The sequence below is a fragment of the Kangiella sp. M94 genome, assembly GCF_054926195.1.
In genome coordinates, this window is the sequence record NZ_CM142903.1 from 800,815 (window position 1) to 916,157 (window position 115,343).

89 protein-coding genes, 3 tRNA genes, 3 rRNA genes, 1 other RNA gene and 1 riboswitch (2 of these 97 only partly in view) are annotated in these 115,343 nt (G+C 44.4%); of the genes, 61 read left to right on the plus strand and 35 right to left on the minus strand.

Annotated elements, in window-relative coordinates:
* Positions 1-340: the end of a cysteine synthase A gene (gene cysK, locus ACYTXU_RS03760; RefSeq protein WP_462208477.1), read on the plus strand. It extends 608 nt beyond the left edge of the window; 340 of the gene's 948 nt are visible here — the last part of the coding sequence; its start codon lies off the left edge, out of view; its stop codon occupies positions 338-340.
* A gap of 72 nt (positions 341-412) precedes the next feature.
* Here the strand turns inward: cysK and metJ are convergent, their stop codons facing one another.
* Complete coding sequence (gene metJ, locus ACYTXU_RS03765; protein WP_462208479.1) at positions 413-709, minus strand: met regulon transcriptional regulator MetJ; 297 nt, start codon at positions 707-709, stop codon at positions 413-415.
* Positions 710-860: 151 nt separating this feature from the next.
* On the opposite strand from metJ, the gene metX reads away from it, so the two are divergent.
* The 4 genes from metX to metF are packed head-to-tail and all read left to right on the plus strand — an operon-like array spanning position 861 to position 6,460.
* Positions 861-1,880: a homoserine O-succinyltransferase MetX gene (gene metX, locus ACYTXU_RS03770; RefSeq protein WP_462208480.1), complete on the plus strand. Its 1,020-nt coding sequence runs from the start codon at positions 861-863 to the stop codon at positions 1,878-1,880.
* Positions 1,880-3,058, plus strand: coding sequence for a cystathionine gamma-synthase (metB, locus tag ACYTXU_RS03775; protein WP_462208481.1), 1,179 nt, complete (start codon positions 1,880-1,882; stop codon positions 3,056-3,058). The genes metX and metB overlap by 1 nt, the downstream gene beginning before the upstream one ends.
* On the plus strand, positions 3,051-5,525 hold the full coding sequence (gene metL / locus ACYTXU_RS03780) for a bifunctional aspartate kinase/homoserine dehydrogenase II (RefSeq protein ID WP_462208483.1): 2,475 nt from the start codon (positions 3,051-3,053) through the stop codon (positions 5,523-5,525). Before metB ends, metL begins: the two co-directional genes overlap by 8 nt.
* Complete coding sequence (gene metF / locus ACYTXU_RS03785) at positions 5,525-6,460, plus strand: methylenetetrahydrofolate reductase (protein ID WP_462208485.1); 936 nt, start codon at positions 5,525-5,527, stop codon at positions 6,458-6,460. The genes metL and metF overlap by 1 nt, the downstream gene beginning before the upstream one ends.
* 44 nt (positions 6,461-6,504) lie before the next feature.
* Here metF and ACYTXU_RS03790 read toward each other — a convergent pair whose 3' ends face one another.
* The 5 genes from ACYTXU_RS03790 to metH all read right to left on the minus strand — a co-directional run bounded on the left by ACYTXU_RS03790 (position 6,505) and on the right by metH (position 17,105).
* Entirely contained in the window at positions 6,505-9,636 is a 3,132-nt protein-coding gene (locus tag ACYTXU_RS03790) for an efflux RND transporter permease subunit (RefSeq protein ID WP_462208487.1), read from the minus strand.
* Complete coding sequence (locus ACYTXU_RS03795; RefSeq protein WP_462208489.1) at positions 9,633-11,384, minus strand: efflux RND transporter periplasmic adaptor subunit; 1,752 nt, start codon at positions 11,382-11,384, stop codon at positions 9,633-9,635. The genes ACYTXU_RS03790 and ACYTXU_RS03795 overlap by 4 nt, the downstream gene beginning before the upstream one ends.
* A 16-nt stretch (positions 11,385-11,400) precedes the next feature.
* On the minus strand, positions 11,401-12,759 hold the full coding sequence (locus ACYTXU_RS03800) for a TolC family protein (protein WP_462208490.1): 1,359 nt from the start codon (positions 12,757-12,759) through the stop codon (positions 11,401-11,403).
* Between the two features lie 145 nt (positions 12,760-12,904).
* Positions 12,905-13,312 carry a hypothetical protein gene (locus tag ACYTXU_RS03805; protein ID WP_462208492.1) on the minus strand — a complete coding sequence of 136 codons (408 nt, stop codon included), beginning with the start codon at positions 13,310-13,312 and terminating at the stop codon, positions 12,905-12,907.
* A 109-nt stretch (positions 13,313-13,421) separates the two neighbouring features.
* Positions 13,422-17,105 (minus strand): methionine synthase, encoded by a 3,684-nt coding sequence (gene metH / locus ACYTXU_RS03810; protein ID WP_462208494.1) that lies wholly within the window; start codon positions 17,103-17,105, stop codon positions 13,422-13,424.
* Between the two features lie 148 nt (positions 17,106-17,253).
* Positions 17,254-17,459: riboswitch (cobalamin riboswitch) on the plus strand.
* 75 nt (positions 17,460-17,534) lie between these two features.
* Between metH and ACYTXU_RS03815 the strand changes: the two genes are divergently transcribed.
* From ACYTXU_RS03815 to ACYTXU_RS03830, 4 genes are all read left to right on the plus strand, one after another.
* Positions 17,535-19,484 (plus strand): TonB-dependent receptor, encoded by a 1,950-nt coding sequence (locus tag ACYTXU_RS03815; RefSeq protein WP_462208495.1) that lies wholly within the window; start codon positions 17,535-17,537, stop codon positions 19,482-19,484.
* A gap of 25 nt (positions 19,485-19,509) precedes the next feature.
* Positions 19,510-20,058, plus strand: coding sequence for a cob(I)yrinic acid a,c-diamide adenosyltransferase (locus ACYTXU_RS03820; protein ID WP_462208497.1), 549 nt, complete (start codon positions 19,510-19,512; stop codon positions 20,056-20,058).
* An 11-nt stretch (positions 20,059-20,069) separates the two neighbouring features.
* A complete protein-coding gene (locus tag ACYTXU_RS03825; RefSeq protein ID WP_462208498.1) occupies positions 20,070-20,597 on the plus strand; it encodes a DUF6580 family putative transport protein in 528 nt (175 codons plus the stop codon).
* 91 nt (positions 20,598-20,688) lie between these two features.
* Positions 20,689-20,779, plus strand: a tRNA-Ser gene (locus tag ACYTXU_RS03830).
* Between the two features lie 86 nt (positions 20,780-20,865).
* Here ACYTXU_RS03830 and ACYTXU_RS03835 read toward each other — a convergent pair.
* The gene (locus tag ACYTXU_RS03835; protein WP_462208499.1) at positions 20,866-21,294 is read right to left on the minus strand and encodes an ATP-dependent zinc protease family protein; all 429 of its coding nucleotides are present in this window, start codon (positions 21,292-21,294) and stop codon (positions 20,866-20,868) included.
* A 15-nt stretch (positions 21,295-21,309) separates the two neighbouring features.
* Entirely contained in the window at positions 21,310-22,224 is a 915-nt protein-coding gene (gene rimK, locus ACYTXU_RS03840; protein ID WP_012800955.1) for a 30S ribosomal protein S6--L-glutamate ligase, read from the minus strand.
* A gap of 337 nt (positions 22,225-22,561) precedes the next feature.
* On the opposite strand from rimK, the gene ACYTXU_RS03845 reads away from it, so the two are divergent.
* The 4 genes from ACYTXU_RS03845 to ffs all read left to right on the plus strand — a co-directional run bounded on the left by ACYTXU_RS03845 (position 22,562) and on the right by ffs (position 26,563).
* Positions 22,562-24,133 carry an alkaline phosphatase gene (locus ACYTXU_RS03845; RefSeq protein ID WP_462208501.1) on the plus strand — a complete coding sequence of 524 codons (1,572 nt, stop codon included), beginning with the start codon at positions 22,562-22,564 and terminating at the stop codon, positions 24,131-24,133.
* Between the two features lie 39 nt (positions 24,134-24,172).
* Positions 24,173-25,780, plus strand: coding sequence for an alkaline phosphatase (locus ACYTXU_RS03850; protein ID WP_462208502.1), 1,608 nt, complete (start codon positions 24,173-24,175; stop codon positions 25,778-25,780).
* Between the two features lie 83 nt (positions 25,781-25,863).
* Positions 25,864-26,433: a hypothetical protein gene (locus tag ACYTXU_RS03855; protein WP_462208503.1), complete on the plus strand. Its 570-nt coding sequence runs from the start codon at positions 25,864-25,866 to the stop codon at positions 26,431-26,433.
* Positions 26,434-26,466: 33 nt separating this feature from the next.
* Positions 26,467-26,563, plus strand: an RNA gene (ffs, locus tag ACYTXU_RS03860) — signal recognition particle sRNA small type.
* Between the two features lie 90 nt (positions 26,564-26,653).
* Here ffs and ACYTXU_RS03865 read toward each other — a convergent pair.
* Entirely contained in the window at positions 26,654-27,139 is a 486-nt protein-coding gene (locus ACYTXU_RS03865; protein WP_462208504.1) for a hypothetical protein, read from the minus strand.
* Between the two features lie 291 nt (positions 27,140-27,430).
* On the opposite strand from ACYTXU_RS03865, the gene dnaX reads away from it, so the two are divergent.
* The 12 genes from dnaX to ACYTXU_RS03925 all read left to right on the plus strand — a co-directional run bounded on the left by dnaX (position 27,431) and on the right by ACYTXU_RS03925 (position 38,662).
* Positions 27,431-29,743, plus strand: coding sequence for a DNA polymerase III subunit gamma/tau (dnaX, locus tag ACYTXU_RS03870; RefSeq protein ID WP_462208506.1), 2,313 nt, complete (start codon positions 27,431-27,433; stop codon positions 29,741-29,743).
* 24 nt (positions 29,744-29,767) lie between these two features.
* The gene (locus ACYTXU_RS03875) at positions 29,768-30,097 is read left to right on the plus strand and encodes a YbaB/EbfC family nucleoid-associated protein (protein ID WP_012800958.1); all 330 of its coding nucleotides are present in this window, start codon (positions 29,768-29,770) and stop codon (positions 30,095-30,097) included.
* Positions 30,098-30,319: 222 nt separating this feature from the next.
* A complete protein-coding gene (gene recR / locus ACYTXU_RS03880; protein WP_462208507.1) occupies positions 30,320-30,919 on the plus strand; it encodes a recombination mediator RecR in 600 nt (199 codons plus the stop codon).
* A 33-nt stretch (positions 30,920-30,952) separates the two neighbouring features.
* A complete protein-coding gene (locus ACYTXU_RS03885) occupies positions 30,953-31,585 on the plus strand; it encodes an O-methyltransferase (protein ID WP_462208509.1) in 633 nt (210 codons plus the stop codon).
* A gap of 135 nt (positions 31,586-31,720) precedes the next feature.
* Positions 31,721-33,325: a S41 family peptidase gene (locus ACYTXU_RS03890; protein WP_462208512.1), complete on the plus strand. Its 1,605-nt coding sequence runs from the start codon at positions 31,721-31,723 to the stop codon at positions 33,323-33,325.
* 2 nt (positions 33,326-33,327) lie between these two features.
* The gene (locus ACYTXU_RS03895; protein WP_462208513.1) at positions 33,328-33,711 is read left to right on the plus strand and encodes a hypothetical protein; all 384 of its coding nucleotides are present in this window, start codon (positions 33,328-33,330) and stop codon (positions 33,709-33,711) included.
* A gap of 129 nt (positions 33,712-33,840) precedes the next feature.
* A complete protein-coding gene (htpG, locus tag ACYTXU_RS03900; RefSeq protein ID WP_462208515.1) occupies positions 33,841-35,745 on the plus strand; it encodes a molecular chaperone HtpG in 1,905 nt (634 codons plus the stop codon).
* Between the two features lie 325 nt (positions 35,746-36,070).
* On the plus strand, positions 36,071-36,379 hold the full coding sequence (locus tag ACYTXU_RS03905) for a hypothetical protein (protein ID WP_462208517.1): 309 nt from the start codon (positions 36,071-36,073) through the stop codon (positions 36,377-36,379).
* 141 nt (positions 36,380-36,520) lie between these two features.
* Positions 36,521-36,649, plus strand: a complete 129-nt coding sequence (locus ACYTXU_RS03910; RefSeq protein WP_462208519.1) for a hypothetical protein — start codon at positions 36,521-36,523, stop codon at positions 36,647-36,649.
* Positions 36,650-36,698: 49 nt separating this feature from the next.
* Positions 36,699-37,547: an alpha/beta hydrolase gene (locus ACYTXU_RS03915; RefSeq protein WP_462208521.1), complete on the plus strand. Its 849-nt coding sequence runs from the start codon at positions 36,699-36,701 to the stop codon at positions 37,545-37,547.
* A gap of 60 nt (positions 37,548-37,607) precedes the next feature.
* Positions 37,608-38,099 carry a hypothetical protein gene (locus ACYTXU_RS03920; protein WP_462208523.1) on the plus strand — a complete coding sequence of 164 codons (492 nt, stop codon included), beginning with the start codon at positions 37,608-37,610 and terminating at the stop codon, positions 38,097-38,099.
* 209 nt (positions 38,100-38,308) lie between these two features.
* Positions 38,309-38,662: a VanZ family protein gene (locus tag ACYTXU_RS03925; protein WP_462208524.1), complete on the plus strand. Its 354-nt coding sequence runs from the start codon at positions 38,309-38,311 to the stop codon at positions 38,660-38,662.
* A gap of 3 nt (positions 38,663-38,665) precedes the next feature.
* On the opposite strand, the gene ACYTXU_RS03930 is transcribed toward ACYTXU_RS03925, so the two are convergent.
* A complete protein-coding gene (locus ACYTXU_RS03930; RefSeq protein WP_462208526.1) occupies positions 38,666-39,190 on the minus strand; it encodes a hypothetical protein in 525 nt (174 codons plus the stop codon).
* A gap of 284 nt (positions 39,191-39,474) precedes the next feature.
* Between ACYTXU_RS03930 and adk the strand changes: the two genes are divergently transcribed.
* From adk to ACYTXU_RS03955, 5 genes are all read left to right on the plus strand, one after another.
* Positions 39,475-40,131 (plus strand): adenylate kinase, encoded by a 657-nt coding sequence (gene adk / locus ACYTXU_RS03935; protein ID WP_462208528.1) that lies wholly within the window; start codon positions 39,475-39,477, stop codon positions 40,129-40,131.
* Positions 40,132-40,171: 40 nt separating this feature from the next.
* The gene (hemH, locus tag ACYTXU_RS03940; RefSeq protein WP_462208530.1) at positions 40,172-41,164 is read left to right on the plus strand and encodes a ferrochelatase; all 993 of its coding nucleotides are present in this window, start codon (positions 40,172-40,174) and stop codon (positions 41,162-41,164) included.
* A gap of 24 nt (positions 41,165-41,188) precedes the next feature.
* A complete protein-coding gene (locus ACYTXU_RS03945; RefSeq protein WP_462208532.1) occupies positions 41,189-43,150 on the plus strand; it encodes an ATP-dependent DNA helicase in 1,962 nt (653 codons plus the stop codon).
* A 9-nt stretch (positions 43,151-43,159) separates the two neighbouring features.
* Positions 43,160-43,867: a tRNA (adenosine(37)-N6)-threonylcarbamoyltransferase complex dimerization subunit type 1 TsaB gene (gene tsaB / locus ACYTXU_RS03950; RefSeq protein ID WP_462208533.1), complete on the plus strand. Its 708-nt coding sequence runs from the start codon at positions 43,160-43,162 to the stop codon at positions 43,865-43,867.
* Between the two features lie 120 nt (positions 43,868-43,987).
* Entirely contained in the window at positions 43,988-44,713 is a 726-nt protein-coding gene (locus tag ACYTXU_RS03955) for a Slp family lipoprotein (RefSeq protein WP_462208534.1), read from the plus strand.
* 179 nt (positions 44,714-44,892) lie between these two features.
* Here the strand turns inward: ACYTXU_RS03955 and ACYTXU_RS03960 are convergent, their stop codons facing one another.
* The 3 genes from ACYTXU_RS03960 to purB all read right to left on the minus strand — a co-directional run bounded on the left by ACYTXU_RS03960 (position 44,893) and on the right by purB (position 48,907).
* Positions 44,893-46,296 (minus strand): MATE family efflux transporter, encoded by a 1,404-nt coding sequence (locus ACYTXU_RS03960; RefSeq protein ID WP_462208536.1) that lies wholly within the window; start codon positions 46,294-46,296, stop codon positions 44,893-44,895.
* A 69-nt stretch (positions 46,297-46,365) separates the two neighbouring features.
* Positions 46,366-47,526, minus strand: a complete 1,161-nt coding sequence (locus tag ACYTXU_RS03965) for a cupin domain-containing protein (RefSeq protein ID WP_462208538.1) — start codon at positions 47,524-47,526, stop codon at positions 46,366-46,368.
* Positions 47,527-47,542: 16 nt separating this feature from the next.
* The gene (gene purB / locus ACYTXU_RS03970) at positions 47,543-48,907 is read right to left on the minus strand and encodes an adenylosuccinate lyase (RefSeq protein ID WP_462208539.1); all 1,365 of its coding nucleotides are present in this window, start codon (positions 48,905-48,907) and stop codon (positions 47,543-47,545) included.
* Positions 48,908-49,233: 326 nt separating this feature from the next.
* On the opposite strand from purB, the gene ACYTXU_RS03975 reads away from it, so the two are divergent.
* Positions 49,234-49,635, plus strand: a complete 402-nt coding sequence (locus tag ACYTXU_RS03975) for a hypothetical protein (RefSeq protein ID WP_462208541.1) — start codon at positions 49,234-49,236, stop codon at positions 49,633-49,635.
* 60 nt (positions 49,636-49,695) lie between these two features.
* On the opposite strand, the gene ACYTXU_RS03980 is transcribed toward ACYTXU_RS03975, so the two are convergent.
* Positions 49,696-50,193, minus strand: coding sequence for a hypothetical protein (locus tag ACYTXU_RS03980; protein WP_462208542.1), 498 nt, complete (start codon positions 50,191-50,193; stop codon positions 49,696-49,698).
* Between the two features lie 227 nt (positions 50,194-50,420).
* Here ACYTXU_RS03980 and acnB point away from each other — a divergent pair, with 227 nt between their 5' ends.
* Both acnB and ACYTXU_RS03990 read left to right on the plus strand, forming a co-directional pair.
* Entirely contained in the window at positions 50,421-53,033 is a 2,613-nt protein-coding gene (acnB, locus tag ACYTXU_RS03985) for a bifunctional aconitate hydratase 2/2-methylisocitrate dehydratase (protein WP_462208543.1), read from the plus strand.
* 123 nt (positions 53,034-53,156) lie between these two features.
* On the plus strand, positions 53,157-53,555 hold the full coding sequence (locus tag ACYTXU_RS03990; protein WP_462208544.1) for an MAPEG family protein: 399 nt from the start codon (positions 53,157-53,159) through the stop codon (positions 53,553-53,555).
* Between the two features lie 47 nt (positions 53,556-53,602).
* On the opposite strand, the gene ACYTXU_RS03995 is transcribed toward ACYTXU_RS03990, so the two are convergent.
* From ACYTXU_RS03995 to ACYTXU_RS04050, 12 genes are all read right to left on the minus strand, one after another.
* Positions 53,603-56,194 (minus strand): EAL domain-containing protein, encoded by a 2,592-nt coding sequence (locus tag ACYTXU_RS03995; RefSeq protein ID WP_462208545.1) that lies wholly within the window; start codon positions 56,192-56,194, stop codon positions 53,603-53,605.
* 173 nt (positions 56,195-56,367) lie between these two features.
* Entirely contained in the window at positions 56,368-58,527 is a 2,160-nt protein-coding gene (locus tag ACYTXU_RS04000; RefSeq protein ID WP_462208546.1) for a S46 family peptidase, read from the minus strand.
* Positions 58,528-59,075: 548 nt separating this feature from the next.
* A complete protein-coding gene (locus ACYTXU_RS04005; protein WP_462208547.1) occupies positions 59,076-59,735 on the minus strand; it encodes a CoA transferase subunit B in 660 nt (219 codons plus the stop codon).
* A gap of 10 nt (positions 59,736-59,745) precedes the next feature.
* The gene (locus ACYTXU_RS04010) at positions 59,746-60,447 is read right to left on the minus strand and encodes a CoA transferase subunit A (RefSeq protein WP_462208549.1); all 702 of its coding nucleotides are present in this window, start codon (positions 60,445-60,447) and stop codon (positions 59,746-59,748) included.
* Between the two features lie 37 nt (positions 60,448-60,484).
* Positions 60,485-61,423: a hydroxymethylglutaryl-CoA lyase gene (locus ACYTXU_RS04015; RefSeq protein WP_462208550.1), complete on the minus strand. Its 939-nt coding sequence runs from the start codon at positions 61,421-61,423 to the stop codon at positions 60,485-60,487.
* Complete coding sequence (locus ACYTXU_RS04020) at positions 61,423-63,432, minus strand: acetyl/propionyl/methylcrotonyl-CoA carboxylase subunit alpha (protein WP_462208551.1); 2,010 nt, start codon at positions 63,430-63,432, stop codon at positions 61,423-61,425. Before ACYTXU_RS04020 ends, ACYTXU_RS04015 begins: the two co-directional genes overlap by 1 nt.
* Before the next feature lie 21 nt (positions 63,433-63,453).
* Positions 63,454-64,290 (minus strand): enoyl-CoA hydratase/isomerase family protein, encoded by an 837-nt coding sequence (locus ACYTXU_RS04025; RefSeq protein WP_462208552.1) that lies wholly within the window; start codon positions 64,288-64,290, stop codon positions 63,454-63,456.
* A 17-nt stretch (positions 64,291-64,307) separates the two neighbouring features.
* Positions 64,308-65,918, minus strand: a complete 1,611-nt coding sequence (locus ACYTXU_RS04030; protein ID WP_462208553.1) for a carboxyl transferase domain-containing protein — start codon at positions 65,916-65,918, stop codon at positions 64,308-64,310.
* A gap of 15 nt (positions 65,919-65,933) precedes the next feature.
* Positions 65,934-67,082 carry an acyl-CoA dehydrogenase family protein gene (locus ACYTXU_RS04035; protein ID WP_462208555.1) on the minus strand — a complete coding sequence of 383 codons (1,149 nt, stop codon included), beginning with the start codon at positions 67,080-67,082 and terminating at the stop codon, positions 65,934-65,936.
* A gap of 167 nt (positions 67,083-67,249) precedes the next feature.
* A complete protein-coding gene (locus tag ACYTXU_RS04040; protein ID WP_462208556.1) occupies positions 67,250-68,428 on the minus strand; it encodes a thiolase family protein in 1,179 nt (392 codons plus the stop codon).
* 311 nt (positions 68,429-68,739) lie between these two features.
* On the minus strand, positions 68,740-69,900 hold the full coding sequence (locus ACYTXU_RS04045) for an isovaleryl-CoA dehydrogenase (RefSeq protein WP_462208558.1): 1,161 nt from the start codon (positions 69,898-69,900) through the stop codon (positions 68,740-68,742).
* Between the two features lie 45 nt (positions 69,901-69,945).
* Positions 69,946-70,329 carry a MerR family transcriptional regulator gene (locus ACYTXU_RS04050; RefSeq protein ID WP_462208560.1) on the minus strand — a complete coding sequence of 128 codons (384 nt, stop codon included), beginning with the start codon at positions 70,327-70,329 and terminating at the stop codon, positions 69,946-69,948.
* A gap of 441 nt (positions 70,330-70,770) precedes the next feature.
* On the opposite strand from ACYTXU_RS04050, the gene rmf reads away from it, so the two are divergent.
* From rmf to ACYTXU_RS04105, 11 genes are all read left to right on the plus strand, one after another.
* The gene (rmf, locus tag ACYTXU_RS04055) at positions 70,771-70,953 is read left to right on the plus strand and encodes a ribosome modulation factor (RefSeq protein ID WP_012800996.1); all 183 of its coding nucleotides are present in this window, start codon (positions 70,771-70,773) and stop codon (positions 70,951-70,953) included.
* A 154-nt stretch (positions 70,954-71,107) separates the two neighbouring features.
* On the plus strand, positions 71,108-72,454 hold the full coding sequence (locus ACYTXU_RS04060) for a TonB family protein (RefSeq protein WP_462208561.1): 1,347 nt from the start codon (positions 71,108-71,110) through the stop codon (positions 72,452-72,454).
* A 260-nt stretch (positions 72,455-72,714) separates the two neighbouring features.
* Positions 72,715-77,652: an alpha-2-macroglobulin family protein gene (locus tag ACYTXU_RS04065; RefSeq protein ID WP_462208562.1), complete on the plus strand. Its 4,938-nt coding sequence runs from the start codon at positions 72,715-72,717 to the stop codon at positions 77,650-77,652.
* Between the two features lie 11 nt (positions 77,653-77,663).
* Positions 77,664-80,027, plus strand: coding sequence for a penicillin-binding protein 1C (pbpC, locus tag ACYTXU_RS04070; RefSeq protein WP_462208564.1), 2,364 nt, complete (start codon positions 77,664-77,666; stop codon positions 80,025-80,027).
* 110 nt (positions 80,028-80,137) lie between these two features.
* Positions 80,138-81,220, plus strand: a complete 1,083-nt coding sequence (gene queA / locus ACYTXU_RS04075) for a tRNA preQ1(34) S-adenosylmethionine ribosyltransferase-isomerase QueA (RefSeq protein ID WP_462208565.1) — start codon at positions 80,138-80,140, stop codon at positions 81,218-81,220.
* Positions 81,210-82,328 carry a tRNA guanosine(34) transglycosylase Tgt gene (gene tgt, locus ACYTXU_RS04080; protein WP_462208567.1) on the plus strand — a complete coding sequence of 373 codons (1,119 nt, stop codon included), beginning with the start codon at positions 81,210-81,212 and terminating at the stop codon, positions 82,326-82,328. Before queA ends, tgt begins: the two co-directional genes overlap by 11 nt.
* A 43-nt stretch (positions 82,329-82,371) precedes the next feature.
* Positions 82,372-82,686 (plus strand): preprotein translocase subunit YajC, encoded by a 315-nt coding sequence (yajC, locus tag ACYTXU_RS04085; RefSeq protein WP_462208568.1) that lies wholly within the window; start codon positions 82,372-82,374, stop codon positions 82,684-82,686.
* A gap of 65 nt (positions 82,687-82,751) precedes the next feature.
* Positions 82,752-84,671 carry a protein translocase subunit SecD gene (gene secD, locus ACYTXU_RS04090; RefSeq protein ID WP_462208570.1) on the plus strand — a complete coding sequence of 640 codons (1,920 nt, stop codon included), beginning with the start codon at positions 82,752-82,754 and terminating at the stop codon, positions 84,669-84,671.
* Positions 84,672-84,683: 12 nt separating this feature from the next.
* Positions 84,684-85,622 (plus strand): protein translocase subunit SecF, encoded by a 939-nt coding sequence (gene secF, locus ACYTXU_RS04095; protein WP_462208571.1) that lies wholly within the window; start codon positions 84,684-84,686, stop codon positions 85,620-85,622.
* An 85-nt stretch (positions 85,623-85,707) separates the two neighbouring features.
* Positions 85,708-86,862, plus strand: a complete 1,155-nt coding sequence (locus tag ACYTXU_RS04100) for a mechanosensitive ion channel family protein (RefSeq protein WP_462208573.1) — start codon at positions 85,708-85,710, stop codon at positions 86,860-86,862.
* A complete protein-coding gene (locus ACYTXU_RS04105; RefSeq protein WP_462208575.1) occupies positions 86,849-87,421 on the plus strand; it encodes a CAP domain-containing protein in 573 nt (190 codons plus the stop codon). Before ACYTXU_RS04100 ends, ACYTXU_RS04105 begins: the two co-directional genes overlap by 14 nt.
* 54 nt (positions 87,422-87,475) lie before the next feature.
* Here ACYTXU_RS04105 and rimO read toward each other — a convergent pair whose 3' ends face one another.
* The 5 genes from rimO to ACYTXU_RS04130 form a co-directional block, all read right to left on the minus strand.
* Positions 87,476-88,843, minus strand: coding sequence for a 30S ribosomal protein S12 methylthiotransferase RimO (gene rimO / locus ACYTXU_RS04110; protein ID WP_462208576.1), 1,368 nt, complete (start codon positions 88,841-88,843; stop codon positions 87,476-87,478).
* A gap of 137 nt (positions 88,844-88,980) precedes the next feature.
* Positions 88,981-90,363, minus strand: a complete 1,383-nt coding sequence (gene ppnN, locus ACYTXU_RS04115) for a nucleotide 5'-monophosphate nucleosidase PpnN (RefSeq protein WP_462208577.1) — start codon at positions 90,361-90,363, stop codon at positions 88,981-88,983.
* Positions 90,364-90,479: 116 nt separating this feature from the next.
* A complete protein-coding gene (locus ACYTXU_RS04120; protein ID WP_462208578.1) occupies positions 90,480-91,019 on the minus strand; it encodes a pilus assembly FimT family protein in 540 nt (179 codons plus the stop codon).
* Positions 91,020-91,135: 116 nt separating this feature from the next.
* Positions 91,136-92,464 carry a sigma-54-dependent transcriptional regulator gene (locus tag ACYTXU_RS04125; RefSeq protein ID WP_462208579.1) on the minus strand — a complete coding sequence of 443 codons (1,329 nt, stop codon included), beginning with the start codon at positions 92,462-92,464 and terminating at the stop codon, positions 91,136-91,138.
* A gap of 31 nt (positions 92,465-92,495) precedes the next feature.
* The gene (locus ACYTXU_RS04130; protein ID WP_462208580.1) at positions 92,496-94,154 is read right to left on the minus strand and encodes a sensor histidine kinase; all 1,659 of its coding nucleotides are present in this window, start codon (positions 94,152-94,154) and stop codon (positions 92,496-92,498) included.
* A 125-nt stretch (positions 94,155-94,279) separates the two neighbouring features.
* On the opposite strand from ACYTXU_RS04130, the gene ACYTXU_RS04135 reads away from it, so the two are divergent.
* Complete coding sequence (locus tag ACYTXU_RS04135) at positions 94,280-95,914, plus strand: NAD+ synthase (protein ID WP_462208581.1); 1,635 nt, start codon at positions 94,280-94,282, stop codon at positions 95,912-95,914.
* A gap of 28 nt (positions 95,915-95,942) precedes the next feature.
* On the plus strand, positions 95,943-96,281 hold the full coding sequence (gene glnB / locus ACYTXU_RS04140) for a nitrogen regulatory protein P-II (RefSeq protein ID WP_462208583.1): 339 nt from the start codon (positions 95,943-95,945) through the stop codon (positions 96,279-96,281).
* A gap of 74 nt (positions 96,282-96,355) precedes the next feature.
* Here glnB and ACYTXU_RS04145 read toward each other — a convergent pair whose 3' ends face one another.
* Positions 96,356-97,126 (minus strand): outer membrane protein assembly factor BamD, encoded by a 771-nt coding sequence (locus ACYTXU_RS04145; RefSeq protein WP_462208584.1) that lies wholly within the window; start codon positions 97,124-97,126, stop codon positions 96,356-96,358.
* Between the two features lie 93 nt (positions 97,127-97,219).
* Between ACYTXU_RS04145 and rluD the strand changes: the two genes are divergently transcribed.
* From rluD to clpB, 4 genes are all read left to right on the plus strand, one after another.
* Positions 97,220-98,194, plus strand: a complete 975-nt coding sequence (gene rluD / locus ACYTXU_RS04150; protein WP_462208586.1) for a 23S rRNA pseudouridine(1911/1915/1917) synthase RluD — start codon at positions 97,220-97,222, stop codon at positions 98,192-98,194.
* Entirely contained in the window at positions 98,191-98,916 is a 726-nt protein-coding gene (gene pgeF, locus ACYTXU_RS04155; protein ID WP_462208587.1) for a peptidoglycan editing factor PgeF, read from the plus strand. Before rluD ends, pgeF begins: the two co-directional genes overlap by 4 nt.
* A gap of 38 nt (positions 98,917-98,954) precedes the next feature.
* The gene (locus tag ACYTXU_RS04160) at positions 98,955-99,698 is read left to right on the plus strand and encodes a lysophospholipid acyltransferase family protein (protein WP_462208588.1); all 744 of its coding nucleotides are present in this window, start codon (positions 98,955-98,957) and stop codon (positions 99,696-99,698) included.
* Positions 99,699-99,941: 243 nt separating this feature from the next.
* Entirely contained in the window at positions 99,942-102,530 is a 2,589-nt protein-coding gene (clpB, locus tag ACYTXU_RS04165) for an ATP-dependent chaperone ClpB (protein WP_462208589.1), read from the plus strand.
* Between the two features lie 66 nt (positions 102,531-102,596).
* Here clpB and ACYTXU_RS04170 read toward each other — a convergent pair whose 3' ends face one another.
* Positions 102,597-103,799, minus strand: coding sequence for an NnrS family protein (locus ACYTXU_RS04170; protein ID WP_462209355.1), 1,203 nt, complete (start codon positions 103,797-103,799; stop codon positions 102,597-102,599).
* A gap of 114 nt (positions 103,800-103,913) precedes the next feature.
* Here ACYTXU_RS04170 and ACYTXU_RS04175 point away from each other — a divergent pair, with 114 nt between their 5' ends.
* From ACYTXU_RS04175 to ACYTXU_RS04185, 3 genes are read left to right on the plus strand one after another with little or no spacing between them, the layout of a single operon-like run.
* Positions 103,914-104,384: a hypothetical protein gene (locus ACYTXU_RS04175; protein ID WP_462208590.1), complete on the plus strand. Its 471-nt coding sequence runs from the start codon at positions 103,914-103,916 to the stop codon at positions 104,382-104,384.
* A gap of 46 nt (positions 104,385-104,430) precedes the next feature.
* Complete coding sequence (locus ACYTXU_RS04180) at positions 104,431-105,183, plus strand: hypothetical protein (RefSeq protein WP_462208591.1); 753 nt, start codon at positions 104,431-104,433, stop codon at positions 105,181-105,183.
* A gap of 13 nt (positions 105,184-105,196) precedes the next feature.
* Entirely contained in the window at positions 105,197-105,778 is a 582-nt protein-coding gene (locus ACYTXU_RS04185; RefSeq protein ID WP_462208593.1) for a hypothetical protein, read from the plus strand.
* 76 nt (positions 105,779-105,854) lie between these two features.
* Here the strand turns inward: ACYTXU_RS04185 and ACYTXU_RS04190 are convergent, their stop codons facing one another.
* A complete protein-coding gene (locus ACYTXU_RS04190; protein ID WP_462208594.1) occupies positions 105,855-106,334 on the minus strand; it encodes a DUF4124 domain-containing protein in 480 nt (159 codons plus the stop codon).
* Between the two features lie 58 nt (positions 106,335-106,392).
* Complete coding sequence (locus ACYTXU_RS04195) at positions 106,393-106,674, minus strand: DUF3579 domain-containing protein (protein WP_462208596.1); 282 nt, start codon at positions 106,672-106,674, stop codon at positions 106,393-106,395.
* A 183-nt stretch (positions 106,675-106,857) separates the two neighbouring features.
* Between ACYTXU_RS04195 and pssA the strand changes: the two genes are divergently transcribed.
* The 8 genes from pssA to ACYTXU_RS04235 form a co-directional block, all read left to right on the plus strand.
* Positions 106,858-107,658, plus strand: coding sequence for a CDP-diacylglycerol--serine O-phosphatidyltransferase (gene pssA / locus ACYTXU_RS04200; protein WP_462208597.1), 801 nt, complete (start codon positions 106,858-106,860; stop codon positions 107,656-107,658).
* A gap of 678 nt (positions 107,659-108,336) precedes the next feature.
* Positions 108,337-109,875, plus strand: a 16S ribosomal RNA gene (locus ACYTXU_RS04205).
* Between the two features lie 205 nt (positions 109,876-110,080).
* Positions 110,081-110,157, plus strand: a tRNA-Ile gene (locus ACYTXU_RS04210).
* Between the two features lie 35 nt (positions 110,158-110,192).
* A tRNA-Ala gene (locus ACYTXU_RS04215) sits at positions 110,193-110,268 on the plus strand.
* A gap of 223 nt (positions 110,269-110,491) precedes the next feature.
* Positions 110,492-113,385 (plus strand): 23S ribosomal RNA (locus ACYTXU_RS04220).
* A gap of 143 nt (positions 113,386-113,528) precedes the next feature.
* Positions 113,529-113,644 (plus strand): 5S ribosomal RNA (gene rrf / locus ACYTXU_RS04225).
* Together the 16S, 23S and 5S rRNA genes with 2 tRNA genes alongside form the textbook arrangement of a ribosomal RNA operon.
* A gap of 525 nt (positions 113,645-114,169) precedes the next feature.
* A complete protein-coding gene (locus tag ACYTXU_RS04230; RefSeq protein ID WP_462208598.1) occupies positions 114,170-114,742 on the plus strand; it encodes a hypothetical protein in 573 nt (190 codons plus the stop codon).
* A gap of 147 nt (positions 114,743-114,889) precedes the next feature.
* Positions 114,890-115,343 carry the 5' portion of an RNA polymerase sigma factor gene (locus ACYTXU_RS04235; protein WP_462208600.1) on the plus strand. Its footprint extends 113 nt past the window's final position, so 454 of the gene's 567 nt are visible here — the first part of the coding sequence; it begins with the start codon at positions 114,890-114,892; its stop codon lies beyond the right edge, outside the window.

Genomic DNA, 115,343 nt, shown 5'->3' on the forward strand with positions numbered 1-115,343 from the left:
CGGTGCATCCTTGCTTGCTGGTAAAGAATGGCAACCTCATAAGATTCAGGGCTGGACGCCTGACTTTATCGCTGAAGTGATGAATCAAGACATTTATGATCGGGTCATACCTATTGTTGATGAGTTGGCTCGGGATACTGCTATTGCTTTAGCCCAGAAGGAAGGAATTTTCTGTGGTATTTCTGCTGGCGCAACCTTCGCTGCTGCTTTGGAAGTGGCAAAAGATGCTGACGAAGGGGCCGCAATCCTGGTGATGCTACCGGACACAGGGGAACGCTACATGAGCACATTTTTGTTTGAGGGTATTAACGAGGGAAGTGATGATGAGCTTTTAAGCTAGATATAATAGCCTTAACCTAAAAACAAAAGAAGCAGGATATTCCTGCTTCTTTTTTTCCAAGCCCCAGTATAACTACTTCTTAATTTTGTCACCTTTAGCTTCCATATCCAGAACATAATCATCACGATCTTTCCGTAAATCATCATCTGATGGTAATGGCTGCCCTGTGTAAGCGTGCAAAAATGCTTCACACAATAATTCGCTATTAGTGGCATGGCGCAAATTATTCACCTGCCGACGTGTTCTTTCGTCGGTTAATATCTTCAGTACCGAAAAGGGTATTGATACCGTTATTTTTTTTACTTTGTCTTTTTTCTCACCGTGTTCAACGTATGGATTGATAAAGTTTCCATCCCAATCTTTTGCCATAACTACCTCGTGTCTTATTCGATGTAGTTATTATACATCCTTTTCAGCCCTCTAAACATCTTGACTTTTAAACTTATAAAATAATATATTAGCCATTTAGACGTCTAAACGTCTTTTGTAAGTTAATGAACTTTTGCAAGTGGGTGGTCATATGTCTGGTCAAGCTATTGAGGCTATTTCAGAAGAGTATTCAGGTGATTGGTTATCAGTCACTGAAACCAAACATGAGAAAAGTTTGGGATTTATTAATACAGGCTCGATCACAATATCGCGTTTGGAGCTCTTACACGGTAGTTATCTTACGGACCTTGAAATTAACTATAACTGTTATGGGTCACCATCAAAGCCAGCAATTGTTGTGTTGGGTGGGATATCAGCATCACGCAATATACATGAATGGTGGGGTGCATTATTTGGTGGGGAGCGCCCATTAGATATTGATCAGTACTATGTGATTGGTGTTGATTATATCTCCAATTTAGATGCACAAAGTCCCAAGCTTATTTCTACTTTTGATCAGGCTCGGGTTATAGAGCAGGTTATTGATAAGCTAACCAATAATAAGGTTGAAGCGATTATTGGTGGTTCTTACGGTGGCATGGTGGCTTTGACATACGCTTACTTGTTTCCGACAAAAATTAATAAATTTATCTGTGTTGCCGCAGCTCATCGCAACACCCAGCAATCTATCGCGCAGCGCCAGGTTCAACAGCAAATATTAGGTTTAGGATTGCGTACCGGTGAAATAAAGGAAGCAGTATCTATTGCTAGACAGCTTGGAGTCATAACTTATAGAAGTGAATTTGAAATTGAAAGTCGCTTCGACTCATTGCGTTATATTGAAGATCAGACAGTAACTTTTGACGTAGTTAATTACCTTAAACATCAAGGCAAAAAATTCGCAAACTCTTTCAATATTGAAAAGTATCGCTCACTTTCTCAATCAATCGATCTGCATAAAATTAATCCCAAAGAGATACATACAAGAGGCTTGTTCATTGCCATTGACAGTGATCGATTGGTGCCTCCGCAATTGGTGGAAGAGTGTGCACGATCATGCAAAGGACAAACAGACTTTAAACTAATTCATTCGCAATTTGGCCATGACGGGTTTCTTCTCGAAACCACACAGTTAGCTGAATGCATAACACCATTTCTGAGGAATTCATAATGACCACTAGTAATCAAACGATTGCTGTCCGCTCCGGTATTGAATCGGATCAGCAGTTTGGGGCGGTAACGCCGCCACTCTATTTATCATCTAATTATACGTTTGCTGACTTAGATCAGCCGAGGCGTTATGACTACAGTCGTTCCGGCAACCCAACTCGCGATACTTTAGCCGATACTTTGGCTGAGTTGGAAGCGGGTTGTGGTGGGGTTATCACTTCGAGCGGCATGTCTGCGATCTACCTGGTGACACACTTGCTGGACAAAGATGATCTTATTTTGGCACCGCATGACTGTTATGGCGGCACTTATCGACTGCTTAATAGTTTAGCCGAAAAGGGGCATTTCAAGGTCGACTTTGTAGATCAGGGCTGTGAAAAAAGTTTGCAGCAAGCACTGCAAGGTAAACCAAAATTAATCTGGATAGAAACCCCGAGCAACCCATTGTTGCGAGTGGTGGACATTCGACAAATTTGTGAGCTTGCTGGTAAGGAAGTTATCAAAGTCGTAGATAACACTTTTTTATCGCCAGTACTGCAACAGCCATTAACGCTTGGTGCGGATATCGTCGTTCATTCAACTACTAAATATATTAATGGTCATAGTGATGTTGTCGGCGGCGCGGTGATTGCTAAAGAACAGGAACTGTTTGAACAGATTTCCTGGTGGGCAAACTGTATTGGCGTGACAGGCTCTCCATTCGATAGTTTTATTACCAGCCGTGGACTAAGAACGCTGTCTGTGCGCATTCGTCAACATCAGGAGAATACTGAGAAAGTTGTTAGCTATTTACATCAACAGCCGCTGGTTAAGAATATCCATTATCCGGGACTTGATTCACATCCCACTCACCAGATTGCTAAGCAACAACAGAAAGGCTTTGGCGCCATGCTGTCCTTTGAGCTTGATCTTGAGCATGCAAATTTGCGGACTTTTGTGAACAGCCTGAGTCTTTTCTCGTTAGCAGAATCACTTGGTGGCGTAGAAAGTCTGATTTGTCATCCTGCAACCATGACCCATGCTGCCATGGAGCCGGAAGCGCGAGCAACGGCTGGAATTTCAGACTGTTTATTGAGGTTGTCTGTTGGTATCGAAGATGGCGTCGATTTAGTTAAAGACTTAGAGAGCGCCTTCCAACGATGTCAACTTAAGGTACTAAAGGGTGAGCAACATGGCTGAACAAGCGCATATAAGTTCAACTGAAAGCATTAACAATGTTGCTAGTACCAAGAGCTATAAAAACTTAGGCATTAATGTCCATAAGTTTGGTGGCTCAAGTTTGGCAACTTCTGAACAGCTGTTAAAAGTATGTGAGCTAGTGAGCAAGCAAACCAGACCAGGTGATATTATCGTTGTCTCAGCCAATGGTAATGTTACAGACATTTTGCTGGATGTTATTCATGGTCGAGTCAATTCATTGTCAGATATAAAGACGTTCTATGAGGGATTAGTGTCAGGCCTGAACATTGATACTGAACATTTTATTGCGCTGATTAACAATGATATTGAAGTGGTGCGAGAATTGTGTCGGCATTGTCCTGCGCATAACGATGAAATTCTATCTTTCGGCGAGAAGTGGTCAGCAAATCTACTTACCCAACTATTAGCTTATTATCAATGCGAAGCACAGGCAGTTGATGCGAGCAATTACCTCAAATTAACTTCTTTGCATGAATACAATCAGTTTGATGAACAGTTTGCTGATGATAACTTCTCCAGTCTATATCAAGCGTTGTGGGACGGTCACAAGAATCAGTTGAAACGTTATGTTTTCACTGGATTTATTGCTCGCGACAATAACGACCTGTTAATTACCTTGGGTAGGAATGGGAGTGATTACAGTGCAACTATCATTGCCCAGTTAGTTAAAGCTAAATCTGTAACCATTTGGACCGATGTGGATGGTATTTTTACGGCTGATCCTAATATCGTACATAATGCCAAAAGAGTAGAGCATTTATCATTGTGTGAAGCGCAAGCCATTTCTGAGCTCGGCGCTAATGTTCTGCACCAAAAGACAGTAACGCCTTTGTTAACCTACAAAACAGAAGCTTGTATAAAAAGTTCCTTTATTGAAGAGTCGTCAGGAACACAGATCAGACAGCATCCTGTTTCATCGGGACATGTTAAAACTATTGCCATTAAGCAATCTCTCACACGCATTGTTGTGAACAATATTAACGAACTTAGCGCCCGAACTATTCAGCAAAGAGTCCTGCTTAATCAGATTGCCAGTTATGCCAATAACTTTGATAGAACTCTAGATCGTCTGACTTTATATGTAGCTGAATCCGATCGCTTTAATACTGTTTCAATTATCCAGGCGGCTCAATTTTATCCAATTGTTGAGAAAAACAATTTGTCTTTGATCAGTCTGGTGGGACAAAGTATTCGTCAGAATCAAAAAATTATTAGCAAGTTTGTTCACAGACTAGAGCGCTTTACCGTTGAAGAAATTCACTATCCTGCAAATGCGCATACATTATGTGTTCTGATTGAGGACCAGCAGGCGGTCACTTTACTACATGACTTGCATGATACTTTCTTCGTCTTAGAGCCTTCAATGCCAATTGTGGTTTTAGGCTATGGCAATATCGGTAAGCAGTTCATTCGAATATTGCAGGAAAACAAAACTGAGATTGAGACTTCCTTAAATCGATCCTTATCGTTACTAGGAGTTGCTAATAGTCGCAACTATACATGGTCAAAGTCCTGTCTGCTTGATAACACTGATGCCATTGACTTGCTTGAGCAAGATGAGAGCCTTCAAAACTCTGAGTCTGAAGCCGTTGTAAGCGGTAATCACAGCAATGAAATCCTTGATGTGCTTAACGATTATATTCACAAAGAGTTGGTGATTATTGATCTAACTGCCAGTAATGATATTGCCGACTTATATCCTCGTTTTGCGGCTAATGGCTGGCATTTGATTTCAGCTAACAAGATTGCGGCATCGAATCATCAGCTTGCAAATCAGGTTGAAAAGTTACTGCAAGATAATAAAAGATACTGGTTCCGAAATACCACAGCAGGGGCGGGTATACCTATCCAGTCAAGTGTGAAAAAACTTAAAGAGTCTGGTGATAAGATTATCAGCATCTCTGGAATTTTTTCAGGTTCACTTTCCTGGTTGTTTGGACAATTTAATGGCCAGCAAAAGTTCAGCGACTTATTGCTGCAAGCCAAGGCCAATGCATTTACAGAGCCTGACCCAAGAGACGACCTTTCAGGAAATGATGTTATTCGTAAAATTCGTATTTTAGCGCGTGATGCTGGTTTCACCGATGCGATTGAAAATTTTGAGCCAGCATTGGACAAAACCTTATTGACGGGTAGCTTGGAAAGTTTTTGGAAGTATTCATCTAAAATTGATGAGCACTATGAGAAGTTGTATCAGCAGGCAGAAGAGCAGGGTGGTTTGCTACGATACATTGCTAACCTCACCAAAGATGAGCTCACTTTAAAGTTGGAGATTATTGAGCCAAGCCACCCATTTGCCAACCTAAATCCTTGTGACAATGTATTTGCCATTCGTAGCCAATGGTACAACGACAATCCTCTTATATTACAGGGGCCTGGCGCAGGTAGAGAGGTTACCGCTGCGGGTGTCCTGAATGATTTATGCGATTTGCTAAGGAGTGCCTAATGAGCAGAGTGGAGCGCCAATATGTTCATGCGAAAGAACTGGAGCGTATTAATCATGACTTTGCCAGTTTGTCGGGTAATGTAAACCTTTCGTTTGAATTTTTCCCACCCAACAGCAATGCGATGAACTCAATACTGTGGAGTAGTGTAAAAAAATTAGAGCCATTGCAACCTGACTTTGTATCGGTGACTTACGGAGCAGGGGCCAGTACTCGCGAAAGAACCCATAGTGTCATTGAGAAAATTCTTACCGAAACCAGTCTTAATGCGGTACCTCATTTAACCTGCATTGATGCAACTGAGCCGGAGATTGAGACTATTGCTCACCGCTATTGGGAGCTAGGGGTTCGCCACATCGTAGCATTGCGTGGCGATAAACCCGATGAGGGCTCTCATGAGGGCTCCCATGCCGGTGATTTTAACTATGCCACAGACCTGATTTATAAACTGAAAAGTTTGTATGACTTCGATATCAGTGTGGCTGCTTACCCTGAAGTGCATCCTGAAGCCTTAAGTGCTCAGGCTGATCTTGATAATCTAAAGCGTAAAGTCGATGCTGGTGCTAACCGTGCTATTACTCAGTTCTTTTTTAATACCGAAAGCTTCTTGAGATTTAGAGATCAGTGTGCACAAAACAATATCGATGTTGATTTAGTGCCTGGTATTTTGCCGGTAACTAATTTTATACAGCTTTTAAAATTTGCCCGTTTTACTCAGGTGGAGATTCCCGGTTGGATGCATAAGCTTTATCAAGGGCTTGATCAAGACCTGATTACTCGACAGTTAATTGCTTCGCACATTGCCATTGAACAGGTGAAACTACTGTCTAAAGAGGGCATTAAAAACTTTCATTTTTACACTTTAAATCGAGCAGATTTGACCTATGCAATATGCCACAGTTTAGGACGAAGAGATTGCTTTGCAGCAGCAAGTTAAGACCACCGGCACTTGGTGTGCCGGTGGCAATAGCTTATTCCCTATTAATGGCTTCTAATTCTTGCTGAACGCCAAAGGAAGTATACCAATGGCAAGACAATCAGAGTTAATATTAAGGCGCTTACCATACCGCCAACCATTGGTGTGGCAATACCGCTCATTAGCTCTGATCCTGACCCACCGCCAAATAAAATGGGTAGTAAGCCCAGGATGATAGATGCGGCAGTCATCATGATAGGACGTACCCTCATAGAGGCCCCCTCAATAATCGATTGTCTTAACATCTGCCTGTTAACTTGCCCGGGGTTCTCAAGCATAAGCTTTTGGTATGCTTGATTTAGATAGACTAGCATAATGACCCCAATTTCAACGGCTACTCCAGCAAGAGCGATAAAGCCAACCCAGATTGCCACCGAGAAATTAAAGCCCATTAAATAGGTAAGCCACAAGCTACCAATAATAGCTAAAGGTAATGTCCCCATAATGATGACTACTTCTATGATGTTTCTAAAACTCAAGTATAAAAGCACCATTATGATTGCTAAGGTCAAAGGTAATACATAACTGAGTTTTTCTTCGGCACGTAGCATGTATTCATATTGACCTGCCCAGGTTAATGAATAGCCTGCAGGTAGTTTTAAATGTTGATTCACTGCTTCCTGAGCTTGTGCTACATAGTGCCCGATATCAATATCCTCGATATCAATAAACATAGTGCCATTTATTCGAGCATTTTCACTTTTGATAGCGGGAGGGCCGTCAATGATATTAATATCTGCTACATCAGCTAACGCAATTCGCTGACCGGAAGGGGTTATTATAGGTAACAGTTTTAATTGCTCGGGTGAGTCTCGGTATTCCTGAGGATAGCGTAAGTTGACGGGATAACGTTCAAGGCCTTCGACAGTCCTGGTTACATTCATACCCCCTACTGCAGTGGCGATCACTTGTTGAATCTTTGCAATCGTCAAACCATAACGGGCGGCTTGCTCGCGCTTGATATTAATATCAAGATAGCGACCACCAGCAACACGTTCTGAGTAGACCGATGCTGTGCCCGGCACAGCGCTAATTATGGTTTCTAATTGCCCACCAATTTCTTGAATGACACTTAAATCAGGCCCTGATATTTTAATACCAACTGGAGTTTTTATTCCTGTTGCCAACATATCAATGCGGGTTTTGATAGGCATGACCCAAGCATTACTTAAACCCGGTATGGTTACTAATCGATCCATTTCCTGTTTCAGACTTTCAGTTGTAACACCTTCTCGCCATTGGTCTTTGGGCTTTAATTGAATAAAGGTTTCTATCATGGTCAGTGGTGCTGGATCGGTTGCGGTATCAGCACGTCCAATTTTCCCAAAGACCGTTTCCACTTCAGGAATTGTTTTAATCAGCTTATCAGTCTGTTGCAGAATTTCCCTTGCTTTACCAATCGATAACCCCGGGTAGGTTGTTGGCATATACATGAGGTCACCTTCGTCAAGGTTGGGCATGAACTCACTGCCGATCTTGGTCGCTGGCCATAGGCCAATGATAAATACTACCAGAGTTATTCCCAATGTCGTTTTGGGGTAATGCAGAACAGTTTTTAGCAAAGGTTTATAGATTGCAATGAGGCCGCGATTAATGGGGTTATTGTTTTCTGATTTGATTTTTCCGCGCACAAAGTAACCCATTAACACAGGTACTAATGTAATCGCTAAAGCTGCGGAAGCGGCCATAGCATAAGTTTTTGTAAAGGCCAGAGGGGAAAACATTCGGCCCTCTTGCGCTTCCAGAGTGAATACAGGGATAAAGCTTGCGGTGATAATGAGTAGGCTGAAAAATAATGCCGGCCCAACTTCGGTAGCTGATTGAGCGACAATCTGCCAGCGTCTTTCTCGGCTTATCGGTTGATGCGATGTGTCTTCCCTTTCCAGATGTTTATGCATATTTTCGATCATTACAATGGCCCCATCTACCATGGTGCCAATGGCGATAGCGATACCGCCCAGTGACATGATATTAGCATTCAAACCTTGCCAATGCATGATGATAAAGGCAGTAAGAATGCCCACTGGCAAACTGATGACTGCGACTATTGAAGAGCGAATATGAAACAGAAATATCATGCAGACCAAGGCAACAATGAGCAGCTCTTGAAATAATTTTTGCCATAAATTATCGACTGCGCGCTCAATCAAGCCGCTACGATCATAGACGGTAACCAGTTCAACGCCTTCCGGCAGACTTGACTTTAACTGCGTTAGTTTATCTTTTACAGCATTGATGGTCTGCTGTGCGTTTTCGCCATAGCGCATTACAATAATGCCACCTACAGTCTCACCTTCGCCATTTAGTTCAGCAATGCCTCGGCGCATTTGTGGGCCAATACTAATATCAGCAATATCTTTCAACAGTAGGGGAGTGCCTTGCTCATTTACCCCTAGTGGGATATTACCTATATCTTGTTGGTTCTCCAGGTAACCACTGGCACGAACCATGTATTCCGCTTCGGCCATTTCTACCACGGAGGCACCGACTTCCTGATTGCTTTGCTTGATGGCTCGTTGAATAAGATCCAGTGGAATGGAGTAAGCTCGTAGCTTTTCAGGATCAACCTTGACCTGATATTGCTTGACCATACCGCCCACCGTCGCCACTTCAGACACGCCAGATACGGTTTGCAGTTCATACTTTAAAAACCAATCTTGCAGACTACGAAGTTGGCTGATGTCATGTTGCCCAGTTTTATCAACCAGTGCATACAAATAAACCCAACCAACGCCAGTGGCATCAGGTCCTAATTGTGGCTTAGCAGTTTCGGGTAATGAGGGCGTAACTTGGCTTAGGTACTCCAACACCCGTGAGCGAGCCCAATACATGTCAGTGTCTTCATCAAAAATAATATAGACATAAGAGTCACCAAAAAACGAAAAACCACGTACCGTTTCTGCGCCTGGCACTGAAAGCATGGCGGTGGTTAGTGGGTAAGTGACTTGATCTTCCACCACTTGAGGTGCCTGACCCGGATAACTGGTTTTAATGATCACCTGCACATCCGATAAATCTGGAATAGCATCCACCGGCGTTTTCTTAAGCGAATAGATGCCTACACTAATTAGAACTAAGGTCGCCAATAAAACAAAAAAGCGATTATGGATCGACCAACGAATAATAGCAGCAATCATTGGTCATTCTCCTCATGATTCATGTTCGAGTGGTCCATGTTCGAGTGGTCCATGTTCGAATGGTCCATGTTCGAATGGTCCATGTTCGAATGGTCCATGTTCGAATGGTCCATGTTTGAATGGTCCATGTTCGAATGGTCCATGTTTGAATGGTCCATGTTTGAATGGTCCATGTTTGAATGGTCCATGTTTGAATGGTCCATGTTTGAATGGTCCATGTTTGAATGGTCCATGTTTGAATGGTCCACCTCAGGTTGTTCTTCTTCAGTTTGGTTGGGAATGTGAATCTCAGTAATCAGGTAACTGTTATCCGGATACTTGGTGATTTGAATATGAACTGTCATGCCTTCTTTGACTGACGACAAATCTAGATTCTCAGCGGTATCCAGATCCATAGTCATTGACGGCCATCCCCATTGCTCTATGGGGTCATGACTGACGTTTAACATATTGTGATGAGCCATTACGCTATTGATGGTTGCTTCAACCCATACTGATTCTGTGTCAGCCTCATTAATGTTATTGGTATCAGTTGAGCTTTTTTGGCTTATGCGTTTGAAGTCTGAGTTTTTGCTCGATTCGGAATCAATAAGGAACTGCGCAGACGTAACAATTTGCTCTCCAGCTTGTAATCCTTCTATAACTTCCACTGAGTCGTTACCAAAAGCTCCCAGCTTAACTTTAATCGATTTGAATTTACCATCGCCAAGAGCCAATACGACTCTATCTTGTTTTTCAGTGCGAATGACAGCCTCACGTGGAATCACAATAGACGGCTCAGCGCTATTAACATGGATCGTGATGTTGCTGAACATGTTTGGCTTCAGCTGATAATCTGAGTTATCAAAACGAATACGAACACGTCCAGTGCGATTCTCAGCATTAAGAGTAGGGTAGACGTAGTCAACGTTTCCTTTCCAGATATCATTGCTTCCATTACCTAGCGACATGGTTACTGGAAGTCCTGTCTTAACCAGCTCAATTTGGCGTTCAAAAACCTCTGCTTCAACCCACACTTGATCTAAGGCACCAACCGACATCATGGTAGTGCCAGGTTTAACAAAGAAGCCTTCGCGGATATTCAGCTCATTAATAAAACCATCGGCTGGAGCATAAAAAACCACATTCTGATGTATGGTGCCTTTTGTTTTTATTTCCTTAATAACTGAGTCTGAAAGTTGCAATGCTCTTAGGCGGCTTTCGGAAGCGCGAATTAATTCGCGATTATTACGCTTTAATGCAAGCAATAACTCTTCTTGTGCATTAACTAGTTGTGGCGAGTAAAGCTCATAGAGTGGTTGACCTTTGTTTACCGGATTACCAGTAGCTTTGACATGCAGCTTTTCGATCCAGCCTTCGACTCTCGGGTGAATGTGGATAAGCTTGTCTTCATCAAATTGCACATAACCGACGGTATTAATCTCATGAGAAATATAACCTTCCTTAACCTCAGCAGTTCGGACGGATATGTTATTTTCGACAGCAGACGATATCTTGATGGTGCCTGGCGCATCTGAACCTGTGTCTTGTTCATAAACCGGTACCAGATCCATGCCCATTGGTGACTTTCCCGGTTTGTCACGTCGGTAATTGTCATCCATTGGTGCTACCCAATACAAAGGTTCTTTTTTGCCTGAGGTCTGTTCGGTTGAATCACTGGAACCATTGAACAATACCATTGCAGCTACGCCCAGGATGGCACCGACTAAACCGGCAATGATAATGCTTACTAGAGATTTGTTATTCATAGTTTCACCCTGGAATTTACTGTTTAGCTTGAGTTAAAAGGTAGTTTAATTGTGCAACGGTTTTGAGATAACTGATCTCAACGCTTAGCGCTTCTATTTTGGTGTTGAGCTCATCTATTCTGGAACGCATTACTTCGGTGAAGTCACCGCTGTCATTGGTATAGGCATTAAGCGTTGCTTCGGATTGCTGATTCATTTCTTCTAATAAACTATCTTTATACAGTGCACGACGCTTATTTAGCTCGTTCAGTTGACCGTGATAGTTTATTGTGGCTGATAACAGGCTACGCAGTAATAACCATTTATCAGCTTTCATGGCTTCTCTTTCTTTAACGCTGGCTGTTACCTCCTGGTCTTGGCGGTTACTGGTAAATATCGGCAAATCAAAGCTCACCCCAACCGAAAAGAAATCTGAGCGACTGTTGCCCATTGGGTCATCATCGCGGTGACCATAACTGGCATTAACACTCCATTGAGTCTTGTATTTTTGCTTAGCAAGGTCGATGCTGGTTTCGCTGGCTTTTACTTTTTGCTCAAACGCTAATACCTGAGGGTGTTGTTGCAGGTGTTGAATGAGTGTTTGTTTATCGTTGGATGACTCAAGTGAAATTACTTGCTCATGATCTAACGAAAGCATCGGCATGGCAGCGGGAAGTGAAAAATCGTTGTGGGCAAAGGCCAAATGACTATCATTGATGAGCCATTCTTTAAGCATCGATTTTTTTGTCGCCAGTTCTTGATGCAGTTTACTTAAACGATCATCGAGTCGAGTCAGTTCCACCTGGGAACGGATTACATCTTGTTGTCGAGTTTGCCCCAACGCACTGGAGTAGTTGAGTGAAACTGTTTCTGCAAGCTGTTCAAAGAGCTGTCGATCACGCTCGATTAAGTTGATGGTTTGCTCTGTCAGGTAAATATCAAGCCATAACTGGGTAATAGTTGTTTTGACTTTCGCTTTACGGTCCTGGCGCTGTAAGGGAAATTCTCGACCAAGTTGCTGCAGTTTTTTTTGTGCCAATTCCAAACTGTCACCGCGTGGTAATGCTTGAGTGACTCCAACTTTCAATTGGGTCATGGCTTCCTGAGAAAAGTCAAAGCTATCTACCGGAAGGTTAGCTGCGGAAATAGAAATCATTGGATCGGCATACGTATTTGCAGAAATACTTTGCGCTTCAACCGCCTGCTGACGGTATTGATTGCTTTGCAACCATGGGTCGTTATTTTGAGCGAGGCTTATTGCCTGCTCAAGAGTTAAGTTTTTGGCGGCCTGTTCTGAGTTTGCTTGTGCAGACATGTTTAGGCACGTAGCGCCAAAAACCAGCACTCCAACTATAAATTTCAGCGACAAGTTACGACTTAAAAATAAATTAAACATATCACTCCTCCAGCAGAGCGATGAACCAACAAGGTTGGTTTTAAACCTAATGCTTATGAGTAGAGTGCTGGAATAACACCACTAACTCAGACTTTAGTCCTGGGCGTTTAATAAAAACGCAAACTCAAGACGGATTGAGGCTGTGTTAGCAGTTTATCGGTGGGCGATAGAGTGAGCTGGAAATTGAGGTTATCGCCTGATCAGAATACAGGTCGATGGATTGGTTATATTGGGCTGCGTGAGAATTGGAATGTGGTTCGAATACCAGCGCCAGAGTTGAACAGGTGGTCATATTGCAGTTGCCACCATCTTCGCAACAGTCCATGCTTTCATTCATTGACTGCTCCATTGAATGAGCCATATCAGTATGGTTCATCTTAGAGTGATCCATTTGAGAATTCTCTATTTGAGAGTCGTCTATGGAGCTGGCCATTTGATGAGCAGGCTGTTCATGCGAGTCCATACAAGGCATATCAACCATAGCATTCGACTGGCCGATAAACGCCAGTAATACTAATATGATGGTCAATGTATGTATGAATTTATGGTGCACGGACTTACCTGTTAATAACCATGAACGTTAATAGGATAGCTTATTTTAGCAAAAGTTCAAAGTTAACATTCATGATAACAATGCTTAGGACCATGCTGAGCACAATCGCCTAAGCATCATAGTTTAAGGTGGGTGCCAGCCATTTTTCGGCATTTTTAAGGTCCCAACCCTTGCGCTGTGCATAATCTGTAACCTGATCCTTTTCGATTTTACCGACACCAAAGTAGCGAGATTCAGGGTGTGCGAAATACCAGCCGGACACTGCTGCGGTAGGGTACATGGCAAAGTGTTCGGTTATATTGAGCTCAATTTCACTATCGGGTTTGAGCATGGCCCATAGTGTTCCTTTCTCAGTATGATCGGGGCAGGCCGGATAGCCAGGGGCAGGGCGAATCCCCTGATATTGCTCAGAAATTAGCTCTGAATTATCAAGGTTCTCATCCGGGACATAACCCCAATAGTCTTTGCGCACCAGCTCATGCATTCTTTCTGCTAAGGCTTCTGCAAGTCGATCTGCCAAGGCCTTTAACAGAATGGCATTATAGTCATCGTGCTTCGCTTCAAAGGCTTGAACATGCTCATCAATACCAATACCGGAGGTTACCGCAAATCCACCAATATAATCTTTAAGTCCAGTTTCTTTTGGGGCAATAAAGTCAGACAGGCAATAGTTAAATTTTCCATTGCGAGTTTGTTTTTGCTGGCGAAGATGGTGCAGTGTATGGACTACCTCTTGTCGCGAATCATCGGCATAGATTTCAATATCATCACCTTGAGCGTTTGCAGGGTAGAAGCCGATAACGGCTCGAGCCGTTAACCACTTTTCTTCGACAATAGTTTTTAACATGGCTTGTGCATCCGCATAAAGCTTGGTCGCTGTTTCGCCAACCACTTCATCATCCAGTATCTTGGGGAACTTGCCAGCCAGCTGCCAGGAACGGAAGAACGGCGTCCAGTCAATACGCGGCAGCAGATCTTGCAAAGGATAGTCACTAAACACTTTGGTACCGAGAAAAGTGGGTTTGGTAATATTGGCCTGAGACCAATCGATTTTTGCTGCAAACTGTCTTGCTTGCTGAAGATTAGCCAGACTGGATTTCTTCTGACGCTTTTCACGCTCTGTTCTTAGCTTGTGGTATTCGTCTTTGATTTCGCTAACAAACTCATCCTTGTGTTCGCCTAGCAACTTATTTACCACACCGACCACGCGCGAAGCATCCATCACATACATGGCAGGATGCTCATAATGAGGCTCAATTTTAACGGCGGTGTGAATTTTCGAGGTGGTAGCGCCACCAATCAGTAAGGGTAAATCGAGTCCACGACGCTGCATTTCTTTGGCCACATGGACCATTTCTTCCAGCGAAGGCGTGATCAAACCGGACAGACCAACAATATTGCAGTTCTGTTCAATCGCTGTATCCAGAATTTTATCGCAGGGCACCATCACGCCTAAGTCAATGACTTCGTAGCCATTGCATTGCAATACAACGCCGACAATATTCTTACCAATGTCATGTACATCGCCTTTAACGGTTGCGAGCACAATTTTGCCTTTTGGCTTGTCAGCAAGCTTTAGTCGTTTCTTTTCTTCTTCCATGTAGGGAAACAGGTAGGCCACCGCTTTTTTCATCACTCGAGCAGATTTAACCACCTGCGGTAGGAACATCTGACCGGAGCCAAATAAATCACCCACCACATTCATTCCATCCATCAATGGCCCTTCAATAACATGCAAAGGACGCTCAGCCTGTTGGCGCGCTTCTTCAACGTCGTCATCAATAAACTCAGTAATGCCTTTAACTAATGAATGTTCCAGGCGCTTATTAACAGGCCATTGTCGCCACTCTTGAGTTTCTTTTTCTTTAACTTCCTGACCTGAGCCACGATATTGCTCTGCCAGATCGAGTAATTTTTCTGTCGCCTCGGGTGAGCGATTAAGCACCACGTCTTCAACCGCGTCTTTAAGGTCTTGCGGGATGGCGCTATAGACTTCAAGTTGCCCAGCATTGACGATGCCCATGTCCATACCAACGTTGATAGCATGGTAAAGGAAGACGGCGTGAATGGCTTCGCGAACGGTGTTATTACCACGGAAGGAGAAAGAAACGTTGGACACACCGCCCGAAACGCGCGCGCCAGGTAAATTCTGTTTTATCCAGCGAGTGGCTTCGATAAAGTCCACCGCATAGTTATTGTGTTCTTCAATGCCGGTGGCAATGGCGAAAATATTGGGGTCGAAAATAATGTCTTGCGGATCGAAGTTGAGTTTTTCGATAAGCAAGTTATAGGCACGCTGACAGATTGATGTTTTGCGTTCCAACGTATCGGCCTGACCTTCTTCATCAAAGGCCATGATAATTACCGCTGCGCCGTAGCGTTGAACCAGCTGCGCCTGTTCGAGAAACTGTGCTTCACCTTCCTTTAATGAAATTGAATTGACGATGCCCTTGCCCTGGATACATTGCAGGCCAGCTTCAATGATTTCCCACTTGGATGAATCAAGCATGATCGGCACACGGCTGATGTCAGGTTCGGAAGCGATCAGATTCAAAAAACGCTGCATGGCCTCCTTAGAGTCCAACATGCCTTCATCCATATTGATGTCGATAACCTGAGCGCCATTCTCGACTTGGTCTAAGGCGACCTCGATGGCGGTTTCAAAATCATCCTCTTTAATCAATCGCAGAAACTTGGCTGAGCCAGTGACATTAGTTCGCTCACCAACATTGACGAACAGGCTTGAATCGTCGAGGTTCAAAGCTTCCAAACCGGATAGGCGACATTTAGGTTCTTGGTTGAATGTTGATCTTGGTTTGGCGCCTGCAATCATTTCATTAAATCGAGCAATGTGATCCGGAGTGGTACCACAACAGCCACCAATAATATTAATGAAGCCTCTTTCAATCCATTCTGACATTTCGTTGGCCATGTCATCTGGCGTTTCATCGTAACCACCGAATTCATTCGGCAAGCCGGCGTTAGGGTGGGCTGAAACCGCAAACTCACTGATGCGGGATAACTCTTCAATGTAGGAGCGCAAATCCTTCGGACCTAGTGCACAGTTCAAGCCGACACTGACAGGATTGGCATGACGAATAGAATTGTAGAAAGCTTCGGTGGTTTGGCCGGTTAAGGTTCTGCCGGAGGCATCAGTAATGGTGCCAGAAAGCATGATGGGATAATCAAGTTGGTGATCATTCAAGTATTTTTTGACTGCAAAAATCGCAGCTTTAGCGTTGAGAGTATCGAATACGGTTTCGATCAGAATGATATCTGCGCCACCTTCAATCAAGGCCTGCGTTGATTCGTAGTAGGCTTCGGCCAGTTCTTCAAAGTAGATATTGCGAAAGCCAGGATCGTTAACGTCCGGAGAAATACTACAGGTTCGATTGGTCGGCCCAATGACGCCAGCCACAAATCGCGGCTTGTCCGGCGTTGAGTATTGATCGGCAATAGCTCTGGCTAGTCGTGCTGACTCACGGTTAATTTCCGCTGACAAATCCTGCATGCCGTAGTCAGCCATGGCTACGCGAGTTGCATTGAAAGTGTTGGTTTCGATGATGTCGGACCCTGCCTCAAGATAGGCCTTGTTAATATCCGAAATGATCTGAGGCTGGCTTAAACTGAGCAGATCATTATTGCCTTTAAGATCGCTGGGCCAATCGCTAAAGCGTTGGCCACGGTAGTCTGCTTCGGTTAACTCATATTGCTGAATCATGGTGCCCATTGCGCCATCAAGCAATAAAATACGCTGTTTTAGTACATCTTGTAACTGTTTGCTTTTACTCATTAAATTAATATCTCAACGCCATGAACACGATATAACTCATGGTAATATAAAAAGACGTATAGACGTCCAAATGATTTTTGTTATAATAGCACCGCTTTTGCCAATCGTGAACCTTTTAAAGAAAGTTTTATGCTTGGCAATTAAATTGAGATTCATCCACTGATCAGGTCTTCAAAGTCAATTGACTGCGAAGATAATCGGGAAATCAGTTTAAATCTGATGCTGCCCCCGCAACGGTAATTGATAGCGCTACTTGATAGACCACTGAGTTGATTTAAGAATTTGTAAAAACTTGGGAAGGTAAGTAGCTAGATGATCATAAGCCCGGAGACCGGCCTGAACAGTACATCGCGCGGATCGGTGGGCTCTGCATCAAGATGGTAGATGAATCTTATCTTTTAATGCCCGCTCGTAATTTACGAGACTACAATGAGACACCTATTTAAATCGAGTTTAGTATCCCTTCTAATTCTGGGAGCTATATCCCAGCCTGCACTAAAAGCTGAAGAAGACAAATCTTCTGATATTAATAATATGGTTATTACAACCAGTCGCTTTGAAAGTGACACAGTTGAGCTTCCAAGCCATGTCACCCTTATTACTCAAGAGGAAATCGATCGCATTGCTGCAACCGATCTTAGTCAGGTATTGCGTCGCGTACCAGGTTTGCAGGTTTCTTATACCAATGGCAAAACCAGCGTCTCCATGCGTGGTATTTCGGCAGAGCAGGCCAGCAGCAATGTACTGGTTCTGGTTGATGGTCAGAGGCTTAATAAAACAGATTTAGCCTCTCCGGATTTAGATACCATCAACATTATTGATATTGAACGTATTGAAATTATTCAAGGAGCAGCCAGCAGTCTTTATGGGGATCAAGCTGTTGCCGGAGTGATTAATATCATCACCAAGTCTGGAAACCGCCAATCGAATATTGTTCGTTACTCTCAAGGCCGTTTTGATCATAAACAGGCAGCCGTTAATCTTGCGTTTGAGCTTGATGAGCAATGGTCGCTGATTTTGAAGGGTAACAAAAAATCTAGCGACAATTATCGCGAGCATAATGAGCTGGACAATAATCAACTCGGCGCTGAGTTGCATTACCAGGACAACCAGCAGCAATGGCGCTTTTCTTATCGTTCACGTAATGAAACACAACAAATACCGGGTGCATTGCTAGAAGAAGATCTGGCTGAGCGGAGACGGTCACGAGCTGAGTTTGCTAATGACTATGTGAGTACTGATGAGTATTTCAGCCGCCTATTAGGGCAAGTTGAGTTGAGTTCAAATTGGCAGTTTGCAGTGGACCTTAATCATCAGGAAGCAGACATTAATAGCGTTAATAGTTTTATCAATTTTGCCACCACTAATGTGAACCAGACTCATCGAACTCAAAGTAGCATTTATCCCAGAGTGAAAGGTCAATGGGAGCTGGAGCAGGAGGTTGCACGCTGGATCAGCGGTATTGATTATGATGAAGCCGAGTACGCGTTTTCGTTATTGGCTCGCAGTAATCAACAAACCATGGAAAGTGTTTATAGTCAGTTATATTGGCCACTCTCAAAGCAGACCACACTGGAGATAGCAGGTCGCGTGGCAGAGGTGGAAGATGATTTAATTGATGCTGCCTTATATCCTAATGGTGTTGTATTAAACAATTCTGCAACGGCTTATGATCTTGGATTGAGTTATGAGTTTAGTCATTCGCTGGATGGCTTTATTCGCTACAGCAACAACTATCGTTTTGCTAAAGTAGATGAGCAGGCGTACACCTCAGAAACTGTGTTGGGCCTTGAGCCACAAAAAGGTCGCTCCATTGAAGCAGGTATCACCAGTCAGTTCGATTCAAGCTCATTACAGGCTTCTGTCTATCAGTTGAAGCTGAAAGATGAGATCTTTTTTGACCCCTCAGCGACACCACCAGCGGGTGCTTTTTTCCCCGGAGCAAATGTGAATGGCGCGGAATCAACTCGCTTGGGTTTGATACTTGATTACCGGATCTTCATTGATGAAGACGAGCTGGGTGTTTCCTATCATTGGGTTGATGCCGAAACTGAACCTACTGATAACACAGTGCCCGGCGTATCAAAAAACACCATCACCAGCTGGTATAACTGGCAAGTGACGAATGATGTGAGTTGGTACCTTGAAGCACATTACCGTGGCGATCGTTATCAAGATGGAGATACAACTAATTCATTGGCCAAGGTTGATGATTATACCTTGTGGAATAGTGCTTTATACTGGCGTTTAGATAATGCCCGCATCGGCTTAAGAGTCGATAATTTGTTGGATAAGGAGTATATTGATTACGCACAATTTAATGGTTATTACCCAGCAAAAGGTCGTGATTTAACGCTGACTTTTGATCTGGTTTTCTAAAGTGACTTTACACAACGGAGAGTCAATGAGTAATCGATTAACTCGCATCACAACAGGGCAGGGCGACAAAGGAATGACTCGCCTTGCTAACAAAGAACAAGTGAAAAAAAGTCATCCGCGTATTGAGGCAATTGGTACGGTGGATGAGCTAAATGCTGTTTTGGGCATGTTAGTGGCATCCATTAAAAAGCCGCAACATGAGGCGATAGTCAGCGCTCTCAAGAGCATTCAGAATCAGCTGTTTAGTCTGGGCGGTGAATTAGCAAGTCCACCACAAGCCTACTTGAAGCCATCCGATATAGCGCAACTGGAAGCATGGATAAAAACCTGGAATCAGAAGCTACCGCCGTTAAAAGAGTTTGTGATTCCAGGCGCTTGTGTTGCTTCGGCCAATGCCCACTTTGCGCGCTGTGTTGCGCGTAGAGCAGAGCGGCGATTAGTTGCACTCATTGAGCAAGAAGATGTGACTGAGTTGAGCATTATTTATCTCAATCGATTATCGGATTTGTTATTCATTATAAGTCGTATGATTGCCCGAAGTGAGTCAGCTAAAGAAGCTCAGTGGCAACGTTAAAGGAAACTGGAATGCAAAAAATAACCCCTAAAGTTTATACCTTAATCGCACTGATTGTAGCAGTGTCACTCTACCGTATTTTTCCGCACCCACATAACATCACTCCAGTGATGGCGCTGGCCTTATTCGCCGGTACCTACTTTGATAAAAAGTGGATGGCCTTCGGCGTGCCATTGGCTTCCATGTTTTTGGCAGATCTGTTTTTAGGACTGCACAACACTATCATTTTTGTTTATGGAGCCATGGCAGTCGCCGTTGTTATTGGTTTCTGGTTGCACAATCGTGTGAGCAGCCTAAAAGTTATCGGTGCGACCATCGGTAGCTCGCTAGTCTTCTTTCTGATCAGCAACTTCGGCGTTTGGCTAGTTTCAGGTTATTACAGTAAAAGCTGGGCAGGACTTATCGAGTGTTACACCATGGCACTGCCATTCCTGCAACGTAGCATGATGGGGGATTTGTTATTTAGTGGTGTCTTATTCCTCAGCTATTGGCAGATTCAGAAGTATTGGTTGGGGAAGAGGGAAGCTCACCGCCCATAAAAATAGGCAAATTCCTATCGGGGATTGCCTTTTTAAGGCAATTCATATATCTTACGCCGCCTAGATTGCAGAGAAGTCTTATAATTTTTACGGTGAAGTGTCCGAGTGGCTGAAGGAGCACGCCTGGAAAGTGTGTATACGTTAATAGCGTATCGAGGGTTCGAATCCCTCCTTCACCGCCATACAATAAATACCCGCGTCGTGCGGGTATTTTTGTATCTGTAGCAGGGTGAGAACCCTAGGGTTCGAGCAAGGTTGCTGGGAGTAACTAGTCCTTTGGACTCTGCAAATAGGCTTCTGTTGGCGATACCAATATGTTTTCCATTGCCTCGCGACCAAGCAACATTTTGTAGCGCATTTTCTCGCGGTTGGCCAGGCTGATATCAATATTCCAGGTCTGATCACCGATGGTGATCGGGGTTCGTATCACATAACGCGATTGGGTTTGCCCATTGGAGCTGGTGACTTTGCGGTAGTCGATCATTTCGGCTTCGCAGGTGAAGACTCGTTTGGGGTGACGGCGAAGAGGACAGGTTTTGAATGACACGTAAGTATTGCCGTCTTTGTCAAAGGTTTTGATATCAAAAGCGTGCAGGCTTGATGTTTTGGCACCTGTATCAACTTTGATTTTAATACTTGAAATGCCAAGCCCTGATAGCTTGGCTTTTTCTTTCCATCCGACTCTGATTTTGCTCATGCTGTTCACCTACAATCAGCCACGGCCTTTTGGCTTGTTCGGGCCTTTCAAAGCGTCTTTTTCGATGAACTGAATAATAGCGCCAGCAACGTCTTTACCAGTGGCTTTTTCTATACCTTCAAGACCAGGTGATGAATTCACTTCAATCACTAATGGGCCGTGTGCAGAACGAATCAGATCGACACCAGCAACGTCCAGGCCCATCACTTTGGCAGCACGAACGGCTAGAGCGCGTTCTTCTGGCTTAAGCTTGATTACTTGAGCGCTACCACCACGATGCAGGTTAGAGCGGAACTCTCCTTCTTTGGCGCTGCGCTGCATAGCGGCAATCACTTTCTCGCCAACTACAAAACAACGAATGTCCGAACCACCAGCTTCTTTGATGAACTCTTGCACCAGGAAGTCAGCATTTAAACTGCGAAAAGCGTTAATCAAACTTTCTGCTGCTTTGTTGGTTTCAGCCAAAACCACACCGTTGCCATGAGTGCTTTCGATGACTTTTACAATTAGCGGTGCACCGCCAACTGATTCAATGAGTTCATCGGTCGCTTCAACTGAGTGCGCATAACTGGTGATGGGCATGCCAACACCTTTACGGGCCAGCAATTGATGCGCGCGTAGCTTATCGCGCGAACGGGTAATGGCGATTGACTCATTGACTGAGTAAACGCCGCCCACCTCAAATTGTCGCAATACTGCAGTACCGTAAGCCGTTACCGACGCACCAATACGTGGAATGACCGCTTCAAACTCCAGCTGGCGAACTTTGCCTTGGACTTTACTGTGTACGGTAGGACGATTCGATGTGATGTTCATGAAGCATTTGAGCACATCAACTACTTGCGCTTCATGGCCGCGTTCTTCTGCAGCTTCAACCAGTCTCTTGGTGGAATAAAGGCGAGGATTGCGCGATAAAATACCTATTTTCATGTGTCTTCCAGATTGTGCTTAGAGTGATGTCAATAAATTGAATGGTCGATTGACCAATTGCTGGCCAATATACCATAGATTTCTGTCGGGGCTACACAACTAAATGGTCACCAACAGTAAGCCCCTAGTGCTTAAAGACCACTATATATGTTGCAAGTAAAACTTTTGCCAATTGATTCATGTTTTGTCAGGTTGTCATCTAGTTGTCTATTTTCTGTCAATCAACGGTCACTGATTCGTCACATTGCTTTTCTATAGTTGCCCCAGATGAAAGAAAGGCACTGTGTCTTTCTGGGTTATGTAACCGAGTTAATTAACCAAGATGATGGGGTACAGGATGAAAAACTTTAGTAAGAAGTGTGGGCTGGCAGTTATGAGCACGCTAGTTGTTGGCTCATTACATGCTGCGGTTGTTCCAGATGCACAAAAAAACAGTAGCTGGTTTAATCAAGGGCAAACTGCGATTCAAAAGCAACTGGCTTTAACGCCACAGACTAAGGCTAAAAATGTGATTCTATTTGTCGCCGATGGCATGGGAGTTTCAACCATTACAGCCGGCCGTATTTTCGCAGGACAAAAGTTGGGTGGTACGGGTGAAGAATATCAATTGTCATTCGAAAAGCTTCCCTATAGCGCACAAGTTAAAACTTACAACACCAATCAGCAAACACCTGATTCAGCGGGCACCATGACGGCCATGATGGCTGGCGTTAAAACGAAAGCTGGCGTTATTAATATCGCGCCAGACGCAGAGCGAGGCAATTGCGAAAGCTCGCTTGGTTATGAGTTGACGACGGCGTTGGAGCTGGCAGAAGAAAAGGGTTTATCAACGGGAGTCGTTTCCACCGCTCGGATTACTCACGCTACACCTGCTGCGACTTATGCCAAAGTACCGGAGCGTAATTGGGAAAGTGATGATAGCTTGCCAGAAGAAGCTATAGCTGCAGGTTGTAAAGACATTGCTGCTCAAATGGTTGAACTGGAAGCAGGCGATGGTATTGATGTGGCTTTTGGTGGTGGTCGTCGTCATTTCTTGCCGGAAGATGCCGTGGATAGTGAAGGCAAAAATGGTAAGCGCAAGGACGGGCGAAATTTAACTGCTGAATGGCAGGAACGCTATCAAAATGAGGCTGTTGCCTACATTGAAAATTTAACCGAATTTGATGCATTAGACGTTGCTAACACTAGTAAAGTCTTAGGGCTTTTCAATTCGTCACATATGGAATATGAAACGGATCGTCAAAACGATATTGGCGGCGAGCCTTCCTTAAGTGACATGACCGGTAAGGCAATTGAGTTGTTGAATAAAAACGATAATGGTTATTTCCTGATGGTGGAATCAGGTCGTATCGATCATGCCCATCATGCCGGTAATGCTTATCGAGCACTGCAAGATACCGAAGAGTTTGCTAAGGCGGTTCAAGCCGCTGTTGCAAATACTAACCCGGATGAAACTTTAATTCTGGTCACTGCGGATCACAGCCACGTGTTCACAATTGCCGGCTACCCTCAACGCGGCAACCCGATCCTCGGTGTCGTTAAAAGTACTGACGGTAATGGAGCTCCACTATCCGAACCAAGCCTGGCAGCTGATGGTATGCCTTATACCACAGTGGGTTATGCCAATGGTTTAGGTTTTGCAGATTATGGGCAGGGTAATGGTGGTGATCAACGTTATGGTGACGCTGGTTTAAGCGGTCGTGTTGATTTAATCACCGTTGATACTACACAAAGTGGTTTCCATCAGGAGGCTTTAGTTCCTTTAAGTTCTGAAACTCATGCCGGTGAAGACATTACCGTTCATGCGCAAGGCCCGGGCGCGCAATGGTTACAAGGCGTCATCGAACAGAATGTCATTTTCCACGTTATCAATCAGGCTGCCGAACTTGGCGGTAATAAGTACCAATAACCGCTATTAAGCATTAAGAATCGAATTGAGGAAATTAAGATGAAACATACGTTGAAATTATTACCTATTCTGATGGCTACCGCCTTGTTGACGGCATGTCCAAGTGACGATGACGATACACCTTCACCAGAGCCATCTGCTGACTGGACTAAAACTAACGCATGGTTTGAGGCTGGTCAAAACACAGTAACCACTGCTAACGAAACGGAGATAAATTTAACTCGCGGTTCAGCGAAAAACGTCATCCTGTTTGTAGGTGATGGCATGGGTATCTCAACCGTTACTGCAGCGCGAATCTTGGCTGGTCAGATGGAAGGGCAGACTGGCGAAGAATATCAGCTAAGCTTTGATAAGTTCCCGGTTGCAGGTTTATTGAAAACTTATAACACCAATCAGCAAACTCCGGACTCAGCGGGAACCATGACTGCCATGATCAGCGGCGTGAAAACGAAAGCCGGCGTTATCGGTTTGTCTGAAGCAGCCTTACGTGCAGATTGTGCTTCAGGACAGGGAAAGGAAATGGTCACGGCCATAGAACTGGCTGAAATCGCAGGAAAATCCACCGGTATCGTTTCAACTGCCCGAATTACCCATGCTACACCAGCAGCAATGTACGCAAAATCGGCGGAGCGAAACTGGGAGAGTGATGGCGGACTGTCAGACGAAGCGAAAACGAATGGCTGTAAAGACATTGCCCAGCAGCTCATCGATTTTAATTATGGGGATGGTATTGATGTGGTCTTAGGTGGCGGTCGCCGTCACTTTATTCCTAACACTTTGACTGACGAAGAAGGAAAGAATGGTAAGCGTCAGGATGGTCAAAACTTGGTGGATGTGTGGCAAAACAAATACAGCAATGGGCAGTACGTTTATGACCAGGCGGGTTTTGACGCTGTAGATGCCACAGCAACCAATAAATTACTGGGTCTATTTAATTCGTCGCATATGGAATATGAGGCTGACCGCGCTAATGACGTTGCGGGTGAACCTTCGCTGAGCCAAATGACCGAGAAGTCATTGCAGATTCTGTCGCAAAATGACCAAGGTTTTTTCCTGACGGTTGAGTCAGGTCGTGTCGACCATGCGCATCATGCTGGTAACGCTCATCGTGCTTTATTGGATGCGGTTGAATTTGCCAAAGCAATTCAAGTTGCGGTGGATTCGGTGGATTTAAATGAAACATTGATTGTTGTTACTGCGGACCACAGCCACGTACTGACTCTGGCAGGCTACCCGACGCGCGGTAATCCAATTCTGGGTCTGGTAAAAACTAACGACAGTGCCGGTAATCCTGAATCAGAACCGGTCCTGGCTGGCGACGATATGCCTTACACCACTTTGGGCTATACCAATGGATTGGGTTATGCCAACTATGGCGACGCTTCATTCGGTGATCAGCGCTATAGCGAGCCGAACAATGCAGGCCGTCATATTCATGGCGACGAAGACACTGAAACATCAGGCTTCCATCAGGAAACGTTAGTACCTCTTGGCTCCGAGACGCATGCTGGTGAAGATGTGGGTGTCTATGCGATTGGCCCAGGTGCACAGTTGTTGCGCGGCGTTAACGAGCAAAGCATGGTCTTCCATGCGATTGATTTCGCTGCTGATTTAATCAATCAGGCCGAAGCCAGCGCTGTTCAGTAATACTGTTAATACTGCGCTCTGTTATAGGGCGCAGTATTTTTCGTATGCTGAGTTGACAATGGGTGGCTAGTAAGAGGTTAGTAATGAGCAAAATAGTGAAACTATCTGTGATAGCGGTAATCGTGATAATAGGATCTTTCGGTTTTTTTGATCGCTTGTGGGCAAAAGAGTCGAATCAAACTGCTATTAGGGCCGATTATGTGATAATAGGAGAAGGTAAGTCCCCGCAAGTGGTGACGATCTGGAAATCGAATCAATATTTCGCGGTGTCATTTAATCACCAGGATGTCATAGGCGTCTGGCAGAATTGGAACTCTAAGAATCCAACCTTTTATCAGGTCTATCCTCAAAAATCTTTTCGTATAGAGTTTTCAAGAATGGAAAGCCAGCGACAGAATGAACTTTTGGTGCAGCTCAAGTCATTGGTGGCGCAAGACCAGCTGCTAGAAAGTGTTGAGTTAAAAGGGGCGGCACCGAGAGAATCACATTTGAGTGTTATAGAGGAAGGGGCAGACGTTGCTAACTCTATTAACCGCTGGTCAGAGTTTGCAACTTATGATTATGCTGATATTGGTGACAATGAAGCTGTTCCGGAGCTGGCGCGCCTTATTCATCAAGGTTTGTATCAAATTTTTAAGATTAAGGGTTTATAATTTTTTTTAGTTGGGGGATAATGCGCCCGGCTCTGCTGGTCCCCTCGCAACGTAAGGTTGTGAATCCCGCCAGGCCCGGAAGGGAGCAACGGTAGCAACTGTCTCGTGTGCCGAGGTGTGGCTAGCAGAGTCTTTAATTTCTAGTTCTTATTAACGTTCTAGAAATTAAAAAAACCGCCAATCAGGCGGTTTTTTTGTTTTAGCTTTTATTAAACTCTTATTACCTAGCTACAGTATTTCCATCTGGATCATTGTTTGGATCTGTGATGACACTGTGAAGCTGTGCTTCATATTCTTTCACTCTATACACTTTGCGAAGCTCAACAATTTTAGCAATAGCCTCTTTGTCAGCTATAACGCCAGGATTTGTTGGGTTACTGACTGTATTCCAGTCCTCAATGATATCATCATAAACTTCATAATTTGTTTCATAACGCCATACACACTTAGGGCTGCCTTCAAAGGGTAGCCAATTGTCATTATTACCATAGTCATCATTCACTGCTTGCCAGCAAGAGTCCTGATCCGCGAATGGGCCTACTGACATATATTGGTGATTAGTGATGCCATTGTTATTAACATACGAGATGGCTGTGTAGAAATATCCACCGCAGGTGGTACAGGTTCCAGCAGCATCGGCAGGTGCGATCACACCTGATGCGGCAATAAATCCAGAAATAAACAGGGCTTTGCTTAACGTTTTCATTGTGTACCTCAAAAAATAAGTTTATGGATTAAACGAGCTTTGTGGCTCTGTCTAAATGACAAACTCACCATAAATGATGACTTAGTCTTTGTAGATCAAAACAGCAGGCAAAAGAGGGCAAGCAGGGGAGCTTTTGGTAAAATATGCACCTTAAGTGACTGATATTAAATCAGTTGGTGCTTTTCATTACTGATGCTGAGTGATAGAGAAGGATTATTCTATTTTCTCGATAAGGCTAATTGTGCTATTGTTTGCCCACTTACCAATCACTCAAATATAATCGACTAAAAAATGAGCTATCAGGTGCTCGCCCGTAAATGGCGTCCAAAGAATTTCGATGAATTACAAGGTCAGGAACACGTCAGTCGTGCGCTGGTCAATGCTATTGAAAGTGGTCGTTTGCATCATGCTTATTTATTCACCGGTACGCGTGGGGTGGGTAAAACCACTATAGCGCGCATTCTCTCCAAATGTCTTAACTGTGAAACCAACGGCTTAACATCCAAACCCTGCGGTGAATGTGGAAGCTGTGTTGAGATCGATGAGGGGCGTTTTGTTGATTTAATTGAAGTGGATGCTGCATCGCGAACCAAAGTCGATGACACCCGTGAGCTTTTAGAAAATGTGCAATACAAGCCGACACGTGGTCGTTATAAGGTTTACCTTATCGATGAGGTGCACATGCTCTCTAACAGCTCATTCAATGCGCTGTTGAAAACTCTGGAAGAGCCGCCCGAGCATGTCATATTTTTATTAGCGACTACTGATCCGCAAAAACTTCCGGTCACAGTATTATCGCGCTGTTTGCAGTTCCATTTAAAGCATATGGAAGAGCACACCATTTCTAAGCATCTCGCCTATATTCTGCAACAAGAAACGATTGATTTTGAAACGCCTGCGCTCGAACTGATTTCTCGTTCAGCGGAAGGGAGCATGCGCGATGCATTAAGCTTGCTTGACCAGGCGATTGCCTTTGGTCAGGGTAAAGTACAGGAAGAAGATATTCGCACCATGCTTGGTACTATTGACCATCAGTTCATGGTCAAACTGCTCGAGGCACTGGCTAACAAAGACTCGGCAGAAGCAATCAATGCGGTTGCTGAAATGAGTCATTATCCGGTAGATTTTGCCGATGCTCTGAAAGAGCTGTTATCTCGCATTCATCAGATTGCCATTGTCCAGAGCACTGGTGTGTTATTGGATCAAGCAGCACCTTATGTCGAAGACTTTGCGCAAAGAATTGCCAGTGATGACTTACAGCTTTATTACCAGATGGGTTTACATGCTCGCCGTGACCTAGAGTGGGCACCTTCACCACGCCAGGGCCTTGAAATGGCGCTGTTGCGGATGTTGGCGTTTCGGCTTGAACCCTCGCAAGTCGTTCAAAACAGCTCAAGCCAAACCTCATTAGATTCAGAGGCAAAAAAAAAAGCTAGCCTAAAAGAATCAGAGCCTGCAACGCAAGAAGTTTCTGTTAAGAAAGAGCCTGCTGAGAATGATCCTGTAGAGAATGATCCTGTAGAGAAAGTATCTGCTCCCAAAGCTGAGCCAGAGCAAAAAACAAAAACAGAACATAAAACAGAACACAAACCTGAGCCCGCTGCTGCAAAGAGTCGTGAAAATGAACCAGCTCAGGCTATTGCCGATGGCCCAGAAGAACCACCATTCAATCCCGATGATTACGCCTCATTCAGTGATGATGAAAAAACTGAAGATTCGATTGTCGATCAATATCAAGCTCCTGCACCGTCAAAACCAGAAGAACCGGTGGTTGAAGCATCGTCTAACAGCATCAAAGAAAACACAGAACAGTCTTCTGATAATGAACAAGCCGCACTGGCCAGCCTGCACTCAGCACTAGGACTTAGCTTCTCAGATGAAGGGGACAATGATGGCGCATCATCTGAAAAAACAGTTCAGCCAGCTCAGCATAACGTTGTTGAGACAGCACAAACTGAAACAGTAAAAGCAGCGGAACCTGAGCAATCGAACGATGAAGACTTTATGTTGCAACCGGTTCAGCCAATCGAGGAAGAACCTCAACCAGCTGAATTATCCCAAAAGCAGGAAAGGGTTTCTGCAGTTTCTTCGGAATCTCATAAGCCTGAAACAATAGAGTTGAGAGAGAGTAAGCTTGATCTACAAGAGGCTGCTCTAGAAGAGACTGATCCATTAGAGGATGATCCATTAGAGAATGATCCGCCAGCCACAGAAGAAGCAAAACAATGGGCACAGCACGTTAAAAAAATGGATTTAACGGGTACCTATCACCAAATTGCACAATGCAGTACAGTTCACTGGCTATCTGATGATAAAATACAGCTCACTGTCGAGCCAGCTCAGGATATTCTGAGTACCGACACCGCAAAGCAAGCGATAGAAGAAGCTTTGGCGCAATATTTCAGCAAGCCTATTAAGGTAGAATGGCAATTTGCTGAACCGGAAGTGGCAACCCCAGCCATGATCTGGCAACGAGCGGCTAAAGCAAAACATCGCAAAGCTTGCGAAACGATTACCCAGCACCCTTTTGCGCAGCAATTGGCGCAAAAGTTTGCCGCAAAACTGGATAAAAGCAGTATCCAATACCTGGATACTCAGCAATAATTTAACTGATTAGTAGAGGTCACTATGTTTGGTAAAGGTGGTTTGGGCAACATGATGAAACAAGCCCAACAAATGCAGGAAAAAATGCAACAGGCTCAAGAAGAAATCGGCAATCTTGAAGTAACTGCAGAAGCAGGCGCAGGCATGGTCAAAGTTACCATGACTGGCCGTCATGATGTGAAGCGTGTCGAAATTGATCCAAGCCTGATGGAAGATGATAAAGATCTTCTCGAAGACCTGGTCGCCGCAGCAGTAAACGCCGCAGTGCGCAAAGTTGAAGAGACTACTAAAGCGCGTATGGCGGAGGTGACGAAGGGGATGAATCTTCCTCCCGGCATGAACCTCCCATTTTAACTGGTCTTTTTCTTCCTGTGCTTTGTCAGCGCTGTGCTCAAAAACCTCATGTACTTCGTGTACTATTCGGTTTTTTGTGCGCAGCGCTTCCTCGCCCAGAAAGAAAAATCCTATGATAAATTCCTAGGTATGGTTTAATTAATTGCCGTTTGTAGGTTGGTGATGAACGAAGTGAATCCCAACATAAATTTGATGCATCATAAATCTTTTACTGGCACCTAAATGCAATCACCGTTGATTAAAAAATTAATTGAAGCTTTTACTTGTTTGCCGGGAGTGGGTAATAAATCCGCGCAACGTATGGCTTATTTTTTATTGGAGCGTAACCGCGAGGGTGGCGAGCAGTTGGCCGAAGCATTAGTTGCTGCAATGGATGGTGTTAAGCACTGCAAACGTTGCCGCGATTTTACCGAAGATGACTTGTGCGGTATCTGTAATTCTCAGGCACGAGATAACAGTTTGCTGTGTATTGTGGAAAGTCCCGCCGATGTGTTTGCCATTGAATCCACCGCGAGCTTTAAAGGGAAATATTTTGTATTGATGGGGCACTTATCGCCACTTGATGGAATTGGCCCGGAAGATTTGGGGCTCGATCAATTGAAACGTTTGGTGGATGAGGAAAAACCTGCGGAAATTATTTTGGCGACTAACTCGACAGTTGAGGGCGAGGCCACTGCACATTTTATTTCAGAAATGTTAAAAAAGAACGAGGTTGTCCTGTCACGTATTGCTTCGGGTGTGCCGCTTGGCGGTGAGCTTGAATACATCGATGGCGGAACCTTAATGCACTCTCTTTCGGGACGGCAACCCTATCGACGTTAGCTTTAATTCTGAAAACTTAAATAAGGAGTTGGGATGAACTTTATCGATAAGGAGATTGAAGAGTACGTAAAACTCTATACCAGCAACGAGCCAGTGCTGTTAAAAGAACTGGCTGAATTCACCGAAACCAACATGCCGATGGCACAGATGCTGACCGGCAAGATAGAAGGGCGTTTGTTGAAGATGTTGGTCGCTTTGACCGGTGCGCAAAAGGTTCTCGAAATTGGTATGTTCACCGGCTACTCGGCACTTTCTATGGCAGAAGCTTTGCCTGATGAGGGCCAGTTAATCACCTGTGATATTGATGAAGAAGTCGCCAAGCTGGCCAAAGACTATTTCTCTCGTAGTCCTCACGGTTCAAAAATATCTATAGAACTTGCCCCAGCTCTAGAAACTCTTTCCAAACTTAATCAAACCTTTGATCTGGCTTTTCTTGATGCTGATAAAGAAAACTATGTGGAATACTATCAAGCGATTATCCCAAAGTTAAAATCTAATGGCTTATTGGTGATTGATAACTGCCTTTGGTCAGGAAAGGTCTTAGAGCCTGAAGCGAAAACGGATATCGCCATCCATAAGCTCAACCAACTAATTGTCACCGATCCTCGTGTTGAAAACGTCGTACTAACAGTACGCGATGGTATTAACTTGGTCCGTAAGCTGTAAAATCAATAACTTAACCAGAGTGTGGTTTAAAAACTACACAGATTGATGTAAAGCTGGTAATGTATTTTTATCACTCTGAGAAATGCTATTCAGCAGTTATTTCATTACTTATCACTTAAGTTCAGGTAGGTGCGCATGAACACACAAAACAGCAAATGGTCGAATCGACTCAAGCTTCTTGGTCTTGCTTCTCTTTCTCTTTTCTTAGTCAGCTGTGACTCAGACTCGGATTCAAGCCCACCAACAGAGGAACAGTTATCGTGGACCCAAGGGGTTTTTGAAGACGAGGATCTCTTTAAGGATTATTGTGAGATACCAAGAAATGATACGGATATTGACGGTAATCCATGGCCAGACAAGCCCGGTTCAACTTTACATGAAAACCATTGGCTTCGTTCCTGGAGCAATAACACTTACCTTTGGTATGACGAAATTCAGGATCGAAACCCCGCTAACTATAATGACCCCGTCGATTACTTTGCATTGTTGAAAACCACTGCCTTAACACCATCAGGCAATCCTAAAGACCGTTTCCATTACACTTATGACACTGATGTTTATGAGCAACTGGTATCATCGGGTGCTTCTGCCGGATATGGTGCTGAATGGGTGCTGCTCCAATCTTCCCCACCACGAGATGTCCGCGTTGCCTTTACTGAACCCAACTCACCAGCGACTACTGCCAACTTAACCCGTGGTGTAAAAATCCTTGAGATTGATGGCGTTGATATGATCAATGGTAGTGATGTTGATACCTTAAATGCAGGTTTATTTCCAGACAGTGCCGGCGAAAATCATGAGTTCTTGATTGAAGAAATCGGTGGAGCTACACGTACCATCACAATGACTTCGGCAATCGTGACTACCGATCCGGTGCAAAATGAAAAAATCATTGCAACTGCCAGTGGTGACGTTGGTTACCTGACCTTTAATACCTTCGGTATTGTCGATGCAGAAGCTGAGTTAATTGATGCCTTTACCACCTTTGAAACCCAAGGCGTCAGCGACCTGATTATTGACCTTCGATACAATGGCGGTGGCTTCCTGGCGATATCGAGTCAGCTTGCTTATATGGTGGCCGGAAGTGCCGCTACTAGCGGACAAACCTATAGCCAAACGGTGTTTAACGATAAGCACCCAACCACCAATCCGGTAACTGGGCAGACTTTGTCACCCACACCTTTTTACAGCACATCGCTAGGCTTCTCAGTGAACCAAGGACAAGCTTTGCCGCAACTGAATCTGTCGCGCATTTTTGTACTATCAGATGGTGGCACTTGCTCGGCTAGTGAAGCATTCATCAATGGCCTGCGTGGTATCGATGTCGAAGTCATTCTGATCGGCAGTGATACTTGCGGTAAACCTTATGGCTTCTATGCTACCGATAACTGTGGTATCACTTATTTCACTATTCAGTTCCGTGGTGAGAATGACAAAGGCTTTGGAGATTATGCTGACGGTTTTGTTATAGGCGGCAGCGATAATGGTCAAGATGTCGTTCGTGGTTGCCTGGTTGCAGATGATTTTAATAATGCATTAGGCGATGAGCAGGAAGCCAGACTAGCGGCAGCTTTAAGCTTCCGTGATACAGGAACCTGTCCGGCTCCGACTGCAAAATCATTACATCAGGCACCTTATAAGCCTTCTGATGTTTATGGCGAGAACTCGCTCTATAACTCACAAATTCTGCGTGATCGGATGTTCTTAAAACAGAACCTGATTCTGACTGAACCGAAATAGTCATGAGTTGTAGGCTGATATTAGCAACGGTTTCAACGGTCTTGTTGGCTTCGGCCTGCAAGACCATTGACCCTGCTCATGCAGAACCGGCCAAGATTACCAATCCTTCAGCTGAAACCACTGCGGAACTAACCGAAGTGGTTTCAACTATTTTCAATGACCGACCAGTGACTCTGGCGCAAGATGTGCTAACCGATACCAACATCCTGACCATTCAAATTGCAGAGCATAAAAAGGATGGCCTGCCAGTGATGGGGCGGATTGAGGAAATGCCACGTCAATTTCAGCTGCTCAAGCATGAAGAGGGTTGCTATCTGTTTGATTCACAAAACGACACCCTCTATCCTTTGCAAACCGTTGAGTGTGAGCCTATTGAGCTACCCTAGCCATTAGCAATCAGACGGGTTTTAATTGTCTGCTAGAGCCTTGAAATTACCCCAGCAGATCCCCACATCCTATCCACGTTTCAACCTTTCTTTGTAAATTTCTTACTGAACAGATAACGGAGATTTGTTATGTCGGTAGCGGCTGAAAAACAAACACATTCATTTCAAACTGAAGTTAAACAACTATTGCACTTGATGGTGCATTCTTTATATTCCAATAAAGAAATCTTCCTGCGTGAGCTAATCTCAAACGCAGCTGATGCAGCGGATAAACTCCGCTTCAAGGCATTGGATGATGCCAGCCTGTTAGCAGATGACCCTGAATTGCGTATTCGTATTACCACCGATAAAGACGCCAAAACTTTAACCATCTCTGATAACGGCATCGGTATGACCGAAGAAGAGGTCATTGCCCATCTTGGCACTATCGCTAAATCGGGTACGGCCGACTTTTTGAGCCAGCTGACCGGCGACAAGAAAAAAGACTCAAAGTTGATTGGGCAGTTTGGTGTAGGTTTCTACTCAGCCTTTATCGTCGCCGACAAAGTGACTGTTGTGACACGTGGTGCTGGACTGGCAGAAGACCAGGCCGTGATCTGGGAATCAGCGGGTGATGGTGAGTTTACCATTGAGCCAACTACTAAAAGCACTCGTGGAACAGACATTACGTTACATCTTAAAGATGGCGAAGAAGAGTTCCTGGAGGACTATCGCCTGCGCACCATTATCGGCAAATACTCTGACCACATTTCATTGCCAGTTGAAATGCATAAAGTGCATCAAGGCGAAGACAAAGATAAACCAGAACAACCTGAGTTCGAAGTCGTTAACAAAGCGACCGCCTTGTGGACTCGTCCTAAGACAGAAATTACTGACGAAGAATATCAAGAGTTTTATAAGCATGTTGCTCATGACTTCCAAGACGCTTTAAGCTGGAGTCATAACCAAGTTGAAGGCAAACAGGAATACACCAGCTTGCTCTACATTCCAGCCAAAGCGCCATTCGATATGTGGAACCGTGATCGCGTCCGTGGCGTAAAGCTTTACGTGCAGCGTGTTTTCATCATGGATGATGCTGAGCAATTTCTGCCAGTTTATTTGCGTTTCGTGCGTGGCTTAATTGATTCTAATGATTTGCCGCTGAATGTCTCGCGTGAGATTTTACAAGACAGCTCAGTAACGCAATCATTGCGCTCTGCAACTGTTAGCCGTGTGTTAAAAATGCTTGAGCAACTGGCCAAGAAAGACCAAGAAAAGTACCAGCAGTTCTGGAACGAATTTGGTCAGGTCTTGAAAGAAGGTCCCGGCGAAGATTTTGCTAACAAAGAAAAAATTGCCAGCCTGTTCCGTTTCAGCTCAACCCATAACGACACCAAAGAACAAACTGTGTCGCTGGATGATTACATTGAGCGCATGAAGCCAGAACAGGACAAAATCTACTACATCGCTACCGACAGTTTCCTTGCTGCGAAAAACAGCCCGCATCTGGAAATTTTCCGCAAGAAAGGCATCGAAGTTCTCTTGATGCACGACCGCATCGACGAATGGACGGTATCGCACCTACAGGAATACAAAGGCAAGCAATTTGTATCGGTCACACAAGGCTCATTAGATCTTGGTAACCTTGAAGATGCTGACGACAAAAAAGCCCAGGAACAGGCTTCAAAAGAACACGAAGACCTGGTCAAGCGCGTCAAAGAGGTGCTCGGCGACAAAGTAGCCGATGTTCGAGTCACATTGCGTCTAACCAACACACCAGCATGCATCGTCGCAGGCGAGGGCGACATGCCATTGCAGATCGTCAAGATGATGCAAGCCGCCGGTCAGCCAGTACCAGATGTAAAACCAGTGTTCGAACTCAACCCAGAACACGCCTTGATTCAGCTAGTTGAAAAAGAACAGGACCAAGACCAATTCAACGAATGGGTCGACGTACTATTTGATCAGGCCCAACTTGCCGAAGCCGGCCAGCTAGAAGACCCAGCCAGCTTCGCAACAAAACTCAACAAACTGCTGCTAAAACTGGCTAATTGATTTCATAGTCGTTGAAACTTAGAAGCCCGCATTACGCGGGCTTTTTTGTAATCGATAGATTGGACAAGATATCGATATTGAGCCTAAGTGTCCTCATTAATATCGAATACCAGTATCTCGATGCTACTTTTGTTGGTTGTAATAAAGCTTACTCTTTGTTTTATAAAGAAATTAAGATTATCCCTTTTGAGATTAGGAGATCCTCTAATCCCCGAGATATCCAGAAAATCGACACTTGTAAAAAAAGACTAATGATATTAGAGTCTTACAAACGAATTCGTATAATAAAATGTTAGCTTTTGGTTTCAGCTGCGAGAATTTGAAGGTGAAAATTGTATTAAGTGTTTTAAAAACAGCTGTTGCAATTCTTGTTGTATTGGCATCCATAGCCGGATATCTATATTACGATTCAGCTTCTCTTAAACGATATTGTACTTCGGGAGTTGTAGGTCAAACATATTTGCAAGTGAACAGCGATGTGTCAAAAAATGAGCTTTATTTACATCGAGCACTCACAGAGAATACGAATAGAGCAGTTATAAATAACCATGCGTCGCCATTTTTTCGTATGGCTTGCTTTATTGAACTGGAATCCGGTGTAGTTAAAGCATCCAAATTTGGAGCTGGAGATTGAAAGCGCATCATAAAGCTAACAATACGTGTCAGTCGGACAGTTTATTCCGTGGCTCTTTTTGCGCTGGCCGCTACGCTAGCACAAAACGCCACTCCATAAACTGCCGCTGCACTCTGCGTTAGGCATACAGGGAGTATAAAGATGGATTGGTTTTTCAAGTTGATTAGAATCGCTGGTGTTAACTTTCCTGTTGCAGCATCCCTTGTTCAATTGCAGGCTGAGATTGATGCAGTGAAAACTGCCAAAATTAATGGTGTCAGAGTAAATTAAGCCTACATCATCCCTACTGTTTTATAGACCAAACCATAAGAGAGAATTAATGAAGCTCCATCGAATTAGTTATTTAATCATCGCGATACTTCTATCAGCCTGCCAAGCCCAGTTACCGCCTTCGGGTAATGATAATGCTGTGGATTCAATACAACACCTTCCTGCGTTGCAGGGTGATTATTTTGAATTCCAGTCGGATGTTTTAGAGCGTTCGATGCATATTTATGTGCGTCTACCGCAGGGTTATGATGAGAACTCTACTCAATATCCCATCGTTTACTTGCTCGATGGGGATTCCTTGTTTCCAATTCTTGCATCCAACCATTTGTTCCTGACTTATGACGATAAGCTGCCTGAAGCGATTATTGTGGGGATTGCTTACGGTTTTTTTGATCCTGCTATTAATAAACGTGGTTATGACTTTACTCCGAACTCACCCGACGCTAAAGAAGGGCAAGGTGGGGCGGCAAATTTCCATCATTTTTTGCAAAATGAGTTAATCCCTGATGTCGAGAGTCGCTTCCGTGCTGACCCGACCAGGCGAGTGCTTTTCGGTCAAAGCTATGGCGGAACCATGGTGCTTTATTCTGCTTTTACTGACCCAGATTTGTTCTGGGGACGTATTGCCAGTAATCCATCATTCACTCCTGGCCACGACTTGTTCTTTTCAGCCGGAGAGCCTGCTATACGAACAGACTTAGGATTAGTAGTGACTAGTGGCTCTAATGACCGACCAAACTTAAGGGAATCTGCGTTTGAGTGGCGTGATTTTGTGGAAGCACAGAAGTCTTTACCGTGGGCTGTCAGAGTGATTAGCATCGAAGGTGGAACTCACGCTGCCAACAGTACAGACAGTTATCGTGAAGGTATGAACTGGTTGTTTAAGGATTATGAATAATAGAATTATAAATTTTAGGGTAGGCACAAACTGTGTGAACATGACTGATAGAGGGTTAGTATGAGATATTTAATTGTTACTATATTATCCGTAAGTATGTTGGGATGTATATCGATTGAAGATAAACATAATGAAATGATTTCTGACCCCTCTTATGGGGTTATATTGGTTAAAGCTGATAATCAAAATGCTGCATTATCAGCCCAAATCCAAGTAGAAAATATTGATACTGGTGAGAAGGTTGATTTGCGTGACATGATCCGTGAGGGGAACCGCGGAAATCCGGTAGTATTTAAATTGACTCCTGGGATTTATCGTCTTTCAAAGTATAAGTTGTATACAAGTTTGAGACCTAGCCTTAGGCATATAAATTATTTCTTTTCAGTAGAAGCGCAACAGGTTAATTACGTTGGTGACTGGACCTTTAAGGAGTTTTGGCATAATGGTAACTTGGATGTGGATTTTTCAGTTGAATATCATCCTGAAACAGTAAATCAAGCAAAGGATGCTTTTAAAATCATATTAAACAAATGGCCCTTAGCGGAACACTAGAAACGTAAAACGTGGCACACCAAATTTTTCATGCGAGGTTTTTAGAACGCAGAAACCCTTTAGCTCAAGCGGTGCGTCACGACGCACCCTACTGTGCATTAGGATGTTTAGTAACGCACTCTATGGCAACATACTGCTAGCTTGGTACCAGTCTAATTGCTAGAATCTTGCTAACTTTATTTGGATTCACCGCCTCTGGCGGTTTTTTTATGGTTCAGTTTTTAAACAGTCGATTATTTAAAGTTTTATTCGTCATAGCTTGTTTGGCAATTTTTACCATGTCTCTGATGCCTGGTAAGCAGTTGCCGAAGGGGTTACCTTGGGATAAGGCGTTGCACTTTATTGGTTACGCAGGGTTGGCTTTTTTGGCGCGGATGGGTTCAAAGAAGCATCCAAGCTGGCAGATAGTGATTGGCTGTATTGCTTTTTCGCTGTTGATTGAGTTTCTACAGCAGTTTATTCCGAATCGTGGCTTTGAGTGGCTTGATCTGATGGCGAATACATTAGGAGTTTTGACTGGAGTGCTATTAGGTAAGGTTATGAAACCTTACCTAAAGCAGTAGAGCTTACTCTACGAAGGGTGCTGAACCGCAATGAAGCTGAACACCGGTCAGGATATCAGATTTATTGCCTGAGCCTGCATCGAAGTGTAATCGAACACCGGTGGCCATTTCTCCGGTTGGGCAGTTTACGCGCTGTTGCCAGCTGTCGCAATTCGGACGCTTGAAGGTTTCTACCTGAGTATTGCCATTACCGTCTTTGCCAAATAGCGTATAACCTTTGACTCTTCCCGAACTTGAGTGACATACTCGAATTCCTGTGATGTACAAGCCAACCTCAACTTTTCCTTTAGAACCTGATGGGGCTGAGCCAATGCACCGTTCAATGGTATCTGGCCAAGTCGTTCTGAACCCCACTCTAACCCAGCAGGGTTTATCGTATTTCTCTTTGACCCAGAATGAGGTCATGTTGTTGGTGAAGCCTGGGTTTTGATGATCTGACTGAATATTACCTGCATCACCTGAAACTGGTGTGATTGCGAAGCTGGTTAGTGGTATTAGAGAGAAGAGTAGTACTATTAGTGTTTTCATTGGTTCCTTCCTTAGTGTTGTTTACCCCAAAAACAGTCCAATTGTAATCAATCGGTTAATGACCACATATAGATTATGTCTTAGGAGCCTGTGCGACTTTGTTAGTTGTTCTATAGGTAATTTGCCCATTTTTGCCTATTTTGAAAGGAAATAGGTTGTCGAGTGCCATTCAGGCCTCACTTACATGAAATTGCCGGATTTTTTACTTGAGATAGCCTGCTGATCCAAGTATCTTTAGCGCCTTATAACTCATACATTGCGACTACTTGTAGGAGATTCCGCAGATGCGCATTATTTTGCTTGGCGCGCCAGGTGCTGGTAAGGGTACACAGGCTCAATTCATTAAAGAAAAGTATGATATTCCTCAGATTTCTACCGGGGATATGTTACGTGCGGCGGTTAAAGCCGGTACTGAGCTTGGTATACAGGCCAAACAAAAGATGGATGCTGGTGAGTTGGTGTCGGACGACATTATCATTGGTATCGTCAAAGAGCGTGTGAAAGAAGCCGATTGTGCTAATGGTTACTTGCTGGACGGCTTTCCACGTACTATTCCTCAGGCTGACGCTATGCGTGAGAACAATATTAATGTGGACTATGTTGTTGAAATCGACGTTGATCACGAAGAGATTGTTAAGCGTCTAAGCGGTCGTCGCGTTCATCCTGCTTCGGGCCGTGTTTATCATGTGACTTACAATCCGCCTAAAGAGGCCGGAAAAGATGATGTTACTGGTGAACCTTTGATTCAGCGTGATGATGATAAAGAAGATACTATCCGTCGTCGTTTGGCGGTTTATGTTGAGCAGACCAAGCCTTTGATTGAGTACTATTCTGATTGGGCTGAAAAAGATGCGGATGCTGCGCCAGAATACGTAAGAGTTGAAGGTGTGGGTTCTGTTGAAGATATTCGTGACGCAATCTTCACAGGTTTAGAGTCATAATCCGCGCACCTTTATTCATTGCTTAAAAGAGAGGCTGTTTTTGAAAAAACAAGGAGTTCTCCTCTGTAATCTTGGAACGCCTGACGAGCCGACTCCTAAAGCGGTTAGGCGCTATCTTGCTGAGTTTCTTCATGATTACCGTGTAGTGTCGCTGACCCGATGGGTCTGGTGCTTAATACTACACGGTATTATTTTGCGTATTCGTCCTGCCAGAGTCGCCAAACTGTATAAATCCATCTGGACTCGCGAAGGCTCGCCATTGCTGGCTATTACTCAGCGCCAGCGCAAGAAGTTACAAATCATGATGAATGATCGCTTTGTTGAGCAGGAATATGGCAAGCATATTCCAGTTGAAATCGCGATGGCCTATGGCAACCCCTCAATTCCCAAAGCGTTAAAAGCACTTAAAAATCAGGGCTGCGAACGCATTATCGTGTTACCGCTTTATCCTCAATACAGTTCTGCTTCAACTGCCTCGATTTTTGATCGGGTTGCTAAAGCCATGAAAAAAGAGTTCTTTGTTCCTGAGTTTTCTTTTGTTGGCGATTATCATGATGATCCTCTTTATATCAAAGCGCTTGCTGATTCGATTAAGCGCCACTGGAATAACCAAGGTAAAGCAGACAAGTTACTTTTTTCCTATCACGGTGTGCCGGAGCGTTTCAGTAAAAGCGGTGACCCTTACGAAAAGCAATGCCATAAAACTACAGAGCTTGTTATCAAAGAACTGGGTTTGCAAGAAGGAGATTACCTGACTTCATTCCAATCCCGTTTTGGCAAAGAAGAGTGGATCAAGCCTTATACTGATGCAACTCTGGAAAGCTGGGGTAAAGAGGGCGTTGAATCGGTACAGGTCGTTTGTCCAGCCTTTAGTGCCGACTGCCTAGAAACTCTTGAGGAAATTGCCGAAGAAAACAAAGACATATTTGTTGAGAGCGGTGGCAAACGTTACGAATATATTCCTGCTTTGAATGATGATGATGCTCATATTGAAATGATGATAACGTTGCTTGAACAACGTTTTCTCAAGTAATTGTTGTAATAGTAGCTCTGACCAATGGCATCATTAGCATCTTTAGAAGAACTCTTTTCTGCTGATGGTCTGTTGGCCGATTATTTCGAAGGCTTTGTCCGACGCTCCGAGCAGGAACAGATGGCTCAGTCTATTGAGTCGGCCATCAAAGATGAAGCCTCGATTTGTATTGAAGCAGGAACAGGAACCGGCAAAACCTTTGCTTATCTCGTTCCTGCCTTAAAAAGCTGGTACGAACAAGACAGTAAAATTATTGTTTCTACCGGAACTAAAAATCTGCAAGACCAACTCTATTTCCGCGACCTACCTGATATCTGTAAGGCTCTTTCTATCTCGCCTAAAATTGCTTTGCTCAAAGGGCGCAATAATTATTTATGCCAATACAGACTGCAACAGAGTCTGGAAAGTGGACGGTTCCAAAGTCGCTCCATGGTCGATACTTTAAGTCGAGTCAATGAATGGTCTGTGAAAACAGCCAGCGGCGATCTGACGCAGTGTACTGACCTTGCTGACAACGATCCCCTTTGGTCCTATGTGACCTCGACCAATGAAAATTGCCTTGGCGCTGAGTGCCCAGATTATGCAGAGTGTTTTGTTGCTAAAGCACGTCAACGAGCAGTGACAGCTGACGTTGTAGTCGTTAATCATCACTTGTTACTCGCTGACATGGTGCTTAAAGAAGACGGTTTTGGTGAGCTCTTACCCGATGCCGATATTGTGGTGGTTGATGAAGGACATCAATTAGCAGATATCGCACATAGCTTTTATGGACGCCGACTCACTAGCAGACAGCTCATGGAAATTTGTCGCGATACTGAGTTAGAAGCTTTAACCAATGCCAAAGACGATCGCCAGTTATCGGTGGCGGTTCGTCGTGTTGAGGGTGCGGTTAATGAAATCCGTTTAAGTCTTGGTGAATCAGGACAGAAGAAAAACTGGCAGCAGATTGTTAATCCTCAACGTAAACAATTATTGGCCGAATTAAAAAAAGAACTGGGTGCACTACACAGTCGGTTAGAGCGTCATGCTTCGCGATCCAAAGGTTTGGATTCTTGCCATAAACGCGCAGAAGAATGTTTGCATACGCTGGCCTTTTTTAGCGATAAGGATCAGGAGCTGACCGCAGTACGTTGGGTGGAAACTTATCGGCAGGGTTTTGCCATGATGGAGACGCCTCTTGATGTGTCCAAAGCATTTGCGCAAAGTTGTCGCGAACAGTCGACGCGTAGTTGGGTTTTTACTTCGGCAACGATTACGCAGGCAAGCAGTAAAGGCACTAGCGATTTTAAACACTTCAAAGAACGCTTGGGACTGGATGAGGCTCGTGAGCTTGAGCTGCCAAGCCCTTTTGATTACGCCTCGCAAGCGATCTTGCATATCCCTCGTGGACTCGCAGATCCTCGTTCAAAAGATTTCATCAACAGTTGGCAAAAAGCCGTGTTACCGATTGTTGAGGCCAATCCTGGTGGTACTTTCGTGCTCTTCACCAGTTATTCCGCGATGCATCAGGTGCAGGAGCTGTGGAAAGATAAGCTGCTGGATAAAACGGTATTGATGCAGGGTGAAAAGCCAAAGAATCAGTTAATTGAAGATTTTCGGGAAGAGGGCAATGCGGTATTGTTGGCAACCTCCAGTTTCTGGGAAGGCGTTGACGTTAAAGGTTTGGCGCTAAGCTGCGTCATCATTGATAAACTGCCCTTTGCGGCGCCAGATGAACCGCTTATCGAAGCTAAGATTCAGGCGATGCGTAAGTCGGGTAAAAATCCATTTTTTGACCTGCAAATTCCTGAGGCCATTATTGCCTTAAAGCAGGGCGCGGGACGCTTGATTCGTGACCAAACTGATCGAGGTGTTCTGGTGTTGTGCGATCCTCGCTTAATTGCCAATGCCTATGGCAAACGATTCCTGCGAAGCTTGCCGCCAATGCGTCGTACGCGCGAACAAAAGACTGTGTTAGAATTTCTGCAAAACCTAACTCAAGACTAATCATTATTCATGTCTAATATTCTTGTCATTGATACTTCTACTGAAGCCTGTTCTGTTGCCTTGCAAGTAGGCGATGCGGTCTATAGCGACTATAAAGTTGCGCCGCGTCAACATGGTGAGCTGGTACTGCCGATGGTTGATGCACTATTAGAGCAGGCGAAAATCCAATTAACCGATCTGGATGTGATTGGTTATGGGCAGGGACCAGGAGCCTTTACCGGTCTACGTATTTGTATCAGTATTGTGCAAGGCCTCGCTTATGGAGCTGGCGTGCCAGTGGTTGGCGTTTCCAGCTTACAGGCCATGGCACAAGCGACTTATCAAAGTACTGGTGAAGAGCATATCTTGAGCGCCATCGATGCTCGGATGGGCGAGGTCTATTGGGCTGTTTACCAGCTACAGAATGGATTGATGACGTTAGTGGGGCAGGAGGAGGTCGCTGAGCCAGAAACTGTCACCATTGACCAGCTGGATTCGTCTATTATCTATAGAGCGGTTGGAAGCGGCTGGCAGACTTATCCTGAACAGTTGGCGCAACGTAGTAATGTATCACTGGTTATCGAGCAAGAAGTTAGCTTCCCCAGCGCAGAGTTTATGTTGCCGTGGGTCGCCAAGCAGCTTGCCGATGGCTTAGCGATGGATGCTGAACAGGCACAACCGGTGTATTTGCGTAACAATGTAGCGAAGAAAGTCGCTGAGCAGGGTAAGCCAGGCTGAATCTCTGAAATTCAGGAAGTGTTCATAGACTTTGTGTTACATATAAAGCAATATAGTTTAAGTGCTTGATTTTAATTGCCTGTTAGGAGTTTAATCAGGCCAAATAAAGGGAGGCATTTAATGCGACATTATTTAAGATTAGTTTCGATCAGCATCATGGCTGGTTTTCTGGCAGCTTGCGCTAATGTTCCAGAGTCAGTCGAGTTTGAGAAGCAAAGCGTCGATTTTGCTCAGGTAGCGCAAAGCCCCTCAAGTTATGCAGGGCAAGAAGTTCGCTGGGGCGGTATCGTTGCTCGAGTTGAAAATCTGGAAAAAGACACTCTGATAGAAGTAGTGAACTTGCCACTGGATCGCCAGGCAAGACCTGTTCAGGACAGCCAAACTGGTGGCCGCTTTATTGCTCGTGTACCTGGTTTCCTTGACCCTATGATTTATCAAAAAGGTAAAGAAATTACCTTAGTCGGTATGTTGGGTGATCCAATGCCAGGTAAGGTTGGAAAACATGAGATCAACTTCCCTGTGGTCGATACTCGTAACCATTACTTGTGGAAAGAACGCCCAAAACGGGAATATGTTGAAGTTTATTCAATGTGGGATCCGTATTGGTTCTATCATCGTCCTTACCACTGGCCTTACTATTATCGCTACCGTGTGATTCGTGATTATGAGCCACGTGTGGATCCGAACTTGAAAAATCAACCTAATGATCCACCGATGCCAAAGCCGCGAGTTGAGCAACGGAGCCCGGAGCCTGAAGTAAGGGTTCGACCTACATCTAGCCCGAGGCCTGCCAGCAAACCAAGAGCCAACCCAAAATTAGGTGATGGTTTTATAAAGCAGAAGTAATTACATCTTTAGTAACTTTTGAGAAAACCGCTCGCATGAAAGTGTGAGCGGTTTTTTTGTCCGTCGGCGAGCATTGATGGGTTACGCAGGTCTGCCTGCTAACCCATCCTATAAAACTTACATGACAGTGTAAGCGGTTTTTTGTGGGTACATCACCAACCTACGGAGAGTCTCAAAAATTAAATTTTAGAAGCCACAGAAAAAGCCAGCGTTTGTTTAGAACGATGGATAAAGCGACCGAGCAATAGAATTGCCGCAACGGTCAGTCCGAATAGAATGCCAATCCAGAAACCTTTGACCTTAAGATCCATATAATCCGCCAGGTATATTCCAACCGGGAAGCCAATGAGCCAATAGGCAACTGCCATGTAAGCGGTCGGTATCTTGGTGTCTTTCATCCCGCGTAATGCACCGGCGCTATTAACCTGTAAGCCATCGGAGAACTGGAAGATGGCAGCAAGGAAAATCAGAGATGCAGATATTTCAATGATCGCCTGGTCATCGGTGTAGATCCCCACCAGCTGGTAGCGGAATAACAACATAACAGCTACCGAGACTGCCTGGAAGAACAGGCTAGCGCCGATTCCGCAGAATCCCGATAAGCGCATTTGTCGATAATCCTGTCTCCCCATCCAATAACCAACCCGCGCAGTAATGGCAATGGAAAGCCCCCAGGGTACCATAAAGGCAACAGTTGCTATGTTCATGGCAATCTGGTGCGCACCGGTTAAATCAACGCCATAGCGAGCGACCAGAATACCAATCATGCCAAACATACTGACTTCCAACAGCAGGCCAAGCGACATGGGTATACCAATGGAAAAGAATTCTTTAAGTAGCGCCCATGTTGGCCAGCGCACTTTTTTAAAAATATTAAGGTTGGCGTAAGAAGGGTTGCGCCACGTGAAAAATAACAAGAAAATAAACATTAAGGTCCAGACCAGGCTGGTTGCATATCCGACGCCGACGGCACCCATTGCGGGCACACCTAATCCACCATAAATAAACCAGGTATTGAATAGTAGGTTGAAGGGAATCACCATAAAAGAACAAACCATGATGATCTTGGTGGAAAACAAACCTTCATTTCCTGAGCGTAGAGCTATAAACAAGAAGGCAAAAATGCAACCCCAGCTCATTGCTTTTAAGTAGCCACTGGTGGTTTCAACAATCGCTTCTTCGACACCGAGCAGATAAAGAATTGGATCAACATTGCGTAATAAAATAAAAGTAAGGATGCCAAAGATGACTGCCAAAAACATGCCCATCTGGAAGGTTTTGCCAATACTGTCCATTTTCCCCTGGCCATTAAAGTGGGCCACCATCGGGTTGATGGCCATCATGAGTCCCATAAATAAGGAAAAGATGATGATAAAGGTGTTGAAGCCTGTACCGACAGCGGCCAGGGCATTACTGCTGTAATTACCTGCCATCAGGGTATCAATAACACCTAGTGACATTTGAGCCAACTGAGCCAGGATTGCAGGTATGGCGATACGAATGATCGCGCTGGTTTCATGGCGTATGTCTTGCCATGAGTGGCTGCTGCCTTGTGAAGAATGTTTGTTAGCAGAATCTGCCATGAGTAACCTGTCTTGTAATCTTCTGTTATTAAGCCTGAGTTCTATGTTTCGAGTAGGCCGCAAAAGTCATTATATATCGAACGAAGCTGGTTTTAGTGCGCCTAAACTTAGTCCGAAAGTAAGAAGTTGTTTGGAGACATCTCTATCGAGCACCGCTAACTCATCAGCCGAGCATTCAAAGGTTAGATTGAATTGTTCAACTAAGGTTTTAACGCAGGAATTTATAGCTTGCCACTCACCATTAATGAATAACCAGAGCTGGTTGTTTTTTTCAACATAAGTGATTCGCGCAAGGGGCTCAGCTTTAACGCCTTCAGCCAGGGCAAGCTGGATCCAGTCCTGAAGCTCATCATCCGAGGGCACCTCTAACATTTCAGGATATTTAAGCTCAGTGACTTCTTTGCCAAAGGCCATCAGATAATCGTCCGATGTCCAAAGCTGTTTGAGTTCCTGCTCCGCCCACTGGCTCATATCCTGAGTCAGCTCGCCCCTCGTTGATTCCATACTGAGGCTATCCTGATCGCTCCACAGTTTGTCCAGGTCTGTATGCGGAAGCTGCATTAATTTTTGCACAATACCGCCGATGTTGGGTGCCCTGAAGCCAACCGAGTAACACATGCTATTGCCGATTGACTCACCCCAGTGTGGTGTATTGGGTGGTATATAAAGCATGTCGCCCGGATTGACGATAACATCCATGTCCGCATTAAAGGGCTCTATCTGAGCAATTTGGGGGATAGGATTAAATGTCTTTGTGCTTTGGCCTTTATGTCCTACTCGCCAACGTCTTTTACCGTCCCCCTGAATCAAAAAAACATCGTATTTATCCAGGTGTGGGCCAACACCGCCGCCATGAGTTGCATAAGACACCATGACATCATCGAGCCGCCAGCGTGGAATGAAGCTACATACTTTAATTAAGCCGCATAGTGGAGGGTGAAAATAATCCAGTGACTGAACCAGTAAAGTCCAGTTCTCATCGCCTAATTCAGCAAATTTGGATTCTTCAATAGGACCATGTTCAAGCTGCCACGTCTCACCGACACACTGAATCAGTCGAGATTCAATATCACTCTCTAAGCTATAGCCGGCCAGTTCTTCTGCTGTAATGAATGCATCTTCTCCTGATACTCGCTCAGATGAAAACGCCCCTCGGATTAACAAGGGGCGCTTCTGCCAGTATTCCTTCAGGAATTGCTCAGGACTGATGTCACCGAGGATGTTATTCATACTCTGCCTTTCAAAATTAGATATTTTTCGCCTGACTTACAGCATTACCAATGTAATTCGCAGGTGTTAACTGCTTAAGACGTTTCTTTTCGTCTTCAGGCAATTCCAGCGAGTCAATAAAGGCCTGCATACCCTCACGCGTTACGCGTTTACCACGAGTGAGCTCTTTCAATTTCTCGTACGGGTTAGGAATACCATAACGGCGCATAACCGTTTGGATCGGTTCTGCCAGTAATTCCCAGTTTGCATCGAGTTCATCGAGAAGCGCTTGCTCGTTCACTTCAAGCTTGGAAATGCCTTTTAATGTTGCTTGATAGGCAATCACACTATGGGCGTAGCCAACACCTAAAACACGCTGCACAGTAGAGTCTGATAAGTCACGCTGCCAACGAGAAATAGGAAGTTTCATTGCCAGATGATCGAATAAGGCATTGGCAATACCAAGGTTGCCTTCCGAGTTTTCAAAATCAATCGGGTTAACTTTATGCGGCATAGTGGATGAGCCAATTTCGCCAGCAACAGTTTTCTGTTTAAAGTGACCAAGCGCAATGTAGCCCCACACATCACGATCAAAATCAATGATCACCGTGTTGAAGCGTGCAATAGCGTCGAACAGTTCTGCCATGTAATCATGTGGTTCGATTTGAGTGGTATAAGGATTCCAGCTCAAACCTAATGAAGTTACGAACTCTTCAGCGAAGGATTGCCAGTCAAATTCAGGGTAGGCAGAAAGGTGTGCATTATAGTTACCAACAGCACCATTAATTTTGCCAAGAATTTCCTGATTTTGAATCTGTTTTAACTGGCGCTCTAAGCGGTAAACCACGTTGGCCATTTCTTTGCCCATTGTTGATGGCGAAGCTGGCTGACCGTGGGTGCGGGCCATCATTGGAATTTCTGCAAACTGATCAGCCAGGCTCCGAATCGATTGGCAAACCTCCTGCTGGTACTTGACGAGTGCTTCAGTGCCTTCTTTAAGCATCAAAGCATAAGACAGGTTGTTGATGTCTTCAGAGGTGCAGGCGAAGTGGATGAATTCGCTGACGTTATCTAATTCGTCGCTATGGCGAATTTTCTCTTTGAGGAAATACTCAACCGCTTTTACATCATGGTTGGTGGTGCGCTCGATTTCCTTGATTTTTTCAGCATCACTCTCAGCAAAGAATTCAACGATACTGTCTAGCAACTGATTGGCTTCGTCAGAAAAAGCAGGGACTTCTTTAATGTTACTTGCTTTTGAAAGCGCTTGCAGCCAGCGAACCTCAACCGTAACACGGTATTTGAGTAAGCCAAACTCACTAAAGATGCTGCGTAAATCAGTGACTTTTGAGCCATAGCGGCCGTCGACAGGTGAAATTGCGGTAAGAGCTGAAAGTTGCATGAGACGTTTCCCGTTACTGGTTTCCAAACTATAAGAAAAACTGTGGAGTTAAGCGATGTTCGTGACTCGCTCAATAGTAACTAGCGAGCAGTTAGAGCCATCACTTAGCCTGATTAAATAAAGGCATTTTTCGAAACGCGGATCATACCGCAACTGGCGCTTTTTGGCATCTATAAAACAGGGTATGAGAGCTTTTGATCGGCTAATGCGACAATTCTTTACAAAAATATGGAAAAGATCGGTTTTAATCTATCAGCATTTTTGTCATTATCCGCGCCATTAGATGTTTTAGAACTTAGTAAAGCTAAGAGTTGAGTACAGTCACCATGAGTAAGTTTTTGATAGTTATAAGTATATTGATATTTTCACTGGCTGGATGTGGTGACGGGCAATCGGTAAGCGGTGAAGGTAAGTCTACAAATAGTCAAACCAGAGAACTGATTCAGCAAATGGAATGGGTTGAAAATGCGAATGTTGAAACCCTGGTTCAACAAAAGTTAAAAGCGTCTCGTCGGTTCTTAGCTGTTGAAGCTGATGGTGAAATCTTAATTCCAGGTCTTCCGAAAGATGTGTGCGAATTAGTTGTTAATAATGGGGATTATGAAATATTACCCGGCATGTCTGAAATCGTCTATAACTCGCGGCATGCTGAGCTTAGAGTAAAGACTCGTGATTTCGCTGCAACATATAATAAGAAATTAATAGATTTAATTAAATTGAATACTTAATTATTTGATTTAAAAGGAAAAGCCAGCTTTTGCTGGCTTTTTTGTTTAATAGCTTCGAGGTTATCGAGTCTCTAAATTCAGGATATCAATAATTTCCCGAGAGTTCTCCAGGACTCGTATAATTTTTCCTTCAACTTCGATGATTTCGCTGCCTACTGGGGCAACTGGCAATTGCTTACGCAAATCCAGTGGTAGAGGTTGTCCATATCGGTATACATCCTCCGACAACACCTCTCCACGTTGTAATTTCTTTTCCCAGCCAGGAGGTAGTTCTCCCGTTCTTTGGTATTTCTTTTCCAAGCCTGGTGGAAGCTGTTTTTTCTTGCCATCGCCTCGCTCACGCTCATACTCGTGGTCGCGCTCCTGATTGCGATAATAGTCACGGATGATTTGCGCCTCATCTTTATGGAATAGGCCGTCAGGACTTGCCTTGAGTTCGACTCGCTCTTTATCGTCAACTCGATCGCTTTTCGGCGCTCTATCCATAGCGTAACTATTTGAAAATACAAAAGTCAGCCCTAAAGCTGTTACTGTAATAATAGATTGTAATCGTTTCATCTTGGAACTCCGTTTAACGCTCAATATACTCCAATAGCATAGGCCTATTGTTATTAAACATACACCTATATTGCTGCTCTGCTTTAGTTAAATAAGATATGGCTCACATTCTATAAAGCCTGTGTTATAATCGGCCACCTTTTCAGAGAGACTCCCTGAGCCATTTGCGTACCAATACGCGGGTGACATCAGCGGTACAATAAACATCGAACAACGAGGAATCCTAAGTGTTAGAAGCTTACAGAAGTCATGTTGCAGAACGCGCCGAACAAGGCATTCCGCCTTTACCTTTAAATGCAGAACAAGTCAGCCAATTGGTTGAGTTATTAAAAAGCCCTCCAGCCGGTGAAGAAGAGTTTTTAGTTGAGTTACTAACTCACCGTGTGCCGCCGGGGGTTGACGAAGCTGCTTATGTTAAAGCTGCTTTCTTGGCCGCTATCGCTAAAGGTGAAGCAGAGTCTCCTCTGATTGATAAGGCTCATGCAACCAAGTTGTTGGGTACTATGTTGGGTGGTTACAACATTGCTACTTTAGTTGAGCTTTTAGACGATTCTGAGCTTGCTGAACTGGCCGGTGAGAAATTAAAGCATACTTTGTTGATGTTTGATGCTTTTCACGATGTTGCCGAAAAAGCCGATAAAGGTAATGCGGTGGCTAAGGCTGTTATCGAGTCATGGGCAAATGCAGAATGGTTCAAAGAGAAGCCAGCTTTGGCAGAGAAAATCACTTTAACTGTATTTAAAGTTCCGGGCGAAACCAATACTGATGATTTATCACCAGCGCAAGACGCCTGGTCACGTCCTGATATCCCTTTGCATGCTTTGGCGATGTTGAAAAATGAGCGCGAAGGTATTACGCCTGATAAAGAAGGCGAAATTGGCCCTATCTCTGTTATTGAAGAATTAAAGAAAAAAGGTCACCCGTTAGCATATGTCGGCGATGTTGTGGGTACTGGTTCGTCACGTAAATCAGCAACAAACTCGGTGTTATGGCACATGGGCGCAGACATTCCTCATGTACCGAATAAGCGTGCCGGTGGTTTCTGTTTTGGCAGTAAAATTGCGCCAATTTTCTACAACACCATGAAAGACGCAGGTGCATTACCGATTGAACTGGATGTTTCAAAAATGAACACTGGTGACGTGATCGATGTGTACCCGTATGAAGGTAAAGTTGAGAAAAATGGTGAAGTGATTTCTACTTTCGATTTTGGCTCAGGTGTGGTGCTTGACGAAGTTCAGGCTGGTGGTCGTATTCCACTAATCATTGGTCGCGGTTTAACAGCGCGAGCACGTGAATACATGGGCATGGCAGCAGCTGATTTCTTCCGTCTACCGGAAGATGTTGTAGAGTCAAACAAGGGCTTCACTCTTGCTCAAAAGATGGTGGGCAAAGCTTGTGGCTTGGAAGGCGTTCGTCCTGGACAATATTGCGAGCCATTGATGACAACGGTCGGTTCACAAGATACTACCGGCCCTATGACTCGTGATGAGTTGAAAGACCTGGCTTGTTTAGGATTCCAGACTGATCTGGTTATGCAGTCATTCTGCCACACAGCAGCTTATCCAAAGCCTGTTGACGTTGATACGCAACATACGCTTCCTGACTTTATTATGAACCGTGGTGGCGTTTCATTGCGACCTGGTGACGGCATTATTCACAGCTGGCTAAATCGTATGTTATTGCCAGATACTGTTGGTACTGGTGGTGATTCGCACACCCGTTTCCCATTGGGTATTTCTTTCCCGGCTGGTTCTGGTCTGGTTGCTTTTGCAGCTGCGACAGGCGTTATGCCATTGGATATGCCTGAATCAGTATTGGTTCGTTTCAAAGGTAAAATGCAGCCAGGTATTACCTTGCGTGATCTGGTTCATGCGATTCCTTACCAAGCGATTAAAGATGGTTTGTTGACAGTTGAAAAAGCAGGCAAGAAGAACATTTTCTCAGGTCGTATTCTTGAGATTGAAGGTCTTGAGCATTTGACTGCTGAGCAGGCGTTCGAGCTTTCTGATGCTTCTGCTGAGCGTTCAGCTGCTGGTTGTACGATTAAGTTGAGCGAAGAGTCTGTTGCCGAATATTTGCAATCAAACATCGTATTGTTGAAGTGGATGATTTCGAACGGTTATGGTGATGAGCGTACTATCGGACGTCGTATTGAGAAGATGGAAGAGTGGTTAGCTAATCCATCCTTGATGGAAGCCGATAAAGACGCAGACTACTCAGCGGTTATTGAAATTGACATGGATAACCTGAAAGAGCCAGTTCTTTGTGCACCAAATGATCCAGATGACGCTCGTCTTCTAAGCGAAGTGGCTGGTGACAAGATTGATGAAGTATTCATCGGTTCCTGTATGACTAACATTGGACATTTCCGTGCCGCCTCTAAGTTGCTGGAAAGTGTTGAAGCAGGTACTTTGGAAACGCGTTTGTGGATTGCGCCACCAACACGTATGGATGAGCATCAACTGATGGAAGAAGGGCATTACAATATCTTCGGCCGTTCAGGCGCTCGTCTTGAAATGCCAGGCTGTTCATTGTGCATGGGTAACCAGGCGCGTGTAGCTCCAAAATCGACAGTGGTTTCTACTTCAACTCGTAACTTTCCGAACCGCTTAGGGCAAGGTGCTAACGTTTATCTGGCATCAGCTGAACTGGCTGCAGTTGCAGCCGTTATGGGGCGCCTACCAAATGTTGAAGAGTATATGGGTTACGCTAGCAAGCTGGACTCTTTATCTAAAGACATCTACAAGTATATGAACTTCCACCAAATGGAAGAGTACAAAGAAAAGGCTGCAAAAGTAACCATACCTGTTGCTAATAAAGTTACCGTAGGTGCTTAAGTTCCTCTTCTTAGGATCTATCAGCATAAAAAAGCTCACTTCGGTGGGCTTTTTTTATGCCCGACTGTCTGCTAGATTGTAGCTCTCTTAAACAATAATAACTGACTGGGGTGAAATATTATTATGAGTATTGCTATTACTTCATTGTATGCTGGGCTTTTAACAGTTTTGATTTTACTGCTTTCTTATCGAGTAGTAATGCTTCGCAGGAAGTTTCAGGTAGGGATAGGTGCGCATGGTGAGAAAGTGTTGGCGCGTGCAATTCGAGTGCATGGCAACGCTGTTGAGTATATTCCCATGTGTTTACTGTTAATGGCATTTGCTGAAATGCAGCAGGCTTCCGTCTGGCTTATGCATGGAACCGGAATTGCGCTTCTGATTGCTCGAATAATACACGCTTGGGGCTTGTCAAAATCAGTAGGTAAATCGTTTGGACGCTTTTACGGAGTGTTACTAACCTGGGCAGTTATGCTGGTCTTGTCGGGTTATTTGGTTGGTTACTTTATTGGAAATTACGTTTAATAAGTGAAATACGGCAATAGACCAGCTGTATCTTAGGTACCGTTAGTCTATTGCTTATCAAAGTATTTATCTTGAATAACCATAGGACTGATTGGCCTATCGAAATAGTACCCTTGGAATTGAGGGCAATTTTCCTTTCTTAAAAACTCCAACTGATCTTCAGTTTCCACACCCTCGGCAGTGACTTCTAATCCCAAATCCTTACTCATCTTAATGATGGTTCTTACGATAGTTTCACTATCAGGATCGCCTGGGATATCACTAACAAACGTTCGGTCAATTTTTAACTTATCCAGTGGCAGCTTCTTTAACTGGTTAAGGGAAGAGTAACCTGTACCAAAGTCATCAATGGAAATTCGAATACCCAGCTTTTTTAAAGATTTCAGTAATTCTATTGAGCGCTTTTCTTCATGCAAGATCAAAGTTTCTGTTACTTCAAGCTCAAGCAACTCTGCGGGAATCTTTTCCTGTTTTAATAACTTAGAAATAGTCTTAACCAGATCGCTGTCGCTTAGTTGAACAGCAGATAAATTAACTGCTATGACTGGGGAATGACCATACTCTTGTATCCAGTACTTTATTTGTTGACAGGCTTTTTCGAGAACCCAGTTGCCTATTTGAACAATAGTTCCATTGTCTTCAGCGACCGGAATAAACTCCAGCGGTGATATTATTCCCTCGACCGGATGATTCCAGCGGATAAGTGCCTCGACACCAAGTAGCTTACCATCTGCAGCATTAAGCTGAGGCTGATACAGGAGGAAAAACTCACTATTAGACATGGCCTTATGCAAGTCATTTTCAAGAGTCTGGCGACGCATGATAATAGCTTCCATGTCTGGCTTGAAAATAGCAAAACCATTGCGACCTTTAGCTTTTGCATGGTACATAGCAGTATCAGCTCGTTGCATGATTAGCTCATGACTGTCAGCATCTCTTGGATAGACTAGAATACCAATGCTTGCTGTGACATGAAGTTGCTTACCTTGTATCGAAAAGCCTTCCGTTAGTGCCTGCAATAACTTTTTAGCAACGACAATAGCATCAGCTTCGGCATCTTCCGGGTTATCGCTTAACTCGCTGAGTTGAATGATAAACTCATCACCTCCCAAGCGGGCAACTGTGTCCCCTGAACGAACGTTACTTTCTAAACGCTTGGCCACTTCAATCAATAACTTGTCGCCAGTCATGTGGCCGAGAGAATCATTAATATTTTTGAAGAAATCGAGATCAATAAACAGTATGGCACCATTATGATGGTGGCGAAGTGAAATGGCTAAAGACTGAGAAATACGATCGTTAAGTAGCAGTCGGTTTGGCAAGCCAGTTAAGGAGTCATGTTGTGCCATATGTTGAATCTGCTGCTCAAACTCTTTTGCTTCAGTGATATCAACACCGACAGTAACGATCGCAGGAATGCGACTGTAGCGTCCGACGAAAGGAACTTTTGAAACATCCAAATAAGTGTTTCTTTGGTTACTGTCTTTTACTTTTAGCTGCTTGTTAACTGCAACCGCATCTCTGCGTAGCAAATAATCTTCATCTTCAAATAGTATATTAGACTGAGGGCTTTGATTTTTAAGTTGTTCAATGTTGATATTGTCAAAATCTTTAAGAGGCAAGCCAAAAAAGTCTGCTGCGTAACGATTCACCAGAATGACTTCACCATTCGCATTGGTTGCATAAATCATATGGGGTATCAAGTTGATGATTTGCTTGATCTGGTCCGTTTTGTCGGCCAAATCAGCTGTTTTCCTGCGTACTTGTTTGCGTAATATTAGGACAATAAGCCCACTAATAATGAGCAATATGAAGAGAATGGCTAAACTGTATAACAACCATTTTGGTAAAAAGGTTATGCCATTGTCTTTTCCAAGCCATCGATCATTTATTTCATAATAGGGAGAGGAGGGATCATTCTTCCATTCCTCAAGGTACCCATCAATTGTTTGCAATATTTCTGAATTTTTTCCTTTGGGACTGGCAAATAATACTTTTGATGGGTTGAAAACAATGGGGGTACGTTCAATATTAAAGCGTTTTTCAAAACTGTAGCCAACGAGGTTGCCGCTAACCGCTCCATCAACCAGGCGTTTGTCCAGCAAAGAGAAAGCTGCTTTGTAATCCTGTACCTCTTTCAAGTTACATATAATGTCAAATTGCGCACAAAGATTAGCGAACTGAATAGCGTATATTTCGTCTTTGACGACAGCGATAGTTTTACCTTCAAAGTCGAAAATGTTTTCGAGAAGTTGCTCATCAGGATGAATATAAACTTGTCCCCAACCTGTGATATAGCTTATTGAATTATAATCCAGGTATTCCGCGCGCTCGCGGGAGTAGGCGACGAAAGGGATTAGATCTAACTCTGCGCGCTTAGCGGTATTGATGATTTCAGGCCACTTAAGATAGAGCCATTGAATACGCCAATTTTCACGTTCGGCAATTTGTTCTAAGAAATCGACCAGGAAGCCAGTGTGGTTTCCGCTGTCGCTCGGTATAAGTGCAGGAGGAGCATCAAGAATTGCGACTCTTAATGTCTTGGTTGGCTGGGTATTGGCTGCATTAGAAGCCTGGGCCAGTAAAACTACAAGCACAGCAACAATGAGCGTGTATAGGTGCAGTTTTTTCAACAACAAGAATTGCCCTCCTGATAGACGTATCCACCTTAGCTTTAAATGCCAAATTGTGCAATATAATTGTTGAAAATAATTAAGTAACTTGTTGAAACTATTATAGTTTATTAATTGTACATGATGGGCAATAAAAAGCCGGCTAGATGAGCCGGCTTAGAAGTGCTTGCTACAAGTTCTTAATCAACGATTTTCATTTCTTCAATTAAATTGTGAGCATTATCGACATGTTCCATAACCCAAAGCATATAGGCGCTACTTACGTGGATTGAACGATTTAATTCATCGTTATAATCCCAGTCAGCTATAATTGACTCGTATACGCCGTCAAAGATAAGGCCTACAAACTCGGCTTCGGCATTGAGAGTCGGTGAACCTGAGTTACCACCGGTAACGTCCAATGTGGTCAGGAAGTTGACCTGTACACTACCCAGATCTTTATCCAGATAATCGCCGAACTCTTTAGCTTTGATTAAATCAAGTTGCTTTTGAGGTGAGTTAAATGGATCTTCATCAGTATGCTTCGCCGCAATACCTTCTAAGGTAGTGAATGGTGTTGCATACAGACCGTCTTTTGGCGAATAGCCTTTGACATTACCGTAAGTTACGCGAAGCGTGCTATTGGCATCTGCATATATAGGCTTATCCATCGATTTGTAATAATCGATGATTGCTGACATGTACTGAGGACGAAGTTCCTGAAACTTACCACCACGATCTTTGCTTTCCAGTTCGCGCTCATACTTTTCTTCATAAGTTGCTACTGCAAGCTGAATGTATGGGTCGTTTGACTGTTTAAAGTCTTCTACAGACTTGTCCATCCACGCCAGGCGGGTTTCTAGCTCATTAAGCTTAGTCTTTGCGTACATTGAATCAACTTTCTTGCCGAAGGCCTCTGAATTAAAAGCTTCACCAATACCCATAAACTCATCGTAAGACTTCAAAAGCTGGTCAGCTGGAAGCTCAGCATACATAGGTGCAAAGTGTTTCAATAAGGCTTTCTCCACTTCGGCATCCCAACGGCGCTCCATGCTCTTCAGCCCTTCTTTGAAACGAACCATATCGCGCTCTTGGTAACCTGGCTCTCGCTCCGCATCAGGCTTCTGCTTTTCAAGCGCAAGTCGGTATAAGCGAGCAGCTGTGCCGGTTAAAGTGTCGCGATTAATCGCCCATGAGCGGAGAGTACGTTCTTGTTCAGCGATGTTTTCAAGGATTAAAGCATTCAACGCATCAATAGCATCACCATGCTTTTTCTGCATTTCAGGGTTTGCTTCAAGCCACTCTTTCAGATTGTTTTCAAGGGCGATTTTGCGCTCATGAAGATCACCTTTAGCATAGCTTTCAATCATGCTGCCCCAGTTTTTTTCAGCATTGTTTAATCCTGCCAATGTGCTTGCGTATTTCACACGAGCATCAGTACCTTCAGGTGCTGTATCTTTAATTAACTCAATGTATTCATTCAAGGTCGTGCGGAATGTGGGGTACCACCACTCGAACTGGTTCTTCACTTCTGCACTGGTGCGGTAACGATTGGTGCTGCCAGGGTAGCCTGCAACCATCACGAAATCGCCTTTATCAACACCATCTTTATTCACTTTCAAGTAGTGCTCAGGCTCATAAGGAACATTGTCCTCTGAATATTCGGCCGGATTGCCGTCTTTATCGACATAGGCGCGGTAAAAGGCAAAGTCACCGGTATGGCGTGGCCACATCCAGTTGTCTACATCGCCACCGTATTTACCAATGTGAGAAGATGGAGCATAGACTAGACGCACGTCCTTAATTTCCAGTTGCTTGATAAGGTAATATTCTAAGCCACCGTGGAATGACACGACGTTACAACGGTGTCCGGTGTCTTGTTCGCACTCCGCGACCAAGGCTTTCTCAGTGTTTTCAATCGCTTTATAGCGCTCAAGGCCTGAAAGCTCATTGCTGGCAGTGTTAACGTCTGAGGTGACATCACTGACATTAATCGTGACATAAACACGAGAACCTGGCGCAGCAGGAAGTTCCTGACTCAAGTCTTCAGCTAAAAAACCTTTGTCTAACAGGTTATTTTCAGCAGTTGAGTTAAACTGAATACTACCGTAAGCACAGTGGTGATTAGTCGCCACTAAGCCTTGTGGTGAAAGGAAAGATGCGGTACAGCCACCAAGACTGATGACGGCACCCATAGGGAACTCAGTCAGTTCAGTCAACTTGTTAGGGTTAATCTTGATACCAGCTTTTTTTAGCTGTTTTTTGATAGTGGGTAATTGATGAGGCTGCCACATGCCTTCATCCGCCATTAAAGGCGAGACGGCAAGGGCCAAAGCAGCCGTGATTAATAATTTCTTCATTGGACTCTCTACTTTGTTGTTAAAAGAATAACCGATTAATCCTAAAGCATTAGCGATATATTTCTAATGGCAATTTACGGAAAAGTGTTAATAAATATTACAAAATTCCTACGGGCCTAACAGGTCTTTCATTTAAAAGTATACTGCTGGCTTGGTAAAGCTGAATTCTATCTACAATTAATATGTTGATGTTTAAATTATTGCACCAATCCCCCCTTATATTGAGCTAAGACACACACAAAATATAGCAATCAAAATCGTGGATGATTTTGATAAGAATTTTCAGCACAAGGATGTGATGTAAATTCTGGTGCGTTAAGTATTTTGGAAGTGGCGCAGGAAGTCACGCTCTGTGTGACCTCAATATCGGGGTGTCGTTTCTTTTGGTTCCTTTTCTTTGGACAAGCAAAGAAAAGGATCTCGCCGAGGGGCGAAACCTATAATGAAGGAGTGTTCGGAAAGAGCATGGATTCCCGCCTTCGCGGGAATGACAAGAGTATTACTAATGGCGCTCAACTGGTCATGAGAGAGCGCCATAGCAAACCTTTCTAGTTTAACTTCATCTCTGGAACATGAGTCGGAACCACTAAATTAGCTTCAGTTTTCTCTTGAATTTCTTCAATTGAAACGCCTGGTGCACGCTCAATGAGGTGGAAAGCTCCATCTTTAATCTCCATTAAGGCTAGTTCAGTGATGACGCGCTTAATACACTGTGCGCCAGTCAGTGGAAGAGTACATTGTTTCAGAATTTTCGAAACACCGTGCTTGTTAGCATGTGTCATGGTAACGATGATATTTTCAGCGCCAGCTACCAGGTCCATTGCACCGCCCATGCCTTTAACCAGCTTGCCGGGAATCATCCAGGAAGCAATGTTGCCTTCCTGATCGACTTCGAATGCGCCAAGAACGGTAAGGTCAACATGACCGCCACGAATCATGGCGAAGCTTTCTGCTGATGAGAAGAAAGCTGCACCTGTTACTGCTGTTACTGTTTGTTTGCCAGCATTGATCAAATCCGGGTCGATGGTTTCTTCGGTTGGAAACTGCCCCATGCCTAACAAACCATTCTCAGACTGAAGCATGACTTTAACGCCTTCTGGGATATAGTTTGCGACTAATGTAGGGATACCAATACCCAGGTTAACGTAGAAACCGTCTTCAAGTTCTTGCGCCACTCGCATGGCGATTTGTTCACGTGTTAATGCCATGATGCGCTCCTTATGCTCTCACTGTTCGTTGTTCGATACGTTTTTCAAAGCTATTACCTTTGATCACGCGCTGGACGTAAATACCTGGGGTATGAATATAGTTTGGATCCAGCTCACCAGGCTCAACAATTTCTTCCACTTCAGCAACTGTAATTTTGCCAGCGGTTGCCATCATTGGGTTAAAGTTCATCGCTGTTTTGTTGAAAATCAAATTACCCATGGTGTCCGCTTTCCATGCTTTGATTAGAGCAAAGTCAGCAGTTAATGATGGTTCAAGCACATAGTCGCGACCATCAATATTGCGAGTTTCTTTACCTTCAGCTACCTGAGTACCGAAACCGGTTGCTGTGAAGAAAGCTGGGATACCGGCACCGCCCGCACGAATCTTTTCGGCCAGCGTGCCTTGAGGTGTCAAAATCACTTCCATCTCACCGGATAGAAGTAACTTTTCGAATAGTTCATTTTCGCCTACATAAGAACCGATCATGGTGCTGATTTGGCGTTTTTCTAACCATTTACCCAAACCAAAACCGTCTACGCCTGCATTATTTGAAATTGCGGTCAATCCGCTGCAGCCCATTTTGTAGACTTGCTCAATTAAACCTTCTGGAATACCGCAAAGGCCAAAACCGCCGACCATTACGGTCATGTTATCGGTAAAGCCTTCTAAAGCTTTTTCGTAGCTGTCTACGACTTTATCAAAACCTGACATTTTAATTCCTCGTCAAATCGAATGAATTGATTGTATATTATTTTTTAGCGAGCAACGCATTGGCTGCTCGGGATACAGGACGACGGCCCAGTTGCTCAGAGATATAAGCACCGGCGTCAACCAGTTTAGTTAAATCGATACCGGTTTCAATCCCTAAACCATTGAGCATATAAACCACATCCTCTGTTGCTACATTGCCGGTTGCTCCCGGTGCGTAAGGGCAGCCGCCTAAACCAGCAACCGAACTGTCAATGGTTGCCACTCCTAGCTCCAGGCAAGCGTAGATATTGGCCAATGCCTGGCCATAAGTATCATGGAAATGGCAAGCTAGTTTGTTGGTAGGAACATACTCGGCAACCGCTGCTATCATAGCGCGCGCCTTGTTCGGTGTGCCAACACCAATAGTATCGCCAAGAGAAATTTCGTAGCAGCCCAGCTCATACAATGCTTTGGCTACTTCAGCGACTTTTTCCGGTGCGATATCACCTTCGAAAGGGCAGCCTAACACACAGGAAACATAGCCGCGAACTTTAACGCCTTGCTCTTTGGCAGCTTCAATAACTGGCTTGAAACGTTCAATCGACTCAGTAATTGAACAGTTGATATTTTTCTGCGAAAAGCTTTCTGAAGCGGCGGCAAAAACGGCAACTTCTTTGGCACCACCGGCTAACGCACCCTCAAAACCTTTCAGGTTTGGTGTTAGCACTGGAAACCAGACGCTGCCATCTTGAGCTTCGGGGAAATTTTTCAGGCCTGCCATGATGTCGTGATGATCGGCCATTTGCGGCACCCATTTGGGTGATACAAATGCGGTCGCTTCAATGTGTTTTTCACCGGCATCAATCAAACGACGAATCAACTCAAGTTTAACCTCAGTTGAAACTGGCTGCTTTTCATTTTGTAATCCATCACGCGGTCCCATCTCAACGATTTTAACGTGAGTGGGCAGGGCAGGATTGTCCGATACCATAACCATTATTCAGCAACCTCCAGTGAAAGCAGTTCTGCGCCATCATCTACCAGGTCGCCAGCCGCATAATGGATTTCACTGACCACACCTGCAGTAGGCGCGTTGATGGTGTGCTCCATTTTCATCGCTTCAAGAATCACCAATGGCTGACCTGACTCAACGTGATCGCCTTCACTGACTAGTACTTCAATTACAGTGCCTGGCATTGGTGCGGTTAAACTACCGCCAGCATCTTCTGAATCGCCAGCCAAACCACGTTCAACTTTCTCAAGCACTTTATAATGACCATGAATAAAGATGTGCAGATTAGCACCATCATCAACCACGGTGGCGTTGAAACGTTTGCCGTTAGCATCCAGACGTAAAATATGATCATTGAGGGTTGCGCTATGAACCGGTAGTTCACCGCTCGGCAAATCGAGTAAATAACCTGTATCACGGAAATGGACAATGACTTCTACATCGTTAGCGATGCCATCAACTTTATCGAGGTATTCAAAATTATGATGATTGTCAGTATTGAGACGCCAGCCGTTAACTGTGTGCCAAGGTGAATAAGGGTCGTCACTGTGCGCTGCATTTTCTGCTGCAGTTTGTTCGCGTTTTAATAACTGATAGACCGCTGCTGCAACCAGAGTGTCATCGTCAGCCGCTTCTTCGTCTAAGATCAAGTCGTCTTTGTAACGTTCAATGAAATTAGTATCTAAATCCAGATCTTCGAAACCTTGACTGTGAGCCAGTGCAGAAAGGAAAGGAACGTTGGTGGTTAAACCGACAACCTGATACTGAGCTAAGGCGCCACGTAACCGTGCGAGTGCAGCGTTACGATCCTGATCCCAGACAATTAGCTTGGCAATCATTGGATCATAGTGAACTGAAACCGAATCGCCCTGAGTCACACCCGTATCAATACGAACATGCTCAGACTCTTCTGGCGTGTTGAGGTGTAACAAGGTACCTGTTGCTGGCAGGAAGTCCTGATTTGGATCTTCTGCATAAATACGTACTTCGAATGCATGACCATTGATGCTTAGTTCATCTTGCTGCATTGGCAGTTCTTGGCCAGCAGCAACTTTCAATTGCCACTCAACTAAATCCTGACCAGTAATTTTTTCAGTAACCGGGTGCTCAACCTGCAAACGAGTATTCATTTCCATGAAATAGAAAGACTCGTCTTCATCGTACAAGAACTCAACCGTACCTGCGCCTACATAACCAATCGCTTGTGCTGCACGGATGGCTACCTGACCCATCTTCGAACGAGTGTCTTCACTTAAACCTGGAGCCGGAGCTTCTTCAATAACTTTTTGATGGCGACGTTGCACTGAACAATCGCGCTCAAACAGGTGTACCGCATTACCATGCTTATCTGCAAACACTTGAATCTCAACGTGGCGAGGTTTGGTGATGTATTTCTCTACCAACACTTTGTCGTCGCTAAATGAAGCTGCAGATTCGCGCTTACAGGAAGCCAGGCTTGAAGCAAAGTCTTCTTCTTTCCAGACGATGCGCATACCTTTACCACCACCGCCAGCCGTTGCTTTGATGATAACCGGGTAACCAATGTCGTCTGCTTGCGACTTCAGGAAGTCTCCGTCCTGATTGTCACCATGATAGCCTTTGACTAAAGGAACTTTGGCTTCTTCCATGATTTCTTTAGCCGCAGACTTTGAGCCCATGGCGATAATCGCGCCTTCTGGCGGGCCTATAAATTCAATGTCATTTTCCGCAAGTGCTTTGGCAAAATCAGCATTTTCAGATAAAAAGCCATAGCCGGGATGAACTGCTTGAGCACCAGTCTTTTTGCATGCCTCAATAATCAGTTCACCTTTTAGATAAGATTCACGAGCTGGAGCAGGGCCTAAATATACTGCTTCGTCGGCCATTGCTACATGCATTGCGTCTTTATCGGCTTCTGAATAAACTGCAACGGTTTTAATGCCGAGTTTCTTCGCCGTTTTAATCACGCGGCAAGCAATCTCACCACGGTTAGCAATCAATATTTTTGTAAACATGTTCGCTGTTTCCTTAACCAATTATTGTGAGCTGCTTTTAGATTGGCCAACCGACCAATCAGCAGTACGTTTTTCGAGGAAAGCGTTCAAACCTTCTTTACCTTGTTCGCTGGCACGAATATCCGCAATGCGACGTGCCGTTTCATCCATCAAGGATTGATCAATGGTTTGATTCGCTACAGCTCTAATTAAACTTTTTGCTGCTTTAACAGCTTGCGGGCCATTGCTCAACAAAGTGGTGATCATTTCATTGATTTTCTCAACCAATGATTCTTCGGCAACCACTTCATGGACCAGACCATACTCAGCGGCTTTATCTGCTTTGAAACGCTCAGCCGTAGTAAAGTAGCGCTGTGCCTGACGCTCGCCCATAGCTTTAACGACATAAGGGCTGATCACGGCAGGAATAAGTCCAAGCTTTACTTCCGATAAACAAAAGCTGGCACGTTCAGATGCAATGACAATATCGCAACAGGCTACCAGACCAACGCCGCCACCAAAGGCTGCGCCCTGTACCTGACAGATGGTGGTTTTGCTCATGCTGTAAATGGTGTTCATTAAGGTGGCCAGAGCTTGCGAGTCCTGGTAATTTTCTTCCCAGGAATAATCCGCCATGCGACGCATCCAGTTTAAGTCTGCGCCGGCTGAAAAGCTTTTGCCTTCCGCGCGTAACACAACCACTTCCACTTCAGCGTTGTTTTCCATCGCAGTGAAAGCTTCTGTAAGCTCGCCAATTAATTTGTCATCAAAGGCATTGTGAATTTCAGGGCGGGTGAGGGTGATATAGCCAACACCGCGGTCGGCTTTACCGAGCTCACTCTGATCGATACTGATATTTAATGCTTCACTTATACTCATAAGAGATTCTCCCTGCCTTACATTCTGAAGACGCCGAATTTGGTTTCTTCGGCTTCTTTGTTCATGGCAACAGATAATCCCAGACCTAGCACCATACGGGTATCGGCAGGATCAATAATACCGTCATCCCATAAGCGAGCACTTGAATAGTAAGGGTGGCCTTGCTTTTCATATTGCTCTTCAATCGGACGCTTAAATTCTTTTTCTTCCTCTTCGGACCACATCGGCTGATCGGTGCGCTCGAAATTGTCACGCTTAATCTGTGCCAACACGTTGGCAGCTTGTTCGCCACCCATCACAGAGATACGAGCGTTCGGCCACATCCATAAGAACTTAGGACTATAAGCGCGACCACACATGCCGTAGTTACCGGCACCAAAACTGCCGCCAACAATAATCGTAAACTTGGGCACTTTGGCACAGGCAACAGCCGTCACCATCTTGGCGCCGTTTTTAGCAATACCTTCGTTTTCGTATTTGCGACCGACCATAAAGCCAGTAATGTTTTGCAGGAACACAAGAGGAATACCGCGCTGTGAACACAACTCAATAAAGTGAGCGCCCTTTAGTGCTGACTCAGAGAACAGAATACCGTTATTGGCAACGATGCCTACCGGATAACCATGAATGCGGGCAAAACCACAAATCAATGTATTGCCATATAGAGGTTTGAATTCATCCAGCTCTGAACCGTCAACGACTCGTGCAATAATTTCGCGAATATCAAATGGTTTGCGCGGATCTTTGTTGATGACGCCGTACAATTCTTCAGCAGGGTAGAGCGGGTCAACGGGCTTTTTCAAAGTTACCGAAGGCGTTTTCTTGCGGTTGAGGTTAGACACAACCTGACGAGCTAATTTCAAAGCGTGTTCGTCATTCAGCGCGTAATGGTCGGTAACACCAGAGGTTTTACAGTGAACGTCTGCACCACCCAAATCTTCGCTGGAAACCACTTCACCAGTTGCTGCTTTAACTAGCGGCGGGCCACCTAAGAAAATCGTGCCTTGTTCTTTAACGATGATTGATTCGTCAGCCATTGCTGGAACATAAGCTCCGCCAGCTGTACAGGAACCCATCACCACCGCAATTTGCGGAATGCCTTTGGCGGACATATTGGCCTGGTTATAGAAAATACGACCGAAGTGGTCTTTGTCCGGGAATACTTCGTCTTGCTGTGGCAAATTTGCACCGCCTGAATCGACCAGGTAAATACACGGCAGATTATTTTCTTCTGCAATTTCTTGAGCACGCAAATGCTTTTTAACCGTTTCAGGAAAATAGGTACCGCCTTTAACGGTGGCATCGTTGGCAACGATCATGCACTCGACGCCTGAAACACGGCCAATGCCAGCAATCAAGCCAGCAGCTGGAACCTTATTGTCGTATAAGTCCCAGGCGGCCATTTGAGAAATTTCAAGGAAAGGTGAACCAACGTCAAGAAGTTTGCGAACACGTTCTCGAGGCAGCAATTTACCGCGTGATAAGTGCTTCTCCTGATACTTGGGGCCACCACCTTGGGTGATGTATTCCATTTTGTCGCGTAAGTCGTCCACCAAAGCGGTCATTGCTTCGGCATTTTCAGTAAAACTTGCGCTACGCGGATTCAATGACGATTTAATTACAGGCATATGTCTGTCCTACTCTTATTCTGATGCGATCGCACGGCCAATCACCATGCGCTGAACTTCGCTTGTACCTTCGTAAATCTGTGCGATGCGAACGTCGCGATAAATTCTTTCCACAGGGTAGTCACGTAAATAACCATAGCCACCTAAAATTTGAATCGCTTCTGAGCACACTTTTTCAGCGATCTCAGATGCGAACAATTTTGCCATGCAGGCTTCTTTTAAGCAGGGTAGGTTATTGTCGCGTAACTGTGCAGCGTGTAACACCATCTGACGTGCCGCCTCAACTTGAGTGGCCATGTCAGCCAATTTGAATTGCACCGCCTGGTGTTTGTTAATTGGCTTGCCGAATGATTTTCGCTCTTTGGAATATTCAAGAGCATACTCATAAGCGGCTCGGGCCATACCCACCGCTTGTGCGGCAATACCGATACGACCACCCTCTAAACCGGAAAGGGCGATTTTGTAACCTTCACCTTCCTTACCCAGTAGATTCTCGGCTGGAATTTTGCAGTCTTCAAAAACGATTGAAGCAGTATCCGAAGCATTCTGCCCCATCTTATCTTCGATGTTGGCAACAATATATCCTGGCGTATCAGTCGGCACGATAAAGGCACTGATGCCTTTCTTTCCTGCGCTTGGGTCGGTGACAGCAAAGACAATCGCTGTGTCGCCATTTTTACCGGAAGTGATGAACTGCTTTGAACCATTAATAATGTAATGGTCACCATCTGGACCCTTTTCAAGAACAGCTTTAGTCTTGAGGTCGGATGCATCACTGCCAGCATGTGGTTCGGTTAAGCAAAAAGCGCCGAGCTTTTCGCCAGAGGCCAAAGGCTTTAAGAACTTCTCTTTTTGCTCATCGGTACCGAAATTCAAGATCGGCATACAGCCAACAGAGTTTGTAACCGAAATAATGGTTGAGCAGGCGCCATCGCCAGCAGCGATTTCTTCTAATACCAAAGCCGCGGCCACATAACCAATTTCACAGCCACCCCATTGCTCCGGCACTAACATGCCGTAAAAACCTAACTCAGCCAGGCCTTGTAGCGCTTTGGCAGGGAAGGTCTTATTCTTATCCCATTCTTCGGCGAAAGGGGCAATGCGCTCTTGCACATAGCCCCTTGCCATATCCTGAATCATTGTTTGTTCTTCAGTCAGAATCATAAGGTTATCTTTCCGATTTATAAAAATTCATCTTACTATCTACACGAAAATTAAGATTTTTGCTTTAGAGCGCGGCGGTTGTGCACGGAGAAGGCTGAGTGGACTTCTTGTCCATGATGCTCTTCGAGTACACAACCAACAAAGCACTAAAGTAAAAAGATAATTTTTTAAATAAGCTCGATGGCCAATGCTGTTGCCTCACCACCACCAATGCATAGCGATGCAACACCTTTCGACTTGCCATACTTGCGTAAAGCTTCAATCAAGGTAACAACAATACGGGTACCAGAACAACCGATAGGGTGGCCCAGGGCACAGGCACCGCCGTGAACATTCACTTTAGCGTGGTCAAGTTCAAGGTCTTTCATCGCCGCCATGGTAACTACGGCAAAAGCTTCGTTAATTTCAAACAAGTCAACGTCATCTTTTGACCAGCCCGCTTTGGCCAGTACTTTTTCAATAGCGCCCACAGGAGCGATCGTGAACTCAGCAGGAATGCGAGCGTTAGTTGATTGTGCAACAATTTTAGCCAGTGGTTTCAAACCACGCTTTTCAGCTTCTGACTGACGCATCAATACAACAGCTGCTGCACCATCAGAAATAGAGCTGGCGTTAGCCGCAGTGACAGTACCGTCTTTTTTGAAAGCAGGGCGTAGTGAAGGAATCTTGTCAGGACGAGCTTTTAAAGGCTGTTCGTCAGTATCGACTTCAACATCACCTTTACGAGATTTAACCGTTACCGGTGTAATTTCGTTTTTGAACGAACCCTCTTCAATTGCTTTGTTGGCACGAGCTAGAGATTCAATGGCAAAAGCATCCTGGTCTTCACGCGTAAAACCGTATTTTTCAACCGTTTGCTCAGCGTAAACACCCATAGCCTGACCTTCGTAGGCATCTTCCAGGCCATCAAAAGCCATATGGTCTAAGGTTTTGCCATGACCAAAACGCTGACCAAAGCGACCTGTAGGTAATAGGTAAGGAGCAAGACTCATGCTCTCCATACCGCCAGCAACCATCACCTCATTAGTTCCTGCTTTTAATAGGTCATGAGCCAGCATGATGGTTTTCATGCCTGAGCCACAAACCTTATTTACAGTAGTGGCGCCAGTAGATTGAGGAAGGCCTGCACCCAAAGAAGCCTGACGTGCAGGAGCTTGACCAACGCCGGCAGGAAGCACGCAGCCCATGATGACTTCTTGTACATCATCGGCTTTGATGCCTGCGCGCTCAACTGCAGCTTTGATTGCTGTAGCGCCAAGCTCAGTTGATTTTACGGTTGATAGTGAACCGCCGAAGCCGCCCATTGGCGTTCTTGCAGCGCTTACAATTACGATTGGATCTGACATACATGTTTCTCCTGTTCGAAATTTCTGGGCTTACTATAACTTTGTTAAGTGACTTTTTATCTTCTCCAATGGCCAGCTAGGTCACCTCCGAATCTAAAAAGTCACTTGCCTCGTTCTAGCATCGCTCAATAATTTCTATTACCAATTTATCGAGAGAAGCTCGCTCGCTTCTACTCCAAAGTGAATTTAACTTTTTCGAGAAGTTATCATTTGCCTTGTTCTTGCGTTGCTCGATAACTTCTCTTGCTTAATTGTGTTGAGAGAAGCTCGCTCACTTCTCTTATTTAATTTTTTGCTTTAATAGAGCAGGTTTAGGCTGTTTCGTTAAACAGCTCACGACCGATTAGCATCCTTCTAATCTCTGAAGTACCTGCGCCGATTTCATACAATTTGGCGTCACGTAGCAAACGGCCTGTAGGGTATTCATTGATGTAACCATTACCGCCTAGTACCTGAATCGCATCCAATGCTAATTTAGTAGCATTTTCTGCTGCAAACAAAATCGCTGCGGCGGCGTCTTTGCGAGTGGTTTCGCTACGATCGCACGCTTTAGCAACTGCATAAACGTAGGCGCGGCTGGCGTTCATAGTGGTGTACATATCGGCCACTTTGCCTTGGACTAATTGGAAAGTACCGATCGGCTTGCCGAACTGTTTACGCTCATGCACATAAGGGACTACTGCGTCCATACAGGCACGCATGATACCCAGTGGGCCGGCAGACAGTACTGCGCGTTCATAATCAAGGCCACTCATCAGAATTTTAACACCTTCGTTGATTGGCCCCATGACGTTTTCAGCAGGGACTTCACAATCTTCAAAAACTAATTCACAGGTGTTTGAACCGCGCATACCCAATTTGTCGAGTTTCTGCGCTGTAGAGAAACCTTTGAAGCCTTTCTCGATAATAAAGGCAGTAATACCTTTTGAACCGGCTTCTGGCTCAGTTTTGGCGTAAACAACCAATACATCGGCTTCTGGACCATTGGTGATCCACATTTTATTGCCGTTAAGGATGTATTTATCGCCTTTAAGCTCAGCACGTAGTTTCATGCCGACAACGTCGGAACCAGCACCTGGCTCAGACATGGCCAAAGCACCAACGTGTTCGCCGGAACATAGTTTTGGTAAGTATTTCTGCTTTTGCTCTTCTGAGCCATTGCGACGAATCTGATTGACACACAAATTAGAGTGGGCACCATAGCTTAAGCCAATCGAGGCACTGGCGCGGCTGATTTCTTCCATCGCCACAACGTGCTCAAGATAGCCCATGCCTGAACCACCGTAATCTTCTTCGACGGTGATGCCTAAAAGACCCAGTTCACCGAACTTCTGCCATAAATGGTGCGGGAACAGGTTGTCGTGATCCGTTTTTTCAGCAATTGGAGCGATCTCTTTTTCTGCAAACCCACGAACCATTTCGCGGATCATGTCGGCGGTTTCGCCTAAATCAAAGTTCAACGATGGATACATGCTTGTTCCTCTATCTTAAATATCAACAAATCAATAGTAATCAGTTCAGTCCAGCTTCTGTTCGAGCATATCCAGCTCTTTCAGCATATGTTCAATGTCTTTACGCTGTTGGAGCAGGGCATCCCGACGTTTCTGGATGAGTTCTACGAGAAGTTTTGCCTGCTTTTGCTTACCTTCAGGCAAATCATATAAATCGATAATTTCGCGGATTTCGGCCAGTGAAAAGCCAAGGCGTTTACCGCGAAGAATCAGTTGCAGGCGGACTCTGTCTCTGGCGCTATAGATGCGATGAACACCGCGACGCTCAGGGCAAATCAGTTTTTCATCTTCATAATGGCGAATCGAACGCGCGGTAATACCGAACTCTTTAGCGAGATCGCTAATACTGTATTCTCTTTCGCTGATGGTTTTTGCTGTCTGGCCTGACATAAGCCTGCTTATTCTGACAAATAAGATAAAATGATACCTTACCTTTACGCAAACGTAAACTTGATGAGGTCGCGTCCTGTTCAGATCAGACCAGTCATGGTCGGTCTGCTTGAAGGAAAATTCGACTAAGTATTTGATATTTGATTGGTGTGATTAAAAAACAATCAATTGAGTTTGTATCTTCAATAAAAAATAACTTTATAAGCTAACTGATTGATATGAAGAAAATATGATCAAAGTGTGAAACTTATCAATTGCCAAGCGCTCTAAGTTAGGTGTAAGTTAAACCCATAGAGTAAAAAAATAGACAGTGACTAGACGTTTAATGACAGTAAACAACAGAATTTTAGAATAAAGCCGATCGCTCGCAAGAGCCGTCGGCTTTTTTTATGCGTTTAATACATCAAGTAAACATCGTTAACAGCAAAGGGGACGACATCTATGAAACGTCAGAAAAGAGATAAACTTCAAAGAGCCCACACAAAAGGTTTTAATGCCGCACTTCAAGGTCAGTCTAAAGAAAACTGTCCATTTGAAGAACTGAATGCGCGAGAGGAATGGTTAGGCGGTTGGCGAGAGGGCCGAGAGGCGTTTACTACCAATGGAATGAAAGCTTACATCTAGTACCCTTTGGTAAATAGTTTATCAATACATCATAATATAAAATACACAAGCCCGGCTCAGACCGGGCTTTTTAATGGTCTGCAATCGGGTTGAATATAAGGAATTTAATTAATATACTTCCAAGCGGATTATTAAAGATAAAAAAGGATTAACTATGAAAATAGCTACAAAGATAGCCTGTCTATTAATTTTATTTACGACTTCTATTTTATCCCACGCAACCTTTGAAGATGCGGTAAAGCATTATGAGGAAGGGCAATTCGAGAAAGCCTATAAAGAATTCCAATCACTTGCCGAAGTTGGCCATCAAGGCGCGCAATTCAATCTGGGAATTTTGTATCTGGAAGGTTCAGGTACTCAGCAGGATCTTGTGAAAGCTTTTAGTTGGATAAAACTGTCTGATGAAGATAAAGGCAAAGAAACAGAGCTTTTGAACGAAATCAGTCAGCACTTCACAGATGAGAAGCAAAAGGAAGCTGATTTTTTTTACGAGACTCTCCATAAGACTTATAGCCCGGAAGCTCTAAGAATTGCTCTTACACCTGTTTATAAACCCATTGAGTTAACTTCAAATAAAGATAAATCACCAAGTCTTAAGCCGATTAAGCAAAGATCTCCATCATACCCACGAGACGCAGCGATGAAAGGAGTTGAGGGCTGGGTAATCGTTTCCTTTTATTTGAATGAAAATGGATTTCCAAGTGATATTGCCGTAGATAAAGCGTTTCCAGGAGATACTTTTGTTAAAAATACTTTAAACTCAATTGAAGACTGGCAATTTGAAGTTCCACAAGATTACGATACTAAGAAACAATATAAATATAAATTAGAGTATCAATTGAATGGCGGAGCTGCATATAAAAATGCATTAAAGAGTCTAAAAGAAAAAGCAGAAGAAGGGGATGCTAAATCACAGTACCTATATGCTAAGTTTGGTTCTGAGATGCTAATTGAAGAAAATTTTAATCCTACCGTTTGGTACTACAAAGCAGCCGAGCAGGGCATTGCTAACGCTCAATATGAACTTGCCAATAATCTATTAGATGGAGAAGGGTGTGAGGAAGATAAAGAAAAGGCTATAGCCTGGTTAATAAAATCTGCCTCAGGCAATTTAGGACGTTCTCATTTTAAGCTGGCCAAACTTTTCCTACAATTAGATGATAAGGAACGGGCACACTTCTGGCTTGGTAAAGCAATAGATGCAAATGATCCAGAGATTGCCTTTGAATTGGCTAAATATATTGACGATCTTGGTAGTGAGCAGTATCCACTGGAGGTGGTTAGTCGAGTATTACAGCAGGCTGAGGTCAATGCTAAGGTTAGCCCCATTAGGTTTTATGAATATTTCGCAGATGTCTCAGCAAGATTGGGGGACTATGAATCTGCAGCAAAATATCAATTTAAGGCTAACATGGCTCTGAAAAGGATTGCCAATGTTCCCTTAAGAATGCGAGAAAAGCTTGATGAGTATCAAGCCAAAAGGGAAAACTCTAAAAGTTAGTCACGCTATTTTTTAAATATCAATATTATAAAAAGCTCCTAAATAACAAAGGGGCTTTTTTTTACCCTTACTTTAGATCGCCAAAGAGAAGCTGCTTAATTTATTGCTGTACTGACTTACAAGGTTCTTATTACTAGCCTATTTCCTTTCCCTTTGAAATAATAAAGCATAAATTATTCATAATTCGCCACATTCTTAACCCATTCTGGTTATAGTGGCGTTAATATAATAGCGATTAAAAATCATTACAGGGGAGTATTATGTCTTGTCGTTTGCGCTCATTGGTAGCTGGGGTTGGTTTTTGTCTGGTTTTATTGTTGACGGGGTGTGGTGATGAGTCTGATGATTCGAAGACCTCTGAGGCGAGTTCTCAGAAGAAGGCGGGTCAGGAGTCTTCACAAACAGAGACTGTTTCTCAACCCGATACACTAACACCTTTCAATGTATTGAGCGTCTATCAGGGAACCTATGATAATGCGCCAGCTTTACAGATTAATTTCAGTCGACCGATAAGGCGTGATCAAGATTTAGAGCAGTTAATTCAAATCTCCCTCAACAATACTCCTCAAGATGGCGGCTGGGTCATCAGTGATGATAACCGCCGTATTTATTACCCTTATATTGAGCCTGAGCAGGTTTATGAGGTTACTTTTTCCAGTGACCTGATGGCTGATAATGGTCGCTCATTAGGTAGCGCTTTTAAAAAGCGGGTTAAAACCAGCGCGCTTGAACGTCAGTTACGCTTTTTGAGTCAGGGCTCAACCATTTTACGTGATAGCGGTATCTTGCCGATTGAAGCGGTCAACGTAAAAGAGGTCGACATCAAGTTCTGGCGCTTAAAGGCCCGTTATTATGATAACTTTTTTGCCAGTGGCGATTATCGTCGATACTACCAGCTGCAAAACCTAAAAGAGATGGCCGAGCTGGTACATACCGGTCGTTTTGAGCTTGAAGCTAAAGACAACCAGCGTCTGACTCATCATATACAGTTAAAAGATATTAAGGCACTTAAGGATAATGGTGTTTATGCCGTGACTATGCAGCCTGCAGACGATTATCCCTATCAGTATGAGTTCAGCTGGTTTGTGCTGAGTGATATTGGCCTGCATACCCGTCAATACGCAGATACACTGGTGGTGTTTGCCCATCAGTTGCCATCAACTCAATCTTATCAAGATGTTGAACTTGCTTTGCTTAATAACAAAGGCGTGCGTTTAGCAGAGCAGAAGACGAATGCAGAAGGTTTTGCAGAGTTTGATGCTGCTACGGTTGAAAATGCCCGATTTTTAATTGCTAGCAAAGGACAAAATACTAACCTCATTCGCTTAAATAGCCCGAAACTGGACTTGTCAGAGTTTAAGCTAACCAAGCGACAGCAACATCCTATCGAATTATTTTTGTATGGCCCTCGTGATTTGTATCGTCCCGGTGAAACAGTACGCATGCAAGGGATCTTGCGTGACTATCAGGCTAACTGGTTAGAGCCAACGCCAATTTCTGTGCGTGTGTTACGACCTGACAATAAAGTCTTTACTACGCTGCAATGGAAAGGTGATGAGGTTGGCTATTACCAGGCTGACTTTACGCTTCCTGCAGACGCCATGCGTGGCAGCTGGATCTTCGAAGCAACTCTTGCCAATAAAACCACTTTTAAATATGAATTGGCCGTCGAAGACTTTTTGCCCGAACGTCTGAAGCTTGAGTTGAGTCCTGATAATGACGAGTGGCTTGATATTGCGGCAGTGCCTGCTATTAGTGTTCAGTCTGATTACCTTTATGGTGCGCCAGCCAGTGGTAATCGTTTTGATGCAACGGTAACTGTATCAAGCGCTAAAAATCCTTTCGATGATTATGAAGGCTTTCATTTTGGCTCAAACAAATACCGTGACTTTGATCAGGTTATGGATGTTCCTGCCGGTAACTTGGATGAGGAAGGGCGCGCGACTTTGAAGTTAAACAATCAATGGTCCGGTAGTCAGTTCCCAATGCGTTTATTAAGCAGCGTTAATGTTTATGAAAGTGGTGGACGCCCGATTACTCGTCGAGTGACTCAGTATGCTTTCCCGCATGAGGAGTTAGTCGGTGTTAGACCGTTATGGACTTCCGAGCGTGAGTTCGCAGCACCTAACGAAAATAACCTGGTTGAATTAGCTGCTGTTAATACGCAAGGTGAACCATTAACTACCGGACAGCAATATCAGGTGACACTGATACGTGAAGACAGTCGCCTCTATTGGCAGTATGGCAACAGTGGTTGGGAGTATCGTTCATCGGAAGCGAATGTTCCGGTTTATGCCAAGACCATTAAATTTGAGTCAGCGCAAAGACCGCAACTGTCTTTACCATTGGAGTATGGTAATTACCGATTAGAAATTCATAATCAAAAGAATCAGTTGCTCACCAGCTATCATTTCTTTGCTGGTTGGTATTGGTCTGACAATAACCAACAAAATGGTGAGCGGCCCGATCAGGTTAAGTTGTCTATTGAGCAAGACTTTGTAGAGCTGGGTAACGATCTTCAGGTCAATATTACTTCGCCTTATGCAGGGCAGGCGCTGGTTACTGTAGAAAGCGATCAGCTTCTGTGGAAGCGTGCGATAGAACTTGATTCGGCTGAATCAACTGTCACTATTCCGATGAACAGCAGCTGGAATACTCATAACCTTTATGTGTCGGTGATGGTGCTTAAGCCTGGCGATATTAAGCGGAAAAACTTGCCGAATCGCGCTTTTGGGGTGATGCATTTGCCTCTAAAGCGTGACGCAAAAAAGCTCGATGTTGAGCTTACTCATAGTGAGAAATTGCGTCCGCTACAGACTGTTGCAGTTGACCTGCAAGTCAACAATCAGAAAGCTGACGAAACAGTATTTGCTACCTTGGCATTAGTTGATAGCGGCGTACTCAGCATTAGCAACTTTGAGTCACCAAAACCGATTGACTGGTTCTTTGGTCAGCGCTCTTATGAGGCTGCATTAAAAGATAATTATGGCAGCTTTGTTGAGCTCACTGATGGCAGCATGGCCAGGCAGCGCTTCGGTGGTGATGCGGATTTAAGTCGCGGTGGTGATGCACCGGTTTCTGATGTGCAAATTGTATCCATTGTTAAGGACAAAGTGCAGCTGGACGAGAAAGGCCGAGCTAAACTCAATGTTGAGCTGCCATACTTTAATGGCGAGCTACGACTGATGGCTGTAGCTTTCAGTAAAAATCGTTATGGTTCCGCTGAGTCCAAAGCTAAGGTCGCGGCTCCCTTGGTGGTTCAGGCTTCAATTCCACGCTTTTTGGCCAAAGGTGATCAGTCACAAGTGATGTTTGATGTTAAAAACATGGAAGAGACTGAGCAAACCTTTACCGTGACCCTTGTAGCCGATGAAGCTTTAGGTAGTGGCACTGTTTCAAAGAGCTTAACGCTTGAGCCAAAAGGCAAGGTTCTACTAGCCCTTGATGTGAAGGCTTCTCAGTTTACCGGCTCCGGAAAAGTGTCGCTGGCCGTAGAAAGTGATAACCCCGATTTAACTATGAATCGTAGCTGGTCGCTGGGTTTGCGCCCTGCCTATGCCGCTTCAATTATTAGCAAGCAAGCCGCTGTTAATGCCGGTAGTCAATTTACGGTTAGCGATGACTTTGCCAGCCAGTACGATAATTATGGTTTGAAGTCGGTATTAACAGTGTCCAGCACACCGCCTTTGGATGCTGGCTCTTACATTAATGGTTTGTTGCAGTACCCTTATGGTTGTCTGGAACAAACCACATCGCGCGCCTGGCCTTGGCTGAATATCGAAAGGGACGACTTAAACACACTGGAGTCGGAGCGCACAGCTAAGTTGTTTGAAGAGAGGCAACAGTTGATCGATGCTGCTATCAGTCGAACGCTTTCGATGCAACGTTATGACGGCAGTTTTGGTCTATGGTCAAATAATTCGCCGGAAGAACCTTGGATGACTGCGTATGTCACTGACTTTTTGATTGAAGCGAAGCAGTTGGGTTATCAGGTTCCGGAAGACAATTTGAATCGAGCCGTGCGCCGTTTGCAGCGTTATGTTCGTTCCAGCGCCTTCAGAACGGATAACTGGAGTTACTATGATGATAGAGAGCATTTTGAATTAGCTTATCGTGCTTACTCCGCTTATGTGTTGACCAAAATTGGTAGCGCCAGTTTGCAAGATGTCCGTGCGCTTTATGACAAGAATGCAGCCGACGCTGAGCGCTCATTACCGCTGGCTCACTTAGCCTTTGCCCTTGAAAAGCTCGGCGATCAACGCCGTGCCAAACTGGCGTGGGGACAAGCCTTTACCACCAAGTTTAAACATAAACCTTATTGGTATTATGGCGATTATGGTTCACCGATTCGTGATATGAGTCAGGTAGCAAGCCTAAGCCTGAATAGTAAAGTTGTGGAAGCTCTTGATCTCAATGGGCTGGATTTGGTTTATGACTTAAAAGGCGAACTAGAATCACGTAGTTGGTTATCGACGCAGGAAAAAGGCGCATTGGCACGTTTAGCAAAACAGTTGAATGATATGAATTCGGAGCAATCTGAATTGAGCCTGGAATTAGGGCGGGGTGGTGAGACGGAGTCATTTAAGCAAACCGCAGACTATATTGCAGTGTCGAAAAATGCCGAAGTAAAACAGCCGTTAGTTGTGAAAAACTTGGGTGAGAAAACTGTATTTGTGGATTACAAAGCTCAAGGTTATCCGAAAACAGCACCAGAGGGCTTGTTTGACGATATTGCCATAAAGCGTCGCTACTTTAATCTACAAGGCGATCCCATCTCCATTCAGAATTTGACTGCTGGCGACCGGATTATTGTGGGACTGTCAATCGACCTGGCGCGCGAACATAATAAGTTACGCAATGCCATGATCATAGATTTACTACCGGCAGGTTTTGAACTAGAGAATCAAAATCTCGAGCACTCATTCAAGATTGATGATATTAATATTGACGGTAAAAGCATTAAAGAGCTGACCCAAAATACTCAAATTGCTCACCAAGATTTCTGGGATGATCGTTTCATGGCGGCTCTCGAGTTGAGAAGTTATCAGACTACTCATTTGTTCTATATGGTTCGTGCGGTAACTCCGGGTACTTACACGGTACCGTCGAGTTTTGTGGAAGATATGTACCGTCCTGAAATTCGCGGCATCAGTGAACCTGAAAAAGCAATCACCATTAGCAAACCAGATGCTCAATAGCAGGTTTTTCGGTGGCTCAATCTAAAAGTGTATTCAGTAAGCGCTTCTGGCTGAAAAGTCTGAAGCGCTTACTGTTTGTGTTACTGCTATTTTTTCTTTCCTTCTGGGTCTTAGACAAGCTCTTTCCTCTACCTATCGAAGACTTTGAACAGCGAAGTTTCGCGCAGCTTGTGGTTGATGCGGAGGGTAAGCCTTTGCGGGCTTTTCCGGATTCGCAAGGTGTCTGGCGCTATCCGGTGACATTGAATGAGGTCTCTCCGTTATACCTTGAAGCTTTGGTCAATTACGAAGATCGTTATTTCTATCAGCACCCCGGGGTTAATCCTTTTGCTTTAATGAGGGCCTTAGCTCAGGCGGTTTATCATGGCGAAATCGTTTCGGGTGGCTCTACTTTGACTATGCAGGTGGCACGAATACTGGAGCCGCATGAGAAGAGTATTAGCGGCAAAATGCAGCAGATGTTTCGGGCGTTGCAATTGGAGTGGCATTATTCAAAAGATGAGATCCTGACTTATTACCTGAACTATGCGCCTTTTGGTGGCACTATCGAAGGTGTTGAAGCAGCCAGCTTTACTTATCTTGGAAAGTCATCCAAAGATTTAACCGCTTCAGAAGCAGCCATGCTGGCGGTGTTACCACAGGCACCTTCATGGAACCGGCCGGATCTGTATCCCGAACGAGCCAAAGCCCAAAGAAATAAACTGCTTGATCGTTTAGCAGAGTTTGAGGTCTGGCCTTCTGATCTGATTGATGAGATTAAACAAGAAGAGGTCTGGGCACAATACAATACGCAACCTATTTTAGCGCCTTTATTAAGTCGTGAGTTAATGAGTCGCTATCCACAACAGCGATTGATTAAAACAGCCATTGATCGCAACCTGCAAACAGAACTTGAGTTAAGTGTTTCCGACTATATTCGAGGCAAAGAAGAAGGCTTATCAGCCGCGGTGATTGTAATGGATAACGTAACCTCAATGCCTCTGGCATATATTGGCAGTGCTGATTTTGCAAATCCCGATCGTGCTGGTTATGTCGATATGACCAAAGCAACTCGCTCGCCTGGCTCAACTCTTAAACCCTTTATTTATGGATTGGCGTTAGATAAGGGATTGATTCATTCTGAGTCTTTATTGTTTGATGTGCCACAGTCGTTCGAAGGTTATAAGCCCAAAAACTTCAGCGAAAACTTTAATGGTGCAGTCAGTGTTTCCCAGTCGCTTGGCCGTTCGCTAAATATGCCGGCTGTTCAAGTATTGAATGAATTATCGCCAGAGTATTTTTATACTCAACTGACCAATGCCGGACTGAAATTATCATTGCCCGAAGCCGCCACTCCTAACTTGAGCTTGGCTTTAGGAGGAGGTAGCGCTACTTTGCAGCAGTTGGTTGGTGCTTTTTCAGCTTTGGGGAATAAGGGCGTTGCAACAGAGTTGAGATTAACTCCAGAACAGCCACAAAAAAAATTGCCCCTGTTGAGTCAGGAAGCTAGCTGGGTGGTGCAGAATATTTTAAGTCAAATTCCGCTTAATAATCAGCTGAGAAATCGGTACCTTCAACCAACTAAACAAATCGCCTATAAAACCGGAACCAGTTATGGCTCACGCGATGCCTGGGTGTTGGCCTCAAATGAAAAGGTTACCATTGGAGTTTGGGTCGGAATGCCTGATGGCTCATTCAGTGTTGATAATAGTGGGCGAACAACAGCAGTACCTCTGCTGGAGAGGATTTTAATGACCATGCCAAGTGATTGGCTGGAACCTATCGAGCGGCCGGCGACGGTAACCATGGCCGATATTTGTTGGCCACTGGGCATGCTGGCTTCGTTGCAGTCAGATGAGAACTGTCATAAAAAGCGTTCCGCCTATCTGATCGATGATACTGCTCCTGCGACCTTTACTGACCCCTTGAGCAGTGACTGGCATAACGGCTTGATGAGGGTGCAACTTGATGCTGAAACAGGGAAGCGAGTCAATAATCAATGTTTTGACGGTCCTGTAGATATCAAGGAAGTTGCGCTATGGCCGAAAAGTCTTGAACCATGGATTGCCAAGCCATTGCGTAGTGATAGCTTGTTGCCCGAGTTTGCCGAAAGCTGTCAGGTTAATGTCAGTTCAAACAAACTTAGAATTGTTGGGCTGGATCCTGAAGCTATAATTTATGCAGAACCGCAAAAGCAGAAGCTACCTGAAGTGCAGTTACGGGCAGAGGGAGTGACCGGTGAGCCCTATTGGTTTTTAAATGGACGCTTATTGGAGTCTCAACTTGAGTCAGAGCATCGTATTGCCTTGAAAGATTTATCCAGCGGTGATTATGAGGTGATAGTAGTGGATGAAACTGGAGCCTTTTCCGAGCTGGTTTTCAGCGTGGAACAGTAAGTTGTTTGCGATGAATCATTAGGTCTTTCTGCCTGTTAAGCTTGTCTTTTCTCGTTCAGTGGTTAAACTATGCGCACTTTTACTTATGACCCCGTAAGGTCAGAGTTTTTATGCGTTTAGAAGATTTTCATTTCGATTTACCCGATGAGCTGATTGCTCGTTATCCTACCGAACAACGTTCTGCCAGTCGTTTATTATGCCTTGATGGTCAAAGTGGTGCTGTCGAGCATAAGCACTTCTATGAGCTGGTCGTTCTGCTTAACCCTGATGACTTGTTGGTATTCAATGATACACGAGTCATTCCGGCCCGCTTGTTTGGTCAAAAAACTACGGGCGGAAAACTTGAGATTTTGATTGAGCGTCTGGATTCAGATGTAGAAGCGATTGCTCATGTCCGCTCTAATCGTACACCAAAGCCTGGTTCAGAGTTTGTCTTAGAAAATGGCTTTAAGGTGTTGATTACAGGGCGAAAAGAAGCACTTTTTTCTTTGCAGTTGCAGGAAGGCGATTGGCAGACGGCTATGACTGCTGTCGGCCATATGCCATTACCACCTTATATCGACCGTGCGGATGAGCTTTCCGACAACGAGCGCTACCAGACGGTTTACAGTAAGGTCGACGGTGCAGTTGCTGCACCGACTGCCGGGCTGCACTTTGATGATGAGCTGCTTGAGAAGATTCGTAGCAAGGGAGTGGACTCGGCCTTTGTCACTTTGCATGTTGGCGCTGGAACCTTCAGCCCTGTTCGGGTTGAGAATATCACTGAACATAAGATGCATTCAGAATGGTTCGAGGTTTCGCAAGAGGTTTGCGATAAGGTCAATGCTACCCGCGCAAAAGGCGGACGAGTGATAGCGGTTGGTACCACTTCGGTGCGCTGTTTGGAGTCTGCTTCGAGCGACGGCGCTATCAAGCCGCATATGGGCGAAACCGATATTTTCATCTATCCTGGTTATCAATTCCGTTCAGTGGATGCACTGATTACTAACTTCCACTTGCCTGAATCGACGTTGATGATGCTTGTTAGCGCTTTTGCCGGTAAGAATCATATTATGAATGCGTACGCCGAAGCAGTTAAAGAGCGTTATCGCTTTTTCAGCTATGGCGATTCAATGTTTATTCACCAAATTCAAGACGAATCTAAATTTGCTGTCAATGGAGACAGCTCAAGAGAGACTCAAGATGCAATTTAAATTAAACGCAAGGGATGGTATGGCGCGCCGCGGTGAAATCACCTTCGAGCGAGGTACCATTCAAACTCCTGCTTTCATGCCGGTTGGAACCTACGGCACTGTTAAGTCGATGACGCCTGAAGAGATAAAAGAGATTGGGGCGGAAATTATTTTAGGCAATACTTTTCATCTGATGCTTCGCCCGGGCACTGACATCATTGAGATGCATGGTGACTTGCATGACTTTATGCATTGGGATAAGCCTATCCTGACCGATTCTGGTGGCTTTCAGGTGTTTAGTCTGGGTAATTTGCGCAAAATTACTGAACAGGGCGTCGAGTTTAGATCGCCAGTCAATGGCTCCAAAGTGTTTTTAGGCCCTGAAGAGGCAATGGAAGTTCAGCGTAAACTGGGTTCGGATATCGTGATGATTTTTGACGAGTGCACGCCTTATCCGGCGACTGAATCCGAAGCTCGGGATTCAATGGAGCTTTCTTTACGTTGGGCCAAGCGCAGTAAAGTTGCTCATGAAGCCAGTAATAAAGCCGCGTTGTTTGGAATCGTGCAGGGTGGCATGTATCCGCACTTACGCAAAGAGTCTCTGGCGGGTCTTACTGAAATTGGTTTTGACGGTTATGCCATTGGTGGCCTCTCGGTGGGCGAGCCCAAAGATGAAATGCTTAAAGTGCTGGATAATCTAACGGGTGATATGCCGCAAGACAAGCCACGCTATCTCATGGGCGTTGGAAAGCCTGAGGATATCGTAGAAGCAGTGCGTCGTGGTGTCGATATGTTTGATTGTGTGATGCCAACCCGTAATGCGCGAAACGGTCACCTTTTCACCAGCACAGGGGTTGTAAAACTGCGTAATAGCCACAATAAAACCGATACTGGCCCACTAGATGAGGCTTGTGATTGTTATACCTGCACCAACTATAGTCGCGCTTACCTGCATCATCTGGATAAGTGTAATGAGATATTGGGCGCTAAGCTCAATACCATCCACAATTTGCGCTACTATCAAAATCTGATGAGCGGATTGCGAAAGGCGATTGAAACAGGTACATTGTGCGACTTTGTTGAAGATTTTTATACGAAACAGGGCAAGCCTGTTCCGTCATTAAATTAATAATTAACTAATTGATAATATTAAACTATAGAGGTAATTCCAGATGTTTCTAGCAACTGCTGCACCACAAGGTGGTGGTTTAATGAGCTTCCTTGTGATGTTCGTCCCTTTGATTCTTATCATGTACTTTATGATGATTCGTCCTCAACAAAAGAAGATGAAGCAACATAAAGAAATGGTTTCAAGCCTGGAAAAAGGCGACGAAGTCATGACCACTGGTGGCATCTTAGGTCGCATAAGCAAGATTAAAGATGATTTTATTGTTGTAAGCATTGCTGATGGTATTGAAATCAAATTCCAAAAAGCAGCCATTGCACAAACTTTGCCAAAAGGCACAATAAAGTCAATCGACGAATAATATTTAGCCGCCCGACCTGTTACTAGCTTGCTCGGGCGGTTTGTTTTTATATCCGGGCATACACTATGTTTACTGATCAATCCAATCAAAGGTTATTACCGATCAACACTTATCCCAAATGGAAATATGTGTTGATTCTTTTCGTTATCGCTATCTCTCTTTTATACGCTGCGCCAAACATTTATGGTGAGGACCCTGCGGTTCAGTTATCAGCGTTACGTGATGCAACTATTTCAGAACAACAAGTTGAGCAGATTGAAGCTGCCTGGCAAGAAGCGGATTTAGCACCTATATCTGTCGAGCGTGATGGCGACAAGCAGCTCATAGCTCGATTCCAGTCCAATGAAGAGCAGTTGCGGGCACGCGAGATTGCCAATGGAATACTGAACCCGTCTCTTGATAACCAAGAGTATGTGGTGGCATTAAATTTGGCTCCAGCTACGCCTGACTGGTTATCCTCGCTTGGTGGTAAGCCGATGAAGCTTGGACTCGACTTGCGGGGTGGTATCCACTTCCTGATGCAGGTTGATATGGAGCAGGCAATGGCCCGTCAACAGGAGCAGTTACGTCGAGATTTCATTGAGACTTTAACTGCTGAAAAACCATCCATTCGTGGGCGTGTTGAAACTATTGAAAATGGTTTGTTGATCAGCTTTAGAAGTGAAGAAGATGCTGAGCGAGCCTTTGCCGCCTTATATAAGAATTATATTGATCGTATTGATATCAACTTAGCGACACAAGGTGGTCGTCCGGTTGTACGTGCTACTTTTAATCAGACGAAATTAAAAGCCATTCAAGATAATGCCATTGATCAAAACCGCCTGATTCTAAGTAATCGTGTTAATTCTTTAGGCGTTGCTGAACCATTAATCCAGCGTCAGGGCAGTGACCGTATCGTTGTTCAATTACCGGGTGTTCAAGACTCGGCGTTAGCAAAGCGAATTCTTGGCGCGACAGCGACACTTGAGTTCCGCCTGGTTAATCATGAAGCAGATATTGTTGCAGCACAACAAGGACGGGTTCCTGCTGGCAGTACTTTATTCGAGTCAGAACGTGGTCCTATTGTAGTTTATGATGAGGTGGAAGTTTCTGGAGAACATTTAACCGATGCATTTCCAGGTTTGCACCCACAAAATAATCAACCGATTGTGTCGGTAAGACTTGATGGAGAGGGTGGAGCACGTATGTTACGTACTACTACCGCTAATCGAGGTAATTCCCTGGCTATGATTCTTAAAGAGTCAGTGCCAGTTTTTGACATTAAAGACGGCAAGCGTGTATTAGTGAAATCCAATGTGGTTGAAACTTTGGTCAGTGCACCAAATATTAATGGCGCATTCAGTACTGATTTTTATATCGAAGGTCCGGACTTCACTCCAGCTAAGACTAAAGATTTAGCCACTCAGTTGCGCTCAGGTGCATTAATTGCTCCAACCTTTATTGTTGAGGAGCGTACCATTGGTGCCTCACTAGGTGCCGAGAATATTGAGAAGGGCATTAACTCGGTCATTATCGGTTTCTCCTTAGTCGTGCTCTTTATGTTGTTTTACTACAAAGCATTTGGTGTGGTCGCTAATATTGCTTTGATTTTTAATGTGGTTACGATCGTTGCCGTGATGTCTATTCTAGGGGCAACCCTGACTCTGCCTGGTATCGCAGGTATTGTATTAACGGTTGGTATGGCGGTAGATGCTAACGTGATTATCTTTGAGCGGATTCGTGAAGAGATTCGTCATGGTACTAACGCGGCACAAGCAATTGATAAGGGTTATTCGCAAGCGCTTTCAACCATTGCTGATGCCAACATCACGACTGCGATTGCGGCAATTATTCTTTATGCGGTAGGTACCGGAGCTATCAAAGGATTTGCTATCACACTATTCATCGGTATTCTAACGTCAATGTTTACTGCAATCCTGGTTAGCCGCGGCATCATAAACCTGGTTTATGGTCGTGGTAAGAAACCAAGCAAATTGTGGATTTAGGTGGAGGAAAATATGAGCTTTTTAAATGAAGATACAAACTACGGTTTCCTCAGTTTAAGAAAATTTGCGTTTGCATTATCAGCAGTACTGATTATTGCTTCTATAGTGTCTTTCTTCACAAAGGGACTTAACTATGGTCTCGATTTCACCGGCGGTACCTTGGTTGAAGTTGGTTATGAGCAAGATGCAGACTTATCTAAAATTCGTCAGCAACTGGATGATGTGGGAATCAATGGAGCGGTGGTACAGAACTTTGGCTCATCCAAGATTGTACAAATTCGCATGCCACAACAAGATAATATTGAAAATGCCAAAGTAAGTGACCTTGTTCTTGAAACGCTGGCTAAAGGCGGTACCAAGGTAACCAAGCGAGATCAGTCATTTGTAGGTCCGGTAGTTGGAGAGGAGCTTAAAGAGCAGGGCGGCCTGGCCATGATCGTGGCACTTATCTGTATCATGATTTATGTAGCGCTGCGCTTTGAGTGGAAGTTTTCGGTGGGTGCCGTTGCTGCTTTGGCGCATGACGTAATACTGGTGGTAGGCTTTTTCTCCATCACGTCGGTTGAATTTGATTTAACCGTTTTAGCGGCACTACTTGCAGTTATTGGTTATTCATTGAACGACACCATCGTTGTTTTTGACCGTATTCGTGAAAATTTCCTCTTGATGCGAAAAGGCAGCTCTGAAGATGTCATCAATACATCATTGAATCAAACACTGTCTCGTACCGTCATGACCTCCTTGACGACGATGCTTGTTCTATTAGCATTATTCTTCTTCGGTGGGCAAACGATTCACTCATTTGCAGAAGCATTGATTGTTGGCGTGTTAATTGGTACCTATTCATCGATTTATATTGCAAGCCCAACAGCGCTCGCTTTAGGTATTACTAAAGAAGACTTGATGCCGCCTGAAATTGAGAAAGAAGGTGAGGAGTTTGATGCACTATAATTGTTATTAGTAGCACTTTCTTTTATATTAAAACGGCTTAGAGTTAATTCTAAGCCGTTTTTTTATATAAGGATGATGCTTTGTGATGGCTGAACAATCAAATCAACCCAAAGAAACTGATACCACCAGTACGCTTGCCGATAAAACTCTTGGTAACATTGAAGCTTACCTTCCAGATTCGATTATTCCACTATGGGATAAGTTGCAGACCAACCCCTGGATTTTGTCGATTATTGTATTGGTTCTAGGCTTTTTTATTGCTAAGGGCGTGCAGTGGTTCATTAAATCATTAATAGGGAAAATCGCGGAAAAAACACCGGGTGACTTTGATGACAAACTAGCTCCTCTTCTCAGTAAGACAGCCTTTACCTTTATTTTCTTTTTAACCCTGATTATTGCAATCGAGGCCTTAGACCTGTCTGAGCCAGTTGATACTTTCCTGAAGCGCTTTGTTGTTTCTATTTTGATACTGTCTCTAATGTCTAAATTATTGAAAGCAACAAAGATGGTACTCAATGCTCTAGCCAATAGTAAAAACAGGTTTAAATTTGTAGAAGAAAGAACCATCCCCATTCTTGATATATCATCAAAGATTCTGATTGTCGGTGCAGCCCTGTATTTCCTGATTCTTTCCTGGGGAATAGACCCAACAGCCTGGCTCGCTTCAGCAGGTATTATCGGTATCGCAGTAGGTTTTGCGGCAAAAGATACTTTGGCCAATCTATTTTCCGGCTTTTTCATTGTTGCAGACTCTCCTTATAAATTAGGTGATTACATTATTTTAGACGCAGCTGAACGGGGGCGGGTGACTCATGTTGGCATTCGTAGTACCCGGTTGCTGACACGGGATGATGTTGAAATCACGATCCCTAATTCAGTGATTGGCAATGCTAAAATTGTTAATGAAAGTGGTGGTCCCTGGGAGAAAACACGTATTCGAGTCGATGTTGGAGTCTCTTATGATTCCGATCTGGAGTTCGTTCACGATGTGCTCATGGATTTGGTTAAAGAGCGTGATGATATTGCCAGTAATCCCGCGCCTAGGGTTCGTTACCGGGCATTTGGTGGTTCCAGTATTGATCTTCAATTAATGGCATGGATCAACTATCCAGAACAAAAAGGCCTTATTACTCATAAGCTGATTATGGATATCCACAAAACCTTCAGAGAGCAAGGAATTGAGATTCCATACTCAAAACACGATTTATATCTTAAGGAGATGCCTGTTGCTAAGGATTAGTCTGCTGCTGCTTGTATTTTCTTGTGCTCAAGCCAGAGGTAATGAGTACCTATCATGCGGTCAGAACAGCAAAGCACAAGAGCTTGCTCGCATGATCATCACAGACAAAGATCAAAAGCGACCAAGCCTTACATGTAATGCTTTATTGTCCGAAATAGCTGCCAACAAAGCCAGGGAGATGGCTAAAGAAGGTAAAGTCAGCCACAACGGTCCTGGAGGCACTCCGGATTACAGGCTTACTAAGGCCGGTTATCCTCTATCCCTACCAAGCTCAGTTGTGGGTACTAATCATGTAGAGTCTATTATGGGTGGGGCTGCTAGCGCGGAAGAAGCTCTAGACTACTTGAGAAGTTCCTATGCTCACAGAATCCATTTGTTTGGAGAGCATCCCTTTTATTTAGAGCAGTATGAAATTGGTGTTGGCTATGCTGAAGAGTGGTTTAGCCCTCATGTTAATTATTGGGTGGTCTATATTGCCAAGCCCGACCGGCCTACGATTGAATATGGCGAAAAAGAGCCGGGAGAGGAGCTAAGATATCTAGGAGTTTATAAAAAGTAAGCTCTTATTGGATGCGAAAAAGGAGGTGAGAACCTCCTTTTATCGACTATGAACTTAGCTCTCGTCTTTTTTGTTTACCGAAGCGAATAGATCATGTTGATCGGCGGCTTCAATCGTCACTTCAACAAATTGACCTTCTGTTAAGCTTTCAAATCCTTCATCAATGATAACTTTACCATCAATTTCAGGCGCATCGGCAGCAGAACGAGCCAAAGCGCAGTCTTCGTAAAGCTCATCTACTAGTACTGTCATTACTTTGCCAATTTTTTGCTGTAACTTTTCAGCACTGATTGCTTCTTGCACTGCCATGAACCGCGCAAGACGTTCTTCCTTTACTTTTTCAGGCACTGGGTCAGGAAGCTCGTTTGCACTTGCGCCCTCAACGGGAGAGTATTTAAAGCAACCTACACGATCAAGCTGCGCTACTTTAAGAAAGTCTAGCAACTCCTGAAATTCTTCCTCGGTTTCACCCGGAAAACCAACAATGAAGGTGCTGCGAATAGTAATGTCTGGGCATATATCGCGCCACTTTTGAATCCGCTCAAGGACATTGTTGATATCACCGGGACGCTTCATTAACTTTAAAATTCGCGGGCTGGCATGCTGAAACGGAATATCCAGATAAGGTAGGATTTTGCCTTCTGCCATCAGAGGAATAATGTCATCAACATGTGGGTAAGGATAAACATAGTGTAATCGCACCCATACGTTATCCAGCTGACCTAGAGCTTCACACATATCTTTCATACGTGTTTTTACGGGTTGCCCCTGCCAGAAATCCATTGCATATTTTTTGTCGACACCATATGCGCTGGTGTCTTGAGACACAACTAACAATTCCTTAACGCCAGCTTTTACCAATCGTTCGGCTTCATCAAGCACCTGACCCACTGGGCGACTATCAAGCTTGCCACGCATTGATGGAATTATGCAGAAACTGCATTTGTGGTTACAGCCTTCGGAAATTTTTAAATAGGCGTAATGACGAGGTGTTAGTTTAATGCCTTGTGGCGGTACGAGGTCAATAAAAGGATCATGCTCTGTCTTGGGCGGTAAGTGTTCGTGAACGGCAGTTAAGACCTGCTCATATTGAGCTGGACCGCTAACGCTTAAAACGCCAGGATGAATTTCTCTAATGTCGCTCTCTTGGGCACCTAAACAACCAGTGACAATCACTTTTCCGTTTTCGTTCAAAGCCTCACCAATGGCTTCCAATGACTCTTGCTTGGCCGCATCAATAAATCCACAAGTATTGACCACGACGATATCCGCGTCTTCATAAGTGGGGACAATGTCATACCCTTCAGTTCTAAGCTGCGTCAGAATACGTTCAGAGTCTACCAGGGCCTTAGGACAGCCGAGACTGATGAAGCCGACTCTATTGGAGGGATGTTGGTTGCTTGTTGCAGAGTTTGTGGTCATAACTGACAAAATGCTCAAGTGAGTGTTCTAAAAGGGGCTGTATTCTATCGCAGCCCCTGAAATTGATACAAGCAATGAGTGAATAACCTGCTTAAAAAATAAACTGTGATAAAGAGCCTATTCTGTCTGCTGATGGACTATTTTTTAAGTTCGTAGCAGGGAACATAACGTTCGTAGTCCAGCTTCATGCGTTTTTGTGCGACAAAGGATTTCAACAACTCGTCGAGCTCACGCATTATCTCTTTATTACCGTCGAGCTGGTATGGGCCATGTTCTTTGACTTCTGCAATCCCTTTTTCTTTAACATTACCGGCAACAATCCCTGAAAATGCCTTACGTAGATTGGCAGCTAAAAGATGAATCGGTTGTTCAGGGTGTAAGTTGAGACTGGTCATATTTTGATGTGTCGGGTCAAAGCTCTCCTGAAAATCCCAATCTATGTGTAGTTGCCAATTGAAGTGGTACGCATCCTGGACTTTCTTTCGGTACTCCCTAACCTTGGTAACTCCGGCCTGTATGTTACGCGCTACTTTCACGGGGTCGTCGATAATGATTTGATATTTAGCCTGGGCTGAAGGTCCCAGTGTTTTGCCAATGAATTGATCAATTTTCTTAAAGTAGTCAGCTGATTCGGATGGCCCGGTAAATATTAAAGGGAAGGGGATATGTTGATTCGCAGGATGCAACAAAATCCCTAAAATGTACAAAATTTCTTCCGCTGTGCCAACGCCACCGGGGAACACAACAAAGCTATGCCCCATACGAACAAAGGTCTCAAGCCTTTTTTCAATATCGGGCATAATAATCAGTTCATTAACAATGGGGTTTGGAGACTCAGCGGCAATAATACCAGGCTCAGTAACGCCAACATATCGCCCCTTGGTAATACGCTGTTTGGAATGACCAATCAGCGCGCCTTTCATTGGACCCTTCATGGCGCCTATGCCGCATCCTGTAATGATGTCATGACCACGAAGGCCTAAACGATAACCGACCTCTTTTGTGTACTCATATTCGTGATGAGGGATTGCATGGCCACCCCAGCAAACGATCATATTCGGGTCAACTCCAGGTTTTAGGGCTTTGGCATTACGCAAAATATGGAAAATTGCATTGGTACAGCCTAGCCCCGAATTAAAATCAATTCGAGAGTTGTTCTCAAGCTCCTGCTTTAAAAAGACGACGTCTCGTAACACACTGAAAACTTGTTCCTTAAGACCCTGGATCATGACACCATCAACAAAAGCCCCGGAAGGTGCATTTTTAATTTTTAGCTTTACGCCTTTATTGAGTTGTAAAACTTCGATATTGAAGTGATCCAGTTGTTGCTGAATGACGCTGATATCGTCAGTAATATTAGTACTATTCAGGACGGCTAAAGTACATTTTTTAAAAAGCTCATAATCATTGCCGGTGGTATGCTCACTGAGCCTTTGGATTTCATCATTTGTTAATAGCTCTAAGCCTGACTCAGCAGTGATCTCTGCATCAATATATTCGGTTTTAGTAACTTGATTCATGTTATGTATGGTCTACCTTGTTAGCTGATAATAATCAGAATATTTAGATCGAGGCAATTAACTCTCAGCATACAACAACTGCTGCTAGTATAGAAATGACTTATTTATGAGGTGTGTTACTGCTTGCATTTTTCTATAAGCGCTTTGCTGTTTTTGATTATAGTCACACGAGCTGTTTTACTTATCACCACAGCTCTATGGAAACTGGCATAACGTTCGTGACAGAGATATAGGGTGCCATTTTGATGATTGGTAAACCCATTAGGTGTTAGCTCAAGATAAGCTTTGCGTTGAAAAGCACTCCACTGTACACGCTTATAGTGATCCCCCAGCCACTCAGTATAAAGTAGCTCTGTATTATCATTTCTGTTGATGATAACACTCAGGTTACCCCAGTCGGAGATGCACTTTAATTCATCACTACTAGATGTCATATGGCTGGTATCGATGCCACAAATCTGTATTTTCTCTTTGTTAGTGATGGCTTTGTTTCGACCCGTTTCAATAACGCTTTTTATTTTTAACAAATCTGAGCTTAGTTGCTGCTTAGCAATAAACTTTTGCATAGATGGCAAGGCTATCGCTGACATAATTGCCATCAAGGCGAGAGTAACAATAAGTTCTATTAAAGTTAGTCCTTTAACTTTTGTGTTCATGTGATTAACTCCTGTTAATAAAGCAGGAGCAAATCCTAAAGAGATTAGTTATCTACTGATATGAGATAAGGCTGTTAAGTGTGTACGACTTATCTGTTGAATGTGTCTGAAGACTGCTATTCGATACCGAGTTTTTTCATCTTATAACGAATAGTTCTAAAGGTGATTCCTAACAACTTGGCTGCCTCGGTCCTGTTCCAACGCGTTTCATTCAAGGCTTTCTCTATTTCAGCCTTTTCAATCTTCTCGATAAATTGGTCGAGAGGTAAGTCACCTCGATTAAGCCCAGTGACTGTATTGTTCTGGCGCATTTTTTCTGGCTCTAGCTCTTCGCTTTGCGCGAGTAGCAAATCAGGCACATCAATAGTATCTGTCTCAGATAAGGCGCATGCTTTTTCTAGAATATTCTCAAGCTCACGATAGTTAAAAGGGAACTCATAGTTATGCAAAATCTTTCGAGCTTTTGTGCTGATTTTTTTACCTTCTGACAGCTCATCAAGGTAGCTGTCAATCAACATATCCAGATCTGACAGTCGCTGGGTTATTGATGGAACCTTAATCTGTATGACATTTAAACGGAAGTAAAGATCATCTCGCAGTTGGTGCGTATGTACATAGTCAATTAAGGCTTTTTCGGTGCAAACAATGAGCCTAAGATCTAAAGGCTCATCCGAGTGCTCGGATTCTATTGGAAGCTTCTTTTGCTCAATGGCATGGAGAAGCTTCTTCTGTGTAATAATTGACAGCATATGGATGTTACTTAGTATCAATGTGCTGTTATTGGCTTGATAGAGCAAACACTCCTGTTGTTCGTGTTTATGGAAAAAGAGTTGCTCTAATGCTTCCTGGCTTTGACTGGAGCAATCAAGAAATACTTCAGTTTGGTCGGAGCGAGAGCTCTGTTCATGCAAAATTTGTGCAAGGCGTTCTTTCTCTGTACCTCGTTCGCCTTGAATAATAATGGGCGCTTGAGAGCCTCGGATTTTGACCATCTTTTCTCTAAGCTTAGTGATGGCCTCGCTACTACCAGCCAGAAAAGTGAAAGGAGCTTGAGGCTCTGTCTGCTTACCGTTGACGTATTTAAAAGCATGCTTTAAGAGCTGGCGTAAGTGCGCAAGATCAATTGGCTTAGCTAAAAAGTCAAAGGCACCAAGTTTCATTGCTTCAATGGCATTGTCGGTACTGCCAAATGCTGTAATCACAGCAATTGGCATATGTGGATATTGTTTGCGAACGAATTTTACAAAATCCAGTCCGTTACCATCAGGTAGTTTTAAGTCGGTTAAACAAAAATGGAATGGCTCTTCAGTGAGTTGTTTTTTTGCGTCGGTGAGGTCTTTACTGCTGGATACGTCAAGGCCCATTTGGATTAATGTCATCGTCAGTAAGTGTCTGATGTCTGCTTCATCGTCTATAATGAGAACTTTTGGTTTGTTCTGGCTCATGCTTTTTCTCGAATAGTTTATTTTACTTTTCTTAACGACGGCGATCTTTAAAGCTGGTCTTGCTTGTATCGCTACCATTCTCCGCTTCGATTTCTGCGAGTTGCTCAGCTAAATCTGCATCAATAACAAAACTACTGGTGTCAAAGCTGATTCTAAAGCAGGCGCCACCAAAAGCGACTGGGACACAGTCTAGTCGTGCCTGGTTCGCTTCGCAGAGCTCTTTTGATATATACAGACCTAAACCAGTACCATTGTGATTAGTAGTGTAAAACGGTTCAAAGATTTTATCTTTTTCTTCTAGTGATACACCTGCGCCTTCATCGATCACGTCAAGGAACAAGTCACCACTCAGGGGGTCGCGCCCAGCGGTCAGATGAAGCTGATATTTGTTGGTATTGAGGAAGCTGTACTTTAGTGCGTTATCAAACAGATTAGACAGAACCTGCTTTAACTGGGATTGGTCAAAAGCAACTTTTAAGCTCGGCTCAACGCCCTCGGTTGTTATTACAGCTTCTTCCTGTAGGCCTTGTTGGTATTCTTTTATAAAGCTTGGCAAGAAGCGATCCAGCAGCAATACTTGCCGTTCTGGTGGTTTGCGCTTAGACACCTTTTGAATATTGTCGATAATTTCGTTGATACGCTTTGATTGACGCTCAATAATTTCCATCAGTTGCTGATCTTGTTGTTCCTCGTTAGCATTTTCCAAAAGGATTTGAATGGATTGATTAATGGCACTCAGTGGATTGCGTATTTCGTGGGCAATGCTGGCTGTCAATTGACCCAATGATGCGAGTTTTAACTGTTGTGCTTTTTTAATGACGTCTGAATAGTTGTCCAACAAAATTAATGTCATCTCATTGGTGTTGAGGGGTATGAAGCGTGGTAACAGTTGTGGGCCTGTATTGGTGGCTCGGAAAGGCAATCCTTCTTGTGATGAGCGGGAGGCCCTTTTCATCTGATAGTCCAAATCATCAGTGATTGCGGCTAGCGGTTTACCAATCGGGGTATCCGGAAGCCCCAGACCATACCAGGCTGTCTGGTTAATGTGGCGAATACGACACTGCTCATCCACAACGATAATGCCTCGATTCATTTTCTCTATAATTTGGCTGTTGAGGCGATGCATGTGGGCGATTGAGCGCTGCTGTTCGGCTGTTTCTTCTTCATAGTAAGTCAGCCGCCGGGCTAAAATATTCCCCAGCAAAGTAACAACAAGAATACCAGCTATTTGTAGGCTGACTTCGGAGTAGAAGGCCTGATCAAATGCACCTTCGCGAAAGCGGTAAACCAGAACCAGGCTGACGCTAACAAATATTCCATAAAGCATCCCCAGTCGGTTGCGCACTAATAGCAGGGCGAAGATAGCGACTAAGGCCATCAGCACTATGTAACCTGCGCTGTCAGACTGCCCTGCATAAGCTAGCAAGCTGAGCATTAAAATGTCGGTAAAGGGTTGGGTGTAAGCTTGTATATGAAACTGGTGTTCTACGAAGGAAAGAAAAAGTAATAAACTGGCTAAAATGACATAGCTGATGGCTACTGTGGTATAAACGTCCTGATCGAATAGGGCACTTTGTGACTTCGCGATGAATGGCAGTAAAAAGAGTAGTAAGGCAATAATTAGCCGCGCCACAGAATAGTAGCGTAAAAATTGCCATCCGAAGTCTATTTTTTTATTGTTATCAAACACTAAGCGTCCTGAACTGTCGATGTGTGTCACTTAGATTATGTTGTGTTTGCATTGATTTCAAGCATTGCCTGTATAACTCATTGAAAAAAATTGAAATTGTTGGAAAATATAGGACAAATTATAACGTGAGCCTGGCGATGCGAATTGCAATTGCACAAAACAACTACACCGTTGGTGACATTCAGCGAAACCTTGAACTTATTAAGTCCTCATTGAAACAAGCAGAGTCAGATAATGCTGATATTGTGGTGTTCTCGGAACTTTCCCTATGCGGTTACCCACCTGAAGACCTGCTGTTACGCCCAGATCTTTACACTATTATTGATAATGCCATTGAGGAGTTGATTGCTCTTGATTCGCCCGTAGCAATGGTCATTGGGCATCCTATCAAAGAGGCTCAGGGTCTGTTTAATGTGGCTACGGTGATTCATCAAAGACGAGTTCTGGTTCAGTACAAAAAGCAATTATTGCCCAATTATTCTGTTTTTGATGAAAAACGGTATTTTGAGTCAGGTTCAGAAGACTGTGTCTTTGAATTTAAAGGTATCAAGTTGGGCGTACTGGTGTGTGAAGACTTATGGTATCCAGAGCCAACCGCTCGAGTAAAAGCTCTGGGAGCAGACATCTTACTAAGCCCCAATGCATCACCTTATTGTTTTGGTAAGGGAACCCTACGTAGCGCTGAAATGGGCGCTCGCGCCCGTGAAAATGAACTCCCTATTGTTTACGTCAATCAAATCGGTGGTCAGGACGAATTGATCTTTGATGGCTGTTCGGCTGTTTATAATGAAGAAGGGCAGCGTATTTTCCAAATGGCGGAGATGGCTGAAGACTTTGCGTATATTGATTTTGACAGTAAAACAGGCTCTATCAAGGCAAGTAAGGAGTACCTGAATCAGTTTCATGATGAAGAAGAAATTTGGCAAGCGCTAGTTTTAGGGGTTCGTGATTATGCACATAAAAATGGCTTCAAAGGCGCGTTGCTAGGTTTATCTGGAGGAATAGATTCGGCGGTGACATTAGCGGTTGCAGTGGATGCACTGGGCAAAGAGAACGTTAACGCTGTCATGATGCCGTTTCGGTATACTGCCAGTATGAGCATTGAGGATGCAGAAGAAGAGGCCAAGGCTTTAGGAATTGAGTTTGATGTGATATCAATTGAGCCCATGTATGAAGCCTTTATGACTCAGTTGTCGCATCAGTTTGAAGGGACAGAGACTGATGTGACCGAACAAAACATTCAGGCCCGTTGTCGGGGTACCTTGTTGATGGCCTTGTCGAATAAATTTGGGCGCCTGGTGCTAACCACGGGCAATAAATCGGAAGTGGCTGTGGGCTACTGTACTTTATATGGCGACATGGCTGGTGGATTGGATGTGCTTAAAGACGTGTCTAAAACTATGGTTTATCGTCTGGCTCGATATAGAAATACTGTTTCACAAGTGATTCCTGAGCGGGTCATAACGCGTCCTCCATCTGCCGAGCTTGCACCGGATCAAAAGGATGAAGACAATTTGCCACCGTATGATATCCTTGATGCCATATTGGAAGCTTATGTCGAACAAGATAAAGGTATCGATGATATTATTGCCATGGGCTATGACGAAGCGGATGTCAGACGAGTTATCTGGTTAGTTGATGTTAATGAGCATAAACGTCGTCAGGCTCCTCCAGGCATTCGAATTACCCAAAGAGCTTTTGGACGTGATCGTCGTTATCCTATAACCTCAGGTTTTGGGCGACAGTTTAAATCTAAATAGACACAGGTTGTACGAGAAGGAAAGACTGATGAAGAAAATAGAAGCTATCATCAAACCATTTAAACTTGATGATATTCGGGAAGCTTTAACTGACTTGGGCGTTAACGGTATGACCGTTACTGAAGTCAAAGGCTTTGGCCGCCAAAAGGGGCATACGGAATTGTATCGCGGTGCTGAATATATGGTGGACTTTTTGCCGAAAGCCAAAGTTGAAGTAGTGATTGATGATGACCTTGTCGACAAATGTGTAGAGACGATCATTGAAGTGGCGCGTACAGGGAAAATTGGTGATGGTAAGATTTTCGTTACTGATGTAGATCGGGTTGTACGGATTCGTACAGGTGAAGAAGGCGAGGATGCTATTTAGTTAGATTATAAACAAATAAAAAAGCGGGCTTTATGCCCGCTTTTTTATGTCTAAAATAAATCAGCTTAGCCTTCTTAAAAGTCGGCTAGTTTATGATCCGGATAATTCAACAGAAGAGTTCTACGATACTCTTCGGCAATCTCAGGCAACTCTAAAATTTTGTATGAATTGATTAAGATCTCAAGCGCACCTGGAACTGCTGGTGTTTTTGGAAAGTTTTCAACAATATACTTCGCTCGATTAGCTGCTGCGATATAGATGTCACGTTTCATATAGTAGCGAGCTACATGCAATTCGTAGTCTGCTAAAAGGTTGCGAATCTGTACCATGCGTTGACGAGCATCGGGCGCATATTTGCTTTCTGGATAAACTTCAACAAGTGTTTTGTAGTTATCAAAAGCTGCTTTGATGTTGGTAGTGTCACGCTTTTCAATATCGGCAGTAAAAAACTCTTTGAAAGAGCCGACTTCCTGCTCATAGTGCATAACACCTTTCATATAGTAGACGTAATCTGCATTTTCATGCTGCGGATGTTGTCTTAAGAAGCGATCTGCTAAAGCTTGGCCGGACTCATAGTCACCTTTTTTGAAGTAAGCATACATCAATTCAAGTTTAGCCTGCTCAGAAATGCGGCCAAAAGGATAACGTGTGTCTATTTCTTCAAGCAGTTCAATAGCGCGCATATAATTACTGGCCCGCATTGAGCGTTTAGCTCCGTCGAATAGTTCTTGTGCGGTCATTGACTCAACTTTGGTGGTGTTTAAGTTGGGTTCTTTGGGAGTGCTAGAGCATCCAGCTAGCGTGAAGATGAATAGAACAAGGATGATAATACTGTGTTTTTGCATATTTAATTCTTTCTGTTTGTGTTCAGCCTGATACAATGTGGCTCATTCTAACTGACCATCAGTTATAGGCCAATCTTTTTACGTGATTTTACAATGACCACCCAATCTATTGCACTCAGACACATATTCGACGAAAAAGTTTACGGAAAAAGACTCGATTCTGCTTTATCTCAGCAATTTAGTGATTATTCCCGCTCTCGAATTCAAGAATGGATCCAAAATGGCTTCGTTAAAGTTAATGGCGAAGTCATAACTTCCAATAAACATAAAATGGCGGGTTTCGAGGATATCGAAATTAATGCTGAGATCGAGGTTGCAGGCGCATGGAAGCCTGAGGCGATTGATCTTGATATTGTTTATGAAGATGACGCTTTATTAGTCATAAACAAGCCTGCAGGCCTTGTAGTTCATCCTGGTGCTGGTAATCAGGATGGCACAATGGTTAATGCTCTATTACATCATTGTCCCGATCTAGCCAATTTGCCAAGAGCCGGCATTATTCACCGTATTGATAAAGAGACTACCGGGTTGTTAGTCGTTGCTAAAACGATTGCGGCGCATACCAGTCTCGTTGAACAGTTGCAGAATCGCGCTTTCACCCGTGAATATGACGCAGTGGTCAATCGAGTGATGGTATCCGGCGGAACTGTTGATAGGCCGATTGGGCGTCATCCGACAAAACGAACTTCAATGGCTGTCGTTGCCGATGGTAAGAGAGCTATAACACATTATCGAGTGGTCGAAAAATTCTTGGACCATACTCATCTGAAGCTTCGACTTGAAACTGGTCGTACTCACCAAATCCGCGTTCATATGGCTTATTTGAAGTTTCCGCTCATTGGCGATCCTTTATACAGTGGTCGTTATCGAGTGCCCACACGTATTACACCTGAACTGCGTAAAACGGTTGATAGTTTTAAACGTCAGGCGTTACATGCCAGTCTGCTCGGACTTAAGCATCCGGAAACTGGGGAATACATTGAGTGGCGCGCGCCCATGCCGCAGGATATGGCTCAACTGCTTGATGACCTGCGTGAAAACAGAGACACCTTCGAAGCAGAAGAATGATCGAGTTCATCAAACCAAACTGGCCAGCACCGAACCATGTTAAAGCTTTGGCGACGACGCGCAAAGGTGGGGTTAGTGGGTTACCGTTCGACAGCTTAAATCTGGGATTACATGTTGGGGATGATGATAAAAACGTCATAACTAACCGAGAATTGCTTAAAAAAAAACTAAATCACCCTCCGTTGCAATGGCTCAATCAGATTCACAGTAACAGAGTTGTTGAGTATTCTGATGCAGAAGCTTTGTTACAGGCTGATGCAATCGTCACAGACAAGCCTAATGCCTCCTGTGCGGTGATGACAGCTGACTGTTTACCGGTTCTCTTAACTAATATTAGTGGAGACTGGGTTGCAGCAGCACATGCTGGATGGCGTGGTTTGGCTGATGGAATTCTTATAAACACGGTCAATCAGCACCACAAGTCTGACTCATTAATGGCCTGGATCGGCCCAGCCATTAGTCAGGATTGTTTTGAGGTAGGTGATGATGTGAGACAAGCTTTTATTGAGCTGGATGATAGTAATCAACCCTATTTTATGCAAAATAACCGAGGACGCTGGCAAGCGGACTTGGTGGGTTTGGCGAAAATGCAGTTAGAAGCTATGGGTGTTGCTGTCTACCTCAGTCAGCTATGTACTTTTAAGAATGAACATCAATTTTATTCGTACCGCAGAGATGGTCAAACCGGTCGCCAGGCCTGCATGATTTGGATAGCAGAATGATTGAGTTACACATTGAGATATAGGTTAGTGAGAAGCGAATGACAACATTTTGGTGGGTAATGCTGGCTGTGGTATTAATTTTGAGCTTTGTCATCGTCAAATTAATCAAAGGTGCCAAAAAGTATAACCACATTGACTGGGGTTCACCATTTCTGAACTTTATCGATGGTCTGATCCGATATTACTGCATCCGCTTTCACCGTTTGGATTTTGAACGTTTTTCGTTGCCAACGGAAGGTGGCGCCATACTCATATCAAACCACATCTCCGGCCTTGATCCTTTATTACTCATTGCTGCCAGTGATCGCCCGATTCGTTTTATGATTGCCACTGAAGAGTACAACCGGTTCGGTCTAAACTGGTTGTTCAAGCGCGCAGGTTGTATTCCGGTTAACCGAAGTGGCCGCGCTGATATTGCTTTTCGTCAGGCTCGAAGGGCTCTAGATCAAGGTGAAATTATTGCTTTATTTCCACACGGAAAAATCCATCTGGATCATGAAGAACCGTTTCGCGTTAAGCCGGGCATTAAGAGGTTAGCGGAATTGACTAAGCATTCAATTTTTGTCTGCCGGATTGTGGGAGTTCGCGGACAAGGCACCATATTGTCATCGCTAATTCTACGCTCCAGATCCAGACTTCTACAATTTCCCACCATCAACCATCATTTCTTTTCACACGAGAATAGCCTGCTTCATTTAGGCGAAGTGCTGCTCGGCCATCGCAATCCGTTTACCAAAGAATCCTCAGTCAAAGAATCCTCAGGCAAAGAAAGCTCGCAATAAATGACTTAAAGCTCATATCTATAAGTAAAGTGGCTATTGTTCAAGTTGCGCTAAACAAAACTCCCATCTTTTACATTTAGTCTGGTAACTCTTGATTTAAATCAACCGCTTTGAGCAATAAATGAGCAAAATAAGAAGGCAAGCTCTTGAAAATCGGCCACAAACCCACATTTTGTAAAGCATATAGAGTTTTATTTTGAGTTTGCGCACTGACAGTGACAATGACTCCAGAGAGGTTTCTGCATGAGAATGGATAAATTCACCAGCAAGTTTCAATCAGCGCTAGCTGACGCTCAGTCGTTAGCGCTGGGAAAGGATCATCAATATATTGAGCCATTGCATTTAATGTTGGCCATGCTACAACAGCAAGGCAACAGTGTGGCAGCGATCCTAAACCAGATAGGCGCGCCTGCGGGTCAACTGATGAACGCCATTGATTCTGAATTGGCCAAATTACCACAAGTCAGTGGTACCGGTGGCGAAGTTCATATTTCCCCCGATCTTGGCAAGCTACTGAATGTTTGTGACAAGATTTCACAGCAACGTCAGGATCAATACATTTCATCCGAACTGTTTTTGCTGGCTGCGCTTGAAGATAAAGGCGCTTTAGGCAAGTTACTCAAGGCTCAGGGCGTTACGACCAAAATGGTCGAAGATGCTATTGCTCAGATTCGCGGTGGACAAAACGTCAATGACCCCAATGCTGAAGATAATCGTCAAGCCTTAGAAAAATACACCATCGATCTGAATGCTGGCGCTGAAAGCGGTAAGCTTGATCCGGTGATTGGCCGCGATGATGAGATCCGTCGCTGCATTCAGGTTTTGCAGCGTCGTAGTAAAAATAATCCGGTGTTAATTGGTGCGCCCGGTGTCGGTAAAACTGCCATTGTCGAAGGTTTGGCGCAACGCATCGTTAACGGCGAAGTACCTGAAGGACTGAAAAACAAACGTGTCTTGTCGTTGGATATGGGCTCGTTAATTGCCGGCGCAAAGTTTCGCGGTGAATTTGAAGAGCGCCTGAAAGCTGTTTTAAATGATCTGGCCAAAGAAGAAGGACGGGTCATCCTGTTCATTGACGAGCTGCATACCATGGTCGGTGCCGGTAAAGCAGAAGGCGCTATGGACGCTGGTAATATGCTTAAGCCAGCACTGGCTCGCGGTGAACTGCACTGTGTTGGCGCCACAACTTTAGACGAGTATCGTCAATATGTTGAAAAAGATGCGGCGTTGGAACGTCGCTTCCAGAAAGTATTGGTTGATGAGCCAACCACTGAAGATACCATTGCAATTCTGCGTGGCTTAAAAGAGCGCTATGAAGTGCACCATGGCGTAGAAATTACTGATCCCGCGATTGTTGCTGCGACCACTTTGTCGCAACGCTACATTACTGATCGTCAATTGCCCGATAAAGCCATTGACTTGATTGATGAGGCAGCCAGTCGTATACGCATGGAGATCGACTCTAAACCCGAAGTAATGGATAAGCTTGAACGTCGCTTGATTCAATTAAAAATTCAGCGCGAAGCTTTGAAAAAAGAAGAGGATGAAAGCTCTAAGAAACGCCTGTTGGATTTAGAGCAACAAATTACTGAGCTTGAAAAAGAGTTTGCTGAACTTGATGAGATTTGGTCATCAGAAAAAGCCTCAGTGCATGGTGCTCAGAATATTAAAGCCGACCTGGATAAAGCACGAGTGGAGCTGGAAGCTGCGCAGCGCACCGGTGACTTAACGCGCATGTCAGAGTTGCAATATGGCACTATCCCTGAGCTTGAAGCAAAACTGGCTAAAGTCTCTGAGCAGGATACAGTGGAAATGCAACTGTTGCGGAATAAAGTTACTGACATTGAAATTGCCGAAGTCGTTTCCAAATGGACCGGTATTCCAGTATCAAAAATGCTTGAAGGTGAGCGTGAAAAGTTACTACGCATGGAAGATGTATTGCACAACAATGTGATTGGTCAGGATGAAGCCGTTACCGCTGTATCGAATGCCATTCGTCGTTCACGTGCAGGGCTGTCTGATCCTAATCGTCCGAATGGGTCTTTCCTATTCCTTGGGCCAACGGGCGTTGGTAAAACGGAATTGTGCAAAACGCTGGCCAAGTTCCTTTTCGACAGCGAAGACAATATGGTTCGTATCGACATGTCGGAGTTTATGGAAAAGCACGCGGTTGCTCGCTTAATCGGCGCGCCTCCAGGCTATGTGGGTTATGAGCAGGGTGGTTATCTAACTGAAGCTGTGCGTCGCAAACCTTATTCTGTAATTCTGTTTGATGAGGTGGAAAAAGCGCATCCTGATGTGTTTAACGTCCTGCTGCAAGTGTTGGAAGATGGGCGTCTGACTGACAGCCAAGGGCGAACTGTAGATTTTAAAAATACCGTGATTGTCATGACCTCTAATATGGGTTCCGATCTGATTCAGACTCATAGTGCCAATACCGAAGGCGGTGACAAAGACTATGAGGATATGAAGTCGATGCTGATGGATGTAATTGGCAAGCATTTCCGACCAGAGTTTATCAACCGTATCGATGAAATTGTGGTATTCCATCCATTGGCTAAGGAGCAAATCAAGTCGATTGCTGCGATTCAAATGGAACGTTTACTGCAAAGGCTGCGCGAGCAGGGCTTTGAAGTTAAGGTTACCGATGGTCTACTTGAACTGCTTTCAGAATCAGGTTTTGATCCGGTGTTCGGTGCACGTCCGTTAAAACGAGCAATCCAACATAAGGTTGAAGACCCATTGGCTCAAGCCATATTGGCGGGCACAGTCGATGTGGCTAAGACTCTAACATTGGATGTCGAGGGCGATAAGCTGTTAATCAAGCAGTAAGGCTCGCCCAATGAAAAAAGCTCTAGAGTTTTCATATTCTAGAGCTTTTTTTATGCGTGCTTAGCTTTAACCTGGTCGTCCATCAATTCTTGCCTTGGTCAGTACTGGCCAGTAAAAGATGACGAATAGGCCGTAAGCGAGAATCCACAAAATACCACTAACCTGGTAGCTATCGGCCAAATAGGCTGGTGCGACTAAAGCGGTAAAGCCTCGAATGACACCCGCCAAAAGCACGATTGCGAAGGCTACTGTCATCCACTTGCTGGGTTGTAGCGGGCGTCCTGAGTGGCCCAATGACACTCGAGCAATCATGCCCAGAACCACAGAACCTAGTGCACCAGCAGTTAATAGGTGTGAAGCATTTGAATAGGTAGTGGTTTGCTCCAATAGAGCGCTGGCAAACACCAGCAAACCAATAGGAATAAACCAGTAGCCCAGATGCAATATCCATAGCAGGGGTACTTTAAGGGCGAGTATGGTTTTCCAGCGTAAAATGCGCAGAATGTTAGCGACAGCGGCCAGAATCATCAGGGCTGCAACAAGCAGATTGATGGTTTCAGTTCTTGGTAGTAGCAGCCATGAAAAAGTAGCCAGCCAAATCGATCCTAAGCATACCCACTCTAAAGCAAGGATTGGCATTGGTTTGTCAGTGTTAGTAGCTCTGGATGTGAAGAATGGTATAACGCGACCGCCCATTACTGTGATAAGAGCGGTAATCGCCAGTACTGTAGTAATAAATATACGCTCTGCGAATAACCAGTCATTTATATAGGCAGCGTAATAACTCAGCGCATTTAGAATCGTGAACAGTAACATCAAAGGAACAAAGAACAGATTACGCCATTGCTTCACCTGAATTACTGGGCTTGCCAGAAAGATGGCAACCAAGGGTAACCAGGCAATATCTAAAATCATAACCAGCCAGTTTTTTTCTCCCAAAAAGGGTAGTAGCACTCTGGGCAGAAACCATAAACATGATGTTATCGCTAGTGGCCAGCCGCGAACCCCGGGAATGCCAGTCCAGTTTTGCATAGCTGTGAGAACAAACCCCGCAATGATAGCCAGTGTAAAACCGAACAGCATTTCATGGGCATGCCACCAGATAGTATTGTGGATACCTGGCAATAGGGTATGTCCTGATAATTGAGCAATCCAAATAATCATGGACAGTGCTGCGACTAGACTTCCCCCTAAAAAGAATACCCTGAAACCAAGTCTGAACAATGGCCAGATAGCGTTTTCTTTTTTTGCATCTAAGATTTGCATAATTTTCTCAGTACCGGTTTCTTGTGAATCTTGACGTTATTATAAAATAAAGATGCATAAAAAATACATCTTTATTTGTTTTAAAAATATCTGTTCTGCAAAAGAAGAATGGATACAATGAATAAAATTAGTAAACCTATCAATATGCTCATTCGCTATTTTCTCTGGTTGTTATTTATTGGGTTGCAACTTGCAATTGGAATTATCATTTACCTTCAGTCTGGTAAAGATTTGGTGGGTTTTGTCTGGTTTGAACAGCAGTTGCCAGCCCAATCCCATTGGTTATCTAGTCTGGTTAGCAAGTTGCCAGAATTGTATCAGAAAGGATGGATAGCAGATCATCTTCCTGACATCTTGTGGTCAAGTGCTTGCGCCTCACTTTTGGTGGGTATCTGGGTGAGCCAGTTAACAGTTTCAAAATTATTGCTACTAGGTTTGGGCTGTGCTATTTTTTATGAAACGCTGCAGGGGCTTAGTTTTACGGGTGGCACCTTCGACTGGCTTGATATGATGTATTCATTATTAAGTGGGGCCTTGAGTACATTTATAACGTATTTGCTGTTAAAAATGCCAAGAAATGGCTCTTAACGCTTGTCTGAATATCTTATCGCTTGTGACATTAAAAGGAAGGGCAATGAAAAAAATATTGATTGCGGGGAGCTTCGTGGGGGGGCTCTTGTTATCTGGTTGCATGCCAACTTATAACACTGTAACTGTTCCTCAAAAAACCGAATATAAAGGTGTGCATCCACTTATTCTGACACAAGAACAACCAGAAACTAGCTTGACCTACCTTACCATTAATGGCTCTTATTATCTGCTTCCTGAAGAATGTTTGCTAACCCGATCCTATGGGGATATGGCTGATAACCGTCAATTTGGTGATGATGCAGAGAAACGTCAATACGGAGAGGTGGCTGATAATCGTAAGTTCGGTGACCAGGTGGAATCACGTAATTTTGGGGATGACACAGAGAGCCGTCAGTTCGGTGATGATGCTGAGAAACGCCAATTTGGTGATGATGCTGAGAAACGTCAATACGGAGATATGGCCGATAATCGCAAGTTCGGTGATGATGCTGAGTCGCGTAATTTTGGGGATGACGCAGAGAGCCGTCAGTTCGGTGATGATGCTGAGAAACGTCAATACGGAGATATGGCCGATAACCGCAAGTTCGGTGACGATGCTGAGTCGCGCAACTTTGGCGATGATGCAGAAAGTCGTCAGTTCGGAGAAGTTACGAGCCAATTCCGTTGCCTAAAAATTCAAAATATTAAAAGAGTGGTTGTTTCTGGCTTCCTGGGGCAAGAAAGTATTTTGGTGAATAACGGACTGAGCTTTTCAGGTTATGAAAGAGATGGCAAAACAATTTTATTAAAATTCTAAATAGGAGTGACTCATGAAAATTTGGGCAAAAACTATAACGAGTGTTAGTGCCTTGGCGGTAATGTTATTACTTGCAATGGGATCGGAAGATCCACCTGCCCGTTTGATTGATCAGACAAATAAATCTAAAGTGCCGATTCAATATGGCGTTGTACAAGAGGGTATGCGCATCGTTGCTGAGGATGGTTCTTTTGAACTGAAAGGAGGGCAGCGCTTTACTTCACCTTTCCAGTCAGATTTGTGGGGTTATGGCTGTAATAACTTTAGTGATAAAGACGTACTAACTAAAGCTAACGATGTTCTTCTATGTGGTGCTAAAAAAGTTAAGGTTTATTATGGTAACAACCCTGAGCCTTTATACGGAGTGCTGGCTTTAAATCAAGCAATTCAAGCTGCGCATGGCCCAGCCTCACGCTCCTATATGATTAAAATTGCTGAGGATAAAATTCAACATGCCCGGGCGGGTAATACTTCTGTTACTTTTGAATACATGAATTGGACAGAGTCAAAACGTTGGTCTCATAATTACAGCCAGCAAAAGAATGAGAAGACTTGGTACAGTTGGATCTTGTGGGTCTCGGCTTACCCAATGTGATCATTTATTACGTATAAAAAAGCCCTCATAATCGAGGGCTTTTTTTATTGCATTCGCAAGGTATTAGATTTGTAATCTACTGACTGTCCTTACAATATTTTTTTACATTTTCTCGAGCTTGCTTTAAGCGTTCTTCACGCTCTGTATCAGTTAGCATTCTACGCTCACCATTTTCTTCAATCTGTACGCGAGCTCTATTTTCTAAAACTTCCAGATTATTTTTTGCAATAGTACAATTTTTACGTGCAATCTCTTTGTTCTGAGCATCCATACCTTTCTTTTGCGCTTCCTGTCTGGCAATAACTTCATCTTGAGCGTCGGTCATGCTGTTTGATGCTGCTTCACTCTCATCATTACCGCTTTCGGCTGCGGGCTTTGGATCACTGACTCGCTGATTGATGGTTTCATAGCTTACGCCATAAGGAGGTTTCGTTTGTGTATACTTAATATTTCCCTTGTCGTCCTTCCATTTATATATAGGCTGGCTGGCACTAGCTATTGCAGAAATTCCTAACCCTAAAATGGCGGTCAAAACGATACATTTGATGTTAGCCATAACTTTCCGTTCTCTTGACTGGTTGGTTAAAAGAGTTGAGACACGTAATAAATATGACTCAAGCTTCTTCTTCAATAACCTCTAATTTATTCGTTTTAGCAAAATCTAGCAACTGTTTGAATAAATTGGGGTGTTCTAATGATAACTGGTTAGAAATTATCACGCACTTGACCCCATCAATAACGGCGGGTCTTAGGAGTGGAGAGTAAACCATCCTTCGATTACGGAAGGTACATAAATTCCCACACATGCGCTCCGCCCAGTCACTGGGTCTGAAAACACTCCCCGTTTCTGTGCGGCCCTTAATAATAAAGCGTTTGCTGGTTTGCGATTCGCTCATGTCTGGCTTTTACTTGATAAGTTGCGCGTATATTGACAGAATCCTTGTCGCTGTCAATATACCCACATCAATGCAGTGGGTTTGAAGCTATAAAGTAACACTCTACAAAACACTTCTCCAGCTGTTCTTGAGTGTGTTAATGTAATGACATCAACGATTTAGGTTCACTAGGTAATAATTTCAATGAAAGCCAATAAGCAAGTTGCACAAAAACGCGGTATTTATCTTCTTCCCAATTTATTGACAACAGCAGGTCTGTTTGCAGGCTTTTATGCGGTCGTTGCTTCAATGCAAGGTGCGTTCGCCGCTGCCGCTATTGCGATATTTATAGCTATGATTATGGATGGTCTGGATGGTCGTATTGCTAGAATGACCAATACCCAAAGTGACTTTGGTGCAGAGTACGACTCAATGGCGGACATGATCTCTTTTGGTATAGCGCCGGCTCTTGTCATCTATAACTGGGCACTCTTTGATCTGGGTAAAATTGGTTGGTTGGCTGCTTTTGTTTATGTTGTCGGTGCCGCTTTGCGTCTGGCTCGTTTCAATACGCAAGTAACAACTGCCGATAAACGATACTTTCAAGGTTTAGCAAGCCCATCGGCAGCGGCGATTATTGCAGGGCTGGTCTGGCTTGGTACCGAGTATCAGTGGCAATCACAGCCTTGGGGTATCTATATTGCTGTGATGACAATGGTCGTTGGCTTATTGATGGTGAGTAATTTCCGGTACTCGAGTTTTAAAGAAGTAGACTGGAAAGGCAAAATTCCATTTATTGGGGTTTTAATTATTGTGCTTATTTTTGTATTAATTGCTTCAGAGCCGCCACTGGTACTCTTTAGTGGCTTTGCCATCTATGCTCTTTCTGGCCCGATTATGACTTTGTGGCGGATTAAGGACATAAAAGAAGAAAGAAGACAGCGAAAACAGCAAGAAACTGAATCACCAGATGAGCAGGCCAGTTCAGAAGATAGTGAAAAGTGACGAATAATCGTTGAGAGTAGTGCCACTTCTTTAGTGGCTCTGCGTATCTAAATGTAAAAACTCACTAAACTTATACCCACCTATTAGTAATTTTAATCAAAATGGTCTTATTTCTGTTTAAATTTTGCCCGCTTTGGCGTTATAATAACCAGCTCGCAAAAATCTTTTGAAAACTTTCAAAAAGAGCTTGCGAAGTGGAAAAGGGCGCTTATAATGCGCACCACTTTCGAGGCATAAGTCGCGGAAGGCAAGTCCAGGAAGGGCGGTTTCAAAGGCGTTAAAAAAATGTTTTTGAAAAGGTGTTGACAGGAAGTTGAGGCGCACTATAATGCGCGCCGGCTCTGAGGAAACTCGGAGGCATTTCCAGGGAGAGAAATGGTTGATAATTGTTTGTTTAACAGAAAGTTAAAAAAGATTATCAAAAGCAGTTGACAGGAGGTTAGGGCGATATATAATGTGCGCCCACTTGAGCGGAGCAAGTTCTTCGTCAAGACGTTCTTTAACAGATAGATAAGACAATTTGTGTGGGCACTTATGTCGATGATGTAATCCATTTATCGATTGAGTGACCAACACCCTGAAAGACAATTCGTTCTATTTATAGGACAAAGATGTAATTCAAAGTTGGTGATTCGTCGAGTCAAGATATACCGAAGGTTTCGGCCTTCAAGAAAACTTAAACTGAAGAGTTTGATCATGGCTCAGATTGAACGCTGGCGGTATGCTTAACACATGCAAGTCGAACGGTAACATGAAAAAGCTTGCTTTTTTGATGACGAGTGGCGGACGGGTGAGTAACACGTAGGAATCTACCGAGTAGCGGGGGATAGCCCGGAGAAATCCGGATTAATACCGCATGTGCACTTCGGTGTAAAGAGGGCCTCTTCTTGAACGCTCTCACTATTCGATGAGCCTGCGTCAGATTAGCTTGTTGGTGGGGTAATGGCCTACCAAGGCGACGATCTGTAGCTGGTCTGAGAGGATGATCAGCCACACTGGGACTGAGACACGGCCCAGACTCCTACGGGAGGCAGCAGTGGGGAATATTGGACAATGGGCGCAAGCCTGATCCAGCAATACCGCGTGTGTGAAGAAGGCCTTCGGGTTGTAAAGCACTTTCAATAGGGAGGAAGGCTTAATGGTTAATACCCATTGAGATTGACGTTACCTATAGAAGAAGCACCGGCTAACTCCGTGCCAGCAGCCGCGGTAATACGGAGGGTGCAAGCGTTAATCGGAATTACTGGGCGTAAAGCGCGCGTAGGCGGATGATTAAGTCAGATGTGAAAGCCCCGGGCTCAACCTGGGAACTGCATTTGAGACTGGTCGTCTAGAGTACAGAAGAGGGGGGTGGAATTCCAGGTGTAGCGGTGAAATGCGTAGAGATCTGGAGGAACATCAGTGGCGAAGGCGACCCCCTGGGCTGATACTGACGCTGAGGTGCGAAAGCGTGGGTAGCGAACAGGATTAGATACCCTGGTAGTCCACGCCGTAAACGATGTCTATTAGCTGTTGGGTATATTAAAATACTTAGTGGCGCAGCTAACGCGATAAATAGACCGCCTGGGGAGTACGGCCGCAAGGTTAAAACTCAAATGAATTGACGGGGGCCCGCACAAGCGGTGGAGCATGTGGTTTAATTCGATGCAACGCGAAGAACCTTACCAGGTCTTGACATCCAGAGAACTTTCCAGAGATGGATTGGTGCCTTCGGGAACTCTGAGACAGGTGCTGCATGGCTGTCGTCAGCTCGTGTCGTGAGATGTTGGGTTAAGTCCCGTAACGAGCGCAACCCTTGTCCTTAGTTGCTAACATTAAGTTGAGAACTCTAAGGAGACTGCCGGTGACAAACCGGAGGAAGGTGGGGACGACGTCAAGTCATCATGGCCCTTACGACCTGGGCTACACACGTGCTACAATGGGCAGTACAGAGGGTTGCCAACCCGCGAGGGGGAGCTAATCTCACAAAGCTGTTCGTAGTCCGGATTGTTCTCTGCAACTCGAGAACATGAAGTCGGAATCGCTAGTAATCGTGGATCAGAATGCCACGGTGAATACGTTCCCGGGCCTTGTACACACCGCCCGTCACACCATGGGAGTTGTTTGCACCAGAAGTAGCTAGCTTAACATTGGGCGGTTACCACGGTGTGGTCAATGACTGGGGTGAAGTCGTAACAAGGTAGCCGTAGGGGAACCTGCGGCTGGATCACCTCCTTACAGACTAAGATTACGTAAATCTCATAAGTGTTCACACAAATTGTCTTATCCAAGAAACTTGATCGGTTGTGCAGACCATAAGTGTCTGTAACAAGACAGATAATAGGTCTGTAGCTCAGCAGGTTACAGAACACCCCTTGCTTTAGGGTAAGAGCGGTGAGGTCGGCATGCCGACCAGCGTTGAGCACAACCTACTATAAATAATAGGTCTGTAGCTCAGCTGGTTAGAGCGCACCCCTGATAAGGGTGAGGTCGGCAGTTCAAGTCTGCCCAGACCTACCAATTTAGGCTGCGAAGCCGAAATCACCGATATCAATGGGGCTATAGCTCAGCTGGGAGAGCGCCTGCCTTGCACGCAGGAGGTCAGCGGTTCGATCCCGCTTAGCTCCACCATTTCCGATCAAGGGTTAGAAGTATCAAGATGAATGAGTAGACTTATTCATCTGGGTATTTATGGCCAGAACAAGTTCTTTAACAATTTGGTAGAAGCTAGTAAAAAAATTTGTAAGCAAATTTGTATTCATCATGTTAGCGATATTTATCATAAGTCGGATAGATATCGAAGTAATAACTAGGTTGTTTGCATTATGTGATCTCAAACTATTTGGGGTTATATAGTCAAGTGACTAAGAGCATGCGGTGGATGCCTAGGCGACAGAAGGCGATGAAGGACGTGGTAGTCTGCGATAAGCCTCGGGGAGTTGACAACAAACGTTATATCCGAGGATTTCCGAATGGGGAAACCCAGCCAGTATAAGCTGGTTATCAATAACTGAATACATAGGTTATTGAGGCGAACGCGGGGAACTGAAACATCTAAGTACCCGTAGGAACAGAAATCAACCGAGATTCCGTTAGTAGCGGCGAGCGAACGCGGATTAGCCCTTAAGCTTCTAATGAGTTAGTGGAACAGTCTGGAAAGTCTGGCGATACAGGGTGATAGCCCCGTACACGAAAGCGAATTGGAAGTGAAAACGAGTAGGTCGGGACACGTGTTATCTTGACTGAACATGGGGGGACCATCCTCCAAGGCTAAATACTCTCTGTCGACCGATAGTGAACCAGTACCGTGAGGGAAAGGCGAAAAGAACCCCAGTGAGGGGAGTGAAATAGACCCTGAAACCGCATGCTTACAAGCAGTGGAAGCACGATTTAGTCGTGTGACTGCGTACCTTTTGTATAATGGGTCAGCGACTTACTCTTCAGTAGCGAGGTTAACCGAATAGGGGAGCCGTAGGGAAACCGAGTCTTAATAGGGCGCTCAGTTGCTGGAGGTAGACCCGAAACCCGGTGATCTATCCATGGTCAGGTTGAAGGTTGGGTAACACCAACTGGAGGACCGAACCCACTTATGTTGCAAAATGAGGGGATGAACTGTGGATCGGAGTGAAAGGCTAATCAAACCGGGAGATAGCTGGTTCTCCTCGAAATCTATTTAGGTAGAGCCTCACGTATTACCCTAGGGGGTAGAGCACTGTTTCGGCTAGGGGGTCATCCCGACTTACCAACCCGATGCAAACTCCGAATACCTAGGAGTACAGCGTGGGAGACACACGGCGGGTGCTAACGTCCGTCGTGGAAAGGGAAACAACCCAGACCGCCAGCTAAGGTCCCAAAGTTATCGCTAAGTGGGAAACGATGTGGGAAGGCTTAGACAGCTAGGAGGTTGGCTTAGAAGCAGCCACCCTTTAAAGAAAGCGTAATAGCTCACTAGTCGAGTCGGCCTGCGCGGAAGATGTAACGGGGCTAAGCGATACACCGAAGCTGCGGAATATACTTTTAGTATATTGGTAGAGGAGCGTTCTGTAAGCCGTTGAAGGTGACTTGAGAAGGTTGCTGGAGGTATCAGAAGTGCGAATGCTGACATGAGTAACGTTAATGCGGGTGAAAAACCCGCACGCCGGAAGACCAAGGGTTCCTGTTCGACGTTAATCGGAGCAGGGTGAGTCGACCCCTAAGGCGAGGCAGAGATGCGTAGTCGATGGGAAACAGGTTAATATTCCTGTACCGGTGTATATTGTGATGGAGAGACGGAGAAGGCTAGGCCAGCGCGGCGACGGTTGTCCGCGTTTAAGGTGGTAGGCTTGGGACTTAGGAAAATCCGGGTCCCTTTAAGGCCGAGAGCTGATGACGAAGTCCCACGGGACTGAAGTGGTTGATGCCAGGCTTCCAGGAAAATCTTCTAAACTTCAGATATACACCGATCGTACCCCAAACCAACACTGGTGGTCAGGTAGAGAATACTAAGGCGCTTGAGAGAACTCGGGTGAAGGAACTAGGCAAAATGGCACCGTAACTTCGGGAGAAGGTGCGCCGGTTTTGGTGATAGGACTTGCTCCTTGAGCTGAGACCGGTCGAAGATACCAGGTGGCTGCGACTGTTTATCAAAAACACAGCACTCTGCAAACACGAAAGTGGACGTATAGGGTGTGACGCCTGCCCGGTGCCGGAAGGTTAATTGATGGGGTTATTCTTCGGAAGAAGCTCTTGATCGAAGCCCCGGTAAACGGCGGCCGTAACTATAACGGTCCTAAGGTAGCGAAATTCCTTGTCGGGTAAGTTCCGACCTGCACGAATGGCGTAACGACGGCCACACTGTCTCCACCCGAGACTCAGTGAAATTGAAATCGCAGTGAAGATGCTGTGTACCCGCGGCTAGACGGAAAGACCCCGTGAACCTTTACTACAGCTTCACACTGGACTTAGAACCTGCTTGTGTAGGATAGCTGGGAGACTTTGAAGCATGCACGCCAGTGTGTGTGGAGTCGCCCTTGAAATACCAGCCTGGTATGTTTTGAGTTCTAACTCAGGTCCGTTATCCGGATCGAGGACAGTGTGTGGTGGGTAGTTTGACTGGGGCGGTCTCCTCCCAAAGAGTAACGGAGGAGCACGAAGGTTGGCTAATCATGGTCGGAAATCATGAGGTTAGTGTAATGGCACAAGCCAGCTTAACTGCGAGACTGACACGTCGAGCAGGTACGAAAGTAGGTCATAGTGATCCGGTGGTTCTGTATGGAAGGGCCATCGCTCAACGGATAAAAGGTACTCCGGGGATAACAGGCTGATACTACCCAAGAGTTCATATCGACGGTAGTGTTTGGCACCTCGATGTCGGCTCATCTCATCCTGGGGCTGTAGCCGGTCCCAAGGGTATGGCTGTTCGCCATTTAAAGAGGTACGCGAGCTGGGTTCAGAACGTCGTGAGACAGTTCGGTCCCTATCTGCCGTGGGCGTTGGAGATTTGAGAGGAGCTGCTCCTAGTACGAGAGGACCGGAGTGGACGAACCTCTGGTGTTCCGGTTGTCACGCCAGTGGCATTGCCGGGTAGCTATGTTCGGACAGGATAACCGCTGAAAGCATCTAAGCGGGAAGCCCCCCTCAAGATGAGATCTCCCTGAGACTTTAAGTCTCCTGAAGAGCCGTTGTAGACTACGACGTTGATAGGTCAGGTGTGGAAGCGTTGCGAGACGTTAAGCTAACTGATACTAATTGCTCGAGAGACTTGACTATATAACACCCAAGTGGTTTGTTATGTAGGCACCAACTTAGAAACAATTATTAACACCGGATATGGTGAATACTGCATACGAATTGAATACTACTTCTGCCAAATTGAAAGACTTGTAGCAAGCATAAATACTCAACGTTTTATGCTTGGCGACAATAGAGAGTTGGAACCACCTGATCCCATCCCGAACTCAGAAGTGAAACGACTCATCGCCGATGGTAGTGTGGGGCTTCCCCATGTGAGAGTAGGTCATCGCCAAGCGCTTATAATGAAAAAGCCCTAGCAGCAATGCTAGGGCTTTTTTGTTATAGGGTTGAGATAATCTTTTTTACATCAATAGGACAAGGTGCTGGTGATATGCACGTATATTGCAAATAACGTCTCATTTTTAAGCTTGCTCCCTGTAGGCGACCGACAGTCTTGTTTTACAAGGCTGGAGGGAATACCTTTAGGTATCACCGAAAATGCTCCTAGCGTTTCACCAAGGGCACTTCCAAAGGTCGTCGGCATTCACGACATCCTTGTCGATTATCGCCATACCCCTAGGGCACGCGAGAGCTTAATCAAAACCCCGTCCGCATGGTCGGGGTTTTTTATTGCTTTAAATAAAGTGAAAAAAATAGTGCTGATTGGTTGACCAGAAACCGCTACTGTTGTTTTTAGCTTTAGCATCCCTCCCTGCTGGTTACTTCTTTTCTTGTTTATCCAACTTGAATTGTGACGGACTTCACATTAATATTTGCATGGGAAATCATTTAATTGGGGATATTAAAGATGTTTAAATGCATGTTAATTCTGGCTTCTTCTTTATTGATTGCTGGTTGTGGCGACCTGTTCTTGCGATCACTTGATGAATTTAATGCTGGAATGGGGGGACAGAGAACGTGTCAATACGAAGCCGACTACCAAACAATTTACGGTGATGGTTACACCTACGAGTTTGGTGGTTATTGTAATCAATGGTTGGGGACACTCACGAATAATTCTGAGTATACGATCAAGTGCTCTCATACTTTAGACGGTAAACCTGTTAATAGTGTATATGCTGGGCCTAGACAAACAGCTGACGAGAGGTTTATTGCACAGATGGGTAATGGCTATTTACAAGCTACCTGTAAATATTGGGATAGAGCTGAAAAGTTGCAAGATAGATATAGTGAAACCCGTTACGCAGTTTATAGTTTGCTATCAAGTGGAAATTGGAAAGTTCGAATTCAAAACAATGCTAGCTTTACAAGAAAGTGCCGCTTGATGGATAGTAGAAAACGAGTCATCAAGGAGGAGGCTATCGGTAGTGGGCAGTCAACAAGTTGGTGGAACGAACCCGAGGGCACTTATTATACTCAGTGCATCAGTTAAAACAGGCCACTTATGTGGCCTTTTTCATTTCTGCAGCTTGAATTTATTGTGCTTTGTTGATTTTTACGACATCCTTTAAGAAAGTTTTGTCACGTTTAAAAAGACTATCCCGTCTTAGGTATTAGTTTAATAAAGGATTTATTCTTTGTGTCGTTCGCAACACCCTGCTCTAAACAAGTCATAAGAAAAGCTCTAGCTGGAGACAGAAATGCTTATGGTCAAATTTATAATACCTATAAGCAAGCTGTATACAGTCTGGCGTATAGGATGTTGCAAAACCCCGAAGCTGCATCAGATATATTACAGCAGGTGTTTCTGAAAGTAATGACTCGTTTAAGTGATGTTAAAGATTATTCAAAGTTTGGTTCATGGCTTAAACGTATAACTTATAACTGCGTCATTGATTTCATCAGGGCAAATGAGCGTGATACAACGGGCTTCGATGATGACCATTTTGCGGACGATGCTTTTAAGAGTCGGAATGATTCTTTAGCTGGTTTTGATCTTGATAGCCTTTTAACGACCTTGTGCGAAAGGGAGCGAGCAGTGTTGGTTTTGTTTGCTATTGAAGAATATACCCATCGGGAAATCGCCTCCAAAT

What these genes read in the sequence shown, in the direction of transcription:
- metJ (WP_462208479.1), bottom strand. Translation starts at nt 709, where the DNA reads ATGGCAAAAGATTGGGATGGAAACTTTATCAATCCATACGTTGAACAC.
- metX (WP_462208480.1), top strand. Translation starts at nt 861, where the DNA reads ATGTCTGGTCAAGCTATTGAGGCTATTTCAGAAGAGTATTCAGGTGAT.
- metB (WP_462208481.1), top strand. Translation starts at nt 1,880, where the DNA reads ATGACCACTAGTAATCAAACGATTGCTGTCCGCTCCGGTATTGAATCG.
- metL (WP_462208483.1), top strand. Translation starts at nt 3,051, where the DNA reads ATGGCTGAACAAGCGCATATAAGTTCAACTGAAAGCATTAACAATGTT.
- metF (WP_462208485.1), top strand. Translation starts at nt 5,525, where the DNA reads ATGAGCAGAGTGGAGCGCCAATATGTTCATGCGAAAGAACTGGAGCGT.
- ACYTXU_RS03790 (WP_462208487.1), bottom strand. Translation starts at nt 9,636, where the DNA reads ATGATTGCTGCTATTATTCGTTGGTCGATCCATAATCGCTTTTTTGTT.
- ACYTXU_RS03795 (WP_462208489.1), bottom strand. Translation starts at nt 11,384, where the DNA reads ATGAATAACAAATCTCTAGTAAGCATTATCATTGCCGGTTTAGTCGGT.
- ACYTXU_RS03800 (WP_462208490.1), bottom strand. Translation starts at nt 12,759, where the DNA reads ATGTTTAATTTATTTTTAAGTCGTAACTTGTCGCTGAAATTTATAGTT.
- metH (WP_462208494.1), bottom strand. Translation starts at nt 17,105, where the DNA reads ATGAGTAAAAGCAAACAGTTACAAGATGTACTAAAACAGCGTATTTTA.
- ACYTXU_RS03815 (WP_462208495.1), top strand. Translation starts at nt 17,535, where the DNA reads ATGAGACACCTATTTAAATCGAGTTTAGTATCCCTTCTAATTCTGGGA.
- ACYTXU_RS03820 (WP_462208497.1), top strand. Translation starts at nt 19,510, where the DNA reads ATGAGTAATCGATTAACTCGCATCACAACAGGGCAGGGCGACAAAGGA.
- ACYTXU_RS03825 (WP_462208498.1), top strand. Translation starts at nt 20,070, where the DNA reads ATGCAAAAAATAACCCCTAAAGTTTATACCTTAATCGCACTGATTGTA.
- ACYTXU_RS03835 (WP_462208499.1), bottom strand. Translation starts at nt 21,294, where the DNA reads ATGAGCAAAATCAGAGTCGGATGGAAAGAAAAAGCCAAGCTATCAGGG.
- rimK (WP_012800955.1), bottom strand. Translation starts at nt 22,224, where the DNA reads ATGAAAATAGGTATTTTATCGCGCAATCCTCGCCTTTATTCCACCAAG.
- ACYTXU_RS03845 (WP_462208501.1), top strand. Translation starts at nt 22,562, where the DNA reads ATGAAAAACTTTAGTAAGAAGTGTGGGCTGGCAGTTATGAGCACGCTA.
- ACYTXU_RS03850 (WP_462208502.1), top strand. Translation starts at nt 24,173, where the DNA reads ATGAAACATACGTTGAAATTATTACCTATTCTGATGGCTACCGCCTTG.
- ACYTXU_RS03855 (WP_462208503.1), top strand. Translation starts at nt 25,864, where the DNA reads ATGAGCAAAATAGTGAAACTATCTGTGATAGCGGTAATCGTGATAATA.
- ACYTXU_RS03865 (WP_462208504.1), bottom strand. Translation starts at nt 27,139, where the DNA reads ATGAAAACGTTAAGCAAAGCCCTGTTTATTTCTGGATTTATTGCCGCA.
- dnaX (WP_462208506.1), top strand. Translation starts at nt 27,431, where the DNA reads ATGAGCTATCAGGTGCTCGCCCGTAAATGGCGTCCAAAGAATTTCGAT.
- ACYTXU_RS03875 (WP_012800958.1), top strand. Translation starts at nt 29,768, where the DNA reads ATGTTTGGTAAAGGTGGTTTGGGCAACATGATGAAACAAGCCCAACAA.
- recR (WP_462208507.1), top strand. Translation starts at nt 30,320, where the DNA reads ATGCAATCACCGTTGATTAAAAAATTAATTGAAGCTTTTACTTGTTTG.
- ACYTXU_RS03885 (WP_462208509.1), top strand. Translation starts at nt 30,953, where the DNA reads ATGAACTTTATCGATAAGGAGATTGAAGAGTACGTAAAACTCTATACC.
- ACYTXU_RS03890 (WP_462208512.1), top strand. Translation starts at nt 31,721, where the DNA reads ATGAACACACAAAACAGCAAATGGTCGAATCGACTCAAGCTTCTTGGT.
- ACYTXU_RS03895 (WP_462208513.1), top strand. Translation starts at nt 33,328, where the DNA reads ATGAGTTGTAGGCTGATATTAGCAACGGTTTCAACGGTCTTGTTGGCT.
- htpG (WP_462208515.1), top strand. Translation starts at nt 33,841, where the DNA reads ATGTCGGTAGCGGCTGAAAAACAAACACATTCATTTCAAACTGAAGTT.
- ACYTXU_RS03910 (WP_462208519.1), top strand. Translation starts at nt 36,521, where the DNA reads ATGGATTGGTTTTTCAAGTTGATTAGAATCGCTGGTGTTAACTTTCCT.
- ACYTXU_RS03915 (WP_462208521.1), top strand. Translation starts at nt 36,699, where the DNA reads ATGAAGCTCCATCGAATTAGTTATTTAATCATCGCGATACTTCTATCA.
- ACYTXU_RS03920 (WP_462208523.1), top strand. Translation starts at nt 37,608, where the DNA reads ATGAGATATTTAATTGTTACTATATTATCCGTAAGTATGTTGGGATGT.
- ACYTXU_RS03925 (WP_462208524.1), top strand. Translation starts at nt 38,309, where the DNA reads ATGGTTCAGTTTTTAAACAGTCGATTATTTAAAGTTTTATTCGTCATA.
- ACYTXU_RS03930 (WP_462208526.1), bottom strand. Translation starts at nt 39,190, where the DNA reads ATGAAAACACTAATAGTACTACTCTTCTCTCTAATACCACTAACCAGC.
- adk (WP_462208528.1), top strand. Translation starts at nt 39,475, where the DNA reads ATGCGCATTATTTTGCTTGGCGCGCCAGGTGCTGGTAAGGGTACACAG.
- ACYTXU_RS03945 (WP_462208532.1), top strand. Translation starts at nt 41,189, where the DNA reads ATGGCATCATTAGCATCTTTAGAAGAACTCTTTTCTGCTGATGGTCTG.
- tsaB (WP_462208533.1), top strand. Translation starts at nt 43,160, where the DNA reads ATGTCTAATATTCTTGTCATTGATACTTCTACTGAAGCCTGTTCTGTT.
- ACYTXU_RS03955 (WP_462208534.1), top strand. Translation starts at nt 43,988, where the DNA reads ATGCGACATTATTTAAGATTAGTTTCGATCAGCATCATGGCTGGTTTT.
- ACYTXU_RS03960 (WP_462208536.1), bottom strand. Translation starts at nt 46,296, where the DNA reads ATGGCAGATTCTGCTAACAAACATTCTTCACAAGGCAGCAGCCACTCA.
- ACYTXU_RS03965 (WP_462208538.1), bottom strand. Translation starts at nt 47,526, where the DNA reads ATGAATAACATCCTCGGTGACATCAGTCCTGAGCAATTCCTGAAGGAA.
- purB (WP_462208539.1), bottom strand. Translation starts at nt 48,907, where the DNA reads ATGCAACTTTCAGCTCTTACCGCAATTTCACCTGTCGACGGCCGCTAT.
- ACYTXU_RS03975 (WP_462208541.1), top strand. Translation starts at nt 49,234, where the DNA reads ATGAGTAAGTTTTTGATAGTTATAAGTATATTGATATTTTCACTGGCT.
- ACYTXU_RS03980 (WP_462208542.1), bottom strand. Translation starts at nt 50,193, where the DNA reads ATGAAACGATTACAATCTATTATTACAGTAACAGCTTTAGGGCTGACT.
- ACYTXU_RS03990 (WP_462208544.1), top strand. Translation starts at nt 53,157, where the DNA reads ATGAGTATTGCTATTACTTCATTGTATGCTGGGCTTTTAACAGTTTTG.
- ACYTXU_RS04000 (WP_462208546.1), bottom strand. Translation starts at nt 58,527, where the DNA reads ATGAAGAAATTATTAATCACGGCTGCTTTGGCCCTTGCCGTCTCGCCT.
- ACYTXU_RS04005 (WP_462208547.1), bottom strand. Translation starts at nt 59,735, where the DNA reads ATGGCATTAACACGTGAACAAATCGCCATGCGAGTGGCGCAAGAACTT.
- ACYTXU_RS04010 (WP_462208549.1), bottom strand. Translation starts at nt 60,447, where the DNA reads ATGTCAGGTTTTGATAAAGTCGTAGACAGCTACGAAAAAGCTTTAGAA.
- ACYTXU_RS04015 (WP_462208550.1), bottom strand. Translation starts at nt 61,423, where the DNA reads ATGGTTATGGTATCGGACAATCCTGCCCTGCCCACTCACGTTAAAATC.
- ACYTXU_RS04020 (WP_462208551.1), bottom strand. Translation starts at nt 63,432, where the DNA reads ATGTTTACAAAAATATTGATTGCTAACCGTGGTGAGATTGCTTGCCGC.
- ACYTXU_RS04025 (WP_462208552.1), bottom strand. Translation starts at nt 64,290, where the DNA reads ATGAGTATAAGTGAAGCATTAAATATCAGTATCGATCAGAGTGAGCTC.
- ACYTXU_RS04030 (WP_462208553.1), bottom strand. Translation starts at nt 65,918, where the DNA reads ATGCCTGTAATTAAATCGTCATTGAATCCGCGTAGCGCAAGTTTTACT.
- ACYTXU_RS04035 (WP_462208555.1), bottom strand. Translation starts at nt 67,082, where the DNA reads ATGATTCTGACTGAAGAACAAACAATGATTCAGGATATGGCAAGGGGC.
- ACYTXU_RS04040 (WP_462208556.1), bottom strand. Translation starts at nt 68,428, where the DNA reads ATGTCAGATCCAATCGTAATTGTAAGCGCTGCAAGAACGCCAATGGGC.
- ACYTXU_RS04045 (WP_462208558.1), bottom strand. Translation starts at nt 69,900, where the DNA reads ATGTATCCATCGTTGAACTTTGATTTAGGCGAAACCGCCGACATGATC.
- ACYTXU_RS04050 (WP_462208560.1), bottom strand. Translation starts at nt 70,329, where the DNA reads ATGTCAGGCCAGACAGCAAAAACCATCAGCGAAAGAGAATACAGTATT.
- rmf (WP_012800996.1), top strand. Translation starts at nt 70,771, where the DNA reads ATGAAACGTCAGAAAAGAGATAAACTTCAAAGAGCCCACACAAAAGGT.
- ACYTXU_RS04060 (WP_462208561.1), top strand. Translation starts at nt 71,108, where the DNA reads ATGAAAATAGCTACAAAGATAGCCTGTCTATTAATTTTATTTACGACT.
- ACYTXU_RS04065 (WP_462208562.1), top strand. Translation starts at nt 72,715, where the DNA reads ATGTCTTGTCGTTTGCGCTCATTGGTAGCTGGGGTTGGTTTTTGTCTG.
- queA (WP_462208565.1), top strand. Translation starts at nt 80,138, where the DNA reads ATGCGTTTAGAAGATTTTCATTTCGATTTACCCGATGAGCTGATTGCT.
- tgt (WP_462208567.1), top strand. Translation starts at nt 81,210, where the DNA reads ATGCAATTTAAATTAAACGCAAGGGATGGTATGGCGCGCCGCGGTGAA.
- yajC (WP_462208568.1), top strand. Translation starts at nt 82,372, where the DNA reads ATGTTTCTAGCAACTGCTGCACCACAAGGTGGTGGTTTAATGAGCTTC.
- secD (WP_462208570.1), top strand. Translation starts at nt 82,752, where the DNA reads ATGTTTACTGATCAATCCAATCAAAGGTTATTACCGATCAACACTTAT.
- secF (WP_462208571.1), top strand. Translation starts at nt 84,684, where the DNA reads ATGAGCTTTTTAAATGAAGATACAAACTACGGTTTCCTCAGTTTAAGA.
- ACYTXU_RS04100 (WP_462208573.1), top strand. Translation starts at nt 85,708, where the DNA reads ATGGCTGAACAATCAAATCAACCCAAAGAAACTGATACCACCAGTACG.
- rimO (WP_462208576.1), bottom strand. Translation starts at nt 88,843, where the DNA reads ATGACCACAAACTCTGCAACAAGCAACCAACATCCCTCCAATAGAGTC.
- ppnN (WP_462208577.1), bottom strand. Translation starts at nt 90,363, where the DNA reads ATGAATCAAGTTACTAAAACCGAATATATTGATGCAGAGATCACTGCT.
- ACYTXU_RS04120 (WP_462208578.1), bottom strand. Translation starts at nt 91,019, where the DNA reads ATGAACACAAAAGTTAAAGGACTAACTTTAATAGAACTTATTGTTACT.
- ACYTXU_RS04125 (WP_462208579.1), bottom strand. Translation starts at nt 92,464, where the DNA reads ATGAGCCAGAACAAACCAAAAGTTCTCATTATAGACGATGAAGCAGAC.
- glnB (WP_462208583.1), top strand. Translation starts at nt 95,943, where the DNA reads ATGAAGAAAATAGAAGCTATCATCAAACCATTTAAACTTGATGATATT.
- ACYTXU_RS04145 (WP_462208584.1), bottom strand. Translation starts at nt 97,126, where the DNA reads ATGCAAAAACACAGTATTATCATCCTTGTTCTATTCATCTTCACGCTA.
- rluD (WP_462208586.1), top strand. Translation starts at nt 97,220, where the DNA reads ATGACCACCCAATCTATTGCACTCAGACACATATTCGACGAAAAAGTT.
- pgeF (WP_462208587.1), top strand. Translation starts at nt 98,191, where the DNA reads ATGATCGAGTTCATCAAACCAAACTGGCCAGCACCGAACCATGTTAAA.
- ACYTXU_RS04160 (WP_462208588.1), top strand. Translation starts at nt 98,955, where the DNA reads ATGACAACATTTTGGTGGGTAATGCTGGCTGTGGTATTAATTTTGAGC.
- clpB (WP_462208589.1), top strand. Translation starts at nt 99,942, where the DNA reads ATGAGAATGGATAAATTCACCAGCAAGTTTCAATCAGCGCTAGCTGAC.
- ACYTXU_RS04175 (WP_462208590.1), top strand. Translation starts at nt 103,914, where the DNA reads ATGAATAAAATTAGTAAACCTATCAATATGCTCATTCGCTATTTTCTC.
- ACYTXU_RS04180 (WP_462208591.1), top strand. Translation starts at nt 104,431, where the DNA reads ATGAAAAAAATATTGATTGCGGGGAGCTTCGTGGGGGGGCTCTTGTTA.
- ACYTXU_RS04185 (WP_462208593.1), top strand. Translation starts at nt 105,197, where the DNA reads ATGAAAATTTGGGCAAAAACTATAACGAGTGTTAGTGCCTTGGCGGTA.
- ACYTXU_RS04190 (WP_462208594.1), bottom strand. Translation starts at nt 106,334, where the DNA reads ATGGCTAACATCAAATGTATCGTTTTGACCGCCATTTTAGGGTTAGGA.
- ACYTXU_RS04195 (WP_462208596.1), bottom strand. Translation starts at nt 106,674, where the DNA reads ATGAGCGAATCGCAAACCAGCAAACGCTTTATTATTAAGGGCCGCACA.
- pssA (WP_462208597.1), top strand. Translation starts at nt 106,858, where the DNA reads ATGAAAGCCAATAAGCAAGTTGCACAAAAACGCGGTATTTATCTTCTT.
- ACYTXU_RS04230 (WP_462208598.1), top strand. Translation starts at nt 114,170, where the DNA reads ATGTTAATTCTGGCTTCTTCTTTATTGATTGCTGGTTGTGGCGACCTG.